This is a genomic window from Fusibacter ferrireducens, from assembly GCF_015352425.1.
GTDB classification, from domain to species: Bacteria; Bacillota; Clostridia; order Peptostreptococcales; family Acidaminobacteraceae; genus Fusibacter_A; species Fusibacter_A ferrireducens.
This window is the reverse complement of the sequence record NZ_JADKNH010000001.1, coordinates 529,790-635,936: the sequence shown is the minus strand read 5'-3', so window position 1 is coordinate 635,936 and position 106,147 is coordinate 529,790. Positions and strand designations below refer to the sequence as shown.

The following is a 106,147-nucleotide window of genomic DNA, read 5'->3' as shown; positions in this document are numbered from 1 at the left end:
TCTACGAATACAAATGGGTAGAATTTCTTTAAAGGCCTATTTCTAAACTCTTGTACCAATGGAACGATTTTATCAGTTACTTTTGAAACGGTTTCGTGGCTAACTTCAAAACCATAAATGTTCTCAATTGTTGCTGAAATATCACGCTGTGATTGACCTTTTGCATACATTGAAAGAATCTTTTCTTCTATCCCTGAAATATCCTTTTGATGTTTTTGAACCACCTGTGGTTCGAAAGAAGCTTCTCTGTCTCTTGGAATATTTAGATCAAATTCACCTAATTGACTTTTTACCGTTTTGGCACTTTTCCCATTTCGTCTATTGGTTGTATGATCTATATTATTTTCACTTTTTGAGTAGCCTAGGTGTTCGTCAAGTTCCGAATTTAACATTGTTTCAAGCGTTTCAGAAAACATATCTTTTAGTGCTTCTTGAACATCAAATGCGTTCTTTAGTTCATAGTTCTGAAATAAATATTCCATTAATTCTTTGGGTGCTGGATTTCTTTTTCTTTTTGCCATTTGAAACCTCCATTTTGTCTAAGTGAATTATAACTGATTTTTCACTTTACACAAAATATCTTACACTATCGAATGGTTATCAGATCAATGAGTTGTTAAGAGAATGGGGCTTTGAAAGAGTTTATAAAGTAGATATTGATAATAGGAATGAAAGCGTCGATGCTAAAGATGATAATGCAGACATAGAGATTAAAACTAGTGAATGGGTCATTCGTAAAACAGAATTTGGATTGTTAGGAGAAGAAAAAGCTTATAAGTTTTTATGCAATAGATATAAACATGTTACAAAAGTTTTTGACTACTATGGTTATGACTTCATGTGTGAGGCGGAAAGTAAAGATTTTTATGAAGTTAAAACAATTTATGAGGAAAATTTTAAAATACATTTATCAATTAATCAACTTAATACTATGATGGAATACATAGACAATTATTATATTTTGATTGTGAGTATTTCCTCGAAGGAAAATGTTAAATACTATCAAATTCCGAGTTTCTTGCTTACCTTAGATATTCAATATGAGTGGTTTAATAAAAAGTTTGATAATGGGAACTGTTCTTTTAAATCTACAAATTTTGAAATAATTATTGAAAATGATGTCATGAGGCTATATGAAGAAAACTTTTGAACCTCGCATAACACGCCGATTCCCACCATTCCCTTTGATGTCACAGCGTCTGCAAGGCACATGCTACGCCACTTTTTCCGATAAGGCGTTGAAATGAAGGAACGTCGGAAATTGTGGGAACGTTAGGCGTACTTAATTGCTTAGAGACTATAGGAAAATAGGGGACAAAATATGATTAGACGAATGAATAATATAGATAATGAAATTAATGAAGTAATGGATATTTGGCTGGAGTCAACAATTAAAGCACATGACTTCATACCAGAAGATTATTGGCGCAAAAATTATGATATGGTAAAAGACGTGTACATACCTCAAAGTGAGACTTATTTATATATTGAAGACGGTAAAATTTTGGGATTTGTAAGTATTATAAATAAAGAATTCATCGGTGCACTTTTTGTAAGTAGACGGCAACAAGGTATGGGAATAGGTAAAAAGCTGATTGAGTTTTCAAAAGCGCTTTATAAAGTATTATCATTAGCAGTTTACAAAGAAAATTATCAAGCGGTACGATTTTATGAGAGTGTAGGTTTTAAATGTATCAGAGAGCAGTTAAATGAGGACACGAATGAAGCAGAATATATTATGAGTACGGATTAGATCAAATCGCAATAGTCTACATCTAAAACGCCAGTTAGCGAAATGCCAGTGATGACTATGAGGTGTCGATGGAACACGTATAGAGAGTGATATACGAAATAGTTCGTGAATACTTTCAGGCACTCTGTGAACCACGGGAACGTTCGCTGAAATATTCCTTCGGTTTCGAAGGGGGAGATATTCAATATGAGTGACGATATGAGATGATGAATTATGATTAGTATTCACATAAAACCATTAAAACCACTAATATCAGAGGAGGCTATATGTTACAATCAATCGTTCACATCGCATTAGTAGTAAAAGATTATGATGAAGCGATCGCATTTTATACTAAAAAATTGAATTTTGAGTTGCTTGAAGATACTTATCAACCAGAACAAAATAAACGGTGGGTAGTTGTATCTCCTCCGGGATCATCAGGAACCACTATCTTATTAGCAAGAGCATCAAATTCTACGCAGGAAGAATTCATAGGTAACCAGTCTGGTGGAAGAGTATTTTTATTTTTGAATACAGATGATTTTTGGCGAGATTACAATGAGATGGTTAGTAAGGGCATTGATTTTGTTCGTGAGCCCAAAGAAGCTGAGTATGGAACAGTAGCGGTATTTAAGGATTTATACGGGAACTTATGGGATCTGTTACAACTCAATGATGATCATCACATAGCTAAAAGAATAAAATAAAGGAAGACAAAAGCTTAAAGAACATAATTCACAATTTTGGAAAACAGATAAAGAAGATCAATACACAATTTATACTATGGAGAATCAAGTCATGGTTGGTGGGATTGTATTTACGATTTTTGGAAAATAGCTTAAGCCATATGAAGCGAAAGTTTCATGTACGGTTCTTAGGGGAGAACGGGGGCAATCCTACGGACTTGCCCGACGATTAAAGCAAATGGAGAGTGAATGAAGTTGCAGAAATGGATTGCAGTTATAGGAAGTCCACGACGTGGAAGAAATACAGAAAAACTAGTTGATATAATTATCAATGTATTGAAAGAAAAAAATATTAGTGTAGAGAAGTATTACTTAGATAGGGCGCAAATGTCACCGTGTATAAATTGTGAGTATTGTATTGAAGCCGGTCAGTGCCATATAAATGATGACATATCTAATATACTGAATGAAATTAAAATGAGTGATGGCGTTATTTTAGCAGGGCCATCCTACAATTACAATGTAACTGCACAAATGAAAGTCTTGCTGGATAGGACTTTTTCGTTGAATGATTTTACGGGTTCCGTTTGGCGTTCTAGAGTTGGAGATGGCAAGAAAGCAATTGTAGTAGGTAATTGTAAAGGCAGTTCAAAAGAATCAATGGGTTATAATACTGAAGCAATGCGAAAGGTACTCGATGAATTAGAAATTGAAGTTTTAGATGTAATTGAGTATTTTGATACTAAATTTACTCCAGTAGGTGAGAATATGAGTAAAATCAATTGTATTGAAGATAGGGTTAGAAAATCAGAAGTGCTTTGATACTTCAACTAACACAACGGTTATCGACATTCCTCTGTTGGGGATTGATCGGGGATTAATGGTGGCGTATTAAGGCATAGAAGAGCAACCGTATACCATTTTTCCGCTAAGATATTAAAAGGAGAAATGAGAATGATTCGAGGCATTGCAATTATTGGTTTAAATGGTGCTGGGAAGTCAACATTAAATCACGCATTAGCAAATCAAATAGATTATCTTGAGATGGATTTGGAGGATTACTATTTTCCTGATCAAAGAGAATCAAGAAAAGGTGCTTTAGAAAATAATATTCAAAATTATATAGAGAATATCGGTGAACTCCCTTTTGCTAACCCCAGATCAAAGCATGAAGTACAACAATCGCTTATAGAGGATATAAGTGCTCATTCTAAATTTATTATTTCAGGCGTTACGTTGAATTGGAGTGATGAAATAATTTCAAGGATCGATATTGCCTTTTGGGTTAAAACGCCACTTGATTTGAGATTAAAGAGAATTCAAACTAGAGAAGAAAAAAGATTCGGTGGAAGGGTTCTTGATGGTGGCGATATGTTTTCGCAGCAATTGGATTTTCAAAATTTAGTGAAAAAACGAGATATAAAAACAGTTGAAGAATGTGCAAAGAAACTTAATTGTCCTATTATAGAAATAGATGGCACTCTATCTGTAAAACACAATCTGGAGAAAATCATGGATCATTTAAGACTTTATAACTGTGAATAAAACTATTAATACACGTTCTAAGGTCTGCAACTGCGCAAGGAGGCATTCGAGTGAATTTAATATTAGAAAATAGCAATCAAGTTGAAAATTATACATATTTAAATGATGTATTTAATGGAATTGATAATCAGCAGGTGAATTACAATTGGCTCATATCGGATATTGAATGCAATTACTATCCAACAGAGATTTTTAGAGATCATTTGGTTTGGATAAGTGGTGAAAAATTGACCGAGATCATTAATAAATTTAGGATTCAATTTATCTGGGCTGTTTTATCAGGAATTCCTAAGTCTGTTTGCAAAGAGAATGTAGATTTTTCTGTAATGCCTTTTGCAAATGGAAACGACAATTTATGGACTGGTGAAGTTACGCTTCAACATCCGCAGGCAAAAATTGAAATTGTTTGTTGGGATAGCGAAAGTACATTACTAATAACCGATGAAGCTGGATTATCAAATAAATATTTAGAGCAATATTCAGATGCAAAGAATCTTGATGAAATGAATATTTTGACAAGTAATCAAATAAACTATATTAAATCCGTTATTGATCAATATTATGAAAAGCATGAAATGAATATAGAAAAGTCACTTTTTATGGCTTTGGTTAATTCTTGTAGAATAGAATTGTGTAGAAACAATTATAGAAGCGTTTTTACATCAAAAGATGATAAAAAAATTATTGAAACTGTTTTTAAAATCTATCGACATAAAACTTCATCCAACACACTGGTTACCTAAATCACTCCTGTGTCAATAAAAAGGATGGGTTGAGATAAATCGTGATAACGAACGTTGTGATCATATAATAGAAGAGGAGGATTCATATGAATAAGGAAATCATTAGATTAAAAGATGGGGTCTTAGTAGAGATAGAGAAAAATGAGAACTTTTCTCAAGTTTCTAATATTAAAACGCGTATGGTAGATATTACCTTCGACTCCATAAAAGATACGTTAACTAGGATTTCAAAACCTATATCTGAGATGGTTGAAAAAGATGACTCTACACTAAAAATAAGCAAAACTGAGGTAGAACTGGGGTTAAGTTTTCAAGGTGAAGGCAACATTTATATCACAAAAATAGATGCTACTGCAAACCTAAAAATCAAAATGACTTTTGAAAAGAGGTAACACTGTGATTGGTTGTATTGAAGATTCTATAGTTCTGATAGAAGACAAAAGCAATGGGAGTTTTGGAACAGGTTTTGTCATTGAAAATAATGGCAAAAACACTTTTATACTTACATGTTCACATGTACTGAGTTCTCATCCTTCGGAGGTTACAGTTGATGGCGAGTTTGCTGAAGTAATATTGAACGGTGAAAATGGTATCGACATGGCAATTATTGCTGTTAAGAGTACTAAAACTAGAACTGCTATCCCGCTGATTAGTATGGCGTCTAAGTTAATCCATAATAATGCTGAGATTTGTGGTTATACTTCATTTGATAATAATCATAAAATCAAGAAGACAATTATAGGTCACGAGTTTGTAAGAAGCGATATAATAAATGAGCAAAAAATTAAGACATCTGGGTGGGTGTTCAAATCTAAAGATGACAAAATTGATCCCGGTTATAGTGGTTCACCAGTAATCATTGATGGGAAAGCCATTGGCATTGTATCTCATAGCAATCACGAAAGAAATTATGCAATCTCAATTGAAATGCTTTCAAAATTATGGAGTTCTTATTCGAACTATCTCATTAAATATTATAGTGATTTGACGGATGCTTCAGAAATAATCGAATCCCTTCCGGATCTTAAAAGTAAGAAGGATATACTCGGTTTCATTAGCGGCGCCTTATCCAATAATGAAATTTGGAAACCTGCAAAAGTAGGTGCTGACATGTTAGTAATTCCTAGGCTTTCTAAAATGCCAGATAATATCGATAGTTTGGTGTTTGAAGGGGAACTGGAGTATAATGACACTATTACATTTGGTGTTGAGTACATAGTAGACACAAAGGTAAAATATGATCTAATGGATCTATTAGATGATAATGGTGCACGTATTGCTTTTGATAGAAGTAAAACGGCTAATCCATTTGATGAGTATAGGGAGGTTACAGTTGATGAACCCTACATCATAAGCAATCCTCAAAGCGATTCAATTAGACTAAAAGAAGTCTGCCCGAAATGTCATGGAAGAGGCTATAGTTTTGAGATCAAAAGTCAAGACGGTAAAAAAGAGCTGATTTCTGTAGAGTGTGACAAATGCCATGATGGATTTGTAGGTAGGCATTCTAGGTATTATAGGAAGATCGAAAAGAAATCTAAGGCAATCGATACTATTACCAATCAAAATAGCGAGTCATTAAATACGGAAATCTCAAATTATGTCGGTCAACCGCTTTGGGCGTCAACCCCATCTAAGATTATAAGTATTGAAAGTCCATTTCAATTTAAGTCTCAAGAGCAAAACGAATCAATGGCGCAACATTACAAGGTTATAAGAAACGATCTGATACTAAAAATGCATGATACTGAATTTTCAGTGTCGGATAAAGATATTTTGAATTTAGACCAAATCCATTGGGGTAACAAGTGTTCAATAAAGATTAATCATGAGTCTAGAAATTTTGATCATTTTAATTTCTTTGTATCCTATAAGCGATTGTATAAAATAAGTTATACAAGAGTCTATGAAGATCAACATGGTTTTTTTAATAAAAAGTCAAAGTTGTTCAATATTCGTGGAGACATATTCATCTCAGACAATGGAAATCTTGAAATAGTAAGGCATACTGAAAGCTTATTCTGACAACATGATACATCTAAATTCAATAATCAATGAAATTGAGGTAATTTTTAATGATAGATGAGATTAAATCATATATTATGGCGTTTCCACTAAGGGGTGAATGGTTAACTCCAAATACGCCGGGAACTAAAGTGCCAAGTCATGGAACCAATAAATTTGGAACACGTTATGCTGTTGATTTTATACAGGTCGATTGGAAGAGAAAAGGATGGCCTTCATATAAATTAAGCACTATTAAGTATTTGATGTTTGGCCTACCGATGGAGGCATATTATTGTTGGGAGCAGCCCATATTCTCACCTTGTGATGGGACTGTAGTTCAAGTTTGCGATGGCTATAATGAACCAAAGCGAACGAACCTATGGCGAGATATGTATCGAGCATCTGTCCATGCACGATATTTTGATGCAAGTAAAAATGATATTCAATCAATTGCAGGTAATTTTGTAATTATTAAATTTGAAGAGCGAGCATATGTCGCTTTGATTCATCTTAGAAAAGACTCTATTAGAGTTAAAGAAGGGCAAAGCATAAAAAAAGGAGCAATAATTGGAAGAGTAGGGCATTCAGGAAATTCATATATGCCACATTTGCATTTTCAGCTGATGGATAGTATTGATATCAATAAGGCACAAGGACTACCTTTTGTATTTGATAAATACGACATATATGTAGATGGTGAGTGGCAAGAAGTTAGAAATTGTATACCTAAGGGTAAAGATAGAATACGATTCATTGAATGATTTGATACTCAAAATAAAACTAGAATTATAGCTTTGAGATGAGCCGAAGACAATTATTGCTATTGACTTTCGCTCATGCTCTGTGGTTGCGAGATCAGAGTAGACTCATTTAAGGCTGATACAGAGGCTTACTTCTTTTGATTTGAGAAGTAATACCTCTTTTTTATTAAAACAACAAGATTTGAGCCGAAAGCTGTGAAGAGGGATGTTCAACCTCAAACAGCGTCAGTGAAAATTGTTTTGAGGCATCGAGAGATGGCTCAAATGTTGTTGAGTAAATCTACAGATTTTCTTTAGTCATCAAAACTTAACAATCTTTTAAACGAAAAATAGAGGAATTACGGGTATCAATGTATAATACATACTCATAGAGAAAAAGAGGAAACGATCATGGTATAGAACCATGACGCAAAAATGTGACAAGGCATTGAATAAGACATTAAATATTATATTCATTTCCTTATTTTATTTTAAAAGGTGGTGACTAAATGATCAAGTTAAGAGAAGAGCATGAAAGACTTGAACACGTACAACTTGACCCCAGAGCACAAAAAGTATCAGATTCTAAAGGAAGAAGATTAGAAGAAGAACAATGTCCTATTCGAACAGATTATCAAAGAGATCGTGATCGTATTACGCATTCAAAAGCTTTCAGAAGGCTTAAGCACAAGACGCAGGTTTTCTTATCGCCTGAGGGAGATCATTATAGGACGCGATTGACGCATACTCTGGAAGTTTCCCAAATTTCCAGAACAATTGCAGCAGCACTTAATTATAATATAGATCTTACAGAAGCAATCGCTCTTGGCCACGATCTTGGACATACGCCTTTTGGTCATTGTGGAGAAGAACGTTTAAATAAAATACATTCGACTGGGTTCAAACATAATGAGCAAAGCCTTCGAGTTGTCGATTTCTTAGAACGCAGAAACAACAGTCCCTTTGGATTGAATTTGACTTTTGAAGTGAGAGATGGTATTTTAAATCACAATGGTCCCAATTTGCCGATCACTCTTGAAGGTCAAATCGTCAAAATATGTGATCGCATTGCATATCTTAACCATGATATTGATGATGCAATTCGGGCAGATGTTCTCAAAGAATCTGAAATACCGCAGGAATTTTTATCGTCTCTAGGGGAAACGCACGGCAAGCGTATCAATACACTGATTATGGATCTCATTGAAAACAGTTATGAGAAAGACGTTATTGCCATGAGTGCAGAAAAACAAGAGGCCTTTAGTCGATTGAGAAAATTTATGTTTGAACGCGTTTACCTCAATAAAGATGCGAAAAAAGAAGAAGCCCGTGCAGAGTACATTGTAGAATCGCTTTACAATTTCTATATGCAGAACCCGGATAAAATGCCTGAAGAACGCGCTGAAGATTATCACAGAAGTGAAGGCCCAGAAGCCGTCAAGGATTATGTGGCAAGTATGTCGGATCGTTATGCGGTTAATATTTATAAAGAGATTTTCATCCCTAAATTTTGGCTCTATTAGATAGGGTTGCTAATATTTCGTGTAGGGAAAAAAATTCTTGTTAAAGTTTCATAATTTAAAAGGATTTAATCATTTGACGTCGAATAATTAAAAGAGCATGTTTTATTATTAAGAAAGGGAAATGGATGAGCGGTAAATATGAAAACAATATCTTTGATGTGATTCTAGAAAATATCAATATCATAGATGTTATCTCAAGTTATATAACGGTTGAGAGATCAGGTAAAAACCATAAAGCATTGTGTCCATTTCATTCTGAGAAAACCGCATCATTTATTATATCTGAAGATAAACAACTCTATCATTGTTTTGGATGTGGTGCAGCAGGAAATGCGATTAATTTTGTCATGAACTATGAAAATTTAGATTATATTGATGCAGTCGAATTACTTGCCGATAGATATCATGTGGATATATCCAAATTTCAAAAGGGAAATGATCAAAAAAGTTCTAGCTATTATACACAGTTTTATGATATATTAAGGGATGCGGCAATTTATTATTATAAGAATTTGCGTACAAGTGATGCAGCAATGCAATATCTTCAAAACCGCAATATTACTTTTGAAGATATCAAACAGTTTGGACTGGGGTTTTCCAACGATGCTTGGCAAGATATAATCGGTCAACTTTCCAAAAAATATGATCTAAAGAGTCTTGAGAAAGTAGGGTTAGTTATTCCTGGAAAGGATGGCAAACGCTATTATGATCGCTTTAGAAACAGAATTATGTTTCCGATCATTAATCCCAAGGGGAAGGTCATTGGGTTTGGTGGCCGAGTGATGGACGATTCTCTACCTAAGTATTTGAATTCTCCAGAAACGGAGATTTTTAATAAAAGTAAGACATTATATGGTCTCAATCTTGCAAAAAATGCGCTACAAGAAAAAAAGCAACTGATTATTGCGGAAGGTTATATGGATGTCATTGCACTTCATTTAAATGGCTTTACAAACGCTGTGGCAACTTTAGGGACTGCGCTCACAAAAGAACATGGCCGATTGATGCGTCGTTATGCAGATGAGGTTATCATTTGTTACGATTCTGATATTGCTGGACAAAAGGCGAGTTTAAGAAGTCTAGAAGTTTTACATGGCGTCATAGAAAAAGTTCGCGTTGTTGTCTTGGGTGAAAATCTTGATCCAGATGATTACCTTAAAAAATATGGCATCGAACGTTTTCAAGCTAAACTTGATCAAGCCATGACGGCGACTGAGTACAAACTCAACCACTTAAAACAAGGATTTAATCTTAATAATGAGCAAGAAAAAATTGAGTTTTTGTCTAAAGCAGTTGTCATCATTGGAGAGCTGAGCAACGAATTTGAGAAGAATCTCCACATTGAGCGTTTGAGTGATGAACTCAACGTAAATTATGATCTCGTTGCCAAAGAAGTGTATAAAGAGAACTACAATGACAGAAGTCATTATGGCTTTTCTGGTGATCAAAAGAAAAAAGAGGCTGTTAAACTCACAACGGATCGGAATAAGCATTTAGAAAATCAATTGATTGCGTTCTACATTCATAAGTTCACTCTTTTGAACGAAGAGCAAAAAAAGTTGATTCAGCAATTTCAGTTTTCAGAAGCGACTCAAGATATTATTGATTACATCATGTATTATTTTTCAATACATGATACCTTTTCAAAACAAGAAATTATTGAAAATGCAGATATCACCATCTCAACGGCACTTATTGAAATATTGGACAGTTATATTGATGAAGTAGAAGAAATTGACATAGATTTAGTACTCAACAACATACTCATAAAAAATATTGATGAAGAACTGAGCATTATCCAGCTTAAGTTGAAAACACAATTTAGTCAAGAAGTACGAGATGAATGGAGAAGATTGATTGATCTAAAAAACACCATTTTACAAAAGGTAGAAAAAAAGTCAAATTTTAAATCTAAAGAATAAGAAAAATAGCGAAAGGAGGCACTTCAATTGAACAGTAAATTGAATGCCAAACACAGAGAAACCATAAAAGCGTTAATTAAAAAAGGGAACAAGCAGGGAACACTTACTTACAAGGAAATTCAAGATAAACTTGCTCAATTCGAACTTGATAAAGATCAAATTGAAGAAGTTTTTGAAGCATTTAACGACATGAATATTTCTGTTATCACGGAATCCGAAGACGATGATGAGGACGAGGATGATGATCTTGATTTAGATGAAATTGATTTAGAAGATCTTGAGGACCTTGAAGAAATTGAAGAAATTGATTCACTTGAGGATTTAGAAGATCTTGAAGACCTCGATAAGATTAAAGATGATGACGAAGACGACGATGAAGAAGAAGAAATTAAAATTGACTTGTCATTGCCTAAAGGCATCAATATTGATGACCCCGTTAGAATGTATCTTAAAGAAATTGGGGAAGTTGCTTTGCTTTCAAGTGAAGAAGAAGTGGATCTTGCTAAACGCATGGAAAAAGGCGATGAAGATGCTAAAAAGAAACTTTGTGAAGCCAATCTGCGTCTAGTGGTAAGTATTGCCAAGAAATATGTCGGTAGAGGTATGCTATTCCTCGATCTTATTCAAGAAGGTAATTTGGGACTTATCAAAGCAGTTGAAAAGTTTGACTGGACGAAGGGTTTTAAATTTTCTACTTATGCAACTTGGTGGATTAGACAAGCGATTACTCGTGCTATTGCAGATCAAGCGAGAACCATTCGTATTCCCGTTCATATGGTTGAAACCATCAACAAGTTGATCCGCGTTCAAAGACAACTCCTTCAAGAACTCGGCAGAGAACCTATTCCAGAAGAGATTGCCAAAGAAATGGATATGCCTGTGGAGAAGGTAAGAGAAATTTTAAAAATTGCTCAAGAGCCGGTTTCCCTTGAAACGCCAATAGGTGAAGAAGAAGATTCACATCTTGGTGATTTTATACCAGATAATGACGCGCCAGCACCAGCAGATGCTGCAGCTTTTTCCATGTTAAAAGAACAACTTATGGAAGTTTTAGAAACCTTGACACCAAGAGAGCAAAAGGTTCTTAAGTTGAGATTTGGTCTTGAAGACGGTAGAGCAAGAACACTTGAAGAAGTTGGAAAAGAGTTTGATGTAACGCGTGAGAGAATCCGACAAATTGAAGCCAAAGCACTCAGAAAATTAAAACATCCAAGTAGAAGCAAAAAACTTAAGGATTATTTAGAATAAGTATCATAAAAAGTCTCATAAAGAATTCGCTTAGGCGAGTTCTTTTTTGATATAATAGACTGGTCAGAGTAGATTAAAAACAATTCGTTTGACAGGAGCAAGATTTCGACTATACCATAAAAAGAAAAAGGAACTGAGGAGTATTAAATGAATAAATATAGATTATCCCAGCGGCTAAACCAAATGGCAAAATGGCTGGATCAAGATGTGAGTATTGCAGATATTGGTACGGATCACGGTTATCTGCCTTATTGTCTTTTTGAACAAAAGAAAATTAGTCATGCTATTCTATGTGATATCAACCAAGGGCCACTTGAAAATGCAAAAAACACATTCAAAAGTTCTGACTATGTGAAATCTGCTGAATTTAGGTTGGGTTCTGGTATAGAACCTATTGAGGATGGTGAGGTTGATTATGTTATCATTGCAGGGATGGGGGGAACTTTGATCAAAAAAATACTGTCTAAGGACATCAAGAAGACCAAATCCTTCAAAGGCTTTTTTCTTCAGCCGCAAACAGAACAAGATGTTTTAAGACACTGGCTTTTAGAAAATCAATTTCAGATCATAAGTGACTTTTACGCATTTGAAGATCAAAAATACTATGAAGCACTTTACGTATTGCCACAAAACGTCAATTTAAATCCTATAGGTGTACTGTCAGTAATCCCCTCTGGACAAAGTGCGTTTAAGGTTTATGAAATTTCAAATGATTTGGAATTCGGATACAAAGTGCATCCAGATAGTCTTGAAACCTATAGGGCATATCTAGAATATAAAGCGCATAAGTACAAAATGATTTTATCTAAACTCAGTGGGAGAAATAATCCTAAAGCGATGTCATGTCAATTCAAATTACAACAAATTGAACAGTTACTCAGACACTTAAAAAAAGTATAAAAAGGGAGGCCATTATGATTACTTCAGTAAGCAAAATACTTAAATTATTAGAGCAGATAGCACCTTTGACATTGGCAGACAAATGGGACAACTCAGGTCTGCTTATAGGCAATGGGAATCGAGAAGTAGATCGAATTCTAATCGCACTTGATCTTACAGAAGAGGTTCTAGAAGAAGCGCTCGAAGCAGGTTTTGATCTCATCATAACACATCATCCCCTAATTTTTAATCCAATCAAGCAGATTACAACAGAAACACGTATTGGCAAACTCATCATCAAGTTAATTGAAAATAGAATCAGTTTAATTTCTCTTCATACGAATATGGATCGCTCTTTTGAAAAGGGGATCAACCGATATGTTGGAGAACAATTAGAATTAGAAGATATGGATCTTCTTGTGAAAGACGATGAAGATGTCGGCTATGGTGTCGTCGGTAACATCAAAACCGCTCAGCCGCTAAAAGAAGTGGTTGAAGTTTTAAAAGAAGTTTTCAATCAAGACACGCTTAAGCTTACAAATGGTGCTTTAGATAAGTCTATAAAGCGCATTGCCTTTTGCAGTGGCGCAGGTGCCGATTTTATAGATTACGCCTTAAATGCCAATGCCGATTTATACATCACTTCGGATATTAAACACCATGAGAGCCAGCTTGTGAATGGATCCTCTATGGCTTTAATCGATGTGGGGCATTATGAAAGTGAGTCCGTCTTTTTAGAGCGCCTCAAAGCGCTTTTAGATGAACAAATCGAACTTAAGAATTATGATGTGTACACAATGGTCACTGAAACTGAAAAGCCGCAGTTCAAATATGTATAAAGGAGAGCAACCCATGATAAAATTTGAAGTTAATCGCCGTAAGCAGATAATTTATGCTGCAGTCATCGCTATTGTCGCACTTATTATCATAGGCAATAATATTGTAAACATTGTTAAGCTGACTCAAATTCCCCCACAGACTATGGATATACAAGTAGAAAACACAGTTCAAACCGTAACCCTTTCGTCTTCAAAATCCGAAATAGGTATGAATGTATTTTGTTTATTAATAACGCTTGTTTTTAGTGCTGTTTATTTCTACTATGTTTTTATTGTACACAGAGCCATAGAAATTGATGAGGACTTCATTCATTTGTACCCACGTTTTAATGTCATACATATTCCGTGGTGCTCTATTAAATCAGTTCATTTGGGGTATATGCGTGATGAAGGCAGCGCCGTAGCTTTTTATAGAATGAGGATCTTCTATATTCTAGAGGGAGAGACTTTAAAACCTATTTCCATACCCTTATTGCGATTTCAAGATCATAAAGAAATTGCTGATTTGATCCAAAAAAGGTGTCATGAAAATCACATTGATTTTTTTAAAGTTTAAATGGAGGCGTTTAAGTTTAAATTGTAAAGTTAATTTAATAAAGGCTAATAAATCTTTGTCCTATTAAATTTTGGGTATCAAGTTTACGATAGATCAAATGGATGTGTAAAGGGGAGGTATGCAAACAATGATAAAATCCGTTGGTAAAGGAAAGAGAACCTCGAAGAAAAAGCACAGCTTAAGGCGTAAAATAACGACTTTTATGTTTTTAAACAGTTGCATTTCAAATTTGATTTTAAGTGTATTGGTCATCTTAATCATTGTGACTTCAGTGACTTCCTTAGGCATGGGCATATCTAACATCATTGCCAGTGATGTGGTTGGAGAGCTTGAAAATCCAATGTCTTTAGGTAAATTTGGCAATACGTCCATAGAAAGTATTGACACCAATAGTGAGCATTTTCAAAAATGGCTCAATGCCATCGGCAATAAATTTTATTTTAATATGAGTTCTGGATTTGTCATTCATACAGAAGAAGAGCTTATGGATATGGAAATGATTCCTAATGGTGGCTTTGAAAACCCAAATCAAGAGGGGCTTGCAGAATTTGAATTCGTCTTTTTGGAAATAGATTTGAATGATACAAAAGTTTTTTCAACATTGCCTAAGAACATGAATATTGAAGATCCAGTAAATAATCCGTTGGGATCTCATTTTTTCTATGTTTCTAAAAAGGATTTCAGAAACACCTCCGGAGAAAACATTGGCACTGTAAAAGTGATGTTCAATCCCTACATTCTAGTCGGAATCACATTTATTTTAATCTGTATTTTTATTTTTGCCACATTGCTTTCGAATATTGTTTCTTTTTTTATGAGTAAAATTATGGCAAAATCACTGACAAATCCACTCCATGAACTTCAAGTGAAATTAAATAATTTAGCAGATGGCGATATAGAGTCTGCTTTCAATAGTGAAGTTATCTTTAAAAAACCGATGGTGGAAATAGAAAATCTTGCTTCGGCAACAAATATGATCATAGAAAAAATGAAGGATTATACAGAAAAGCTAGAAGATCATCGTATTGAGTTGACGGCACAAAATGAAGAACTTGAGGAAAAGGGTACTCATTTGATTTTAATCAACAATCAACTGGAGGCCATGAATATTCAAATGAAAGATATTTTGGATAATGTGGGACAGGGCTTTTTAAGATTTGATGAAAATTTGATTATTCACAGCGGTTACTCTCAAGAATGCATGGGCATATTCAAAAATAACATTTCAAATCAATTTTTTTCTAAACTAATTTTTCCAGACGATCCAGAACAAGCTGATTTTGTGGATGAACTTCTTTTGAAAATTCTCAGAGGAGATCCAACTGAGACCAAGCTCTATTTGCCATTATTGCCAGATGAGGTTCAACTTAATGAGCATATCATTAAGATTGATTATAGACTTTCCAAACAAATGACACATAAAAAGTCAATGGTGGTTATTCTAACAGATATTACTGAGAAAAGAAAACTAGAAGCTCAAATGGATAAAGAACAACATATTTTAAAAATGGTGGTTAAAGCTTTGGTTAACCGTTCTATGTTCGTTGAAGTGGCCGAGAATTTCGAACAATTTATGACCGAAGGCATTGAAAACAAATGGCAATTCACTCAAAACCAAGATGAAAACTTACAATACATCATGCGTCAATTGCATACTTTCAAAGGCAATTTTAGTCAGTTTGACGTGGTTCAATTATCGGAAGCACTTCACACTGCTGAAAATCAACTTTTGGGCATTATCCAAAATGAAGGCGTTTGCAATTTTGGTGATTGTTTAGATGCCAATGCACTTATAACAGCCTACCATCATGACGTTGACATCATAAAAAACTATGTTGGCGAAGACTATATGTTGCAAGAAGACTATTTTTTGATTGAGAGATCTCGTATTGTTGAAATAGAACACAAAATGCAATCTCTTTTATCTGAACAGGATTGTAGAATTTTATTGCCAGAGATAAGGAGTCTCTGTTATAAGCCCATTAAAGAGCTCTTTAAAATGTATCCCGAATATACACTTAAACTCGCTGAACGGTTGGATAAAACCATTCATAATTTTGAAATTGAATCCGAAAATATTTTAGTGGATGAAATCAGATTCCAAGATTTTATTAAAAGCATGGTGCACGTGTTTAGAAATGCTGTAGATCACGGCATTGAATTGCCTGATGACCGAGTTGACAGTGGAAAAGATATGATGGGGACCATCAAATGTGCCATTAAACAACGAGATGAATCTCTAGAAATCGTGATAGAAGATGATGGCAAGGGCATTGATTTAGAACTGATCAAAGAGAAGCTCTTAAGTTCAGGGGTAGATCAGGATCAAATTGATGCCATGAGTGAACCCGTTTTGCTTTCTAAGATATTTGACGATAATTTTTCCACTAAAAAGGAAGTGTCTTTATTCTCAGGACGCGGTGTTGGCTTATCTGCAGTGAAGAAAGAAGTTGAAGCACTTGAAGGCACGATTCAGATAAACTCTAAGTTTGGCATAGGGACTACTTTTGTGTTCACTCTGCCTCTACAAGAAAAAACAGATGTTCATACGATCATGCCAATGAATCTCATGGAAGCTTTAGCGAGCACATCAGCGGATTATTTAAGAAATCAAGTGGAGGATCATACCATAACCACTTTTACTGAAATAATGAGTTCTAAAAAAATAGAATTAAAGCAATTGACGGCACTTGTCAGTCTTAAAGGCGTCATCAATGCCCTCATTATGATCAGCGTTAATCAACCTTTAGCTAGGAAGCTGGCGCAGAGTTTCCTAATCAAAATAAAAGAGGATGAGGATATTGAGCCCTATATTGAAGATGTCCTTGCAGAAATTGCAAATACTGTACTTGGAAATACTCTGGGTCGATTAGATGATACAAGTGAATTCCTACACATGGGCATTCCAGCGATCATTTCGAACAAAGGGGCCTATGTCAAATATACAGAGGCCGAAATTTTAACTTCCAACCTGCACTATGAACAATACGAATGGAGTGTACACATGATCCAACTTGAAAATAATCATATTGAGGAGGAATCCCTATGGCAAGAATAATGATTGTAGACGATTCAACAGTAATGAGATTAAACCTAAAAAAAATACTGACAAGTGTTGGACATACCATTGTTGCTGAAGCGCAAAATGGCAAAGAGGCTTGTTTACTTTATGAAAAACTTAAACCTGAATTGGTGACAATGGACATTTCAATGCCTGTGATGACTGGTGTAGAGGCTACAAAGGCCATTATCAGCAAATTTCCTGATGCAACGATTGTTATGATCAGTGCTCTTAACCAAAAGAAAATGGTCTATGAGGCTTTAAAAAATGGTGCTCGACATTATATCATAAAACCCATAGATCAAGAAAAGGTCATCAGTGTGCTCAGCGAGGTTCTAATGACAGATAATACAACACCCGTTGAAGATATCGACGAAATTAGAAAAGAAGCATTGGAACAACACCCTAAGGAAGGTTTTGCAGTGGAAAATATAAACGGCAAATTTTTCATTAGAATCAAATCCCATTTCAATGCTGAAGACATGGATAAACTCAATATGACTTTACAGGGTATTAAGTATATAAAACCCTTAAATATATGTCTTGATTTTGGTCAATTAGACGCGCTTGACGACACTTTTTTGAACCAACTGGTTATTTATGCAAAAGAGGTCATTGAACTGGGAGGCGCGTATGAATCTATCGCAGAAAATTTAGAGTTTAAACGTCTATTGAATCAAAAAGAGGAGAATTTTCTGAAATGAAAAATAATGTGCTTTTGATATCTAAAAATCAATTGCTGTTTGAACAGCTTAAGACACGCATGGATCTAACTCAATATACTTTAACTCAAACAAACGTGAGTGATATTATGCAAAAATCTTTTTTGTTATCACCCTTTTATATTTTTGTTGACCTTGATGATCTCAGTGAGCAAATGATACAAGTCATTAAAACCATCAATGATCTTGATTTTATTCCAGTGCTTTATATTGGTGAGTTATCGTCGGCAAAGAGGATGGCACATTCTTTGGAAAACGAATTGATACTCTCTGTAAATGAATTTATTTTGCAATCCAATTTACTTTTGAAACAAGGGTTACAGTTTAAAAACCAATACGATAAAGTTTCTCAAGCTTATGATACAATGGACGCGCTGTCCACTGATACCAAAAGCATTATGGCACATTACTTAGAACATGATACAACTATGCCAGCAAAGCTTTATAATGACATCATCAATAGCATTTTTATGGACAATCCTCTTTTAAACAATAAACCTCAATATATTTGGATTTTGATAAAGAATAAAGATCTATACAGAGCACATTTATACGATAGAGCAAGACCAAATGATCAATACGTCCATAAGAATATATGTGAAGTTCCCATTAATCACTCTTTTGGATTTAATGTATTTGCAGAAAATGGCTTTAAAGTCAATATGTTTGAATCTCATTTATCTGATATTGATTCTACCTCAAAGACGCTTCCAGAAGAGATGCTAAATCAAATGCCTGCAATAGAAAACTTTGCAGGTTATGGTCTAGATCAAATTGTGGTCATTGGCTGTAATTACACTGAATTTGTAAGTAGTTACGAGACTTCTATTTTAAAATCTGCCACTGTGACCTTGGACTTATTAGAAAATATCCAGACAAAAATCGCAGAAGTAGAAGGCGCATTTAACTATACATTAGATGCGCTTGCAAGGGCGGCAGAAGCCAGTGATGATTCCACGGGACAACATATTAGAAGGGTTAATGAGTATTCAAAGTTTATTGCCATGGCATTGGGACTTGAAAGCAACTTTGTAAAAGAAATTTCAAACAGTGCGCAGATGCACGATGTGGGGAAAATTTATGTGGATCATAATATTTTGAGAAAAAAAGGACCTTTAAGCGAAGATGAATTTCAAGAAATGAAATTGCATACGATTTATGGGGAACGCATCGTGGGTGCATCAGATTACTTAAAAATGGCCTCGGAGATTGCATTGAATCATCATGAAAAATTTGATGGTAGCGGCTACCCGAATCACAAACGAGGAGAGGAAATACCACTTTCAGCGCGAATTGTTTCACTTGCAGATATTTACGATGCTCTAAGAAGTCCAAGATCCTATAAACCGGGTTTCTCACATGAAGAGGCTTATAACATCATCGTAAATGGTGATGGTCGCGTCGAGCCACATCACTTTGATCCTAATATCTTAGAAGTTTTTAAGAATAATCACTTGGTTTTTAAAAAAATTTTTGAAAGAGAATCACTTTGATCTGAAGTGATTCTCTTTTAGTAAAAACAACCTTTTTTATACTAAAATGATTTGCCATAGACTGAATAATACATAGCAATTGCCCTGATCTTGGCGATATAAAATGTCTAGAGCACAATTTGTATCGCATAAGATATCATGATAAATGATATACTAAATTTATACCAATCATCTAACAAATTTAATATTGAATGAATCGTCAGAGTGTCAAAAGCCAATTTTGAATCTATCTGCCATGGTATGATGTCGTTTACATAAAGTGAGCGACTGGGCATACTGTAGAGCATCCATTCAAAGTAAACTTCTGACACTCTAACCATACTCATGTCCATAAATAGCTTATAAGATTTTCTATATATGTTCTATGGATTTTTTTTTTGAATCAGATGAACCTATAGGGGTATAAAATTCTTACAGATCGATTGTGATCAAAAAGGGGGAAGTGATTATGTGGATTGGAAGTCAATATCATTTGAAGACAAAACAATTATTGAAGAAATGATCCAATTAAAACCTTATCCATTAAGTGACTATAATTTTACACATATGAATATTTGGCAGAATGCTTTTAAGTTATCTTTTACAATTACAAACGGCAACCTCATCGTCAGGGGTAAAGATCCCATCTCAAATGAAGATTATATTTATATGCCTATGGGCATAGGCAATTTACAAACATCTATTGACAGTATAAGGTCTGAGTTTAAACGTTGGCACAAGCCGTTGATCATCAAAGCTCTAACACCAAAAATGATGTCTGAGATAAGAACTTTAAACATTCCCTGTTCTAATTTTACGTTTAATAGGAATGAATACGAATATATATATAAGACCAAGCATATTGCTGAATACAGTGACAAGAATCTGAGGCGCAAGCGAGAGCTCTGTAGGCATTTTGAATCGAACTATATCTATGAATTTATCAGGTATGAAACTGAACACCATCAACTGGTGTTGGACTTAATCGAAAAATGGCATGAAAATAGAGAGGATGACGGGTTTATTGTAAAGTCTGAGAAAGAAGGCATTCTCAAAATATTGAATCGTTTTGACCAACTAACTTGTGAAGGTTTTTTACTCATCATATCGGGAGAAGTCGTTGGGTTTATCATCGCTGAATCATTGACGGCTGATATTTTATTGATTCATTATGAAAAGGGCCTAAGAGCTTACAAGGGCGTTTATGACATTCTAAAACGCAACGTATCTCGCTACTATCAATCTGAGTTTAAATACATCAGTTTAGAGGAAGATATGGGAATCAAAGGTCTTCGGATTGCCAAGGAACTGTATAGACCAAATCATTTAATTTCTAAGGGGACGATCACATTTATGGACTAGGGGGCGCTTAATTATATGAAACAATACTATTCTAAAAGGACTGTTCTATCATTTTTCCTTATCTTTCTCATTTCAATAATTGGCGTGAGTTTTACTTACTCCAATTTTAAGTTTAACCCTTTTGAAAGTATTCAGTTGACGAATACTTCTGCTGTGAGTTTGGGAGAAGACGACAGCATTTTCATCGTCAACAATTCTAACCGAGCCATCAGTAAAATAGCCAACAATGATCATTTAATTTATACCATTGAAGGTGGCAAAAGAAACGCAGAGAGCTTTTACACTGCAAATGAGATTGAAACAGATGAAAATGGCAATTTATATGTGCTTCACAGCAGATGGGATGATACCGGATCATACCTTGAAACTGAAACAATCAGTGCTTTTGACAGCACTGGTAAATTTGTAAAACAGATTTTTAAGTTACCTGATGAGACACAGTCGAAACTTACACCGACCATGCGTGGGTTAAAATATTTTGAAGAACATCTCTATTGGTATGTTCTCGTTGATGCGGGAATTGCACTTTATTCTGATGAATCAGAAGATCAAATTGGCTTTTATCCTCTTGAACGGGCAGATCAAATTGTACAGGATATAGATCTGATCGACAAAACACATTGGGTTTACGCTTCTAAGCAGGGCTTCATTCAACAGATTGATTTAGACACTATGAAAACAGAGATGCTCTTTGATGCAAGAGTGTCCAATCAGGCGCGGCCCTCTAGTATATGGGGGATTCAATATGATGCGTACTCAAAGTCATTGTATTTTAACGATCTTGGACAATTCGGCATCTTTAAAGTGAGTGAAGCTCACAGCGAAAAAGCTATAGAACAGATATTTGCAAGCGAAGACTATAGCACAGTCAATGATGAGGTATACTATAACTTTGATATTTCTAAAAAGAACTATATTGCGGTTAATGGGGATCATATTGTACTTAAATCCGCAAATGGGACTTATACCAGCGTTTCAGAACTCAGACCATCTAATTTTATTTTAACTTTAAGACTTCTATTATGGTTTTTTATCCTTCTTTTCGCTATGAGCACGTATTTTTTAATAAAGTGGCTCTTAAGAGATGTCTTAAAGGAAGGGATTCCAAAGCAAGTTAAAAAGACAACTGCTATTATCTTGGTCGTATTGATTGCAACGATTCTAACATCATCTCTTGCCATTAATTTCTACAACGAGATTTTAGTAGAGCAAGCGACCAATAATTTAAGGTTACTTGTTCAAAGTTCAAAATTTGTCATACACGGCGATGCTGTTGATGCCATTAAACGCCCATATGACTTTTACAGTGATGATTATCAAGTGGTTTATGATGATCTGCAGCGGATGGTCAACTATAACGAAGAAGTTTGGGATGAAAATCTCTATACAGCACTCTATACCATTTCAAACGATCGCTATTATGCACTTATGTACAACGATAACAGCATAACGCCTTATTATACATTTAACGCTTGGACAGATGATCCTTACTACAACTATTTTTATGATGCCTTTCAAGGCGAAATTACTCACGGCACTGAAACCGATGCTGACGGTGATTGGCTATTTGCCATGGGGCCTGTTTACAATTCAAAAGATGAGATCGTTGCAATCATTGAGGTTGGAATGAATAAATACATTTTTGATGAATGGAACAAGCATATTGTCAATAAAATCATTATAGATATCATTTCAATTGTCATTATCATCGTCTTGTTGATTTCTGAAATTACATTTCTGTCCACTTGGCTTGAGAAGAGGAAGGCAAGTCGGCTAGGTGCTATATCAACAAGTGTGGTTGATTCAAGTCAAGACTTTAATGCGCTGAATGCCATTAGAACTTTGGCGTTATTGACATATATTGTTATTTTCATGTGTACGGCATTCATCCCCCTAATGGCTAAGTCCATCTACAGCCCCATTGGTAATTTGTCCATGTCTATGGCAATTGGGCTTCCGATCTTTATGGAAGTGCTCTTTGCAGCGGTTACCATTGTCGTTGCTGGTTTCATTGCCGAAAAAAAGGGTTGGAAACTCATCTTCTATTTGGGCATTATCATCTTAATTGGAACAGCCATAGCCACTGCGCTGACGCGATCACTTTTGGTCTTTATTGTGATCAGAGGGATTGCAGGCATTGGCAATGGATTTATCCAAATGACTATGCATGCTTTTGTCAACACGGGCAAAACTGTTGCTCAAAGGAATGAAACTTTTGCAAATATGATGTCGGGTGCTATTGCAGGGGTCAATCTAGGTGTTGTCTTTGGAGCAAATCTAGTGGACAAAGTAGGGTATTTTAACGTTTTCTATGTTATGGCTGGGTTTGGCGTCGTTGCCATATTGTTTGAACGCTTATTCCTAAGACATTATGAAACCATGGAATTTAAAATTGAAGAAGTAGCAGATGGAACAGAAACGGACTCTATTTTACAAGAAGAGAAAATATCTGCACGCTATTATTTCTCTAGAAAGAGTATACTGGCATTTCTCACGCTGATACTTGTACCGGCATTGCTGTGCTACATGTATTTAGAATATTTCTTCCCATTATTTGCGGAAACAAAAGGTCTATCCACTTCAATGATTGGGATCGTCTTTTCACTTTATGGCCTGTTCATTGTCTACTTTGGACCTTCGATGAGCACCTTCACTGAAAAGACCTTTGGCGTCAAAAATGCCTCTGCCATTGCCAGCATCTTAACGGGTACTTCATTGCTTGTATATGCAGTTACTGGAACACTTGCAGGAGCCATATTTGCCGTATTAATTTTGGCAATTTCAGATAGTTTTGGAGATACGGTTTATACCACCTATTTCTTAGCGATTAAAGAATCTCAAAAAATAGGCAAATCCATTGCAGCAGGCTATTTAGAATTTTTCTCCCAGATTGGGAAAATGCTTGGTGCACTTGCTTTTGGGGTTGCAATTGGCTTTGGAGAGCAATTGGGGATTGGCATAATCGGTGTGATTACCGTTGGATTTGGATTGATATTTATCCCCATTGGTTCAAAGGTCGTCATATCCGATACAGAGGATTAAATGGCTTACCCGTGTTAACACATCAAAAAGACTCGTTGATAAGTCTGTCCGCAATAGACAGATGTCAACGAGTCTTTCTTTTTACAGCTAAAAGTGTTTATATGAGCTGAATTATGGTCTGCCCATGAGTTCATAAAGCGCCTCGATCTGATCTGGTGAAGGCAATTTAAGCGGGTAGTTTATAGGGAGAAAATCAGGATTTTCCAAACCATTGTAATTGGCCAGTGTATAGGCATATTTTTCATTGCCGTAGGTTTCAAGTGCTATTTTATATAAGTAATCTCCAGGAGGCACAATATAGATGGTATAAGCGTTGTGCATTTTTTTTTGGGGCTCAACTGAAACTGGAGGCGTGTCTATTACTGGAACGTAGACCGAAATGGTTTCTGTCTCTTCCACGACTTCACTGTAGGGATCATTGTAGTGGACAATGCCAATGGCCTTTTTAACATAGGGCTTATTGTGTTCTGCTGTTGTTCTCGAAAATAACGTCATGCCATAAATCATGATAATGAGCAGAAACGAAAAATACACTAATATTCTAAAGTGGCTTTTTATCCATAGAACAATCACCAACAGTTTTTCATAAATCCAAGGTTCTCTATGCTCGTTTATGGCACTTAAGAAAACTTTATAATCTGCAAGCATACTGACATAATCTTTATATAATCCAGCCTCGCAATTCATAATGAAAACATTGAGTTCATCATGATCTTCAGTTAACCCCTCAACTAAAGTCGCTATTTTTTTCTGAACCGATTTGAATTGATCAAAAGAATCTGGATTAAGTAAATCTAAGGTGACATTAAAATGCACGTTTTTATTTTTATCGACTCTCAAATTATCAGAGTTTATAAGTGTATATTTTATGAAATTGGGTAAAGTAGTATCAAGTGAGAGTTTTGCCAATAATTTCAGTATAAAATCTTTTTTCTCAGCATCATTAAAGTGAATATGACTAATTGCGAGTTCCTCAGTGTAATCTTTAAAGACAAGATAAAGATCGCCAAAATCAACGAAAGATTCAACAAAAGGTAGTATTTGACTAAAATGATCTATGCATTTTAAATAGTATTTGATAAGGGCTCTGTCTTTGATTTGATGAATTCTATAGTGAGCCTCTTGATCTTTAAGCGGTTCTAAACATCTGTATATCGTCACATTTGCATTTGAAGAAACAACATCCACAACTATGTATTTATCAGAAATAAGAGCACTTTGCATCAAATCACCTCCAAACTATATGTTACTTATATCACTTTATTGAAAAAATAAACGATTAAGTTCTAAATATCTACTTTTAGAAGGGGAGCGCACAACATGAGAAAAATTATAGTTTTAGTCTTATTGACTGTTTTGTTGAGTGGTTTTTTTACATATTTATTAGAAAATTTGGATCTTGAATACGTTATTGATGTTTTAGCAGCACCTGAGGATCAAATGGTGATCCTTCAAAAACAAACATCTGAGAGCATGATAGAAACCTTCATTAACGCTCTCAAACCAACCTATAACCTTATTCACATTTCTAAAGAAGGTCAAATTCTAAAAACCTATCCGCTGCCAAAAGATGCTCCATCCACCTTTTCAGATTATGATAATTTGAGTATGGATGATGACGGCAATCTCTATCTGCATAGATCAATAAAAAATGCAGATAATTATTATGTCTTTTCTGAAGAAATCATTAAAATTGCTCCTGATAGTTTGCAATCTCAAACAATTTATAAGGTTGATTATCAAGCCGTGGGCGCCGTAGAATACGCATTGATCAACAAAGCTTACTTAGTAGATCATCACCTATTTGTGATTCAAAAAAAAGCAGATGACTTGTCACGTGTGATCATCACTCAAATCAATATTTACAATGAATCAATCCATGTGATTAAGGATTTGAAGTTCGATCCAACGCTATATGTCAAAGACATTTTGTATTTGACAAATGGAAGGATTATTTTTTCAACGGTCAAGGGCACACTCTACCAATACTATGATGAAAACTTCGAAGTGCTCAAGTACGATACAATGCCAGAGCTGGTTCAGGTATCTAGGCTCAATTCTTACGATCATTCTACATTTGCCTTTATGAATGAGTTGACGGGCAATATTGTGAAAATGGATACGGATCAAAAGCGTTATGATGTCATTAGAACATCTATGACTGATATCAGTAAAATAGATAAGTTAAAGTACAAAGACGCCAATTTAGTAACTCTTAAAGACGCAAAAAGCATCTCCGGAAATATACGCCTTAACAATGCTGGCAAACGTTTTGTGTTTATAGATAGAGAAGGGTCTGTCATTGTGATGAACGATGTCGAATACAGTCGTTCGCATAATATGCGCACTTTTATTAAACATTTCTTCGTGATTGGACTATTTGCCTTGGCAATAGGTTTTATGATATATGCCTATGAAAAGAGCAGAGGTTCGCTTGTTATTAAGTTTCTAACGATTTTGTTGCCGTTAGTGCTTCTCATTCCAGTGATTTCACTTACAGTGAGTTTCGGCTATTTCACAAATTTAGCAAAAAATGACTTGTTTGCTGAATTGTTTAATTTTTCAAGAGAACGCGCTTCTAAAATATCTGCGGATCATTTATTGGCCATTGATGGTCTTGAAGATTATGCAAACCTTGAATACAATATTTTAACCCAAGAAAGAGCTGTAAGTGCAGACGAGTTTACGAATCTCAATTTGAAAACTTATGATCGTTGGTACTATTCGGTCATTTATAAGTATGAAGGCGACAAAATACACGTGGTTACAGGTGATGGCATTGAATTTTGGGCAACCACCCAATACCTCTATGGCGAACGTTCCAATCAAGCCTATGTCAAAGCAGTCACTGAAAATAGAACCATTTTATCCGATAATTCAGATGTCTCTGGTGAGTGGGTATTTGCGGTGACACCTATTAGAACTACAGAAGGACAGGTTATAGGTTTGCTAGAAGTGGGCACTGGTAAAAAAAGCTATACCTATCATATCCAAGGTTACTATGGCCGACTGGTCACCTTAAATCTTATAATTGTAAGTTTTATATTATTACTTATGTCGATTGTCATCTACCGCATGATATTGCCGCTTCGAAATTTAAACGACTCCGTTGACGAAATTAGCGGCGGCAACTGGGGCGTTACGGTTCCTGTACACACTCATGATGAGATCGGCGAACTGTCGGGCATGTTCAATAAAATGTCCTTGTTTATAAAAGATTATATTTCAGAACTTACTAAAATGAATGCCATTTACTTTAAATTCATTCCGCTTAAGTTCTTTGAGCTCCTTGATAAAAAGAGCATTACAGAAGTGGAACTGGGCAATTACTCCAAGCAAGAGATGACGGTGGTCTACATCAATACTGCCAATTACTTTGAACTCGTGCGCGGTAAAAATTCTAAAGAGCAATTGGATATATTGAATAAGCTCTTTGAAGAATATGCCAAAAGTATACACGCTCAAAATGGGCTAGTAGGGGAATTTAGAAATGCAGGGGTGCTGGCTTTATTTACTAAAGAAGAAGAGGCTATGTCAACAGCAGCTATGATTATGCAACATATTGGGGCGTTTGATCTGCCAGTAAAAACAAATATCAGCATTCATTTGGGAGAAATTCTTTTAGGCATCGTGGGAGATGAGAATCGCTTGACAACTTCCGTCATAAGCGAATGTGTTAATGAAGTGACAGAGATGAACAAGATTGCCACTAAATTTGATACAGGCGTCCTTTTAAGTGATGCAATGGTTTCCAAAATGAATGAGCATAAAGATATGATTAGATATATCGGTCAATTGGAAGATGCTCAGTCTCATAAAATGATCAAATTGCATGAGTGGTTAGAGACTTTGCCTATTTCCACACAAAAGGATTATATAAAGACAAAGACTGCATTTGAATCTGCTTTGCATTCTTATGAACTTGAACATTATGATGCGTCCAAGAGAGATTTTATAAGCGTTATAAAATCAAATCGACGTGATCTCGTTTCTAAAGAATATCTATTTAAATGTGAAAATTTAGCACTTGATCCAAATAATTTTGAAAAGCCACTTGGAAGATACTAACCTATAGAGGTGAGTTTGATGGGCAATTTGATTAAATATATGTTCAAAACTGCAAAGACTGCATTTTTAAGACCGCTTAAATTGCTTAAGCGAAAACTGAAAAAAAGTATATTTCTCAAAAGCAAAGTAGGGAAAGTCATTAAAACCTCTGTAAAAGATACCATAGGGGTTTTAAAGCGTGCACCGGAACAGAAATCAGACTATGTGCTCATTGGCAACAAATACTATGCCAAGAGATTGCTCATTGTATCCATCGTCTTATTTTCAGTGCTTATTGCCCTTAGTCAAACCGTGATCATCCCCTTCTTAAGGGGACGTCTTTACACGCCAACGCTCATGCTTGCAGATCCGCTTTTGGAAACGTATACAGGTAAAGTCAAACTGGTTAGCCGCAGTGGTGTCCTGGTCTATGAAGGTCGATTGGCAAACGGCAAATGCCAAGACAGTGGCATCCAATACGATGATCTAGGCAATTTGGTCTATAGAGGTCAATTTACAGATGATCTCTATTCCGGAGAAGGCGCATTGTACGCCCAAAATGGAGATATGATCTACAAAGGACAATTTGAAAACAATACTTTTAATGGCATTGGTACCTTACACCAAAGCAATCGATCCATACTCTATGAAGGGACCTTTGAAAATGGCCTTTTTTCGGGATCGGGCAAGCTTTACAACGATAAAGATCAGTTAATTTATGCAGGTGCTTTTTCACAAGGCCTTCAAAATGGCTATGGCGTATCTTATTTTGACAGCGGCATGGTGCAATACACTGGAAATTTCTTAAATGGCAAGTATCATGGTGAAGGTACTTTAATGACTCTGGATGGCTTAAAACTTTATAGTGGCCAATTTGCTGGTGGCGCCTTCGAAGGCACTGGCAAATTGTTTTTTAGTAATGGGCAAAGGGCTTACGAAGGCAACTTTTCAAGCGACCAATACGATGGTTTTGGACAACAGTACTCAGAAAAAGGCAAATTGATCTATAGAGGCGATTTTGCATTGGGATATTATTCAGGTGAAGGCAAGCAATATGATACCGTTCAAGATAACTTAGTCTATGACGGCACCTTTGATAAGAGTTTATTCAACGGTATGGGCACTTATTACATTCAAAATGAAAAAATATATACAGGTGAATGGTTAGCAGGTGACGCCGCATTGGAAGGCTTACTTGGACTCAGTAGTTCAGATGTGAGACAACATTTTTTAGAGTCTGGAGAAGTCATACAGTTAGAAAATTATTATGTACTTTCATATCCCAAGGCACAATGTGACTTCTACTTTAGTTATCCCACGGATGTAACAGAACCCATACTTTACAAGATAGTGGTTAAAGCATTTAACCTTACACAAAAATGGCACAAAGGCATGAGCCTTGACGATGTGAAATCCAATTTTGATCACTTTACAGCTTCTGCTCAAAATATCGATGGTCATACTTACTTTGTTTTACAGGTTTCTCAATCCAATGCACAGATCCATTTCTATTTTGATTTTAACACACTTGAATTAATCTATTATGAATATGAAACCCCTGTTGGAGGTTGATATGCTTTTCAAAAAAATTTTAATTCTGGTTCTGGTCATAACACTTTTGATGCCTCAATTCGTCATGGATTATACGAGTAAATCCATGGACATGAAAGCGGCTATTTCGCTTGCACAACAAAATAGCGATGCCATTAATTTGGTCAAGCTTGACCTCATCAAGAAAGGTGTTGAAAGGAGACAAGCGGTTGAAGGCCTACAAGACATAAGAGAAAAAGAAACCACGGTTAGATTTTCATTGCTCTTCGATATTTCTTTTCCTGAAAAGCACGCCATGCCAAAAGAAATCGAACTCATTATGAAATTGCCTAAAATAGACAATGATATCCAAAAATTAAATCATCAATATCAATTTGAAGTACAGAAACTGGAATTTGAAGTGAAGAGTGCTTTTTTAAATATCTTAGAAAAAGAAGCTGTTCAAAAATTTGAAATAGACAAGCAGAAGGATTTAGAGACGACTTATCAGCGATTATTTAAAAGCTATTTAGCTGGAAAGACAAAGAAGGAGGATCTAGATTTAATCAAGGCGTCACTGGATAAATCCAAGGACACATTAACTAAGGCAACTCTTGACTTTGAAACTTCAAAGGAAAAGTTCTCAAAAATCATTGGCATAGATGTCACAAGAGGCTATACCTTTAAAAAAGAACTCATTGAAGTCCCTTTGACAAGAGCGGATTTAGACAATTTAATTCAATTTGGACTCTCCAAAGATTATCAAGTTTACGTGGCAACACAAGATAGAAAACTTTCTGAAAAGGAAGTCCGTGAAGTCTATGATATTTATAAAAATTACTATGGTTCCAAAGTGAATATCCTTTCATCTGAACTGAACAAATCTAAAATTGACTATGCCGCTCTTTTCCAAAAATACGAACAAATGCTTCAGAATATTGACGCAAAATGGCAAAAGGTTTATGTGATTAATCTTCTGTTTTTCAAGATTAAAATACCCATGAGATGGTTTCAAGGTGAGTACACCGCACTCAGATACTTTGAAAATGAAAAATACCCTTTAATTGTTGCGTTAGGGGAGAGAGATAAAAAACGCGTGGCAGAGTCCGCTATGATTGCTTTGACAACTCAGAAAATTAAAGACAGTTATGATGCGGTTAAGCAAATGGATTTAGTGATCCAACAAAGTGCTGAAACCATTGCGCTTGCAACTGCCAGTTATGATCAACTCAAAAAAGACAACCTTGCAGGCCTAGTGGCGTTTGCAGAGGTACAACAAGCAAAAGACACCTTAAAAGAACTTGAATTGGCACAATTTTTATCGAGAATATCGCTGTCAAAATTTATCGCTGCACTGGATTTCAACACGTCTGGTGGTGTGGCTGACCTCGTAAGCAGTGCTGATTTTGCCACTGGCAACTACGATTCTGGTGTATCCAATGTGGAACATGCCAGTGGTGGGAGCGACCCGATATGGTACATTGAAACCCCATTTACCAGTCTTAAATTTATATTTGGCGTCAACGTTTCCACCGATCTACAGGTGACACATTATAGACTGTTTGATGCAAATGGATTGCCAGTAGGCGGCATGACGCCTATATCTGAAACGATTGAACATCTGCCGTTGACCTTCGAGTCTTCTTCAGAGTTGTCTGTTGTCTTATATACCAAAGATCTGCCTAAATACAGAGCTAAAATTGAAGGCGAAGGTTACCAAGGGGTTTTAAAATTAGAATCCATTGAAACCCATCCAAAAGATTTAAAATCGCCTATTGGCACTTTTCAGTTGATTCAATTAGATCTTCTCAGAAGCAGTCTCACGATAAAGATTGATGATCAAGTTGGATACGATCATTTTAGAGTCGTTAATGCTGATGGTACTGAACTCCATGGAGCGATTGAAAAAGGTGCGGCTCTAGAGGATTTGACACTGGTGCTTACAGATGTCACTCAGTATCAAGTTGAACTTTTACTCGGCGAAGAAAGTGTCGTCCAATTAAAGCTTGTCCCAGAAACCACACCGGTTCAGCAAGGTGTTTTAATCACAATTGAAAAATAGAGGGTGATCAGATGAAAAAAAACAAATTTCTACTGACTTTATTAGTCTTAATGTTGGTGTTCAATATGAGTTTTGCAGAACCTAGACCGGATGCAAAGGATTTTCCAACGCGTTCCATAATCATCGGTGCCTATGTGATTGATTATAGTGCATTGGACCCTAAAACTATTGCATTAGCTCAAGAGACTGTGGAAAGTTCAGGACAAAAGAAAATCTACTATAAATCGGATTTGACTAGCCAGAAGATATGGGTGGATATAACCAATGGCGAAAGCATCAGCGATATCTCAGATAAATCATCTAACATCATCTCTGATACCGTCATCAACGCATTGCCATTGACGCACTGGATAAAAGTTGACGGCAGTGTTGTCATCTTTGAAACTGGGGAAGTGAAGTCCATAAATGACATGCATACGCTTTTAGATCCCAGAGCAAACGAACTCTTACAAAAATTGACCATCAACTATGATTTGGCAAAAAATCTCTTTGATGCAGATGATGAAGATGCCGTTTCTGAAATGACCAAAAACATTTTAGGCCCTGTATTGCTGCCTTTAAGTCAAGCTACAATTGAAGGATATGACAAACTGCTTGCTTCTTGGGACGATTTATCCGATTATTTAACTGCCAACGGAGGATCAGACACAGCAATCGGTCTCGTATCTGCTGAAAAAGAATCAACTTTTACAAATCGAGAGATCGCTGTGAACAACGCACTTCTTGGGCGTCTTAACAGTGCGGCAGACTCGGCTGTTAAAAATGGCTTAAATGCGCTCAATGCGGATATTTGGGAATCCATCGGTAAAGTAGAATCCAAAATAACAGAACTTCAAGATACCCTTAATACGGATAAGAGTTCTCCTTTGGCAATTTATAGAGCAACTCAGGAACAAAAGCTACAACAGGCTATCATCAACAAAGACTTCAAAACTGCTGAAGATGCCCTTGAAACCATGATTCACGCAGATCATATTTCAGCGGGATTGATACTGGATAAACCCTCCGAATTGAAAATTCTCACAATTACTTTTGGGGAGAGTGTTAAAAGCGTACAGGCAATTGCAAGTGAAGGCAAAGGTGCCCCCTATTATAATGCGTTAAAAAACGGTGAACCTGCGGCAACGCTCAACACGCTTGCTGATGCACAAGCATCTAAATTAAAAGAAGCCCTCTCAGAATTGCAACTGATTGTTACCGATATCATAGCGAGATTAGATCAACCTGAAGCTCAGCAAGAATTACTGAGCCAAGCAATTGAGGCAATATCAAAAGCATTAGAGGCTGTTCCAAAAGAGAGTGATGCCATTAAATCTGCTGCGGCTGAGGCATCTAATACTGGTACTGGTACTGCTTCAGGTGCCACAGCGACCGGTACAGATGTAGATCAAGGCAATGAAAGTGGTGATGGCAGTGATCAGGATGCCTCTGGTACAAGTGCTACAGGAGGAACAGCAGGTGATGTATCCTCAGATGCTTCAAATGACGCATCAGCGGGCACTTCAGATGACACGTCCTCGAATGGCTCTGGTGACGTCACTACAAATGGTTCAGGTGATGCATCTGCAAATGGCACAAACGATACCTCAAAGGATACCTCGGGCAGTACAGCCACTACAACTGGTGCAGGAAGTGATCGCGCTGAAACAGATGGCACAGATTCTACTGAATCAGGAACCACAGATTCAACTAAAACTGGTGACACCATTTCAGGCACTGATACAGCCGATGCTGGTGTCGATGTCAATACAGATGAGGCTTCGCTCGTAAGTGCACAGTCGCCTTCGGATCTGCTTTCAAGCTTAAAAGCGGATTTGGGAGATCAACTCAATGCGAATAAAGCCCTCAACGATCCTGAAACGCAAGAGCAGCTTGAATATCTTGAAACGCTTAATGCCAAAAATGATAATCTGTACAAGACCTATTTAGGCGCTCTTGAGAACAATGATACCGCACTTGCTGACGAAATAAAAGACAACATGGCAGTTTTGGCCAATCAGCAAGATGCTCTTTATGGTTCATTTGCAAGCTTATATCAAGAGGCTCTTGAGAATATTGCAACATTAGAGGCAGAGATAAGCGACAATGAAAAACGCATGGATAAAACAGCAGAAGCCGATTTGAGTACATTAAGTTCAAAAAACAAGGATTTAGAGGCTCAAATAGATGAATTGAGAGAGGCTTTGGCTAAATATACGTTGTTGTTAGATCCTACTGACAAACAACTTCTGGACATGTATGCCGATGCACTAGCCGAAACAAAGGATAGCATTGCCACAGGCGATCCAATTACAATGGACGATGACTTAGAGCATTTATTGACACTGTTTGCAATATTACCAGATACATTGAAATCCGATATGGATATCAATGCATTGACCAGCCTTATAATCAAAGCTTCTAAAGAAGCCTACCTCGCTAATCTAGAAGACCAAGGGGATGCAATTTTAGCACTTACCGCTAAATTAACTCCCGATCAAATGGCAGCACGTCTTGCACTTGCAAATGACACTACAGCAGGCGCAAACACAGCAGGCACAAATACTGGGGCGGATGTAACCGCAAGTGTAGGTACAGCAGATGATGCCACTGGAAGCGTCGCAAGTGGCGACAAGGATACTGGCGCAGAAACAGACGTAACTGCAACAACTGGTACAGAGGCTACTGGTACGAAAGGTGGTGCGGGTGAAACAGGCACAATTTCGGGAACTGATCCAGTTACTGTGGCAAATGCCCCTTCAATGATGATCACTCGAAGCGATTCAGGACAGTATATTTTGGTAAGAGTTCCCACACGTGAAATTCAAGGGATCACCTATGTGCCTATTAAAACATTTTACAACCTCTTTGACATTGAAGTTCTATGGCATCCTGAAACTGTAAGCGTCGAGGTCAAGGGCCTTATGCAAACTGAAATTTTCATTGAAAACTCAATGATAGTCCAAAAAGATGACAGTCCTGCTGTTATGGACTATCCTATGAAAATAATAGAAGGTGTCAGCTATGCACCTATTGGCTATTACACAACGGATACAGCTAACTTCATCATGCCAAATATTTCCAAATTGACTTTGATCATCATACCTATTCATTAGAATTGTTATATCTGTCCACTGGAAGAATATTTTTGAACATTTCAATGATTTAAAAGGGTTAACGCTTTTGAAACCTCAATACACCATATAAGGAGGGTATTTATGGGAAAATATACCGTGATCGCTGAAGTATCTCAATCCATATTGGCCTTGCTCCGAAATGAATTGTCGCCGGAACTCATAAAAAAATACGAACAGATTAACCTATGTAATCCAAGCAAGCCAGAGGATGTAAAAGTGGGGATTCATCTCTATGACATCCAAGAAAACAGCGATTTTGTCCAGAGAAATATGATTCAAAAGAGCAATAATGAATTGCAATTTCCACCGCAAAGTTTGACTCTGTATTATTTGATTACCGTTTATTCCACTGCAGATAGACAATCAAAGGCTGTGGATGAACAGCGCATACTCGGTCGTGTTATGCAAATTCTTGGCGATCACCCAAGACTGGAAAACGAAGCGCTTGTGGGCAGCCTTCAAGAAGCAGGAGAAACTTTTGAAATTATTAGAGAGAATATGCCCTATGAAGATAAAATCAAGCTATGGCAGTTTCCAAACACGCCATATCAACTTTCCATGGTTTATAAAGTACAACCTGTGCGGCTTGAATCCACTAAGACTAAACCGATTAAACGTGTTAAAGATGTCTCTATTGAGCTGAAAGGGGAAGACCATGAGCATAAATCATCACGTTGATCTTGTGATCAAATTCATCGATAGCTTTACAGACAAGCCCTTGTTGCACGCATATGATAGGTATTATCTCAACGGATTGCCCATAAAACCAACTAAAAAAATGCTGCCTTATGTGATCTTCACGAACATATTCAATAATCCACATTACAGCAGACAAGATGATCCCGAAAATCCACAAATGATTTGGCAACATCCTTATTATGAACCCATAATACTTAATGTTGCCCCTGATGAAGAACAATTCATACGAGCGATTCCCAATGAAAACTATCCCTTTCCAAATGAACTGACTGCTGTTAAGGGGATCGCCACAAATAGTACTTTAATCGAAATAATACACACGTGTTCAAGAAATCAATTCATACTAAAATCAAATATTGTCGCAAACAAATACGTTGAAATAGCCCAGTCGTACGATTCTGAACTCTCTGAAAGAAAATTCATGTTTTCAGAAGCATATCATGATCAGATCGTCACGCTTAAGCATGATTCTATTGGCATCTACAGTGTTCCTGATTTTACATTTCCCTATACGGAGGTTTGTGAAATTTATGAAATTGTTGAAGCTATTCCAAGGTCAGATGGCAGATTTATAATACCACTTAAAAATTTTAAAAGTACAAATCAGGAAGGAATAGAGCTAAAAATGATTATTCACACGCATTTAAAGCAAAAGTCGACTCTCATTCGTATAAAAAAAGACGTCATAAATGACGTCGGAAAATTCTAGGAGGTTTGAAATGGGAATTGCAGTCTGTGGCGGCGCACTGCTAATGTGTTCATTTGGTGCTGCTCCAAGCTCTCTAATGGTAACACCTAAAAATAAAGTAATGACCAGTATGCCCCTTGCCAATATCATGGACTATATCCCTAATAGCAATATTATGCCCTTTGGCATGTGCATGTCCATGGCCAATCCACAAGTGGCAGCGGCAACCGCAGCAGCGTTGGGGGTTTTGACGCCTCAACCTTGTATGCCAATGACGGTAGCGCCTTGGGCACCGGGTTCGCCAACGGTTTTAATTGCCAATATGCCAGCGCTTAATAATTCATCTAAACTCATGTGTACTTGGGGAGGCGTCATACAAATCACATCACCTGGACAGGCTACCATAATGATTCCATAAGGTGTGCGCTTAAAACAAGTTTCTCAAATGGGCTTTTGGGAAAGCATCATTAAAGATTTAATAAATAAGCATATGCACCAAAATCAGAAGGCAAAACAACTTTACCAGTTTTAGAAATTTCACTGGCAACGCTGAGCAGTAAGTCCTTCATACTTACAGGGCGATCCTGTGATGCCGCTTTAAAAGCCGCATTAATGGCAATGTTTTTTATATTGCCACCAGAGAATTCAAAAGTATTTGCCAAGTATTCCATATCAATGGTCTCTGAAAGTGGTGTTTCCACTGGAAATATCGTCCTCCAAATCTGTCTTCTATATTCTGCCGTTGGAAATGGGAAATGAACCACAAATGAAAATCTTCTAATGAAAGCCTCATCGATATTGCCGAGCAAATTTGTCGTGACGATAGAGATGCCTTCGTAAGATTCTATTTTTTGCAATAGATAACTGGTTTCAACATTTGCATACTTATCATGGGAATCATTGACATCTGTTCTCTTAGAAAAGAGCGCATCGCCTTCATCGAATAATAAGATGGCACCGGAGCGTGCAGCTTCATCAAAGATCATTTTGAGATTTTTTTCGGTTTCACCGATGTATTTGCTGATAATCTGTGATAGATCCACACGGTAAATTTCAAGATTAAGCTCATTGGCAATAACTTGTGCAGCAAGCGTTTTACCCGTTCCAGGAGGCCCTGTAAAGAGTAATCCAAGGCCTGTTCCATAAGTTAGCTTTCTATTGAATCCCCACTTGTTAAAGACAATATGCTTAAATCTAACGTGATCGCAAGCCTCGTTTAAAAGTTTAAATTGCTCTTCAGGAAGGATGATATCTTGCCAAGTGTAGTGAGAGTTAATCAATTGCGCTTTATCTTTTAAATTATGTGAAAGTTGATTGTAGCTCGCTTTATGTAACATCTTACTGTCAATCATATCCATATGCTTCCACAACATTTCATTCGTCGCATCTTGATAAGCCTTTGCAATTTGTTTTGGCGTAAATTTAAACTTATTCGAAAGCTCGCTTAAGTCCACCTGATCGTCCATTTTAAGTTGGCTGCCCATATCATGCCACACGGTTAGTCGTTCTAAAGCATTTGGAATCTCAAGCTCAATCTCTATAATAGAAAATCTATTAAATTCGATTTGATTATACCAAGGGACACTTGATAAGGCAAAACTGATTTTAGCAAATTTACTTAGAGATTCAAGCAATGCTTCTAAAAAAATGGAGGTCGTTTTGTCAGCAGGGGATTCAATAAACACTTCAAAATTTTCAAAGACTACAGTTGCACGATGTAAAATGGCTTCTCGTGTAAATTGGTGTACTTCGGCAATATTTTGGCTCAATTTTTTACAGTCAATGCATAGAATCGTCTGGTCATATTGATCACAAAAATGATGGACGAGCTCATGTTTACCGATACCTTGTGGTCCATGAAGATAGAAAAGGATATTTTGGTTCAGTGTCTCTTCAAAATTGATTTTTACAAATTCATGTAAATTTTGTTCAATTGCATCAAATTGATGCACTGCATTTTGAACATTGGGCATGATGATGGACATAAAGGAATCTGCTATATGATATTGGTTAAAATTGACGACGAAATCTACAATACTCATATCCAATTTCATCGGAACACTTACAAGTGGTGAATACTCATGCTGCGAGAGGCTATTGATCAAAAAGTATTTAAAGAGTTTGCATTGACGGTTTAAAGCCATGCGCTCTTTTAAATAATCACTTGAATTCTTACAATATATCTTTAAAGCGAGTCCCAGCGTAGGGTAAGCTGAATTTAACGTCTCATTGAAAAAACGCACATTTTTTTCGAAAGAAGGGTCCAGTTCAACAGAGACTGACAAATAAATGCAAAAGGTTTCAAACTTTGACAACTTAAATGTTTCTAACAGATGTTCAAGAGGTATAAAAAGAGCAGTGGACAATGTTTCTAAAACGCGCTGATGCATTTGTGCGAAATGCGCCTCTGCTTCGGCATATCTGGCGTTTGCAGAATCCGTATAATGCTTAAGTTGCCACCCAAGTGAAGGTGAGGCATGGTCCTCAATGGTAGCTTCATAATACTCTGCTAATTTTAAGTCCACATATTTGAGTAAGTCTCTATAATATTGTTCCAGTGATTCGTAAGCTTTATACGATGAATCCATAATGCACCTCCGTCATATCGTTTAATGATAGTATAACCAAATTTACAACATTTAACCGTGATCATGATAAATAGAGGATGTGAATACAATGAAAATATACGATGAAATAAGTGCCAAACAAGAACCCTATAAGATCAAAGAGAAAGAATCTAATCTTGAACCTGAATTACCCAAATTCATCAGAGGGCCCACAGACTATAAAATCGGTCAATTTGGACATACCAGAGAAGGTCCTCAAAATCCCAGAGACGTTTTAAAGCAAATTACAATGCGCTCAGAAAGCGGTGAGAAAATCCCCGTTGAGTATGAGAAAACACTTGAATCTCCAAATGCGAGACTCTTTATAGGTCAAGTATCAGAAGATCAAAAAGTAATTCTTTCTACACAAAAGAATGACACGATCAGCCATAGCAATACATACAAACATGCCGAGATTGACTTGCAGAGAGCATCAGCACTTTGTAGGAAAAATTATTCGACATTCACAGAAAATATCGATGAAGCCTTTTGTCATTTTATTTCAGGAACAGATACATCTGACGATTTTATAAAGTATTTAGAACGTGCCTCAAGTATCTCAGAAACTGAAGATATTAGGACCATATTTCCCTTTTTGGGACATGCAAAAGCTGTTCAAAAATTAAACGCACTCTCTTTAGAACGGGAACGTATAAAAAGCAATATAGGTGATAACGCTCTACCAGTTATCCGCGAGGCTATAGCAAGGATCAACAGCCAGATTGATCAATTGAGACAAGAAATCTATGATAATCAATTTAAGAAAGCACAGTTTATGAAGCAACTGGATCAACTGTTCGAATCCAAACAAGAACAAGTAAATTTAACAGATGATGAAAAAAGTGATTATTGGCTATGGGTGATGCTGAAAAGAATTCTAAACATTTTAGAAGAGGAATCCATTTCGGATGTCTCATGAGAAAAATGGTTGTGAAAAGGAGTTGATCATATGTCTGTAGATAGCAATCAGTTGCGAAAAGTGCCTGATGCATCGACTGAAGAAACCACTGAACAACCTGCTGCAGTCCCTAAATCCAAAATGGAATCTTTAAATGAACAGACACGGGCGCGGCATAGTGCGATTTCAGCAGACAGTTTAAAAGGTATTAAAAATATGCACGAGGTCTTCAACGGTTACAAAATCGGTGATGAAGCCACTTTTTTAGCAGATGATCCCAAAGAATCCGAGGTGTTGGATCACACGCAAACAGTTGCCGAAACGGGTGTCACTGCATCAGGCGTCGTTGCATCCTCACTAGAAATGGCTGAAAATGCCCTTGATGGTTGGAGCAATGGCAATGGTATTGCAGGTGCGGCACTGACTTTTATCGGCTATATTAAAAATGCTTATGCCATTATGAAATCAGATGCCTCTGGTAAAGAAAAAGCTGCTGAACTCGGCAAAGAGACTGCTAACGCTGCCTTCGATATGGCTGGCAATATCGTCGATGTTATTGAAGGGTTCGGTGGCACCGTGCTCAAAGGATTCAAAGTCATACCAGGCCTCGGTATGGTCATAGATGCCATTGAAGCGGCAATTGCAGTTTATAAGGTTATTAAAGCAGATCGAGCAAGAGTTAGAATGAATGACAGCCGTCGGCTTTTCAAAGAAAAGTATATGAATAGACCGATTGAGTCCGAGGGAGAAACACAGGGCAAGTCCATGATAAAAAAAGTAGGCCGTTTTAACATACGCAGGCTGTGGAAGAAGACGGATATTACAGTTGATGAAAAAACCATGAAGGCAAGAAGAGATGAACTCAGAGGAAAGGCCAATCTCACGGACTCAGAGAAAGAGGAGTTAAAAGACATCACTAAATTTTTAATTCAAGATCGCTTAAGAAGAGGCAATCGCAATAAAGAAATAAAAGGTGCAGGTACAATTGTTGCCAAGATTGCCGCAATTACAGGCAAAATTGCATCACTTGTGAGTACCTTTGGCGGCAGTTTAGTGGCTGAGAGCATCGCAGGTGGCATAGATTTAGCGCTTGACTCTGCAGATGTGACCTCAACTATTGGAGATGCCGCAGTGGGCGCCTATCAAGGTCGGGGCGGTCGTGATAAAGGCTCTCAATATACGCAATATTTGATGGAAGTCATCGGTGGCTTGCCAAGCACTTATGACACCCCTGAAAATAAATCAGAGTATTCAGAAGCGAAAGACATGGTGGATGCAACAGGTGTGGATTCAGGCAAACTCAACAAAGTTGCAACTCAGGCCAAAACAGCTGCTAGCGATTCTGATAAGAAAAAAGGCAAAGCAAATGCCTACAAAATGTTTATAAAACTCTTTGAAGGCTAAAAAACTCAAGAATAGAAAGGATGGCTGAATAATGGCAATTGACAATGAAACACTCGCACTCCGTAAAATCCAATATTTACACGAAAAATTCGCAGAAATAGAGGTCAAAACCAAAGTTCTTGAAAAAAATCAATTGTTGGATATGTCTACGTTACTCGTTTCAGCTGAAAAGGACTACAAAGGACGAGAACAGCTTGTCAACTTAGCATATCTGTTAGAGCTTTCAGAGGAAGAAACCAATATCATGTTGCTTCAGTTCTTTACAGAATTGCCAATAGAACTGAATGCAACCCAAATCCCTTTAGTTGAGACACTGATCTCATTTATCAATACAAGAATGCCAATTGGTCACTTTGGTGTTCAAAACAGTAAAGTGCATTTTCGTTACGTCATGGTTGATACGAAGGATTCGGTTGACCATGCAATGCAAACTATTGAAACTTTCTTTATGTATGTGGACATCTTAGACATATTTCAAGAGTCCATAGAAAGTGTCATTCTAGGTACTATGACGTTAGATACATTAAAGACAAAATTTTAACAACCAATTTTGAAAGGAGGAACTGGTGTGGTTATAACCATCACCAGGACAAATTATGGCGGAATATTTATCTCCCGGTGTTTACGTGGAAGAATTCGAAAGTGGTCCTCGTCCTATGGAAGGTGTCAGTACTTCAACAGCTGGTTTTGTTGGTATGGCTCAAAGAGGAGCTGTCATAGGCGCTCCAGAACTTGTAACCAATATATCCGATTTTAAGAGAACTTATGGCGGCTATTTACCCGAAAGTGTTTATCATGAACACAGATATTTAGCTTATGCAGTAGAGCAGTTTTTCTTAAATGGTGGCGGCAGAGCTTATATTATGAGAGTGGCGCCAGAAGATGCAAAAGCAGCAGAAATTGAACTCAATGAATGGGTTAAGATCAAAGCTAAAAATCCAGGATTGTGGGGTAACAATATCCGAGTTAAATTGACACCTGCAAGCAAAGCAAAGACACAGATTTTAGAAGTTATTGAAGATGCTATGGGCGGTACTAAATACAAAGTTAAAAGCGCAAATGGCTTCAATGCTGGTGATGTGGTTCTTTTCAGCGATGGAGAGACAAAAGTTGAAAACGTCATAGAAACTTCTGTTGAAGGCGTGTTAACTTTTAAAACACCATTTGAAGGTGACGTTGTGGATACGGGGCTACTTGCAGTGAAAACATTGACCACATGTGAATTTCACATGGAAGTTGGTTTTCAAGATGTTTTAGAAAGCTACGAATTCGTCTCTCTAAATGTTGCTGGATTCAATTATATTGGCAAGAAACTCGCAAAATCCGTTCTCGTCAGTGTTGAAATCTTAAAAAATGAAAGTGCCGAAGCGTCACCTTACATGGCCTTATCTCAAAAAGAAGATGGCTCATTTGTATTTGGGTTATACAATGGTTCAGATGGTGATATTAGTGCTGTAACAGCAGCTGAATACATGGGTACTGATGATGGTCCTGGCAAACGAACAGGCATCCAATCTTTCCTTGAAAATGACAATGTAAGCATTATGGCTGTTCCTGGTAACGTCGATCCTAACGTTCAAATGGCTTTAATTGCACACTGTGAAAACACAAAGAGTCGTTTTGCGGTTTTAGATATTCCTAGAGATGCCGCAAAAGTAGCTGATGTGCTCACGCATAGAGATATGTATGATTCAGATTATGCGGCTATTTATCATCCTTGGCTTGAAGTCTTTGACCCACTGGACAAAAAAAATACTTACTTGCCACCATCAGGTGCAATGATGGGTATTTATGCAAGAACAGATAATTCAAGAGGTGTCTTTAAAGCACCTGCAAACGAAACTGTAAGTGGTGTGGTTGGCCTCAGTACCATTTATGGCAAAGGGGAACAAGACATCCTCAATCCAAAAGGCGTTAACCTCATCAGAATCTTTACAGGTCAAGGTATTAGAGTCTGGGGGGCAAGAACTTTATCTTCCAATTCCATGTGGAAATATATCAACGTTAGAAGACTCTTTATTTTCCTTGAAGAATCTATTCGTGTCAACACCAATTGGGTTGTCTTTGAACCAAATGATGAGGCCCTTTGGAGTAGAGTAAAACGTACGATTGATGTTTTCTTAACGGGTGTATGGCGTACTGGTGCACTGGCTGGAACGACTCCTGGCGAAGCATTTTTCGTGGATATCGGTAGGACGACCATGTCTAAAGATGATATTGATAACGGCAGATTAGTCTGTGTTATCGGTGTTGCACCTGTAAAACCTGCAGAGTTTGTCATCTTTAGAATTACTCAAAAAACAAGTGAATGATCATCCTAATCCCGATTGAGAAAATACACTCAACATCTTTAAATAGCTAATGTAAGGAGGAAAATACAATGGCTGAAAGTAAACATCCATATCGTAATTTTAGATTTAGATTGGAAATAGATGGGCTCGAAGCAGGTGGCTTCAGCGATGTAACCGGTTTTGACGCAACCATGGACGTCATCGAATACAGAGAAGGCGATGATGTGATCACACCGAGAAAATTACCGGGTTTAATTAAATATGGCAATGTCACTCTAAAATGGGGGACTTCAGATTCAATGGTGCTCTACGAGTGGTTAAATGATATCGCTGAAGGTACGGTAGAACGTAAAACAGTGACCATTACTTCTATAGATGAAGCTGGCGACGACGCGGCATCATGGCAATTGATCAATGCATGGCCTGTGAAATACACAGCTCCGGACTTTAATGCAAGTGGATCAGAGGTTGCATTTGAATCCATGGAACTTGCACATGAAGGTTTGACAAGAACTGCATAGAGTCTATAAAAGCAAAGTGAGGAGGTAAATCATATGGCATTCCAAACGGAATTTAACTTCGTACTCCCTAAGGGATTTATTGATCAAGATGGCAACTTGCACCGTGAAGGCGTTATGAGACTGGCAACGGCAGCTGATGAAATCTTACCGATGAAAGATGCGCGCGTTCAACAAAATCCTGGCTATTTGACCATCATTTTATTATCAAGAGTGATCGTCAAACTTGGGGATCTTAGAGCAATTGACACAAAAACAATCGAAAAACTTTTCACGGCAGATTTGGCTTATCTTCAAGATTTATACTCACGTATCAATCAAATGGAGGTGCCAAGCTATGATGCCGTATGTCCAAGCTGTGGTAAAAAATTTGGAGTACATGTTGATTTTTTTCATCAGGAAGGATAGCCCCTTATCCCGTTAAACGATTATACGAAGAAGTGGCTTTTATCGCATACTATTTTCACTGGGATCATGATCAAATAATGCACATGGATCATAGAGAGCGGCGAAAATGGTGTGACGAAATATCCGTGATTCATAAAAAAGTGAACGATGCACCAGAAAATGTATTCGATATTAGATGACTTGAATAAAATTAGATGTGTTGAATAAAGTTGAATGAATCTGATTCAACATCAATGGGTGAGGCTTATGGCAAACAATATTTATGATTATGGTATGAATTGGCTCTTTAAAGTGGAAATTGGCGACATAAAAATGAGTTTTAGCAAAGTATCTGGACTGGATATCGAACTGGAATTTGAGCCCTACAATGAGGGTGGCGTCAATGACTACGTGCTGGAATTTCCAAAAAATAAAAAGAGTGGTCATTTGGTTTTAGAGCGGGGGACTGGCGAAGTCACTAAACTGATCAAATGGTTTCAAGACATCCAAATTGGTAAATTCGTTCGTAAAAATGGCACCATTGAGTTGTGGAATGAAACGGGTGAAACCATTCGTACTTGGCAAATTGAAAACGCTTTGCCAGTAAAATGGTCTGGTCCCAGCCTTGATGCAGTGGGTAAAGAAATAGCTGTTGAAAAAATCGAACTCAAACATCAGGGGCTTAAGGAAAAGTAAGATCGGCAACCTAAAGTAAGATCGGCAATACTCTAATTACAAGATTGTAAGTTACATTCTATAAAATCTAAAGATAAGGGGCGCAATAGCTACTGCCCCTTATCTTTTAAAAAAGGTGAGCAATATGGTGAATGAAACGTTGAAACCAATGATTAAACCCTTTCCAATACTTTTAAAATCACAATTTGCCATAGAAATTCTGACACATTATAAAGGGCAGTCTATGATCTCTTGGCCGTTAATGGATCTGATCTACTTGTTAATGCAGGAAGCAGCCAGCGATGAACAGAGTGCAGCCATCCAAACCATCATAGAAAATAACCCTATGATTTATAATGCCCATAACACCGTACACGTCAACCGTCAATATATCCAAAATAGCGATGCTCGCAAACCGATAAATGTGATCCATCAGCAATTACAACTGATCAATACACTGATCAACACAGAGCATCTGAATCCCATCATCAATCACCAAGAAGTACAGAAACTCATTGATTTGAATATGAGTTTATATCCAGTTAAACAGTTTGCACATTCTATATCACAAAGTGAAGTTGGGAATAAGTATATAGACCGTTATACCATAAAGTATTTAGGAGCGCGCACTGAAAGTCAAAATAGCAAGTCACAAACTCTGGATAAATCCGATACCAATATGGAGAACGGTGTTGATATACCGCCTTACAAATATAATCCCAATGCGCCTGAATATGGCCAAATTATGCTACATCAAGATGCAAATTATTTTAAAAACAATTATGGTCATAATAATATAGCGGGATTAAATGCCTATGCCAAATTATATGCTATAAACGATGATATCCATGTGTTTGAAACCTCAACATCTGAACCGCACTTTTTTTCTAAACTCATCAATCGATTGTTGGGTCGAAATCAAAAATCGGTTCCATTAAATTCTGAAAACCACGCTACCGAGCGATATACTCAGTGGTCGGCAGTACAACTGCTCACCGCTACTGAAGTTTCAATGCCGCTAGCTCATTATATAAATCAGACTTCAAATCGCTTTATCTATAGAAGTTATGCAGATCACAAACGAGAGCTCTTTTATGATGAAGTGAATAGCCACATTCAATCGCCGAAATGGCTGAATATTTTTAAGCAAGATCAAGTTGTTCGTATGGACACAAGCAATAAGATGCTTAAAAACAAATACTTTATCACTCCCAATGACACGCTTATAAAAAATGAGCATTTTTTAAAAATGCAATTGAATGCTCATGAAAACCGAATGAATAGGATGTTTCAATACCCTGTCAATAGGGAGATGTATAATCAAGAAATTAGTTCAAAAATAAATGATGATAGCCATCTAACTGCGAACTCAAATTTAAATTATGAGATCAATTCAGATAATTTGAACTATTTAAATATTTTAAATACGTTAGATGCCTTAGATACCTTAGATACTTTAAATAAGTTAAATACTTTGTACAGTACTCAAAAGAAAAATAGTCGTTTTCTGAACAGTATGATTAAGTCTGTTCAAAATAATATTCAAGTGAATGACATCGTGAATATAGACAATTTAAATAGCCCTCTTAAAACAAATACGCGTATTGAAACAAATGCATTCACCAAAGCAAAAGGTTATACAAACTCTAATCTGAGCATATTCAACCATCCAAGTTTCCTTGAAAAAAACAGGGCTTTGGTTGCAACTCATTTGTTGAGAACACGTGAGGGATTATACCACATAGACATTCAGGAAAATTGGATGGATTCTCCTTACGAAGGATACGAAAAATATGAAGAGAATGCGCTCTATAGGAGCTTAAACCTAATCAACAGACAAATGCTTCTCAAAGAACAGTTTGTAAACAATGATGCTCAGATTCATCAGACCGTTATTAACAATAAAGTTATAGAAAATACGTTTATCGATCATATGGATAACCCCAATAAGATGCCATACAGCAGACTATACTCAGTTCAGAATATTAATGTTCAAAGCGGTAACACTCAAAATAGTGATACTCAAAAAAATCATATTCAAAATGTCAATACTCAGAGCAGTAATACGCTAAATAATTATACTCGAAACCGTTTTACTCAAAGCACTTATTCAAATGACTCCGTTGGTTATGATGCCCACACAACCTCTATTGAGAACATTTTCAACAGCCGTGTCAACGAAGAGCATTCGACGGCTATGGCTCATAGTGTCAACATGCGTTCTCAAAGTGCTAATATGCTTTCCCAAAGCATTAATATGCATTCCAAAAGTGATAGCATGTATTCTCAAAGTAATATACACTCTCAAAGCACTAACATATATTCTCAAACTACTGGCATGTATTATCAGTTAGATTTAGATTCAAATGCAAGCTCTAATGCAGTTACAAATACAAATTCTGAATATGGCGATCTCTATAACAGCAATCCAAAAAACAATGCCATATATCAAAAACAATTTTACACTAATTATCCTACAAAAATATTCACAAATTTAGGTCCATATGGCCCTACAAATCAATGGACAGATGAACCCGTATCCGAGGATTATTTTAGTAATAGCGCCTTAATGGTCTATCAAATACATCATAATAACTTGAATAGCAATTTTCAGGGGGCATTGAGACATATTCTATTGAGCACTTTAGAGACTGTATCTCGCTTCGACAATCTTGAAACTGTGTCTTTAAATAGTCGTGAGACTGTGTTTAACGAGTCCGTTCAAAGACTTGCAGATGGTTCCATAGAATCATCCAATAACTCTATGTTGAGTTTCACAGGTGATTCGATCAATAGCTTGCAGAAGATAAAAGCATTTAATGCATTCTATACGAATACGATCATCGAAAAAAAGAATGCCCTTGAAAATCTAGAAGCTTTCTCACAAAAGATTCTCAACCGTTTCTCCAGTATAGGGGATGAAAAAATTGATAATCAAATAAAGTACTATCTTGAACATTTAGAATCTTTAAAGTTTCTAAGTCAAGGCCGTTATCAAGATGCTCAAGAGTATATAAAACTTAGGGAAAGCACCGTTGATTTAAAAAGAAATCTTTCTCCAACAGATCTTTCTCAAAGCAGTTCACAACCTATGAATATACCTTTAAGCCTATATCAAAGTATCAACTCAGAAAATTGGGCACAGCATACCATTTTACCTGCGAATCTCTTTTTAACGCATAGGCTCCATAATTTAAATCATTTATCAAGAGATGATCGCTCCGAAGCTCAATTTAAATTAACTTCAACCAGTTCAATCGATTATATGATCAGTTCAACAACACAGGTCACAAACGGACCCCAAAGTTTAATTCATCTTGCGGCATCACTTGTCAACCAGTCCAATCGATTTTTAGAGCAACACCACTTTTACTATAAAAATAGATTCCAAGCAAATAAAGATTCCTTTTTACAGACTGAGATTAGAGAGGATGAATCCAATAATTTTACTTTGAAAAAATCCATTTTGAATCCTAGATATGAGCATAAATCCACCCAAACCGATTCAAATCAGATGTTTTCAGATAAAGTGTTTTCAAGCCAGATGAATTCAAATTATGCAATTTCAAAGCAGGCTATTTCAAATCAGAATACTTTGAATCCAAGTGTATTTGTTGAAGCATCGCATCATCAGGTTATTTTGAATTCTATTGCTCCTGAAAATGCTTTCAAACATACTTTTAAACAAACTTTCAGACATACTTTTAATATGCTTTATCGGTTTGAGCCCATAGCCATCCAATCAAGTGGGCTCTCATTAAAATCAAATCGGTTGATCAATCCAAAAGTACAAGCAAAAAGGCGCAGTGTTCCGAATTCAAAACCAAGAGCCATCTTTATATCTGAAAGTAGAGAAGAGGCCGTATCCGTATTTAATTTGAAAAAAATTATTGACAGCAAGCCTTTTATAGCTAATTTGGAACATAAGCAATTTCAATGGATAAAAGGAATTTTGACAAATGTACATCTATATTCAGATTATAGTAAGACATTATACAACACTGTGATTTCATCTGACATAGAAAAAGAAGTGCTATATGAGAACAGCGCAACAAAGCACTCAAGTTTTCCTTTACACAAGCGTCATCTTATAAATAATCAACGGATAAAGCAATTAACAGAACAGCTTGTAAATCAAACTACTGTTCATAAGCTTTCACCCATTACGATTGATGCTCAGCTGGATACTGTTGTAAATGTGAAGACCAATCTCAAACCGAAGATGGTTTCAAGCTATCAAGTGATTCAGCTAAGTTCAATGAATCGCAAAACAATGAATAGCAACTACAACAGTCAAAATCGTGATCATTATAATTGTTATCCTATTCATATCAGTGATCATGGTGATTTTATTAATTATGCGGATCGTAACGTTGTCAATAGTAATCACGCTCATCATAATTACAATCAAATTCATGATATCAATATTAACAACATTTACAGCAATCACATCAACAGGGCCTCTATTGATAACAGTCATAAAAGCGATTACAACACCGATGAGTTCAGTCATAACATCAGCAGCAACAACTTAAGGCCTATCCGCCTCATAAAAACAAACAATAATATTAAAGAGACTCAAAACCATGTTATCAAGACTCACAATAGTATGAGTATTAACCCAAAGATCATCACTTTAAAACTCAATCATCCAACGTTTAATCCAGATCAATCAAGCCCTGATCACACCCATTACTTTTCTAGTAAATGGCAAAATACTGTGATCTTAAAAAATGGCGATGAAAGTATCAAACTTACTTTGAATACATCGTATTTGAGACAAAGAATTGCCCCAATAAAACAAACGGAAAGTTCAAGTGTCGATTACACACACGAGATTTCATTGCTCATGGCCGAACTTGAAAACACTCAGATGTCATCTGATAAAATTAAAGGGCGAAAACAAAAAAAGGCAGCACGTAAAAATGCTGAAAAGCGAAAAGCCATCGAAAGAGAGATTGAACACATCAAATTTCAAAGCAAACTACAGCAACAGAGACAAAAAAAAGTGCATAATCAATATCCTGAACTGGTCCCCGCCTATGTCTATCAAAGTTTAGCTGAGGTGCATAAGAAATTAGACCATGCGCTCATTGTTCAAAGACAACTGCATTATAAAAATCAGTTTGTCAAATCTAAAGACGAAAACAAGCAGGGTTTGAATCTTTCTGAAAAAACAGTTCAAACGATTTCAAATTATGCAGAGCACATGAAGAAGAGCATGAATCATACGAAAGTACTTCACAATATGAAAACAGTTTCCTTAAACAATAATAGGGTTCAAATGAGCACTTATTTACTTCAAAAGCAAACACCAGTTAACCTGACACATCATACGGATCAAGTGATGTCGTATTCAGAAGTTGAATCTTCAAGACTTTCTCATAAAACTGTGACAAGAGAAGTCATTCGAGAGGTTATGACAGCGCCAGAAATGACATCCGTTTTACCAAAAGATCACCAAGAGAGTGCACAAGTGGTTGAAAACACTGTGGCACCTTCACCAGAAACGATCAATATCGATAAAATTGCTGATCAAGTTTATAAGCGCGTCACAGATCGTGTTGAACGCGAGCGCAGGAGACGTGGTTTATAGGAGGTAGCACATGGCACTTAAGAAAGCCAAGATATCCATCATGGGTGAAAAAATTAAAGAAGATTTTGACTGTCTCTTTAATCCAAGTGAATATAAAATTACAAACGAAAAAACCTACTCATGGGCGAGTCCGATCGGTGTCGATCAGCCTGTCAAGCAGTATAAAGGCAGTACAGTCCCAATACTGGATATCGAACTCTTCTTTGATACCTACATGACACCTGATGCAGAAGATAAAAAAGAAGATGTCCGCAAGTATACGGATAAGCTCTTAAAAGCCATGTCAGTGGATGCCGGTCTACATGAACCTCCAGAAGTGCGCATCGTATGGGGATCGCTTGACTTTAAAGGCGTGATCAGTAAAGCGGTTACCACATTTACCATGTTCTTAGAATCTGGAAAACCCGTCAGAGCAAAGGTATCCTTGACGCTAAAAGCCACTGAAACCATGGAAGAACAACTTAAAAAAACGCCTTTGGAATCACCCGATCGAACGAAACATAGACGCATCAATCAAAATGAATCCTTGTGGATGTTGGCGAGTCAAGAATACAAAGATCCAAGACTGTGGAAAATAATTGCGAAAGAGAACAAAATCGCCAATCCAAGACTATTAAAAAGTGGTCAAATCATGAAGATTCCTTCGATTGATTGACATAAACTATTTCGATTCGATATAGGGCTACGTTTAGAGCATTTAAGATTAACCTTAGGGAGGTAATATGGGGACTTTAAAATACGATGATCTCTCTAAAAAATATAGGGCATTTGATGTGCCCACCTATAAGATCAAAGTGGGCGGTAAAGAAATCCCTCAAAAAGATGTCACCATCAGCAACATCGAAGTCAATATCAGCACTGGATTTGAAGCCAGTATGTGCTCCTTTGAGGCCTATGAACTCTACGATATAGATGAACGCGCCTTTGACGCCAAACTCATGAAGGATTACTTTTCACTGGGCAAGGAAGTGGAAGTTTCACTCGGCTATATCGAAACGACATTAGTGTTTAAAGGCTATATTGAGACTGTGAGTGCAAATTTTTCTGAGACCAGTTTTCCCTACATTAGTGTGGAATGCTTGGATGTAAAAGGTCTTATGATGCATGGCAACAAGTCCACAGCGATGAACCTCGGCAGTTACACAGATGCCGTCAACAGCATTTTAGGCAATTATGGTTCACTTGCAGGGACCAAAACAGTGGATGCCAGTACAAAGTTGGAACGCGAAATTCAGCAGAACAAAGAAACCGATTATGCCTTTCTGTGCAGAGTCGCCAAGAGCATCAACTACGAATTTTTCGTACTACAGGGGAAAGTGTATTTTCGAAAACCCGCTTATGCAGATCAAACCCCTCAATTACTCTATGAATGGGGCCAAATGTTGGTCTCCTTTAATCAAACACGAACACTGTCAAAATACGTGAACAAAGTCACTGTCAAAGGCTATAATGATGCAGAGCATAAAGTCATAGAGAGTACCGCCAGTGCCGCAACTAAGGTAGGGGCAGGTTCACAAAAACCAGATAAGTTTTCATCACAGTTGAAATCTTCAACCACGGTGATCGTGGATATGGCCATTAATACCGTGGAAGAAGCCAAAGAAAGGGCAGAAGCAGAACTGAATCAAAGAAGCTTTAACTTTATTACGGGTTATGGCAAATCGGTGGGCATTCCAGAGCTCGTCCCCGGTAAATACATTGAGATCAAAAGCTTTGACAGCGATGTGGACAATAAATATTACGTGACCAAGGTCGTCCATAAACTTAATGATGGCGAATACAACACTGAATTTGAAGCAGGAGCGAATATGCTATGAGTATGTATGACTTATTCTTTGATACAAATGAGAGAGATGACAATCGCATGTATGGCTTAACCCTTGGGATTGTCACCAACACTGAAGACCCTGATAATCTTGGTCGTATAAAAGTCAAACTTCCGCTGAGAGATGAGGCTGAAAACGAATCTGCATGGGCTCGTGTGATCATTCCCTTTGCAGGTAAAGAGATGGGCGTTTACTTTATCCCTGATGTAGGGGATGAAGTGATTGTGGCCTTTTTAGGTGGGCAACTTGAAAAACCAGTGATTGTGGGTGGCGTGTGGAGTAAATCTGTAAAACCGCCCATGGCAAATGAAGAAGGTAAAAATTTGACCAAAAAGATCAAAACAAAGAGTGGGCATGAACTGATTTTTTTTGACGAAGAAGACAAGGGCAAAATCACGGTCAAGTCATCCAAGGGCTATGTCATAGAAATGGATGATGAAAAGGAAAAACTCACTCTAAAGGACCCAAAAGATAAAAATAAGGTGGAAATGTCATCTAAAGATGGCAAGATCACCGTGGAAGCAGAAAAGAAGATTGAGCTCAAATCAGGGGGCTCAAGCATTATCATAGATGGCACAGGCAATAAGATTACGATTAAATCCAATACCGTGGAAGTAAAAGGCCTTCAGGTCAACGTCAAAGGCGATACCACTGTGAAACTGGAATCCGGCGCAACCATGGAAATCAAAGCCGGTGCCATTTCACAAATCAAAGGCAATCCTGTATCCATCAATTGATACTTTGTTGCAAGAACCATGAATAAGATATGTAGTTCAAAGCAGATTATCTTTATAAATACAGTTTTTAATAAATCCAATGGACTTATTCAAAGAAAGAAGGGCACTTTTATGAGCGATCATTTTGAATCATTTCTAGGGCGTGGCTGGAAATTTCCTGTAACCGTAGATGCACAAACTGGTAAGGTTTTGACCTCGGAATACGAAGCAGACATCGTTGAAGCGATAAAGATCATCATTATGACACGAAAAGGTGAACGCGTCATGCGCCCTGATTTTGGATGTGATATTTTTAATCATCTCTTTGATGTCGTGGATTATACCTTGCTCAAACAGATGGAAACCACTGTAAAAAACGCACTTATCAGTTGGGAACCCAGAATCACAGACATAGAGGTAGAAGCCGTGGTAGACAGCAAGACAGCCGAAAGGATAGATCTTCACATTGCATATGTGGTCAGAACAACGAATAATCCTTTTAACTTAGTCTATCCTTTTTATATCAACGAAGGGAATATCTAAAGTCTTTATTATGGCTCAAATGTTGTTACAGCAGTTGTGAGAGAGGTTAACCATGAACTATTTTGATCTTAAAAACATGACCAGAACTCAATTGATTGAAACGCTAAAGACACTCAGTAAATCGTACACGCCTGAGTGGCATTTTGATGTGGAAAACCCCGACCTTGGCACTGCACTGGCACTGATTTATGCGGATATGATGACAGACACCATAAAAAAAGCCCATCAAATGCCGGATAAACATTACATAGATTTCTTGAATTTACTCGATCCTGTACAAAAACCATCGAAAGGTGCAAAGGGATATGTGACTTTTTCATTGAGTGAAGGAACCAAAGAAGGTGTCAGTGTGCCTCTTGGCAAGCAACTCATAGGCGAGAGCGATGCTGAAGAAAATCTGATTTTTGAGACCATGGATGACCTCATGATCGTCCCTTCAAAGCTTGAAAATATCATTGTTGTCAATCCAGAAACAGATGAAATCACTCATCATTTTAATCATCTAAAAAGTGAAGACATGGCACCACTTTATCTACTGGATACGCCTGCACCTCAGAATTTGCAGACGCATGAGCTCGTCATCAGACAAGATAACGCTCTGACTTTAAATCATGCGCACGGCATAGAAATTCATATAGAAGATGTTCAAAATAAACTGAGAAAAGCATATACACTAAGTCAACTTTCTGATCCTGAAAAAGTGGCATGGCTCTACTTAAAAGACCAAAATTGGGTGCCATTTGATCACTACAAACAAATTGAAAGCGGCATTTTATTAAAAAATAATCTACTTATAGAGTTGGAAACACCTGAGATCAAACTCAAAATGAAGAGGGCAACTGAAATGATCTGCGATGAAATCAAGATCAATCCAATTTCTGATGTCTTGAAACCAGATGCACTTTATTACAACGAAATGGAACTGCCAGAAAAAGATTTTATGATGTTTGGCACACAGTTTTTTGCCTATGATGCACTCTATATTTCAAGCGAAGAATTATTGACAAAGAAAGGCAGTCTCATTACGCTTTCATTTGAATACATCCTCGAACGGCATAAAACGCCGTTTGATGTGCCCCCACCAAATATCAAATGGAAAAATGTGTTGAAAAAGTCGGATTTAAAAGAACCGGTTATCAAAGAGATCTTCATATCAGATATAGTTCTAGAATATTGGAATGGTGTGGGGTGGTCCAAACTCGAGACGGAAACCTTTAATCGCAAAATGTTTGCAACTGATGACAACGAACCCATTGTACAAAAAATTATTTTCAGATGCCCTGATGATCTCATGAGCACCACCGTTGGCGCTTATGAAAATTACTGGATAAGGCTGAAAATTATAAAAGTGGAAAATGCCTATACCACACTTGGCGATTACATTGCCCCTAAACTCAGATGGCTCAAACTGCACTATGTATACGATGAGCACGGCGTTTTACCAAGTGCACTCAAAAGATACGAGTTTCTTACAGACCAAGAGATTGACCCAAAATCTAGACCACTTAGACTTTTCAGTGATTATGGTGCATTAAATGCCAAGGCACTCTATCTGCAATTTGATGCCCCTTTAATTGGTGCACCGATCAAACTGCTATTCGATGTGGGCACAGTGACGGACCTTAAGTCTAATCGCTTTAAATGGCAAATGCTCAAACGCATTGCCAATAAAGCCAAATGGGTGGATATCGACATTATCGACGATACCAACTCACTTCATGAAACGGGCGTTGTAACGTTTATTGGTGATGAAAACCATGCCCGTTCAGACTTATTTGGACACAGAGGTTATTGGTTGAGACTTGTTCAAACTGAAGCAGGCACTTTGCCAGTACTGCTTAACGCCATCTACCTCAACAGTGTCAATGTGACTCAAAAGGAAACTAAGCAGAGTCAATATTTCTCATTGAGACATCATGAATACCACAAAGAGATGGTCCTGAACCATGAGAATCTTGAATCCTTGGAAGTTTGGGTCAATGAACTCAACGTGGATATGGAAGAAATCAAGAAGGCCAACTGCGACTATAGACAAGTGCTTTCTGTAGACGGCACTCCGGAAGCATTGTGGGTCAAGTGGGATGCCTATGAAAGCTTCTCAGAAATGAACGCAACCACACGCGGTTATGTTGCCAACGCTTTCGCTGGCCGAATACACTTTGGCGATTCAGTGCATGGTTTTTTGCCAGATGGCATAAATGAGAACAACATCAGAGTTGATTACGAAGTCAATCTTGGCGAGTATGGCAATGTGGCTGCCTACGAAATCAAAAGATTAGCGCAGACAATTTCCAATGTAAACACTGTATTTAACCCAATACCATTTCAAGGTGGTCATGCACCAGAATCCAGAAAGAGAGCACTCAATAGAATTTCTGAGACCATTCACCACAGAGGGAGAGCGCGATCCACACGCGATTTCGACGCTTTGATTCTGTCGGCTGACTACGATATCAAAGAAGTGTTAACGCTTTCGAATACAGATACCTTTGGTAGATTTTCACTTGGTAAAGTGACCAGCATTGTACTCCCAAAATCGGAAACCTATATGCAAGATTATTTTAGAACGCTAAAGGCCAAAATAAAAAATCATTTAAATGGTAAACTCCCATGTACCCTTAAATACGATTACAATTACTTCATCATCGAACCGCTCTACATCATCATAGACGTTCAATTTAAGGGGAAAATTGCAGATGTCACAGATTATTTGGGGACTTACAACGCCGTTGAAAAAGCCATTAATCGCTATTTAGACACCTATAAAGGCAATAAAAACGGAGAAGGCTGGCATATAGGCGACTTACCAGATGAACAGTATTTGTTGAGTCAAATTCAACGGATCGATACATTAAAAGACATAAACCTCTTAGTGCTGAATGCCAAGGTTCAAGATGGGTATCAGTTAAAAGAAATATCTATAAATGTACTTAATCAATTTCCACATCTCGTTATCAAAAATGGCAATCATGCGATTTCACTTAAATAATCAAAGGGAGGGCCATCATGATTAAAAATCTTAATCTTGATGATCAAAATTTCGATCTCATCGTCGAAAACGCTAGAAAAGCCATACGCAAGTATGCGCCATACTGGACAGACGAAAATGCACACGATCCTGGGATCACTATGATTGAACTCTTTGCGTGGCTAAAAGAGATGCTTCAATATTACATGGATCAAACCACTGAACCGCTTGAATACCAATTTCTTAAGCTCTTTGGCATTCAAAGGGATTTTGGCAGTCCAGCAGAAGTCATCGCCAAGGTGATGCACATCAGTGATGTGGAAACGCTCCCTCATAAAACACAATTTTCCAAAGGGCGTTTTACCTTTGAAACTCAGAAAGCCTATGTGCTCGATCCAGCGAACATCTGTGATATCCTATTGGACTATGAAGGACATCCAAAGTCTATTTACAACGTCATTGATAACGGCCTGACGGTTTATCCCTTTGGACCTGATTCAGTGGTTGGAAGCAGTTTTTATATCCAGTTTGATGCGCCCCATGTACCCGATCAAATTTATGAACTCTACTTTCAAGTGTATGAAGCCTATGAAGTCAAGCGTAATCCTATTAGACGCGTACAATTGGAGAGGGGCTTTAGTCCGCTTGGGACCATTCACTGTACTTATAAAACCGAAGCAGGAGAATGGGAACCGATTGAAATCATAGCAGATGAAACCTTTGGACTCATCCAGAGCGGACTTGTGACTTATAAAATTCCAAGTTCGGGAACGCCCTCAAGTGAAGGTTTTCAAATCAGAGCGGAGCTTGTCTCTGCAGATTATGATGTACCACCGCGCGTGATCGATGTCTTTAACCGAATCGTAAAACTCAAACAAACCGAAACTGAACCCACGCTTTACTTCGATGCCACAGGTTTTCCAAATCAAGTGATTGAATTGCCTTTTGAAGAGATTTACTACCCTAGTATTGACCTTGAGGTATACGATGCAGAACTTGATGAATGGCAAAAATGGCGTGCCGTAGATGCACTCTATGAAGCGGGTAAAGAAGATATGTGTTATACCTATGAACCCGAAATACACAGCCTGAGATTTGGAGATCAAAAAAATGGCAGAATTCCTACAAAAGGGCTTAACGTGATCCGAGTCAATCATTTAGAAAAATCACTGCTCGATCTAGGGAACATCGCTGTGGATGAACTCACATCTGAGACCAGCTCTGTGGTCTTGAAGAGTTTAACCTATGCTGTGGGAGGCCGTGGTATAAAAACTTTAGAACAAATGAAATCTGAACTCTATGATCAAATGAACCATACCCAAGTGGCAGTAACCGAAGCCGATTATGAGCGCATTCTCAAGAACACACCGGGCTTAATGATAGAAAAAACCAAGTGTTTACCACTGTATCGCCCTGGGCTTCAGGACTATCCCAACAAGCTTGTGGACAACGAAGTCTCTGTACTGGTGGTGCCCTATGGATTAGGTGCTCAAAACCGCCTCAATAAAGCGTATATTCAAAATTTGAAAAATGAAATCGAAAAATACCGTATGATTACAACAGAGGTTCACATCCTAAATCCTGTTTACTATGATATTGACGTCTATTTGGAATTAAAATCGACCTTGGATCATGAGCTCATGGCTAAAAGGGTGATCAAAACCATCCGTACTTATTACCAAAATGATTTTGGACAAGATATTTCAAAGAGCCAGTTCTATAAGCTCTTAACCGACATTCAAGGCGTCGAAAAAATCAATAGTATTCGATTGTCCTGTTTGCAACCGCTTTCGAAATCAAAATTGGGCGATCTGGAAATCCCACCATACGGCATCGGGTATTTAAACCATATTGAAGTGGTTTGGCTTGAAGATTGATCCAAGGAAGGAGGCATCATTTTGAACGCGTTTCTTAGAGTTGATACAGAAAGAGAATGGCAAAAGGGCTATTATGAAGACTTGACCATTGATCCAAATGGTGTCTCGTTAAACAAAGGTAGAGGCTGTTATATAGGCGCTATCATTGATACCGAAGAGTATGAACACATGTGGTCAAGACTTCATGTTATGAGACGCTACAGAGTTGAAACGAAGCTGATTTTCTACACTGTGGCAGTGGAACAACTGATTATACAAGATGGTAAAGAACTGCTGGATCTTGAAAAGGTCATACTAGATCATCTGATAAAACCTTTTGATTTGATTGAAAAGCTCAAAGTGCTCAATCCCAAAAGACATGAGAATCTAAACGACATCTTGCTCAATGATCATAAAGGCCGATATCTCATCTACTGGTTTGAACTGATTTCGGAAGGTGAATCGGATTATATAGAAGGGCTTGAAATTCACTACGAGCCTTATTCTTGGATCAATTATTTGCCTCAAATATACGCTGAAAACAAGGACTTTTTAGAACGCTATTTGGCCATCTTTCAAACGGTATTCGACGATCTAGAAGGTATTGTGGACAATATGCCCGAGGTCTATATCCCCAAGAGGACAAAGGCATCGTTTTTAAATACATTAAATGAATGGTTGCCCATTGATAGTTTTCAGTATTTCACAGAAGCACAGAAGCGCGATCTACTGTCCAACTATCATGAGCTCAATCAGAAAAGGGGGACCAAAGAGGGGCTTATACAACTGATCACTCTTTTCACTGGATCGACACCCTTTGTGGTTGAATTTAAAGATTATAAACATTTGAACACTCAAAAATCACTTTATCAAAGGCTGTACATGAATCATCCGTTTGGTTTTACACTTCTAATACCATCGGAACTCATTACCAATAAAGCAAAATTCAACGCATTAAATCAAATTATCAAGAACTATATACCGGCACAAGTCACGTATAAAATCGCACCGATCAACACGTATATGATTTTAGACGACTACGCCTACTTAGGGATCAATTCCTATATTTATCACCAAACGGATATTAAACTGGATGACAATTCCATGCTCTCTATGGGTGTCATCGGCCATGAATAAGTGAGAAAGGATGATCGACGTGAATAATCATAAAATAATACCATTTGAACGCAATCGCTATTTTTACGGTAAATTATTAACCGTTCGAGATTTTGAAATTGAGCAGAAGTACTTTAACGACAAGCGCCGTCTTATGAACAGGATTCTACTGGGCCCCGGTATTTTAGCAGGTCTAAATGTACTTACCGTGGATGATAAGACCCTTTTAATCGAACCCGGTGTGGCTGTGGATTACCTCGGTAGAGAAATCGTCAGTGATGCGCCTTTTACCAGTAGACTTTCTGTGATTGAAGGGTTTGATCAACTCCCTGATTTTGGCGATGCGTATTTAAACATTGCCTATTTTGAAGAGCCCAAAGAAGCAGTACATAATATTTCTCAGAGTGAAAATGAATACAATCGCGTCCTTGAGGCTTATAAGCTTTCGCTTTCCACAGAAGCGCCAAGTGTTGAACATGCCTTATTGGATTTGATCGGTCTTAAACAATTTACGTTACTGGATAACGAGACTTATACGCTTTATCTTAAACTGGACCACGTCACCAATGTGGAAGAGGGCTTCAATGCCTATCTTCAGGTCCATAAAAAAAGTGAAACCGGCACCGTGAAGATCAACATCACTTTGACTTCACAGTACATCAACTACGGTCAGCCCATGGTGCTCACTTTCGATGAAACACTTGTGAAAAGTGCCGATGCCTATCAAATGTCATGGCATTTCGATGTGAGTAACGTTAAGCCTCAAGATGATCTCATTCAACTCAGTGGTTTTTCACTCTCATCGGAGAGTCTACAGATTGATCATTTGGACATTGCGTTAAAGCATGCCGTACAGATCAGTCCGCTACCAAAGCTAGAACAGATAGAGCACAAGTACAGAACGCTATCTCTTGATGATCTCATGGCAGCCTCTGCTGGTGATTCTATTTGCCTTGCGAAGCTCAAGGTCCTCAAGACGGACCGCACGTATGTGATCGAGTCCATCGTTAACGATCCACTAGATCAACTGCTGGGCAATTTACAGCTCTCCAAGATTCGCAAGTTAGATGCTTTTCAAAAGGCCATGAGCACGGAAAAACAAACCGTCCCATCTGGAGAAGACAAGCCCCAACTAGAAAAACAAGTGACGATCGCCGACACCAATACAACCACTGGTAAAATCACGTTTATGTTCAACGACAAGGTAGATGCCAAAGAGAAATTCTTCTCTGAGGAAATCGAGCATGGTTTGGGCACTGGAGATGTGTTTATCCAAGTGTCCATAGATTCTGAAACCAGTGAAGGGGATGCCGCCTTCGGCTATCAAAACCAAATGGTCTTCGGCGATTATGAAATCTTTGAAAAGAGCAATTACGAACCCGTGGTCCCTGTGGTGAAATCCGCCACGATTAACTATAAGAACAAAGGCACTTTCATCGTGGGCATTCAGTTCATGGAGAGCTATTCTCGAAGTGAACTCCTAGTCAAATGGTCTGCCACTAAGGTCAACAGGCATTATGAACCCATGATCAACCTCAAGAACCAATTGACCATAAAACCCGCCATGTCTAAAGTCAAAATCAGAAGCAAAATCAGCTACAATGTCTTCAAAGATGGCGAACCCGTACCATGCACATGGCACATCAAAGAAGAAGACGGCGGCGAAATCGACGCAAACGGCGTCTACATGAGCCCATCAGTAGAAGGTGTCTACGAGATCATCGCTGATGTAACGGACTACCACGAGAAGCTCTCGGCCTTTGTGGTGGTGGAGAATGAGGAGTAGGTGGAGATTGGTTGATGGAAGAAGAGAAGAAGAAAAGATAAAAAGAAAAGAAAAGAATAAAAGATAGAAAATGGTGAATGTTGAAGATTGAAGTTTAAAGAATGATAGGATAAAAGATATCTCTCATGATCTAATTTATAGATTATGGGGGATTTTTTATGAAGATTTTGGGAAGAACAATGATTTATTTTATGTAAAATATGAAGCAAATTGTTTTAGGGTAAAGATTTACCAATTATATATACCCATTTTACTGGGCATCGTGTATAATTGAGGAAGTAGTGGTTTCTTGAGCTAAAAGTACTAGGATTTGAAATAGAGATTGAACCACTCTAAGAGGTAAGGGATATGTATTAATATAAAAATTAACATTTTATGAGCATGAAGGAATATTTATGAGAAAGGTTCGGGAATATGGACGTTATGCAAAAGCAAAAATATTAAATACATAAAAAATACTAGGAGGATTTATGAATTTTGATGAACTGTTTTTATACCAAATAGTACCAAATGTCTTTTACATTTCGCTAGTGTTATATCTGGTGGTGATGTTCTATGCACGTTACTTAAAAAGTGAGAAAAAAAATAATATCGAAAAAATTAAAAAATATACTCTGGAATTTTGCTTTCAAGACAAGAATGACTATAATAGTATACTTAGTGATTTAAAATATAGTAATGAAATTAAATCAAGAGTATTGTTTTTTAATGTTTTAAATCATTTTGAAAAAATTGCAATTGGCGTTGAAAATCATGTTTTTGATGAAGAAATAATTTTTAGTTACTACAGTATCTATTTTATGTTATTTTATAAAGAATTTAGATATTTTGCAGTTGAAGAAAATTCTGAGGTGGCAATGAGATATTTTAGTTTGGAAAAAATTGTTCAACACTACTCAAACTATGACAATAAAAGATACTGGAGAGATTAGTATGGTTGATTTTAAAGCATATAATAAGATTGAAGAATATTGTAAAGAAAATAATCATCCAGCGATATACAAAAAACTACTCTTTTATAAATATACTGAAGAAATGAAAAGCTTGATAGATTCATATAAAACTAAAAATTCAATTAACCCTAATAGTGACATTTTAACTGGGTTTGATAATTCTTGTCTTAGCGATGATCGACTTCATAGTGATATTAAGCTAATCAAGGAAGAATTATATGAATTTACTTCCTTTGAAGTAAAAAAGTTCACTCAAAAACAGTCAATTAAAGCATTTGGAATTTCAGTAGGTGCCAGTGTTCTTGCTTCCTTTATTTTTGTTATTTTAGCTATCGGGATATACAAAGTTGGAGAAAATCAATTTAATAGTTGGTTCAGTAATGATCCAAGCACTCATATAGAAGAAAAAATTAATATTGAGGGGAATACACCATTAGATTAATTTTTGCCTTCGCATAACACGTCATTTTCCTACATTCCTTCCGATGTCACAAGTCTTGCGAGGCAAGCCTTGCGCCACTTTTTTCGCTAAGGCGTTAAAAGGAAGGAACGTCGGAAACTGCGGGAACGTTATATTGAATTCTCTTCTTACGTAATATGAGAAGAGGCAAGTATAAATCAAAGGAGGATAGCTTTATGCATATGCCAGCATTCTGTGATAATTGTGGGGCGATATTTAAATCAGGATTTGAATTTGAGAACTGTAGACTTATATCTCTTCGAGGAAATAAGTCGGGTCCTTGTCCTTCGTGTGGTGGTATGGGACATATTCCAGATGGAGTATTTAATTTTTTGGATGGAACCATTGAACTTCTTAGTGGCCCCTATGTATCACAAATGGAGTTGGAAAGGCTATCAAGCGTAATTCGAGCAAGTATAAAGAACAAAGAAGACATTAATCAGATTCAAGAAAGAATTGAAAATGAAAGTGGTGAAGTAAGTAAACTTGCTGATTTATTGCCGCATAGTAGATCCGAATTATACGCGTTTCTTACGTTAATACTAGTTATTATACAAATATTAATGTCTAATAATTCAGTTGAGTCTTCAACTGTAACGACTAATAATATTATGACAACAAAAAGTGAAAGCATAATTACTGAAATTTATAATGATTACACATTAATAACAAATCAGTATATTATTAATCAAGATGGTGGAATTACAGAATTTGAAGAAAAAAATATGAATGAGTATTAGCTATTGAATGTTAAAAGTGAAGAGAACATCATATAAACCAGCTAATTCTTGTCAAGTCTTGCGAGGCAAGCCTTGCGCCACTTTTTCCGCTAAGGCGTTAAAAGGAAGGAACGTTGAAAACTGCGGGAACGTTAACTAAAATGCAAAATAAGGAGACTAATATGAAAATTTTGACAATTGGATCGTTTTATGATCATGAGTTTTCTGAAAACATTGCTTTTAGGTCTGCAACCTCATTTTTGGATTATGATATTGCATTAATTGACTTTCAATATATTTTGTCAGAATATTCTTGCATTACCACAGGGAATGGTAATTATATGGGACACAAGTGCTTAAATAATGATGATTCAGTAAGAATTATGGAAGACATTAAAAGAAGAAAATTAGAAATCGATGAGTTACTTAAAATGGGAAGAACAATAATTGTTTTCACACCAATAAAGCAAATATGTTATATTTATACAGGAAAAAGTGAGTATTCTGGGAACGGTAAGAACACACGAACTACTAGAATAGTTACTGATATTGATTTACTTTCAATTCTCCCAATAGAAATTGATACTATTGAAGCGCAAGGATCAAATCTTACAATTAAAAACAAAGATATATTTAATGAGATTAACAAAAAATTTAGTAATTTTCTAAAGTATAATGCGTATTTTAGAGAGCCAATTGGAACTCCAATTTGGTTTATAAAGAATACGAATAAGGTTGTAGGATCATATTTAAATATTGAAAAGGGACATCTAATTTTCTTGCCCCAATTTGAAGATGATGAAGAAAATGAAGAAATCGAAATGAATTTTTTGAAGGAAATAATTTTACTTGTAGATAAACTCAAGCAAGATAATGGTGATTATACTTTACCCGAATGGAGCGAATCCTTTTTATTACCTAAAGAGTTAGATATTTCAAACACCATCAAAGATTCAGAAGTAGAATTAAATGCATTATTGAATAGAATTACTTTACAAAAAGAAATGTTATCGAAAATACAGGAAAATAAATTGCTATTCACTGGTACTGGCAGATCACTTGAAATCAAAGTTAATGAAGTACTTAGCGAAATTGGATTCAGCGTTGTTGAAGGAGAAACTGGGAGGGATGACTTAATTATAAAATATGATGATAAGATTGCAGTAGTAGAAATTAAAGGTGTATCTAAAAGTGCCGCTGAGAAACATGCTGCACAGTTAGAAAAATGGGTAAGTGGCTATATTGCTGAAAAAGAAGTATCACCAAAAGGTATCCTTATTGTAAATGCTTTTAAAGACTTACCACTTTCAGAGAGGATAGAAGAGTTCTTTCCAAAACAAATGATAAAATATTCTTCAAGTCGGAATCATTGTCTATTGTCAGGAATTCAATTGTTGGGGATATATTATCATATTTTAGATCACCCATCTGATAAAGAGATAATAATTAGTAAAATATTTAATACAAGTGGTGTTTTTGATGGTTTTTCTGAATGGGCAAATTTCGTTGATGAAAAAAAAAATAGATTTTCTTAGTAATGACAAGTAGTAATTTGCACTTCGCATAAAGTAATGTTTCTAAATCACAAAAAAAATAAGCCCTAAGTAGGCCTAAATTGTGAATTAGGAACATTGTGCCTAGCGAAGCCGCGTCACCAGAACCTTTGGGTATTCAATGATTTGCTCTTTATTCTTTTAGGACATATTTAGGGAAAAGAGCTTGTAAAATCCAAAAATACAGTTGTAGATCCATCAAAAAAATTGATACGATGACATAGATTCCCCCTCCCCATGAAAATACAATCATTTGAACAAGTAAGCAATATTCAGTTTCAGATGATTAACCGTCGGGAGAAGGCATTGCAGCATTTATTGAAAGTAGTTTGGAAGGTTCTAGAGGACATTTAGGACACTTATAAAAATCTACGTTCATAAATCTGCTTAAAAAATCAATTTTAGAAAAAGCATTTGATCTTTTAGAAGGTATGATTTTCATAATGCGCTGGCAGTGAGCAAGCTTAGAGTGTCTGTTTCTGCCAGCGAGAATACCATAATGTCTGATTTTCACAAAGCCTGAAGGCAGTACGTGCATTAAAAATCGCCGTATAAATTCTATACCAGTAAGGGTCATCGTTTTGGTTTTATGGTCATCTCGATAGTCTTTATATTTGAAAGTGACGAACTGATCGGTAACCTTAAGGATGCGATGATTGGCAATCGCAACGCGATGAGTGTATTGGCATAGATAATTAATGACATGTGTGGGTGAATCAAAATTACTTTTGCAGTTAACGACAAAATCCTTTGAATAGACAACGTCAACGATCTTTTGAAACTCTGAATCGTCATCAAAGTGCCATCCAATCAACTTATGCTCCTTAAAAAGTTTTTTCAATGCATTTATAAAAATTCCCTTAAAAGTAGAACTCATAATTTTAACAGGAATCAGATATTTTCTTCGTGTCTTTTTAAATTTCATGGTATCAAGACACAATCCACCCCCAGGCACAATAAAATGAACATGCGGATGATAAGAAAGTGTTTGTCCCCAAGTATGCAAAATACCAGTAAGTCCAATCTGAGTGCCTAAATGTTTTTTATCAGCAACAAGTGAGAGTAAATAGTTATTTTGAATGCGAGTAAAATAGTGAAAGCCATTATTTAAAAGTATTAGTCAATTTGGTGACGGATAGCAACTTCATCAAGGATATGAAAAATTTGAGGAGGAAAAAAGATGTATAGATTAGGTATTATTGAAGAAAGTTTAGATGACAATAAAATATTGGAAAAATATAAAGAATATATTTATTCCCGCAGAATAGAAGAAATACCAGATGATGAATTTCCGATCTGGCATATTGATGAGTATCGTGTACCTAATGAGAAAATGTCAGAATTACTTTCTATTTTAAAAGAACACATTAAATTAACTTGGTATATCCATGCTTTTGATGAAAATGAATTAATCATAATTTTCAAAGGAAAGTATTTTGAAATATCAACAGAGAAAGATGACAGTTGGAATGCAATGATTGAATATGGCGTAAATATAGCTCAGGTTGAAGGACACTTTTTAGAAAATATTCCTCTGAAAATTTAAAAGTTGTTTATCAATGATTACAAGCTTGCTGATGGTTTAGAAAGGTTCTCCTTCTTTTAACTCTTTTTGTTCACTAAACTATCTACTTAATAATAGGCCTTGATCTGCATCCTATTTATTACATATTTGGGCGGATTTTAGACTAATTGAAATTGAAATAAAGACATATCGCAGAATCAAGAGGGTATGAAGAGGATCGTCCACCAGAAGTGTCTATTCAAGATCATACAAATTTGATGAAAAAATGTGAACGAAGATTTTGCCTCTATTTTTTATTAGACAAGGAAGCTCGCAAAAAAAATTATATACCACTCCTTATTCATATATTATCCTATGAAAATGTAGCCTCTGACAAAGTATTAATTAAAATTGACATGCATTATGTCGGAGATATAGAGTGGGCAAAGCGGGGGATGGTAAAAAAATATCATATAGTGAAGAAACGGAGGTATGCCAAGTGGAATATTTGAAATCGTGTTTATGTAAAGCCGTAAAATTTAAGATAATTGGAGAATTTGAAGATAAGAATATGTGAAGACATTGAAGGTGTCAGACACCAAAACAGAAGTAAGTCGATGAACACCTTTTATTTCAGTATATTGGTATGATGAACTTTGAAGATAATGTGATCTTTAAAACAGAAATTTGATGGGCTGTATTAATGCGTATAAAGATCATTTATAAATGTTCATGAAATGCTTTAACAGTATCAAATTAAGTAATTGTAGTTATTATAATAAAAATGGAGCATATAATGATTGACATAAAAAACGCAGCAAGTAAAATTATTGATTTTTGGTATACGATTGAGTTATTGACTCAAGAAAAATTTCCACAGCAAGATGCAATGAGTAAGAAAATTACAGAAAAAATACGCGATTACTCTATGAATCAAAATAACACTGATTCTAAAGGCGTATCGTCAAACAAATTCACGATATATTCTACGTTGAACGATTCGTTTGAAATTGACGATATCATCAGAAAAGGGGAACAAAATTACAGATTTCATGCAGAAGTGAGTTCAATCGGTCATGTGTGTTATGGCAAAGTTTTTAGAGAAAACATCGTACAAAAATTATATAAATCGTTAAGAATAGAAGATAAAAGACAAGAAAGAGAAACCGATACAATCTGTCTGTTCTCATTCAAAAGAAATGCTGATGGTGATTACGAATCGGGTTCATTGCAGTTGTCTCCGTTGGTTTGGGGTGTCCATCAATGTCATAAGAACGCCCAGTTAGAAGATAAAGATATTTCACATACATCATACAAAACAGATGTAGAAAATTTAGAAAAAAGTTTGCCTGAAGATAAGAAGGTTTGTAACGAATTCATTGATGCACTTTATACCAAAATATATACTACATATATTGTCCCTTTAGAACTTCAGGATTATACCACGAAAAAGGGCATGTTTGTCTATTCACGATTTATAGATGAAAAAGTAAAAGAGAAGGAAGATGAACTTCTTGATGATGTGAGCAACTTAGCACGAAGCTTTTATGCCAGCGATCTTATGATGATTAGTGAACATTATAAGAAGGATTTTGAGTCATCCGGTATGAGCAAAGATTTGCTCAATTATATTACCCATAGACATCAGATGAAGCATGATCCATTAAGTCAGGCGACTCACTCTGGCAGAATTAACATTAGAGAATCTAAAGAGGCTCTAAGTTCAGTATTATCTGTGGAAAATATTGCTCTTGGTAAATGGCCTTCAAAATATAATCCTGCTTTAATGCAGCAAGTAGCTATAAACTACTTGTCAAAGGCTGAAGATAGCCCTAATATTTTCTCAGTAAATGGTCCACCCGGAACCGGAAAAACAACGCTTTTAAAAGAAATAATAGCCCATAACATTGTGGAACGTGCTATAAAATTAGTCACTTATGAAAAAGCGGATGAGGCTTTTGGTTCTTCTTATTTCCATGACTTTGAGGGTGAAAAAAAATATTATGATAAATTCATCACAAAATACTATTATTTTAAAGATGACGCCATTAATGATCACAGTATGCTGGTGGCATCAAACAATAATGCAGCGGTTGAAAACATTACAATTGAATTACCAAATGGAAAAAATTTGCTGGCAGGTATTCAAAGCAATGCTACAGGTGTTGATAAGGCATTGAATGAAATTGCAAACCTTTTTGATATTGCTAAGTCTCCACTGAAAGAATCTTATTGGGAATATCGTGAGAATCCAGATGCTCTAAATGATGAGAGTGCTCCGAAAAAAAAGAAAATAGAAGAACTAAAGCCTGATATCTTTTTTTCATGGTTAGCACATAAACGCGAGACAGGAGACAACGAAACACCTCCACACCTTATTAATACCTGGGGCTTGATATCCGCACCTCTTGGGAAAAAATCAAACATTAAGAACTATTATTATAACGTATTATCCCATTTTATTAATGATGCGTTAAAATACCCTACTGATTGTGTGCAATATGAAAGTAAGTATACGGATGCAAGACATCGGTTTAATAAACAACTTTTAATTGTTCAGAACCTGAAAAAACAGCTCATTTGTGATATGAATATAGAAGCAACTTTTGATGAAAAAAAATCAGACTACGAGAACCAAATTAAAAATCTAAAAGAGAAAGAGAGCAATACAACGCTTAAAATCAACAAACTTTTGAAGACTCTCAGTGATCATGAAAGTAAAAAGCAGGACCTTTGGAAGCAAGTTAATCAAAATGAAAGCCAAAAAACTGAGATTCAAAATCAAACGTCTTTGCTCAAACTTGATATTGAAAACTGCACAATAAAAATTGATTTAATTAAGACTACAATAGATGAGTTAAAACAAGAAATCAATTTTATAGACAAGATTCTGTTCTTAATCTTCAAAAAAACCAGTAAATATACAGTTATTGAAAACGAACGCATAAAACAGCTTAAGATTACGGATGAATTGCTCGCACATCATGATAAAATGACAGATCTTAAAAAAAATCTAAATGCGAAAGAGCATTATTATCATCAACTGAGTTCTAAGATGGCTGAATTAGATCTACAAATTGAAAAACGTAATGAAGAAATAAGTGAATACAAACATCAGATTAACAATATTAGAACAAGAGATTTAGCTTTAAATGCGGCACTTAAAGAAGCAATTGACAAATACCTAAAGGACCTCGAAGTAATAAAAAGCACACGACAATTGCTTGATGATAAATTCTGGACTAATTTAACTTCTTCTAACCATGAGTTATCAACGGATGCACAAATGACAAATCCGTGGGTTACAAGTGAATTTAATCGAGAACGCGAGAAATTATTTTATTATGCGCTTCAGTTGCATAAATATTTCATTCTCTCATCAAATGCTTGTCGTTGTAATTTCAACCTACTAGGAATGATGTGGGGTTATAAGACCAATAACGAGGGAGAAATACCTACTTTTTCATCAAAGCACAAGGATGAAGCTTATGCATCACTATTAAGCACCTTATTTTTATTAACACCTGTAATATCAACCACATTTGCATCAACGGCTACATTTTTAAAAAATATAAAAGCTCAAAATAGCATCGGTCTACTTATTGTGGACGAAGCAGGTCAAGCAACGCCTCAAATAGCTTTGGGGGCACTATGGAGATCGAGAAAAGCCATTATTGTTGGTGATCCAAAACAGGTTGAACCAGTGGTGACTTCAGATAGTGAAATTATTATGAAAGCTTTTTCAAATGATTTACTCAAATCTTATCAGGATAAAACTTTATCTGTTCAAATGTTCGCCGATGCGATTAATCCTATCGGTTCTTGGATTAAAGATCATAATTCTATTGAAGACAATGAAAGTGGCGTATGGGTAGGATGTCCACTGGTCGTTCATCGTAGATGTACAAATCCGATGTTTGGATTATCAAATGAACTGTCCTATGGCAAAACCATGAAGTATAAAACACAAGAAGCAAGTTCGTCTGCAAAAAAAATGTTTATCAAAAATAAGTCCTGTTGGCTAAACATTGGCGGACGTGAAGTAGGGCAAAAGAATCATTATGTTGTTGAACAAGGCAAGGCCGTGTTGGATATGGTTAAAAAAAGTTTTGAAATTTATAAAGCACACGCTAATGACTTATCTGATACAAAACCGAGCTTATATATCATTTCACCGTTTACCACTGTCGTAAATGGCATAAGATCGATTTTAAAAGCAAATCATACGTTAAAAAGTGATCCTTTGTTCGACGAGTGGTTGGATGAAAGTCTTGGTACTGTGCATAAATTTCAAGGCAAAGAAGCAAATGAGGTGATCTTTGTCTTAGGATGTGACAAAGATGCCATGGGGGCAGTGTATTGGGTAAGCAAAAATATTCTTAACGTAGCAGCAACTCGGGCAAGATATAGATTTTATATTATTGGCGATCAAAAGATATGGACTCAATCGAGAATATTTCTTTTGGCATCCAATTACTTTGAATGCGAGTAATTTGAAAAATCTAAAGAAGAATATCAATCGAAATCGTTGTATGGTAGTGTGATTGTCTCAATATCCAGAACATTTGAATACAAAACCAATTTAAGCATTTTATCAACAACAAGTTTATTATACAAAGGAGAATAAAATGGAACCAAAGTGGTTAACATGGTCAAAAGAATTGCAATCCATTGCACAAAATGGGTTAACGTATACAAAAGATGCTTTTGATAAAGAAAGATTTCAAAGAATTCGCGATATTTCTGTGGAAATTATTCATGAATACACAGACATGGATCAAAAGAAAATAAAAGACCTATTCTGTAATGAAAAAGGCTATCAAACCCCAAAAGTAGATGTAAGAGGTGTTATATATACAGATCATAAAATTTTATTAGTAAGAGAGAAATCCGATGGCAAGTGGTCACTGCCAGGGGGGTGGGCAGATTATAATCTATCCATCAAAGAAAATGTAATGAAAGAAATAGAGGAAGAGGCTGGGTTAGTTGTAAAACCGATCAAACTCATTGCTCTATTAAATAGAAATATGCATAATCAGCCTGTAACGGCATATGGCGTTTACAAGGCATTCGTCCAATGTGAAGTAAAAGAGGGTAGTTTTAAAGCTAACGTAGAAACCGAAGAGAGTGGTTTTTTTGAGATGGATAAATTACCAACATTATCTTCTGGTAGAGTGACAAAAGAACAACTCAAAATGTGTGTAGATTCTATAGTCAACGATGTAAAATATACCCTATTTGATTGAAAGTTCAACCTAAAAGATATTGTATCATCCACACTATTATGTTTTAATTATAATTGACTGATCAAATATGCAAAGGGGACAAGAAATGAATTACAAAAATATTCTAATGGGCGTTCTATTCTACATAGTTGTAAGCGGTATTGAAGAGAGCTTTAGCTTGAAATCATATAGTTTGTTAATCCCATTGACAATTGTCGTTATACTTTTAGTTTCTGTTAAGTTAAAAATGAAAAAGCACAGTGAATAGTTGGTACCCATAGAGCCAGTGGTTATAAAGCCATTGGCTTATTGTCTAACGGATCATATCATTCGTAGGAGGACCAAATGATTAGAAAAGTTAATAGAGGTTATTTAGTAGCTTCAGGCGTATTCTTTTTAGCAGCCATAGCTCAATTTATCGCAAAGGAAACAGTACTAGGGTTTTCGTTTACTGCATTAGGATTTGCCTTTTAGTGTTAGGCATTCAAAATAAAAAACCTACATTAGTCAATTTTGCTCTAGTAGATAAAGATGAAATCTTTTGTGAACTAATAAAAGAGGGTGAAAAGATAAAAGCGATCAAAAGATGTAGAGCGTTGACTAACTGTAGTTTGAAATCAGCAAAGGATTATGTTGATGGCAAATACGAAGGTCGCAAGGTGTTGTAGTGACAAATTTATCGAAATTGTAAGTCGCAGGAGAAAGTTATGGTAATATTAATAAGTGGCGCCAGTTGTACTGGAAAAACATTGTTGTCTCAAAAGATACTGGAGAATCATCATATTTCTTATTACTCTATAGATCACATAAAAATGGGTTTATACCGAGCAGATATAAACTGTGGGTTTACGCCATTAGATGCGGATGAGCATATAGGTGAGAAGCTTTGGCCCATACTGAAAGGGATCATCATGACCGCTATAGAAAACAAGCAAGACTTAGTCATTGAAGGCGCTTACATATTCCCTGAGTATTTAAAAGATTTGTCTCAAGACTATTGCGATCACATACTGCCTGTGTTTATATGCTTTTCAGAATCGTATATTCAGGCAAATTATAATTCTGGCATTATAAAGTACAGACATATTGCAGAATCAAGAGACTATGAAGAAGATCGTCCACAGGAGGTATTTATTCATGATCACACGAATTTGATGAAGAAATGTGAAGCTGCTGAAATAAGCTGTTTTATGATTCAAACACACTACGAAGAAGAAATGGCAAAAGTATATGACTTCATAAGTGACGCACTTGAATCAGCTTGAAATTTCCAAGACGACTTAGGTAATCCTCAACATCTTCGCGAACTTATGAGAAACTTTCCTAATTAAATGTTTTAGAAAGGCAAAAAATCACATGAAAGTATATCTTGAAACAGAAAGATTAATTATTAGAGATCCTATTATAGAGGATTTTAACTCTATATGGAAAATGAGAAGAGATGAGACTGTAACTCAATTTACAGGTGGTGTCACAAAGTTAGCGCGTGATGAAGCTTATGAAAAACACTTAAAGAGATGTGAAAATTTTGATGACACAGCAAAAGAATACGCCGTCGTTTTAAAAGCGACAAACGAGTATATCGGCTATTGTGGTTTTCAGTATTGCAGCATTTTAGACGGATTAGAAATATTGTATGGTTATGATAAGCAATATTGGGGAAATGGTTATGCCGTTGAGGCTGCAAAAGCGATCTTAGAATTTGGATTGAACCAGTTAAATCTTGACGAGGTCTTAGCCGCGGTTAACTATGAAAATGTAGCCTCTGATAAAGTATTAATTAAAATTGGGATGCAATATGCAGGAGATATAGAGTGGCCAGAGCAAGGAATGGTAAAGAAATATCACATTAAGTCATAATTGTCGTTCTATCACATTAGCACAGAAAATAGAGACAACACAATCATTGGAGAAATGGAGGTATGCCAAGTGGAATATTTAGGCTCATGTTTATGCAAATCCGTAAAATTTAAAATAACTGGAGAATTTGAAGATTTTTATTTATGTCATTGTAAATATTGTAGAAAGGATTCGGGGTCAGCACATGCCGCAAATTTATTTTCAACCCATGCAGAGTTAATATGGCTCAAAGGTAAAGAGCATGTGAAAACCTATCAATTGGAAGATACAAATCATGTGAAAGGTTTTTGCAGTATCTGCGGCTCAGCATTACCTAATTTACAAATGGATGGCTCATTGGTCGTTGTCCCGGCAGGAAGTTTAGATAGCAAACTAGATAAAAAACCTGATGGTCATATCTTTATGTCCAACAAAGCAAATTGGGATGAATCTTTAGAAAACGTAGATAAATACGAAAGATTTCCAACAAAAGATAAATAGTCAGTTGAAATGGTGACAGAATCTAAAGAAAGAATTATATAGGTTGCGTTGATTTTAAGTAAGACTTTATTAGAAACGGCATAATGGAGCGATTTTAATGAAAAATTATAAACTGTTTTTTAAGATTATCTTGGCTATTGTGGTTTTAATCGTCTTTTTCGTATTTGGACCCTTTAGCGCATTTCATAATGGAGCAATCGTATTAATTGATGATCAAAATAAAATCATCTTGAAAATTGAGCACACGAACCAGATAAGTATTTCCATTCCAAGTAGAGAGGGCATCCAAATAACAGATCCTGAAATTATAAATCAAGTTAAAGATCTGTTTAACGAAAATGCTTTAATAGAATGTACAGATTGTACACTAGATCGGCCATTGTATATTGCATTTTACAATGATGACAGAGAAATGGGTTTTCTCATTTCCGAAAATAACCTGATCAATATAGATGGCACAAAATATAAATTGAGTGCTGCTGTGTTTGATGAAATCAATAGGTTATATCTTACGTACAAGTATAACTTAACCGTACCGCAGAATTGACAGGAGCATTATTTAGGATAAAAAAATGGTTTACGTACAGACATTGATAAGTGGGGAGAAAATGAAATTATTAGAAATTGTTAATGAGATAGAGGTTGAAAAATACAAGAAGACATTATTAGACATTCGCTTAGATGAAGATGACGTCTATAAGCACTTTGCGTCTGGCATGATAGACTTATTTCCACGTATATTGACTCTAGAAGAGGTAGAACAACAGAATTTTGATTTTAGAGATTTGAATTTAAAAAACGAGCACAAGTACGTTGATTTGTTTTACACCTTGTTCAATATGACTCAGAAGTCCAAGTTAGTTGTTCAAATGGATTATAAGGCTTTAAAAGATTACGAGCATCTAAATATACTGGAAGAACTCGACCGATATGAAAAACATTTATGGGTAAATCAAATGCTACACTTAAATAATGCTGAAGTAACAGATTATTTTTTAGTAGATGATTTCGATTTATTGAAAATGCTTGTTCAAATAAACATCAGAGAGCAAGCCTTTATGCTATTTCATTTTATAGATTTAGAAGTGGTCGTTAGAGGTTCTTTTGACTGTAGTATGTCGATATACAGCAAGAATCGTGAAAGTATCGAAAATCTAAGACCATTAGTAGAGCGTTTTGGCTTACATATAAGAGCGTTTGAAGTTGGTGAAGACACATAGACCTTATTTCAGATAATGACCCTGTAAGAGATGATGTGATTAAAAGTTTGAACAGCTTTCCACAATTTGGACAAATCGTGGTGGAAGATACAATACGCATAGCATAAAGGGGGTAATCTTATTCTCATATTTTTATCGGCTATCGAATGCGAGGTAACGCGGACAAAATTGGAAGAAATGTACCACTTATATAGCAAAGAACTGTTCGCAATATCCAATAGTATTCTCAATGATCCACATGAAGCTGAAGATGTTGTTCAGAGTGCTTTTATTAAGGTAACTCCGTACATTCATAAAAATTTAGATGTAAAGTGCAACAAAACAAGAGGTTTAATTGTTATCATAGTTAAGAATCTTTCTTTTAATGTGTACTCTAGAAGAAAGCTCTATAATATGGCAAATATACAAGAACTAGAAAATGTTTTAGAAGACAATGATGATTTTTCACCTGAATCCGTGGTTTTAAGACTAGACCAAAATAAGGAAATTGCCCAAAAGCTTGCTCTAGTCAAAGAAGAATATGCAGAAATCATGACATTAAAATATGTCCATGAACTTACAAATACTGAAATCAGCGAATTATTGTCAATAACGGAATCCAGTGTGCGCAGTAAATTACATAGAGCAAAAAAAGCGCTTCAAAAAATTCTTGGTGGTGTAGATTATGAAAGAGAATAATCCAAATACGAATAAAGAATTAATGGAAATCTACTACAAAGCCATAGGAGAAGCCTATATTGAAAATCTCATTGGTACTTTAGAAGCGAATAAAGAAACATATCGTACAATAGAAGTGCCAGAATCTCTAGACAAATGGTTTCATGAGTACAATAAGAATTTGGAGAAATCTATAAAAAAGAAAGCTTTTACTCAACGGATGCGAAGGCGTTCATTTCGTGTTGCTCTAATTGTTGCTGCACTAATTACAGTGCTGTCAGTGATCACGTTTTCTGTTGAGTCTATACGAACTCGCGTATTTAACATGTTTATTGAAAACAAAGAAAAATATACGGAGATTCAAGTTATAGATGAAATATCCGCGGATAATTCTATATATGTGCCTCAAATTAATCGTGAAAGTTACTGCTACCCAGAATATCTTCCTAAAGGGTATACTTATAGCCATTTGGATGATCTAAGCAGTATGCTATATCTCTATTATGTCAATGACAATAAAACAATTATTTTTGCTCAATCTGACAGCAACTCATCCAATCAGATTGATACAGAGGGCGCTGAAGTAGCAGAGGTAGATATCAACGGCGTTAAAGGACTCCTCATCCAAAAAGAGGACAGAGTCATGATTGCATGGGTAGATTTTGATAGGATTTTAAATCTGAAAGGTTATGCAAGTAAAGAAGAAATGCTAAAAATAGCAAGAAGTTTGAAAAAAAATAATTAATTTCAAAAAACATGCAACAAAATCCCTCCATAATTTGTTATATATGATGAAAGGAGGGATTTTATATGAACAAAAGATCAAGAATGTCTTCACTGCTTTTGATTGTTATACTACTCAATGCACTGTCTACATCTGTATTTGCAGGAACGGAGTTGAAACAACCACTTGAAGTGACCACTAGGTTTGTGAGTACAAGTTTATTTAATAATAATTTTGCCATATCTTCATCAGGAAAAGCGCAAGCAGCTACCTACATAAACACAGAAGATGCAGACAAAATAGTCATTAACGGTTATCTTCAACAATACAAAGATGGTTCTTGGCAAACCATTAAGTCTTGGTCAAAAACAGAATATGCCCAAATAAACAGCTGGAATAAAAGCTGGTATGTTGTGAAGAACCATTCATATCGATATAAAGTATTTGGATATGTGTACAGAGACAGTATACTCGTCGATAACTTGTATTATATTTCTGACGAAGAGGTATATTAAAACCTGAAAACAGGCAGATGAATTGTGTAATTTCAAACTATAAAAAATGATGATCTCATGTATAGTAGCATTGATTATTGTCATCAAAGGAGAGCAAAATGAAAAGAATATTAGCATTAGTATTGATCACTTTTTTAATGATGAATTCAAGTTTGTTAGCAATAGCAGATACACGTGAAAATAATATTAAAGATTCTATCTATATTGATCTGGAAAAAGCAAGTGGATTAACAATGGATATCATTAACAGTTCAAGTGAAAAAGATATCGATCTCTATTTTGAATCTATTTTCTCGACAAAGGCCTCTATGTGGCGTTCCGAAGAAAAGTATGACGCTCTTGAACGGGTAATTGCACTAAATAATTCTTTTAAATCCCCAGAATACCAAGTCTTCAGCAGATACAGTCAAGAATTTGAATCTGCATCAGTCACTTCTAGATCGGCAATTAATGGTTGTACCTATACCGGTTCTAAAGGGGTTTCATGGGTTAGAGATACGACTTCAAATGGAACACCATTATCGTGGGGAGAACTGATATCTGGTGTTTATACGCTGGAAGTTGACTTTCTACCCTATAACGTCGTAGCCACTTTATATGCATTGTCTACTGATAAGAGCTTTTTCGAAATGGTTAAAAATGCAGGAACAACAGCTACGGCGTCCGCCCTCATTTGTAAAAAAGCAGGGATAAAAGGTGTCATTGGAGGTGGTGTTATCGGGTTTTGTGTCAGCCTCGGCTGGGATTTATTAAGCTTACTGGATCGTAATGCATTGAGAGATATGATGGAAAGTATGGTTCTATCTGATCTAATGCGAGTTGACTTTGTAACAGCAAGTAATATGGTTACAAAATGTTACTCAAAATATACGACCAGCGTAGAATGGATTGATTCTAAACAATGTTTTAAATACTTGAACATCGCTAATCCAACTGGAAAAGCTGGGAATTGGCATGGTGGAGAACCGGGATATTTATATTCATATTAGACGATTGGAGATATCATGAAAGGCAAGAAGTTATTTTTGGCGATTATAATCATGCTGATTGCTATTATTGCAATTGAGTTTTTCATAAATAAAGACATTCTGTTATTTGATAGAAATCAAGAGTATATAGAAAGTAATTTCCAAATAGATGTCAATGATAAATCCTATGACTTAGAACACAAAGAGGGCATCAAAGACATATTAGAAATATATAATGCATATTTGCTACAAATTGTAAAAAAGGAAACAGCTGCTGATGCTCTAGATTTGTATTCATCAACTTTGGCTCAAATACTGAGTACAGAGACTACTAACGTCTCTTTACGTCGTCAAATTGCTGATTTAGTACACGAACACAGCAAACCTTTTCTAATGCGAGATTATTCTAGAAAAGAAATTGAAGTGCATAATGCAAAAGTTAAAATCGCATTTGAGGGTATTATTTCAGAACTTAAAAAGATGGAGTAGAACGCTCTAAAATCATAAATGTTAAAAAACGCTCATGTCCTATTTATTAGATTGTGAGCGTTTTATTTGTAAAGATATGGTAAAAGCATAAACTGTCAGCTTAAAAAAAGAACGTATTGAGTACGAATGCCTAATTTAAATAAGGCTATGGAAGATCTATTTAATTTTTTCTTAATACCCGTTTCTAAATAAGTATTGTATAATGTATAGTATAATATTTTTGAGAATAGAGTGAGAATAACAAAGCATTGAGGAGAAAGTAAATGAAAAAAAAATTGATAACAACTCTGATGATATTGGTTTTACTGTTATGCACATGGGGAGGTTTATTTGCACAAGTCAGTTCAAAATCTAGTGCGGATTCAAAAGACTATTTTAAAACCATTGTGGATATTCAAAACAAAGAGCAGTATTCAAATGGATTATCCATCAGAACGAGTGAAATCCTAGATACATATATCATTGCATCTGCACTCAATTTAGAGTTTGACAGCCATATCCTACTGCCTGACACAGACAAAACACCTCTATATAAAAGTGCAAAAAAATACTTTTCAGCGTATTCGGATCATGAATTCATCCAAAAATGCAAACCATACATTCATGGTGAAGATATAAGTGGCGATGCCATCGGCGTTATTTTGGGCTACTACGGTTTGGACGCAACTGAAGTGGTCAACCAAAAAGTTAGACTGGATAGAATCAATACGATATATAGACAAGATCATTTTAAAGAAGACAAAGCAATTATTGAATTTATCAATGGGTTAGAGTCTTTTTATGCAGATACAGCAGCACATGAATTCTTTGAAAAAAACAGTGTTTTAAAGAACTCATTAGAGACTTATACAATAAAAAAATCTAAAGATGAAAAAGCGTTAAAACTGATTCATGAAATGGCAGCCTATATCGGCGTAAAAAAAGATAACGATTTCAATTATCAAGTTATTCTTACAATTTTTAGACCTTCCATGGCAAGTTTTTTCACTTATACAGAAGGGGATGAAATTCAAGCGATATCTTTCCAATCTCCAAATTCTTTCGATCAAAATCCATATAAATTTGACTATGATACTCTGCTGGAAACATTGATCCATGAATTACTTCACGTGCATATCAATGATACGGTTAAATCTATCGCAGATCAAATGGCTGATGAAGGTGTTGCACTTCCAAAGACACTCATCAATAGTCCTATGTATAAAAACATGCCTTTAAATAGACAATTAGATGAATATTTAGTAAGGGCTATAGAATGCCGAATTTATAAGCAGATATATGGTGAAGTTTATACTTTTTCTCATATTTTAGAAAAGGAAATGAACTTTGGTGGATTTGATCAATTGCTTGACGTATATGAATCATTTTCGAAGTATGAGGTTAATCGAGATCGTTATGACGATATTGAGAGCTTTTTACCTGAAGTTATTCATAATATCGTTGAAAACTTATGATAAAATACGAAGAAGCCAAGATCAAATATTTTGTGATTTGACACAACTAAAAAAAGGCCTTATTTTCTCAATAGAAGATAAGCGCCTTTTTTTTATTGAAATCAGATCAAAAGTGAAAAATTGTCTTCAAATGTCTTGCGCACATTAAGTATATGTTGTTTCATTTTAAACTCTGCCAGTTCAGCATCTTTTGCTTTTTTGACCATCGTCTATAAATTAATCATAAAAAGTTCTATATATCTATTCACTAGACTTAAGAGAATAGGTAAGCAGAACTTTTTTCTATACTTTTCTAATCCTTTTTTAATACCTATTTGTCAATAATTATTCTATAATAGTAGTAAGACAAAATAATCCCAATATCTATTATCTGTATTTGATATGGATTAAAATGAGTCATAAGTGTAAAGGTCGAAGCGTATCAGTAATTACATTCGAGCATTATCCAAAAGAAAGGAGCTCAAATGAAAAAAAAATATAATCAGATAATATTGATGACTTATATTGTCTTATATATGTTGGGCGTAGTTGCATTTATAAAAGGAGCGCCAAGAATTGGTCTGAGTTTTGCCTTAGGCGGTTCAATCATATCCAATTTAAATCATTTTTTAGAAGAGAAGAGAAATTGGATCATAATTGGTAGAGATGCCGTCATATCCATCTTGATCGTCATTCTGATCATTGTCAGATACACGCCATAGAGTCATTAAGTGGCCATAAAATATGATTTAAAACGGAGGCGACAATGATACACACCATAGGAGGCCAAAGAATACTTATAACAGAATCGCTTAAGAAAAGCATAAAAGAAACTGAATCACCTGCCGATCAAGAAATCTATGATCTATTATCAAACTTACACCATCGTAGCCCTACGGTCTTTAGAGAAACTTGCCTAAATTTTGATTTAGATGGAGAAGAAGCACAAGTATATGTCATCGCATTATTAAATGATTACGTTTCAGGTGGAAAGGGGCAGTTTAAAATAGATGATGACCTAAATCACGTTTATTGGTTAGATATCTGGATAAATGGCCAATTATTGATAAGAACCCTCAAATTAAGCGATTATGTCCGTATAAAGATTGATTTAGAAAATGTTGTGAAATTACAAGGACAAGTTGAAGACTTCGTCATTGAATTTAAAAATGGCAATTGTCTGCGATTTAATGAAAATATTATAATGAATTAACGATCACAAAGAGGTTTTTAAAACTGACGTAGATGAAGATATTCCAGAGGGGGAAATGATCAAATGTTTAACATACATAAGTTTTCAAGGTTTTTAGTCCTGCTCGTTATTGGGATCGGACTGAACGCATCGGTTGCATTTGCAAATTCTATGGAGCCGCCTTCATTGCTTATTTTAGTCAATAATCCAACAGATGACATCTCCATTGTGATGGTTTCAAACGAACATCAGCCAAAAGCCCAATTCAAAAGAACGGCATGGGAAGGCTACTTTATTTTCTATTCACAAGATATGCAAACAGATGGTCATTATACGTTTAGAGTGACAACACAAGATAAAACCTTTGAATGCACATTCGATAAGAGGCTAAGACGTTATAACGAAGTGCTCACTTTAGATATTTCTAAGGAAACATTGACCTATGGCAGATATCCATTTCGGTCGGCATTAATTGTATCGCTCCGTGTGATACTCACACTTTTAATTGAAGCCATTGTGTTTTGGTTTTATAAATTTAGAGAAAAAAGAAGCTGGATTGTATTTCTCGTTATTAATCTATTGACCCAAGGCGTTTTAAATATTTGGCTCATTAAGTGGAGTACCCTTTTAGGGGGCTATTTAATCCTATATCAAGTTCATGGTGAATTCTTCGTATTTCTTGCTGAAATAGTTGGATTTAGCTTATTCATTAGAGAAAAAGGGAAGTGGCCTGTAATTAAATATGTTATCGTCGCTAATTTGGTAAGTTTAATTGCTGGAGGATTCTTAATTACCCTTTTACCGGTTTAAAGCGATGAGCGTAAAGCGTTTTTACAAGCGGTGAACTTGTTGCCATTTGAGATCATTTCGCATTAAGTTACTATTTTAATCGTGGGGAAAAATAAATGAAAAAAACGACGCGAGAAGAAACACGCACGCTTTTAGAAAAAGAAATAAAGGATATCACCAGATTGCTCATTTTTTGCATTTTATTAGCTATTCTGTTGTTCATCAATGCCAAGGTCACACTTATATTAACCTTTGCATTAATCCCCATAGAGATTGGAGTCATCTATTCTAAAGTAAATACAATTGCGCGCTATGTGCATACATTTCATAGCGACGATTATGAAGCGTTTAAAAGTGCGCATTCTATAAAAGGAATATCGAGACAAAAATACTATACGTTTTTAAAAAGTGATTTTTACAAACCCACAGAAGTTGATGAAATCATTTTAAAGTATCATATTATTGCAAACAAAAGAAAGGCCATTTTAAGCTTTGCAACATTCTTGCTATTTGCATTTAGTTCAGTTAGATAACAATATCGTAACACAAAGGAGGAATCTATGCGTAAAGTCAATTTAGAAATACTTACTATCGTTTCAATTGTAGCAATCGTATTCATAATTTCATTTTTGTACATATCTGTATTTAGATTTTTATCACCCACACAAATTGAATTTTTAAAATCAGATCATACGGTTGCGGCCATCCTATTTCTGTTGAATCTCTACTTATTAATTAAGACCATAAAAAGTTTTAAAACCCGCAGAAAAGATACGTTAGAGATCGTCATTAAACGCGACATCGTCATCTTAATACTGACCTTATTAATGGTAGTGCTAACAGTAATTGTTTTCTATCTTGCATACCAAAAGCGCAGTCTTGCACTGACATCATTTGGCATAACAGTTCTATTAACCATTATAAATGGTCTTATGACGCACACATCATTGAGCGGAATAAGTGATACCTATATATTTCACGAGGGCAGGCGATTCCCAATTGAAAATATTGAGTCTTATGACATAAGTTCAGTCTATGTGTATGTTACAATCACCAAAACCTTTTTTTTCATGAACACGTTTGAAGTATTACGTTTGTCCATTGAAGATAACGATATAGAGCGATTTGAGCAGATCATGAATGCTCATGACAAGCATCGTGCGTACAATACCGGGCACGATCATACTTGACATCAAAACGAATCCATATACAGTCATTCTAAAGTCAGAAATGAGGTTTGAAATGCACCTAAATTATAATAAGAATCTATCATTAGCTTTTTCAATTATTTTAATTTTAAATTTGATTATGCACAGTATTGCGAGTCTTTTTCTAGGACCCGATATTCCAATTGTAGTAACTCAAGATCAGTTTATCTCATTCTTATGTTTTTCATTAGTGATCGTCTTTTTGACAATTGGGTATATTACCTACGAAAAAAAATCCCTCAATTTATGGGTTGTTTTGAGTTTAACCATTTGTTGCTTTTTGTATTGGAATGTTGAGCTATTTTTAAATACATTGCCGTACAATCGTCCAACTATGTTTGTGAATAGTATTCTGGTGGGCTATTTAGCGCAGACTGCATCGCTGATGTTAATATCAATCAAAGCCTTTATTATTCATAAATCAAATAGAAGCAAATCTATATAGATACACGATTCAACACATCAGACGCAGACTGACAGATCAAAAGCTAAATTAGAGGAGGTTATCATGAGTTTACATAGAAACACATACTGGATCGGTGGTTCGCCATGTAGTGGAAAGAGCACAATAGCTGAAAAACTGGTAAAAGACTTTGGATTTACCTATTACAAATGTGATGATCATCTTGAGCGATATATGAAGCTTGGCGCGACTATGGGTAAACCTACCATTGGCAAAATGGCCACTTTGAGTATCGATGAAACATGGTTAAGACCTGTTGCTGAACAAGTAGAGGACGAATTTAAGTTCTACGAAGAAGCCTTTGAGATCGTTATGAATGACATTGACAAATTACCATCCTCTGCGGGATTAGTTGTGGAGGGTGCTGCTTTGTTGCCACAAAATATGGCATCCATAAAAATCTCAAAAGAAAACTATATTTGCATAGTGCCATCCGCCGAGTTTCAAGTTGAAAAATATAAGGAACGTCCGTGGGTATCGCATTATTTACGCGAATGCAGTGATTCTCAAACTGCATTTTCAAATTGGATGCAGAGAGATATTAGGTTCGCTGAAATTGCCAATCAAACCGCCGCTCAATTGGGTTATAAAGTCACTGTAACAGACGGGAAAAGTAGTATTGATAAAATGTATAAAAACGTGCTCAAGCACTTTAATCTTCAAAAGACATTTACCCAAGGTGATTGATATGAAAATGAAAACAATATTTTTTTTGTTGCTTATGATCATATTATTATCAAGTTGTAGCAATGATGAAGAAATTGCAAAGCTCCAAAAACAACTATCCGAATCAGAAATGAAATACAATGTACTTCAAGAGCAAATAACACAGTCACAAACCGATGCAGTCGTTTCAACTCTCACAGTCTTTGATTGTAGCATTTCTCCTGATTCTAAGCTTGCAAGTATCCTGCTCATGGACAGTCAAACAGGAGATAGAACGGCATTTCTATATGATCTTGATCAAAAGACAGAACAAACAATTGCAAATGGGGCGCTATGTGAAACGTACTGGTCACCTGACAGTCGATACTATATTTTAGATAGCGGCACATTTGTCAGTAGAATTGGCACTTTATATGCGACCGATTCCATAACCCCTATAAAATCTTTTGAATACGACAACCAGTTGTTTTGGCTTGACTCTGATCAAATCGTCTATCCCAAGGAAAATGAAGCAATTACTTTAGATGCGATTGTTGATCCTCAATATACCACTGACATTGTTATTCAAAATGTGTTTACAGAGGAAACTGAAGTCATCTTAAGGGGAACTGACCAATATCTTTTTTCTGTAAAAAACATTGATGATGGCAAAATTAATTGCATTAAAAAATACATTGGCCAAGACGTTAAGGATAAAGAAGATGAAAATATTGTCTATAGTATGCCCTCGCAAGATCAAGCGATATCAAGTGATCCAGAAACCGCAGTTTTAAACTCTAAAGCGAGTACATCCGAAAACAAAAAAGTATCTTCAGAACACTTGATAAAATTGCGAGAAGGCAATTTTGATATCGAGTTGTTTTCAGATTATCATATTGAAGCTGACGAGGGCATTCTAATGCTCGGCAAACCCGCATATGGCCCTATCTGTTTATTAAATAGATTTGCAATCCATAATAGTGATCAGCTTAGAATTTTAAATAAAGAAAACGATTATCTCACACGCATTTCTATTGAGGGTGTCGTACCCACATGGACTCTTGAATCACCAGGTGAAGCAGGGGCAAGTTCCATTGAGCCCTCTGAAATGTATATAGTCAAAGAGGCTACTGTTTTCATAACGCCTGAACACAACAGCATTGCTGTCAATCACTTTCAAGTTGGAAAGGCCGTGAAGGTTCGTGATGCTTATGAAGATTGGTTTTATATTGAGGCGAATAAACCAATAGATGCTAATCGACTTGATAAGGGGTGGGTCAAAAAATCTAATTTGGGCTTCTATGAAGATTTAAAAAGCAATATTGGCGTTGAAGTTTTAATAAAACCAGAATTCGAACCAGAGTGGGCTCAAAATTTTCCTAACGGTTTATGGGGCGAAATACTTTCTGAGACAGAAGATTCATATTTTTTAGGTTTATATGGCACCGGCGAGATAGAGATCGAGAAGGAAAATGTAGAACCCTTTAGTAAAGCTGATTAACTAAAAGAAAGGTGGTTAGATCTAATGAATTTAGAAAACGATTTTAAAAAATATATTCTTGAGCTCGGTGCAGACCAAGTGGGCTTTGCAGATTTATCGGAAATTCCAGGTGAACATCGCCAGCACTTAAACTATGGTATAAGTATTGCGAAGGCAATTGATCCTGAAATTGTGCGTTATATAGCAAGCGGTCCAAATCAGAACTACTATAAAGAGTACAAGCGATTAAATGCTGAATTAGATCAAATTGCATTGCAGGTATCTGAAAAAATTAAAGCTATGGGCTATGAGGCTATAGCGAAGACAACGACCACTGTCGCTTCCAACGAAAGTCTACGCACTGATTTACCGCATAAAACAGTGGCCACAAGAGCAGGGATGGGCTGGATCGGTAAATGTGCATTGCTTATAACAAAAGATTATGGTTCAGCGGTGCGTTTAACCTCCGTTCTTACGAACTTAAAATTATCGACTGCAACCCCGATAAATGAATCCAAGTGCGGCAATTGCACATTGTGTACAGATGTATGTGAAGGGAAAGCGGTTAAGGGGATTAACTGGCATTTAGGGATGGAACGAGAAGCCTACTATGACGCCAAAGCCTGTCGAAAAGAAGCTAGAAAAAAATGTGATCTTGAAAATATCGAATCCACCATATGCGGTCAATGTATCAACATCTGCCCTTACACAAGAAGATATATCAAAATTTGAAAATAGCAATTTCTAATTGAAATCAGGGGGGAAAATGAAGAAAACAATTGCAGCCGTTATCGTTGTCATTATTGCAGGGATAATATTATACACCAATTTAGAATCGCGTTTATGTATAAAAGCTACTTTAGGCATGGAAATGTCTCTTGATGAAATATCAAATTCCAAACTTTATCAAAAATACTTAGAACTCGATTTAGAAGATACACGAGCTCAACTTGAAACAAAATTAGGCAAAAAAGGCACTGTAGATGACTGGGGGTTATTTTCAGTTTGGAACTTTCCCTACGGTACCATTAAAGTTGTCCTAAAAGAGGATAAAGCCGTTTACAAAATGATCGTCATGTCCATACAAGAATCCCCTCATATTATCGAAAATGAGTCCACCATCAAAATGAACGGTTATACGACATTTGAAGAGGTGATGGATGCGCTTGGAACATCTATAGAATTTGGCAAGTCCTATTATGATGAAAACTCTAAAGCAATTAGTACCAGTTATCTTTGGAAACTCACTTCTGGGAAAACACTCAAAATCAGTTTCACCGAAGGCACTATTGACGACATATCTTATTTGGGTTGGTAAACAAGAACCGTTATAATATCTCTGGAGTTCTATTAGATGACTTGTGAGCCATTTTGGTTAAAAATAATCTTTCATTATTTTAATATTTTTGGTTTTAGTGTATAATCTAGAGGTTATGTGCTCTTTTTCACATTCAATCAATAGTAAATTCCCAGGAGGGCAATCGTGGTATTTTCAAACTTGTTCTTTTTATTTGCATTCTTACCAGTATGTCTTGTATTTTATTACTTGATGCCTAAGCAAAAGTTAAAGGATGTTGTACTCGTTATTTTTTCATTGTTTTTTTACGCTTGGGGTGAGCCCATTTGGGTGTCTCTTTTAATTTTAAGTGCTACAGTTGATTACATACATGGCCGCGTCATAGAAAATACCAATAAACAATGGCAAAAAAGATTGGTACTCCTCTCATCACTTGTAATTAATTTAGGCCTTCTCAGTATATTTAAATACAGTGCTTTTTTCACTCAATCGCTAAATGCTGTTTTTAATCTCAACTATATAGCACCTTCATTTAGCTTGCCCATAGGCATATCTTTCTATACATTTCAAACGCTTTCTTACACAGTAGACGTCTACAGAGGTGAGGTAAAAGCACAGAAGAGCTTTTTAAGTTTTTTACTGTTCGTATCACTTTTCCACCAACTTGTGGCTGGTCCCATTGTCCGCTATAAAGATATTGCCAAAGAAATTGAAGTTCGCGTTTTATCATGGGAAAGATTCAACAAGGGTGTGCTAAGGTTTATTATAGGCCTTGGTAAGAAAGTGATCATCGCTAACACTGCAGGGGATTTGGCCAGAGTGTACTTGGATCAGTCCTTTTCAAATCTCACCGTGATGGGGTCTTGGCTTGGCATCTTATTGTTTGCCATTCAAATTTACTTTGATTTTTCAGGCTATTCAGATATGGCCATAGGGCTGGGGCACATGTTTGGATTTACTTATAAAGAAAACTTTAATTATCCTTATGTCTCTCGATCTGCAACGGAGTTTTGGAGGCGTTGGCATATATCACTGGGTTCATTTTTTAGAGACTATGTCTATATTCCCATGGGCGGCAACCGAAAAAGACGTTTATTTAATCTTGCAACAGTGTGGTTTTTAACAGGACTTTGGCATGGTGCGAGTTGGAATTTCGTTTTATGGGGCCTTTATTATGGTGTTCTTATCGTCCTAGAGAAACAATTTTTGCTTAGAATACTGGATAGAATTCCCCGATTTATAAATCATATTTACCTAATAGGTGCTGTTTTATTGGGTTGGGTGCTTTTCTATTATACAGATCTGAGCCAAGGCCTCGCCTATATGAAAACCATGCTTGGTATGAGCGGTGTAGAGCTCTTTCAAGCTACTGATCTCCTTCGAATTAAATCCAATGCAGCATTTCTTTTGCTTGCGATTATCTTCTGTATGCCAATTTCTAAACACTTGTATGAAAAAGCTCAGCATAAGTTAAGTACTTCTAGTTTTATACCGTTATTGTTGAGTGATGTGTTAAAAGGCGTTTTTGTTTTAGCAGTTTTGACGATTTCCACGGCACTTATCCTTGGACAGTCTTATAATCCCTTTATCTATTTTAGATTTTAGGGGTTAGATTTTAATGGCCTGTGCTGGCGTTGTCTTTATAAACTTAAGTCTTTTGAAAGGAATTCCAATGAAAAGATTTTATTTTCCAGCTCTATTTTTCTTAATATTTATCCTTGTTTTTAATATCATGAGTTTTTCAAACAATGGTGCTCTAATGCTCAATGCGATAAATAGCAGATCGAGTCTTTGGGATTCCATTGCAGATCGTTCATTGTTTGATGATATTGAAACCATCTACTCTGATGATTTCCCTTGGCGAACTTCGTTTTTATCTCTGTCTGCCCAAATGGATTCATTAAAGGGCTTTTCAAATAAAATGTCCATTATAGATACAGAGGGGATCAATGTTGCTTCAGATTGGAAACAACAAACGAACACCCATAACGATTCGGTTTCCGAAAATGCTTCTAAGCAAATGCCAGAATCAGATGGTGTAGAGGAAGATCTTGTGAACACAGTTGAGATGGGCTCTGTGCTCATTATGGATAACACAGCTTATGAGCTCAACATTTATAATCCAGATGCCATATCCCTTTATGCTCAAACACTTAATGCATTTAAAAGCAAATTACCCGAAACGGTTGCCGTGGATGCCATGTTAGTGCCAACACAAATAGAGTTTCTAGATGATCCAGAAGTAAAGGCACTCACGTATTCCCAGTCTGAAACCATCAACGAAGCCTATAAGCAACTTGTGAATGTCAATCCGATAGATGTTCTAGAGACTTTAAATGACCATGCCAATGAATATATCTACTTTCGAACGGACCACCATTGGACTCAGCTTGGCGCTTTTTATGCCTATGAAATTTATAAAAAAGCATTAAAAAGTGAATCAGATACTGAGTTGGCACTGGAACCTTATCAGACAGACGTGCACTATGAATTATCGAATTACCTTGGCAGTTTATATAGAGTCACTCAAAGTGAAGTTCTGAGGTCTACGCCAGATATTGTAAATGTCAATGTGCCTAAATCGGCACAATCTGCTGTTTTCTATTTTGGCAGTGACCTGATAGGAGAACCCAATCCTGTGGTAAGTGAGCTCTACAGTACACCTGAAGATGAGTACGCTGTTTTTTTAAAAGGAGATCACGCTCTGATTCAAATCGTCAGTAAAGATGCTTGTTCTAACGATAAATTGCTCGTGATTAAAGACTCTTACGCAAATGCTTTTATCCCTTATTTAACAGCCGACTTTAAAGACATCTATGTGATTGATCCTAGACTTTGGGAGGGCAATCTAATTGATTTTGTTCGTGAGCAAAAGGTAGACCGGGTGCTGTTCCTCAACTATGCTCTTATTAACAGATTCAACGGCTATAATGAATTGCTTGGTGAGATCTTTAATTAGCTCAAAGGGCTCTATATGGACATGTGTAATAGGTGGCATAATAATCGATTCACTATAGGAGGCATAAAGATATGAAAATGCACCATATTTGTATTCAAACGGATTGCTATGAAGCTTCAAAGCAGTTTTATATGACTATTTTAGGGTTTAAATTGATTCAAGAAACGCCAAACTTTCATATGAGAGCCTTTAATTCTTGGTTGGAACTTTCTGGTGTTATGATTGAGCTTCAAACACATAAAATAGGTGAAGCGCTGAGTGATTACAACAAAAACAGCAAGGGCATCGTGCACTTTGCGCTCTCAACAGAAGATATCGATTCTGAATACCATCGAATTAAAAAACTTGGGTTTGATCGATTTCAAAAAAAAGAAGGACAAGACATCTATGAAGTAAAAGGTGGCAAGCTGTTCAAAATAAAGGCTCCTGAAGGCACTATCGTTGAAATCAGAAGCAATTCCGGCCTTTAAAAGGACATCTGATAAAAAGATAAAGCAAATATAAAAACAAATGAAAAAGGCAATTAGTAGGAAGGATGAGACGATGAATCTCACAAGTGAATGGGCCAAATACGAAAATGAATCCACGTTTAATTTATCCATATTGCCAAAAGAAATTGTTGATATGGGCACATGGATCACATATGCACCAAAATCCTTTATTGTGACAAGAGGAGATTTTCCAAAATATCTCTATTTTATTAAGTCAGGTACTGCGCTTGGAACCAAGCACTACACAGATGGCAATGAATACAACTACTTTCAAATTGATAAAAGCAATGGCAATGTTGGCATGCTTGAGGTATTTGCCAAGAAAAACAGTTATGTAGCGACAGTTATCAGTGTTACAGAGCTTGTCGCCCTAAGAGTGGAATCAGCTGTGGTCTATGATTTTGTCATGACCAATCAAGAAATGTTGCGCCGATGTATCACGCTGATTGCTGAGGATTTATATAAGCGCTCAGGTGATGATGGCATCTTTTATTACCTTGATGGATTGAATAGGCTTAGATACTACCTGATCCACTATTATGACACACATAAAGACGAAGGCAAACGCGTTGTTATTGAAGCACAATATGAAGATATTGCCAAAAATATTGGTGTGAGCATTCGCACAGTGGGGAGAAGCATTCAAAAATTAAAGGCATTAGAAGAAATTGCATCTAAGAATAAAAAGATGATTATTACAGATGAAAAATATAAGCTCCTTCTCAAAAATCTTTGGAGCTGATGAAGACGAAGACAAGAACAAAAAAACAAGGCAACGCTCAAAATGCGGCCTTGTTTTTATTTTAAATTATATTTCAGGAAAAGGTCATGTGTCCTTTACATGAAATTGATTCACTCTTTATAATGAATTCAGAAAAACAACACAAAGAATTCAGAAAACCACACCAATTTTCTATAGGGGTTAGGAGCATAAGGATGACTAAAAAAAATACAAAGACGATTTTAATAGACACCGATTTAGGTGATGATGTAGATGATGCCGCTGCTATAATCATGGCACTGAATTCACCCGAACTCGAAATCATGGGGATTACCACAGTCTATCAGAACACATATAAAAGAGCAGAAATGGTGATGGATTTATGTAAGCAATACGGCAGAACTGACATCCCCATATATGCAGGTTATGGCACACCACTTATTGAAAGACCCGTACATGAAGAATCACCTATTCAATATGAAATTTTAAATAAAGGCGTTCACTATAATCCTAAAACAGATATAGATGCCGTTGATTTTATCATTCAATCGGTTAGAGATAACCCTGAATTAATTATCGTGGCAATGGGTGCCATGACCAATCTAGGGTTAGCCTTTCATAGGGCACCAGAAATTATGAAAAATGTCCAAATTATTGCCATGGGAGGTATGTTCACAAGTAGTGCACCTGAATGGAATCTATTATGTGATCCTGAAGCCGCAAGGATTGTAATGGATTTTTCAGAGTCATTAACCATGTTTGGACTGGATGTCACCAAATATTGTCTTATACAAGAGGAATTGTTAGATTCACTCTTTTCTAATAAGAGTGAACGCATGATGTATTATCGTAATGGGATAGAAATATTTAAAGAAAAGACAGGCTATCCCGTCACATTTCACGATGTGCTTTTAATCGCCTATTTAATTGATCCATCGATTGTTGAATTAAAACAAAGTGACTTCACCATTGAGCTTTCTGGGACGAGTACACGGGGCGCCATTGTATTTAAAGTAAATGCTTATGAAATTCATTCCAAGACGGATCGGAATTTTCGCTACGCCACTAAAATGGATGAAGCCAAATTCAGAGATCTTGTCATAAAAAGGATTTCATAAATAAAATACTTTGAAGTATATAAAAAGATTATGCCAATTAAAGCGTATAAGAAAAAAGGGAGGACTAAATTATGAAAAAAGCGTTTGCACTATTGCTTGCTATGAGTCTAATGATGGGGGTATTTTTCACAGGATGTTCATCGCAACCAAATACGAATGACACTCAAAATGCTCAAAACACTGAAAGCAATAAAAGTGAAGAAAGTACTAATGCCACAAATACCAACACTGAAAATGATACTTCAGACTATAAAGTTGCATTGATGATACCAGGTAACTTAGGGGACAAATCATTTTTCGATGCTGCTTTTAATTCAATTGAATTGCTAAAATCTGAACTAGGAATCCAAGTTGACTATGTGGAAAGTGGCTCTGATTCTTCTAAATACTATTCCGCTTATGTCGATTTATGTGAAAAAAATTATGATCTTATTTTAACGGTGTCAAGCAATGGTGACGATGCATTGACTCAAATAGCTGAAGAATACCCTGAGCAGAAATTTATCAATTTAGATGATACAATGGAAGAGATACCAGCGAATGTCTACATCATCTCACCTAAAAACAATGAAATGTGTTATCTCAGTGGTGCCGTTGCAGCATTAAAGGCAAAAGAACTTGGTGAAAATACAATTGGTTTCGTGGGTGGCATGGATATACCAGGCATCAATGAATTTTTGGTAGGCTATATTGAAGGTGCTCAACAAATAAATCCAGATATTAAAGTGGCGGCTTCATATGTGGGCAGCTTCACAGATACAGCTAAAGGTAAAGAAAATGGCCTATTGCTTTATAATTCAGGCGTTTCTGTTATATTTGCAGCAGCAGGACAATCCGGCCTGGGCGTTATCGATGCAGCTGTTGCCAAAGAAAAATTTGCAATTGGTGTGGATTCAGATCAAGCTGAGGCATTGAAAGAAGCACAACCGGATATGGCTAATGTCATCATCACTTCTGCAATCAAGAATATTCCTCAAACGGCTCTAATGATTGTAAAAAAAGCTATGGCTGATGATGTTGCGTATGGCACAAAAGGCTTCTATGGCCTTAAAGATGGCGCCGTTGGCATTGCAAATAATGAATTCTATCAAAAACTTTTAAGTGAATCCGATCGAAATACAGTGAGTGAACTTCAAGCAAAAGTTGTAAATGGAGAAGCTACAATAACGGATACAGCAGGGCTAACCACTGAACAAGTCAATACAATCAGAGATGCTGTACGTCCTTAGATTCATATTGTATAGTAGCTAAATTGTATGATCGTTAAAGATTAAGGTGGATATATGAGCAATTACATTTTAGAAATGAACAACATTTCAAAAATATATGGAAACGGCGTCGTAGCGAACTCGAATGTCTCCTTTAATCTAAAAAAAGGTGAGATTCATTCACTCGTGGGTGAAAATGGTTCTGGTAAAACAACATTGATGAAAATTCTCTTCGGGATGGAAGCGCCATCCCGTGGAGAAATCATTTTAAACGGCAAGCAGGTCCAGTTCTCGGATTCAAAAGAAGCCATAAAAAATGGTATTGGAATGGTCCATCAGCATTTTATGTTGGTTGAATCTTTTTCCGTCGCACAGAATATTGTGTTAGGCATGGAGATGAAAAAAAGACTGTTTGTCAACGAAGAAAAATCCATTCAGTTTACGGAGGCATTGAGTAAAAAATACAATTTGATCGTAGATCCTAAAGAGATCACCAAGAAGCTCCCAGTTGGGGTAAAGCAAAAGGTTGAGATCTTAAAAGCCCTTGCACGTGGTGCAGAAATATTAATTCTCGACGAACCCACAGCAGTTCTTGCACCACAGGAAACGGAACAACTTTTTAAGGAATTGATGCATCTAAAGGCACAAGGACATACGATTGTCTTTATTTCTCACAAGATTCCAGAAATTAAGCTAATATCTGATCGCATCACGGTCATAAGAAGTGGCAAAACAGTTGGAACTTACAATGCGTCTGATGTTTCAGAAAAAGAAATTTCTAATTTTATCATGGGTTGTGAGATGGATATTTCTATAAAGAAGAACGCACATCACTATAGCACCAATAAAATAAGTGTTGACCACATCACCTATAAGGATCAAGAACAGGTACAATTACTCAAAGAAATTAACTTCGGTGTTAAAGGCGGCATGATTTTTGGAATCGCTGGCGTGCAAGGCAATGGTCAAGTGGAGTTAATCGATATGTTGACGAGACGTATGCCTATTCAAAACGGCGATATCTCATTTAATGGTCAAACGATCAAAGAAGATACCATTGCTCAAATCCGAAAAAGAGAAGTTGGTTACATTCCAGAAGATCGTTTAGATCAGGGCGTCGCAGTAAAAGAGTCCATCAGCGACAACATGATTTCCAATCAAATCTACTCAGAAGATTTTTGTAAACATGGCCTTTTAAATTTTAAGAAAATCAGTGCTTTTGTCAATCGGAACATATCGGATTATGAAATCCGTTGTATGGGGCAGACTCAACCTATTGGCATGCTTTCAGGCGGCAATATGCAGAAAGTGGTCGTTGCAAGGGAATGTGAGAACAATCCACAAATTTTAATTGCCGAACAACCCACAAGAGGTGTTGACATAGGCGCCGCTCATATTATACACAAGAAAATAATAGAACTGAGGGATCAGGGATGTGCTGTCTTGTTGGTTTCTGCGGATTTAAACGAGATTCTTAAACTCTCTGATGTCATTGCCGTAATGTATGAAGGTGAAATTGTGGCCTATTATGATCATACAGAAGGCCTTAACGAAGAACAATTGGGCATCCATATGCTTGGAATAGAAAGACATACGCCAGAACAAATTGCAAAGGCGGTTAATAGAGATGAATAGAGAAAAGTCCTTTAATATTATTAGAACATTGTTTTCAATGGTTGCAGCAATCTTGGTTGCCTTTATCATCATTGTCATGGTGAGCAAAAATCCCTTTGAGTCGATCCAAATTTTCTTATTGAAACCTTTGACTTCAAAGCGCTATATTGGCAATATCATTGAAGCGGCAATTCCGTTGATTTTTTCTGGTCTGTCCATTTCTCTTCTGTTTAGAACAGGGCTCTTTAATCTAGGTGGAGAAGGGGTATTCTATTTCTCGGGTATTATAGGTTCCATACTTGCAATCTGGTTGAAATTACCGCCTATCTTATTACCCCTTGCCTGTTTTACAGCAAGCGCTATAGCGGGGACTGCCGTGATGTTGGTTCCCGGTATTCTCAGAGCAAAATATAATGCCAACGAAATGGTCACATCTCTCATGATGAACAGTATCGTATTAGGGATAGGCAGCTACATTTTAAACAATATTTTACGCGATCCAAGTGTTGCCAATCTGGTATCTTACAAGTATAATTCTGATGCATTATTGCCTGTGATCTTAAAAGGTACAAGAGTCCATGCGGGGTTCTTAATTGCACTTTTATGTGCCGCTTTGGTGTATGTCTATATCTATAAGACGAGAAGCGGCTATGAAATCAGAGTTACAGGAACCAATCCAAAATTTGCACAGTATTCGGGTATCAATGTCACTAAGGTCATCATTATGGTTCATGTGCTCGCAGGCGCCATTGCCGGTGTCGGTGGTATGGTTGAGTGTTTAGGCCTTCATAGACGTTTTGAGTGGACCGGTTTACCGGGCTATGGTTTTGACGGTTGTATGATTGCGATGCTCGCCAATAACAATCCTTTTGGTGTGGTTGGTGCCTCTTTGTTTGTGGGCTATTTGAGAGTCGGTGCAGACTTAGTAAACCGATCAGCAGATGTCCCAACTGAAATGATTGCCATTTTGCAGAGTTTGATTATTCTCTTAATTTCTGCTGAAAAACTTCTCAAAAAATACAGACAGAGATGGATAGAAAAAGATGTAAAGGAGGTTAACCATGAAGTCGCTTCTTGATTTAATCTCCACGAGTGATTTTATATATTCCATATTTCGTGTAACGACACCTTTGCTTTTTGCTTCAATGGGAGCAGTCGTATCGGACGTAGCAGGGGTACCCAATATTTCACTTGAAGGTTTGATGCTAATTGCCGCATTCTCAGGTATGTTTTTTAGTTATCTCAGTCAAAGTGCACTTATTGGTTTGATCATGGCACTTGTAATGGCTGTTGCATTCTCGGGACTCCTTGCTTTTTTTACTTTGCACTACAAAACCAATATCATCCTTGGCGGTATTGCCATCAACAGCTTGGCAAGTGGCGGTACAATATTTTTTCTTTACCTTGTTGCTCACGATAAAGGCACGAGTATTTCCTTGGCAAGTAAAGTACTGCCCACGATTAACATACCGATCATTCAGGATCTACCTATTGTCGGTCACATTATCTCCGGCCATAATATTCTAACTTACCTTTCACTTTTAGCAGTACTCTTCACGTATTACTTACTCAAGAAAACCGCCTTGGGTTTTCACATTAGAGCTGTGGGGGAGAAAAAGGAAGCCGCGGAATCTGTAGGCATTAACGTGACTAAGATACAGGCGATTGCAATTTTATTCAGTGGACTCATGTGTGGCTTTGGAGGCGCATTTATGTCTATGGGCTATGTTTCATGGTTCTCACGTGATATGATCAGTGGTAGAGGATGGATTGCACTTGCGGCTGAATCTATGGGAAGACAAACTGTTTTAGGATCTGCACTGACTTCATTTCTATTTGGCATTGCCGATGCATTATCCAATGCACTGGCATCCATGGGGTATTCATCGGATCTGGTAAAAACGATTCCATATTTCGCCACATTGATTGGCATCACTATATTCTCAGTTAGAATTTATCGAAAATCAAAAAAAATTGCTTAGATGTAAGTTCTCTTGTTTTTTCTAAATAAATGAAGGTTTTATCCATTCTGTTTTGGATAAAGCCTTTTGCTTTATCGCAAACCCTATGCTTAAGAAAGACGAATGATTTAAACAGCATTTGACAGCATTTTACAGCATTTGAGCTATCTCCGATGCTACAAAATGATTTTCGCCGGCGCCGCTTTTGGCTCAAATCTTCTTGTTTTAATAAAAAAGTCTTAAATCTATACGTTTAGACTTTTTTGTTATTCATAAAATGGTATAATCATTATGTCAGAAAAACTGCCTAGACATAAAAATAATAGGGATTTTTATAATGTTGAAGAAAATAAAATCATTGTGGATACGTTACAGATCATATTAAATACTATCAAACACGAAAGAAGGTACCTCCGTGACACAAATTACAATCGTCATATTGTTAACCATCATTATTCACTTTATCAACACGCTGGCCTATTCCGTCAGAATCGTGGGCGTCAGAACAGGCAAAATCGCCATATCTTTTGCACTGTTTAATTTGGTGGTACTGGTTGCAAGGACATCTAATACGATTCAGGCCCCTCTGTTAGCTAAGACTGTTGAGTCCAGTATAAAGAGTGGGGCAACTGTGGAATTGATCCTCTATTTTAGATACATATTATTTGCAGCCACACTGGGCACCTTATTTGCTGCTGTTTTTATACCGACATTCCAAAGAATGTACTCCAAAGCAGTGAATACTTTCAACATTTGCAAATCAATCCCTCGATTGCTCTTGTACGGATTTTCAAAAGCGGGTATTCGTCAATTTAAAGAAAATATTAAAGCGCCCTCGATCAATAATATCAAGCAAATCAAAACAGCAAGCCATTTGCCCATAAGAATTACAATTCTAAATATGCTTGCAGTTGCGTTGCTTTCTGTGGGAGTCTTGTCTGCGCTCTACGCAGGGGTGTTGGCACCTGAGTTTAGAACTACTGCGAGTACACTCAGCTCAGTTATAACAGGTCTATCAACAATTATCCTCTTCGTTTTTATCGATCCTCATTTATCCATCATGACAGATGCAGTGATTGAAGGTAAGACAACAGAGGGAGAGTTTAGACGCACCATCACATTTATGGTCTTTGGGCGCGTTTTGGGCACACTTTTAGCTCAAATATTACTTTTACCAGCTGCCTATGTGATCGCCACAATAGCTACTGAGATACTCTAAGTCATCCCATTCTAAAGGAGAAAAATTATGCGTTATAAATTATTAAGTAAAATAGGCATTAGATTAATTGCTCTATTCTTTATTCTGAGTAACTTTTCATATATTGTTGGTGCTGTCATAACAGTTGTAAACCATTTAAATCAAAGTAATATCATCGAGAATTATTCACTCTTCCTCCCCATAGCTACCATGTTGCTAACCTTTCTACTTGGTATCTGCCTCTGGATTTTTGCTGATAAAATAGCAGATCATATGATTGGTAAAATTCAAATTGAGGCTTCTAAGGAAGAACTCGATTATCAAAAAGTTCAATATGTTGCTTTTTCTGTAGCAGGCCTCCTAATCATTAGTGACGCAGTGCCAGATTTAATCAGTGCCCTTTATCAAATCGTCGCATTACAGAAATACACGATGAATTCACTCGATAAGGTCAGCGTTGCTTATCACAGTCAATTGATCACAGCCCTGTTGAAATCCATCTTTGGTATTTGGCTCACACTGGGCTCAAAGGGTATTATTAACAGTATTAAAAAGTTAAAAACCGCTGGTCTAAATGATATAGAAGAAGGTGAAGATGGTGAAGAAAGGTGAAAACGAATAAAAAGCGTTTATCCATGTATCTACTCATTATCTTACTCCTAGTTATGGTTCTGAGACTTGCAGGTTTTATAGACCTTAATTGGTATATGGTTCAGACACAAGGAGATCAAATGGGCTCATTTGGTAAAACAAGTGAACAGAAGAGCTACCAAATCAATTTTGAATACGACAATGAGATTATCCATAAGCATACAATTGTAAGTGACGGACAAGAACCAATGGTGATCACTGCTAAAATTGATCCCTATATTTATGAGGGCAACTATTTTATGCCGTTATACAAGGATTTTACAATGCAGTACACCTGTACTTTTACGACGTCGTCGGATGAACCAGAAGATGGGATCACAGAAAAACCACTATTACAAGGTCGTGTTGAAGGCACTATTAAAACAAAGATTACGGGCTTATGTACCATGAAAAAAGGAAAAACGCTAGTCACTGAAAAAGCGCTCAATACCATAACGGACTATGTTATTAAAACTTTGAGTCATTAATGATACTTTTATAGAGGCGATTTTGATAAGTAATATGGGAAAGCTCACACGAAAGGGGAAAACAATCATGATTAAAAATCAAGGCACTGTTGAATTAGAAACGAACAGAATTATTCTGAGACGCTTTACCATGGAAGATGCAGATGCCATGTTTAATAACTGGGCAAGTGATGAGGAGATCAGCCGATATATGAGATGGCCATTTCATCGCCAAGTGGCGGAAACAAAACAGATCATTAACTCTTGGCTAGAGCTTTATAAAAGAGAAAACTTTTATCTCTGGGGAATCGTCTTAAAAGAGACGAATACGTTGGTGGGTTCCATTAACTTATTTGCCGTAAATGAATTCGATGCTTGCGGTGATGTCGGCTATTGCATCGGAAGAGCATTTTGGGGCAAAGGTATTGCGAGTCACGCATTACAGGCCGTTATAGAATATGCTTTTAACACAATAGGGTTTAATAGAATAGAATCATACCATGCAATCCAAAATCCTGCATCAGGGAAGGTCATGTCGAATGTAGGTATGCAATTTGAGGGCTCTGCAAAACAAAAGTATAGAAGCAATCAAGGCTATGAAGATTGCAATATGTACGCTATTATTAAAGAGGCATATCATAGAGAATCGATTATTATCTCTAAATAGAGTTAGAGCGTTAAATAATACATTTAAAATTCAAATAGGAAAGGGTTTAAATATGACACAGATAAACAGTAGGGATACAATTATTTTCGATGCAGGAGGCGTATTATTTCAAATAAAAGCATTTAGAAATTCAATTGTCAATCGAGTTTTGCTTTCTATGGGCTATGATCAAACCAAGATCGATATAGCCCTTGAAAGAGCTAAAGAGATTGACAATATCTATTGTAATGAAGCGGACAAAATTGTTTCATGGTCTGATGAGAAAGAGTGGTTGACTCAGCGCTATTCAAAAATTGTTGAGTCCATAGATCCAGGGAATTTTGAATTGAGAGATAAGCTCTTTTTGCTTGCTTTTGATACCTTTCAGTATGAACTCTATGACGAAACCGTTGATGTTTTGGAAAGATTAAAAATGCAATACAATCTAGTCGTACTTTCCAATGCGACAGCTTCTTTAGACTGGGCCTTTGATCTCTTAGACCTCAGAAAATACTTTAGTGAGGTAATTATATCCTCCTATGAAAAATGTGCTAAACCCGATCCCAAATTATTTGAGATCACACTGAACAAAATCAAAAAGCAAGGTCATGAGTGCCTTTTCATTGATGACAAAGTTGAGAATGTAAATACTGCTAATGAGCTGGGGATATTGGGCTTTCATTTAGACAGAAAGCATGGCGCAACGTTAAGAGATTTTGAAACGATGCTTAAGCATCTATAAAGTATGGAGGATCCTATATGAGTAAAGAATTATCACAAATGTCCTTAGAAGAATTATGGACATTATTTCCAATCATCTTAAAAGAACATAATGAAAATTATAAACAATGGTATGATGAAGAAGAATCCAATATTCGAAGTTTTCTTTCAAGAAAAGAAATCTCACGTATCAGTCATATTGGCAGCAGTGCCGTCAAAGGGCTTTTATCTAAACCCACTGTGGATATTTTATTGGAGATAACCCCTGACACAGCAATGTCTGAAATCTCAAAAATCCTGTGCCAGAATGGCTGGACTTTAATGAATACTCAGATGACACCTTATTTAAGTTATGTTTTCAATAAAGGCTATACAAAAGATGGTTTTGCAGAAAAAGTCTATCATCTACATATGCGAAGTGCAGGTGATTGGGATGAACTTTATTTTCGAGATTACTTAATAGATCATCCAGAGGTCGCAAATGCATATGGCTATTTAAAACAAGACCTTTTATCTTCTTATAAACATGATCGAGAGGGTTATACTGAAGCTAAAACTGAATTTATAGCACACTTTACAAAAAAAGCACGTGAGTTGTACGGTAAAGAAAAATAAATGCAGTTGAGTATATTAGATGCTTGAATAGATGAATCTTTAATTTGAGCCAAAAAAATAATTTGAACTGAAAACATGTAGGGAGTTGATGCCAATGGAAACAAAAATAGATATAGACACATGGCCAAGAAAAGCTCAGTATGAATTTTTTAGAACAATGGACTATCCACATTTTAATATATGCGCAAATGTGGATATCACAAAATTCTATGCATATATTAAATCAAAGTCACTCTCTTTTTATACCACAATGATCTATATAACCACAAAAGCTGCCAATGAAATCCCCGAATTTAGGTACAGGCTCAGAGGAGATGAAATCATAGAACATGATATTGTACATCCTTCATTTATAATAATGGGGCAGCCTGAAGTATTTAGTTTTTGTGCCGTATCTTATTCAGAAAATCTCGAAGCCTTCACTGCAGCAGTAAACGACAGAGTTGAAGCATTAAAAAATACTATAAATCTCGTAAATGAGCAAGAAAGAGATGACATGCTCTATATCACCAGTATGCCCTGGGTCTCTTTCACAAGTTTATCGCATCCCATAAATATAAAATCAGTGGATTCCATCCCTAGAATTGCTTTTGGAAAGTATTTTAAAGAGCAGGATCTATTGAAAATGCCTCTCTCTGTACAAGTTAATCATATACTCATGGATGGCATACATGTGGGCAAATTTTACGAAATTATTCAAGAAATGCTTGACCATCCTGAAGAATCCCTTTGTTTATAATTTGTATTAAGCAACTGTATTTTTAAAAATAAATAAGGACGCCGCGTTCAATCATTTCACATGGACTTCACACAACATGCTTATAATTTGCATATAAAAACTAGAAAGGTGTGAAACATATGAAAAAGAGGTTAGGTATTTATTTATTAATTGCAACATTAGTGATTGGGAGTTGTATACCAACTGCTTTTGCAACTGCTTTTGCAACCACAAATGATCATGTGGTGAAAGTTATTTATAACGGTGAAAAGATAGAGTTTGATACTGAACCAGTCATCGCAAATGGTAGAACAATGGTGCCAGTAAGTGCTATATTTACAGCATTGGATATGAAAGTGACTTGGGATGCTTCAACTCAAAGCGTAACAGCGAAAAAGGACAATCTTGAAATTGTTTTGACCATTGGTTCAAATGAGGGCTTTGTGAATGGCAAGAAGATCATGCTCGACGCTGCACCTTTCATCGAAAATGGTAGAACGATGGTCCCTTTGAGATTTATTGCAGAGAGCACAGGTGCCAATGTCACATGGGATAGCGCTAATTATATCGCATCCATCTATACCGATACAATTCCAAATACAAATACAAATCCAAGTACAAGTACAAATACTGTCTCAACTGATTTAACGTATAAAATAGTAGACACCGGTGAGAATACACTCTATTCAGATAAAGCTATTTTAAACCAAGTTAATGTCGGTGACGCTTTTTATGGTCAAGATGGCAATTATGAAGGCAATCAACCAAGTTATACCGATAACCACGATGGCACAGTCACTGATCTTGTCACTGGACTGATGTGGCAACAGACGATGGCTTCTAAAATGTCTTACGATGATGCTGTAAAATACGCCAATGCAAGTCAACTAGCAGGCTATAGCGATTGGCGATTACCAACCATCAAAGAACTGTTTTCGTTAATACAATACACGGGTAAATCAGGTGGCGAAGTCGCAGATGTGCTTTATATAGACACACAATATTTTGATCAACCCCTTGGGGATACAAGTATTGGTGAAAGAGAAATCGATGCACAAGAATGGTCTAGTACCAAGTATGTTGGTCTTACCATGAATCACAATGAAACGGTCTTCGGTGTAAATTTTATAGATGGTAGAATTAAAGGCTATCCTTTGACAAAAAGGAATGGTGATGATAATATAGGCTATTTTAGACTCGTAAGAGGCAATGAGGCCTATGGCAAAAATAACTTCATCGATAATGGTGATGGCACTATAACTGATTTGGCCACAGGACTGATGTGGCAAATGGCTGATGACGGTGCTACAAGAGATTGGGAAGAGGCTTTAAGTTATGCTGAAAATCTCAGTCTTGCGGGTTATGAAGATTGGAGACTGCCAAATGTCAAAGAACTTCAAAGTATAGTCGATTATACAAAGAGTGTTCAGACAACTGGAACCCCAGCAATTGATGATCTTTTTACATTGACACCTATTAAAGATCCAAATGGCAAATCTAACTTTGGTTTTTACTGGACAAGCACAACGCATCAAGATGGCAAAAACATCTCAAGTAGTGCGGCATATGTGGCCTTTGGAGAAGCTCAGGGCAAAATGAACAATACATTGATGGATGTACACGGCTGTGGTGCTGTTAGAAGTGATCCTAAATCAGGTAATGCATCAGATTACCCGCAATATTTCGGACCGCAAGGTGATGTCAGATATGTTTATAACCATGTGCTTGCCGTGAGAAATGTAAATCAATAAAGTAAGTTTACTAAAACGCTTATAGTCTATTCATTTGACTTAAGCGTTTTTTTATATAATCAGTAATTCACTAGATGCATTATCCTAAAAATGAGTAGCAAAGAATGTGATGAAGAATCTTGTTGTGCGAATACTTCACAGTCACTTCACATAGATGCATTATCCTAGTATTATCAAATATCTAGGAGAGAAGACCATGAATAATTTTTTAAGAAAAGAAATCATTGGCGAAACGGACAAGTTTAAAGGCCCTTATGGGAAGCGATTTATAACATATGCTGACTACACTGCATCAGGAAGAGGTGTTAGATTTATTGAGCGTTGCATGGAAAAACTTTTGGCAAGCTATGGCAACACTCACACTGAAAACAGTTATGTCGGTCGAGAGACCACAACTCTTTATAAAGAGGCCAAAAATAAAATCAAAATAGAAGTCAATGCGAGAGCAGAAGATATTATTATCGCTACGGGAAACGGTAGTACAGGCGCTATTAATCATCTCATGAAATTACTCGGATTGACGCGTAATTATAAATATGAGAAAGCTTTAAAAACATTTATAGATGAGCATTCTGAGCATCAACATCTCATCCACACCGTTGAAGCCTTTGAAAATACTTATAAACCCGTCGTCTTCATCTCTTCATATGAACATCATTCAAATGAGTTGCCTTTTAGAGAGGGCTTTGCAGAAATCGTTAAAATAGGGCTTACCTCTGAGGGTCACTTTGATTTAAATGACTTGCAAAACAAGGTCAATTTGCCACAATACGCTTCTAGACGAAAAATCGGTTCGTTCTCAGCTGCTTCTAACGTTACGGGCATCCTCACACCATGTTATAAAATCGCCAAGATCATGCATGAGGCAAATGGTCTCGTATTCTTTGATTTTGCAACTGCTGGGCCATATGTTGAGATCGATATGCAAAAGGATGAACAGTGTTATTTTGATGGTATCTATCTGTCCATGCACAAATTTCTTGGAGGCCCAGGTGCCTGTGGTTTATTGATCATTAACGGTTCTATTTATGATGATACTCAACCACCGAGTACACTTGGTGGTGGGATTGTGGACTATGTCACACACGATGATCACAAATATATACTTTCACCAGAAGGTAGAGAAGAGGCGGGGACACCAGGTGTAATTCAAATGATCCGGGCAAGTCTCGCATTTGAACTAAAGGCTTTAGCACAAGCTGATCTCATAAAAGAAATCGAAGAATATTACTGTCAATTGGCATATGAAAAACTCAGTCAAATGGAAAATATTGATCTATATGGACCAAAGTCCAGTGATAATCGTCTACCTATCTTTTCTTTCAATGTCAAGCATCGTGACGGTTACTTACATCCAAGTTTCATTTGTACCTTACTCAGTGATCTCTTTGGCATACAAGCTCGTGCAGGTTGTTCTTGTGCAGGTCCTTATGGCATTAAGCTTTTAGCTTTTGATGAGGATGAAGTGACGCTTTATAAAGAGGCCCTTGATGCGCAAATCAATATCATGAAACCGGGTTGGGTTCGAATATCATTGCACTATTCTATGCCAGAAGAAACAGTCAATTATATTCTTGAAGCCATTGAATTCATCGCAAAGCAAGGGCATACATTTCTAGCGGATTATGAAGCATCCTGTGTAACAGGTGAATGGCGTCATGTTTCATTTGAAACAGAAAAAGCTTCAATAAATTTAGTGGATGCCATTTTTGCTGCATATATGCCAGTCCTTAAAAAGCGTATCAAATCGCTCCCAAAAGCGGAAACGTATCGCCGCTATATCAGAAAGGCAAAGCAATTATCTGAGAGTAAATCTAAAGATAAAGGCAAAATTAGAACTGAATTATATGCAAAAGACGCATTACCTAAAATAGCTTGGTTCTATACTGCAAAATTATAAATAGATCAACTTATCTTATTCAAATTGAATCCTTATAAGTCGCTAAAATATCAGACATTTCAGCGATTTTTTATTAAAACAATAAGATTTGAGCCGAAAGCTGTGCTGAGGAATGTTCAACCTCAAACAGCGTCAGCGAAAATCGTTTTGAGACATCGGAGATGGCTCAAATGTTGTTGTATGCAA

At 36.4% G+C, this 106,147-nt stretch carries 96 protein-coding genes; 92 read left to right on the top strand and 4 right to left on the bottom strand.

The annotated features are described in order from the left end of the window. Positions 1 to 521, bottom strand: a 521-nt coding sequence (locus tag ISU02_RS03025; RefSeq protein WP_194700293.1) for a transposase, incomplete at its 3' end; no start/stop codon positions are given. A gap of 92 nt (positions 522 to 613) precedes the next feature. Here ISU02_RS03025 and ISU02_RS03020 point away from each other — a divergent pair. The 20 genes from ISU02_RS03020 to ISU02_RS02920 all read left to right on the top strand — a co-directional run bounded on the left by ISU02_RS03020 (position 614) and on the right by ISU02_RS02920 (position 24,082). Further along, a complete protein-coding gene (locus tag ISU02_RS03020; RefSeq protein ID WP_194700292.1) occupies positions 614 to 1,150 on the top strand; it encodes a protein NO VEIN domain-containing protein in 537 nt (178 codons plus the stop codon). 171 nt (positions 1,151 to 1,321) lie between these two features. Further along, a complete protein-coding gene (locus tag ISU02_RS03015) occupies positions 1,322 to 1,753 on the top strand; it encodes an N-acetyltransferase (RefSeq protein WP_194700291.1) in 432 nt (143 codons plus the stop codon). A gap of 266 nt (positions 1,754 to 2,019) precedes the next feature. Beyond that, on the top strand, positions 2,020 to 2,442 hold the full coding sequence (locus ISU02_RS03010) for a VOC family protein (protein WP_194700290.1): 423 nt from the start codon (positions 2,020 to 2,022) through the stop codon (positions 2,440 to 2,442). Positions 2,443 to 2,670: 228 nt separating this feature from the next. After that, the gene (locus tag ISU02_RS03005; RefSeq protein ID WP_194700289.1) at positions 2,671 to 3,243 is read left to right on the top strand and encodes a flavodoxin family protein; all 573 of its coding nucleotides are present in this window, start codon (positions 2,671 to 2,673) and stop codon (positions 3,241 to 3,243) included. Between the two features lie 132 nt (positions 3,244 to 3,375). Continuing rightward, a complete protein-coding gene (locus ISU02_RS03000) occupies positions 3,376 to 3,966 on the top strand; it encodes a P-loop NTPase family protein (RefSeq protein ID WP_194700288.1) in 591 nt (196 codons plus the stop codon). 50 nt (positions 3,967 to 4,016) lie between these two features. Next, a complete protein-coding gene (locus ISU02_RS02995; RefSeq protein ID WP_194700287.1) occupies positions 4,017 to 4,709 on the top strand; it encodes a hypothetical protein in 693 nt (230 codons plus the stop codon). Between the two features lie 86 nt (positions 4,710 to 4,795). After that, a complete protein-coding gene (locus ISU02_RS02990; RefSeq protein ID WP_194700286.1) occupies positions 4,796 to 5,101 on the top strand; it encodes a CU044_2847 family protein in 306 nt (101 codons plus the stop codon). Positions 5,102 to 5,105: 4 nt separating this feature from the next. Next, positions 5,106 to 6,734 carry a S1 family peptidase gene (locus tag ISU02_RS02985; RefSeq protein ID WP_194700285.1) on the top strand — a complete coding sequence of 543 codons (1,629 nt, stop codon included), beginning with the start codon at positions 5,106 to 5,108 and terminating at the stop codon, positions 6,732 to 6,734. A gap of 50 nt (positions 6,735 to 6,784) precedes the next feature. Next, entirely contained in the window at positions 6,785 to 7,477 is a 693-nt protein-coding gene (locus ISU02_RS02980) for a M23 family metallopeptidase (RefSeq protein WP_194700284.1), read from the top strand. A gap of 491 nt (positions 7,478 to 7,968) precedes the next feature. After that, positions 7,969 to 8,979: a deoxyguanosinetriphosphate triphosphohydrolase gene (locus ISU02_RS02975; protein WP_323985006.1), complete on the top strand. Its 1,011-nt coding sequence runs from the start codon at positions 7,969 to 7,971 to the stop codon at positions 8,977 to 8,979. A gap of 125 nt (positions 8,980 to 9,104) precedes the next feature. Then, on the top strand, positions 9,105 to 10,901 hold the full coding sequence (gene dnaG, locus ISU02_RS02970; protein WP_194700282.1) for a DNA primase: 1,797 nt from the start codon (positions 9,105 to 9,107) through the stop codon (positions 10,899 to 10,901). 27 nt (positions 10,902 to 10,928) lie between these two features. Then, positions 10,929 to 12,149: an RNA polymerase sigma factor RpoD gene (rpoD, locus tag ISU02_RS02965; protein ID WP_228727702.1), complete on the top strand. Its 1,221-nt coding sequence runs from the start codon at positions 10,929 to 10,931 to the stop codon at positions 12,147 to 12,149. 147 nt (positions 12,150 to 12,296) lie between these two features. Then, a complete protein-coding gene (locus ISU02_RS02960) occupies positions 12,297 to 13,049 on the top strand; it encodes a tRNA (adenine(22)-N(1))-methyltransferase (RefSeq protein WP_194700281.1) in 753 nt (250 codons plus the stop codon). A gap of 14 nt (positions 13,050 to 13,063) precedes the next feature. Further along, complete coding sequence (locus tag ISU02_RS02955; protein WP_194700280.1) at positions 13,064 to 13,867, top strand: Nif3-like dinuclear metal center hexameric protein; 804 nt, start codon at positions 13,064 to 13,066, stop codon at positions 13,865 to 13,867. Positions 13,868 to 13,880: 13 nt separating this feature from the next. After that, positions 13,881 to 14,423 carry a hypothetical protein gene (locus ISU02_RS02950; RefSeq protein ID WP_194700279.1) on the top strand — a complete coding sequence of 181 codons (543 nt, stop codon included), beginning with the start codon at positions 13,881 to 13,883 and terminating at the stop codon, positions 14,421 to 14,423. Between the two features lie 118 nt (positions 14,424 to 14,541). Next, positions 14,542 to 17,481: an ATP-binding protein gene (locus ISU02_RS02945; protein WP_194700278.1), complete on the top strand. Its 2,940-nt coding sequence runs from the start codon at positions 14,542 to 14,544 to the stop codon at positions 17,479 to 17,481. Next, complete coding sequence (locus tag ISU02_RS02940; protein ID WP_194700277.1) at positions 17,469 to 18,188, top strand: response regulator; 720 nt, start codon at positions 17,469 to 17,471, stop codon at positions 18,186 to 18,188. The genes ISU02_RS02945 and ISU02_RS02940 overlap by 13 nt, the downstream gene beginning before the upstream one ends. Then, positions 18,185 to 19,699, top strand: coding sequence for an HD-GYP domain-containing protein (locus tag ISU02_RS02935; protein WP_194700276.1), 1,515 nt, complete (start codon positions 18,185 to 18,187; stop codon positions 19,697 to 19,699). The genes ISU02_RS02940 and ISU02_RS02935 overlap by 4 nt, the downstream gene beginning before the upstream one ends. A 450-nt stretch (positions 19,700 to 20,149) precedes the next feature. Beyond that, positions 20,150 to 21,040, top strand: a complete 891-nt coding sequence (locus tag ISU02_RS02925; protein ID WP_194700274.1) for a DUF2156 domain-containing protein — start codon at positions 20,150 to 20,152, stop codon at positions 21,038 to 21,040. A 15-nt stretch (positions 21,041 to 21,055) separates the two neighbouring features. Next, positions 21,056 to 24,082: an MFS transporter gene (locus tag ISU02_RS02920; protein WP_194700273.1), complete on the top strand. Its 3,027-nt coding sequence runs from the start codon at positions 21,056 to 21,058 to the stop codon at positions 24,080 to 24,082. Between the two features lie 111 nt (positions 24,083 to 24,193). On the opposite strand, the gene ISU02_RS02915 is transcribed toward ISU02_RS02920, so the two are convergent. After that, a complete protein-coding gene (locus ISU02_RS02915) occupies positions 24,194 to 25,306 on the bottom strand; it encodes a hypothetical protein (protein ID WP_194700272.1) in 1,113 nt (370 codons plus the stop codon). Positions 25,307 to 25,402: 96 nt separating this feature from the next. Between ISU02_RS02915 and ISU02_RS02910 the strand changes: the two genes are divergently transcribed. The 7 genes from ISU02_RS02910 (at position 25,403) to ISU02_RS02880 (ending at position 36,642) form a co-directional block, all read left to right on the top strand. Next, entirely contained in the window at positions 25,403 to 28,150 is a 2,748-nt protein-coding gene (locus tag ISU02_RS02910) for a HAMP domain-containing protein (protein WP_194700271.1), read from the top strand. Positions 28,151 to 28,168: 18 nt separating this feature from the next. Further along, a complete protein-coding gene (locus ISU02_RS02905) occupies positions 28,169 to 29,701 on the top strand; it encodes an MORN repeat-containing protein (RefSeq protein ID WP_194700270.1) in 1,533 nt (510 codons plus the stop codon). 1 nt (position 29,702) lies between these two features. Continuing rightward, positions 29,703 to 31,721, top strand: coding sequence for a TolC family protein (locus ISU02_RS02900; RefSeq protein ID WP_194700269.1), 2,019 nt, complete (start codon positions 29,703 to 29,705; stop codon positions 31,719 to 31,721). Between the two features lie 11 nt (positions 31,722 to 31,732). Next, positions 31,733 to 34,816, top strand: a complete 3,084-nt coding sequence (locus ISU02_RS02895) for a stalk domain-containing protein (RefSeq protein WP_194700268.1) — start codon at positions 31,733 to 31,735, stop codon at positions 34,814 to 34,816. Positions 34,817 to 34,918: 102 nt separating this feature from the next. After that, a complete protein-coding gene (locus ISU02_RS02890) occupies positions 34,919 to 35,515 on the top strand; it encodes a DUF4255 domain-containing protein (protein WP_194700267.1) in 597 nt (198 codons plus the stop codon). Beyond that, positions 35,493 to 36,245 (top strand): hypothetical protein, encoded by a 753-nt coding sequence (locus tag ISU02_RS02885; RefSeq protein WP_194700266.1) that lies wholly within the window; start codon positions 35,493 to 35,495, stop codon positions 36,243 to 36,245. Before ISU02_RS02890 ends, ISU02_RS02885 begins: the two co-directional genes overlap by 23 nt. 10 nt (positions 36,246 to 36,255) lie before the next feature. After that, a complete protein-coding gene (locus ISU02_RS02880) occupies positions 36,256 to 36,642 on the top strand; it encodes a DUF4280 domain-containing protein (protein ID WP_194700265.1) in 387 nt (128 codons plus the stop codon). Between the two features lie 49 nt (positions 36,643 to 36,691). On the opposite strand, the gene ISU02_RS23830 is transcribed toward ISU02_RS02880, so the two are convergent. Continuing rightward, positions 36,692 to 38,812 carry an ATP-binding protein gene (locus ISU02_RS23830; RefSeq protein WP_194700264.1) on the bottom strand — a complete coding sequence of 707 codons (2,121 nt, stop codon included), beginning with the start codon at positions 38,810 to 38,812 and terminating at the stop codon, positions 36,692 to 36,694. Between the two features lie 88 nt (positions 38,813 to 38,900). Here ISU02_RS23830 and ISU02_RS02870 point away from each other — a divergent pair, with 88 nt between their 5' ends. The 21 genes from ISU02_RS02870 to ISU02_RS02775 all read left to right on the top strand — a co-directional run bounded on the left by ISU02_RS02870 (position 38,901) and on the right by ISU02_RS02775 (position 65,077). Beyond that, positions 38,901 to 39,749, top strand: coding sequence for a hypothetical protein (locus ISU02_RS02870; protein ID WP_194700263.1), 849 nt, complete (start codon positions 38,901 to 38,903; stop codon positions 39,747 to 39,749). Between the two features lie 30 nt (positions 39,750 to 39,779). Next, entirely contained in the window at positions 39,780 to 41,132 is a 1,353-nt protein-coding gene (locus ISU02_RS02865; protein WP_194700262.1) for a hypothetical protein, read from the top strand. A gap of 31 nt (positions 41,133 to 41,163) precedes the next feature. Then, the gene (locus tag ISU02_RS02860) at positions 41,164 to 41,673 is read left to right on the top strand and encodes a hypothetical protein (RefSeq protein WP_194700261.1); all 510 of its coding nucleotides are present in this window, start codon (positions 41,164 to 41,166) and stop codon (positions 41,671 to 41,673) included. A gap of 55 nt (positions 41,674 to 41,728) precedes the next feature. Then, the gene (locus ISU02_RS02855) at positions 41,729 to 43,444 is read left to right on the top strand and encodes a phage tail sheath family protein (RefSeq protein ID WP_194700260.1); all 1,716 of its coding nucleotides are present in this window, start codon (positions 41,729 to 41,731) and stop codon (positions 43,442 to 43,444) included. A 68-nt stretch (positions 43,445 to 43,512) separates the two neighbouring features. After that, positions 43,513 to 43,944 (top strand): phage tail protein, encoded by a 432-nt coding sequence (locus ISU02_RS02850; protein ID WP_069873645.1) that lies wholly within the window; start codon positions 43,513 to 43,515, stop codon positions 43,942 to 43,944. A gap of 33 nt (positions 43,945 to 43,977) precedes the next feature. Further along, entirely contained in the window at positions 43,978 to 44,349 is a 372-nt protein-coding gene (locus tag ISU02_RS02845; RefSeq protein WP_194700259.1) for a phage tail assembly protein, read from the top strand. Then, positions 44,346 to 44,528 (top strand): DUF6760 family protein, encoded by a 183-nt coding sequence (locus ISU02_RS24235; protein WP_323985005.1) that lies wholly within the window; start codon positions 44,346 to 44,348, stop codon positions 44,526 to 44,528. The genes ISU02_RS02845 and ISU02_RS24235 overlap by 4 nt, the downstream gene beginning before the upstream one ends. Positions 44,529 to 44,595: 67 nt before the next feature. Next, positions 44,596 to 45,024, top strand: a complete 429-nt coding sequence (locus ISU02_RS02840; RefSeq protein ID WP_194700258.1) for a phage tail protein — start codon at positions 44,596 to 44,598, stop codon at positions 45,022 to 45,024. Between the two features lie 124 nt (positions 45,025 to 45,148). Next, on the top strand, positions 45,149 to 50,599 hold the full coding sequence (locus ISU02_RS02835) for a hypothetical protein (protein ID WP_194700257.1): 5,451 nt from the start codon (positions 45,149 to 45,151) through the stop codon (positions 50,597 to 50,599). A 10-nt stretch (positions 50,600 to 50,609) separates the two neighbouring features. Beyond that, positions 50,610 to 51,254 carry a CIS tube protein gene (locus ISU02_RS02830; RefSeq protein ID WP_194700256.1) on the top strand — a complete coding sequence of 215 codons (645 nt, stop codon included), beginning with the start codon at positions 50,610 to 50,612 and terminating at the stop codon, positions 51,252 to 51,254. A 67-nt stretch (positions 51,255 to 51,321) separates the two neighbouring features. Beyond that, positions 51,322 to 52,416, top strand: a complete 1,095-nt coding sequence (locus ISU02_RS02825; RefSeq protein ID WP_194700255.1) for a phage late control D family protein — start codon at positions 51,322 to 51,324, stop codon at positions 52,414 to 52,416. Beyond that, positions 52,413 to 53,162: a phage baseplate assembly protein V gene (locus ISU02_RS02820; protein WP_194700254.1), complete on the top strand. Its 750-nt coding sequence runs from the start codon at positions 52,413 to 52,415 to the stop codon at positions 53,160 to 53,162. The genes ISU02_RS02825 and ISU02_RS02820 overlap by 4 nt, the downstream gene beginning before the upstream one ends. 111 nt (positions 53,163 to 53,273) lie before the next feature. After that, positions 53,274 to 53,684, top strand: coding sequence for a GPW/gp25 family protein (locus ISU02_RS02815; RefSeq protein ID WP_194700253.1), 411 nt, complete (start codon positions 53,274 to 53,276; stop codon positions 53,682 to 53,684). Between the two features lie 52 nt (positions 53,685 to 53,736). After that, positions 53,737 to 56,673, top strand: coding sequence for a baseplate J/gp47 family protein (locus tag ISU02_RS02810; protein WP_194700252.1), 2,937 nt, complete (start codon positions 53,737 to 53,739; stop codon positions 56,671 to 56,673). A gap of 17 nt (positions 56,674 to 56,690) precedes the next feature. Beyond that, entirely contained in the window at positions 56,691 to 58,529 is a 1,839-nt protein-coding gene (locus ISU02_RS02805; protein ID WP_194700251.1) for a baseplate J/gp47 family protein, read from the top strand. A gap of 21 nt (positions 58,530 to 58,550) precedes the next feature. Continuing rightward, positions 58,551 to 59,645, top strand: coding sequence for a phage tail protein (locus ISU02_RS02800; protein ID WP_194700250.1), 1,095 nt, complete (start codon positions 58,551 to 58,553; stop codon positions 59,643 to 59,645). 19 nt (positions 59,646 to 59,664) lie between these two features. Continuing rightward, positions 59,665 to 61,410, top strand: a complete 1,746-nt coding sequence (locus tag ISU02_RS02795; RefSeq protein ID WP_194700249.1) for a hypothetical protein — start codon at positions 59,665 to 59,667, stop codon at positions 61,408 to 61,410. A 470-nt stretch (positions 61,411 to 61,880) separates the two neighbouring features. Next, a complete protein-coding gene (locus ISU02_RS02790; RefSeq protein ID WP_194700248.1) occupies positions 61,881 to 62,342 on the top strand; it encodes a DUF4760 domain-containing protein in 462 nt (153 codons plus the stop codon). A gap of 1 nt (position 62,343) precedes the next feature. After that, a complete protein-coding gene (locus ISU02_RS02785; protein WP_194700247.1) occupies positions 62,344 to 62,805 on the top strand; it encodes a hypothetical protein in 462 nt (153 codons plus the stop codon). Between the two features lie 194 nt (positions 62,806 to 62,999). Further along, positions 63,000 to 63,563: a hypothetical protein gene (locus ISU02_RS02780; protein ID WP_194700246.1), complete on the top strand. Its 564-nt coding sequence runs from the start codon at positions 63,000 to 63,002 to the stop codon at positions 63,561 to 63,563. A 161-nt stretch (positions 63,564 to 63,724) separates the two neighbouring features. Continuing rightward, on the top strand, positions 63,725 to 65,077 hold the full coding sequence (locus ISU02_RS02775; RefSeq protein ID WP_194700245.1) for a hypothetical protein: 1,353 nt from the start codon (positions 63,725 to 63,727) through the stop codon (positions 65,075 to 65,077). Between the two features lie 304 nt (positions 65,078 to 65,381). Here ISU02_RS02775 and ISU02_RS02770 read toward each other — a convergent pair whose 3' ends face one another. Next, the gene (locus tag ISU02_RS02770; RefSeq protein WP_456071377.1) at positions 65,382 to 66,176 is read right to left on the bottom strand and encodes an IS91 family transposase; all 795 of its coding nucleotides are present in this window, start codon (positions 66,174 to 66,176) and stop codon (positions 65,382 to 65,384) included. A 99-nt stretch (positions 66,177 to 66,275) separates the two neighbouring features. Here ISU02_RS02770 and ISU02_RS02765 point away from each other — a divergent pair, with 99 nt between their 5' ends. From ISU02_RS02765 to ISU02_RS02555, 44 genes are all read left to right on the top strand, one after another. Then, a complete protein-coding gene (locus ISU02_RS02765; RefSeq protein WP_194700243.1) occupies positions 66,276 to 66,641 on the top strand; it encodes a hypothetical protein in 366 nt (121 codons plus the stop codon). A 754-nt stretch (positions 66,642 to 67,395) separates the two neighbouring features. After that, positions 67,396 to 71,091: a DEAD/DEAH box helicase gene (locus ISU02_RS02760; protein ID WP_194700242.1), complete on the top strand. Its 3,696-nt coding sequence runs from the start codon at positions 67,396 to 67,398 to the stop codon at positions 71,089 to 71,091. Between the two features lie 136 nt (positions 71,092 to 71,227). Further along, positions 71,228 to 71,845, top strand: a complete 618-nt coding sequence (locus ISU02_RS02755; RefSeq protein ID WP_194700241.1) for an NUDIX hydrolase — start codon at positions 71,228 to 71,230, stop codon at positions 71,843 to 71,845. Between the two features lie 85 nt (positions 71,846 to 71,930). After that, the gene (locus tag ISU02_RS02750; protein WP_194700240.1) at positions 71,931 to 72,092 is read left to right on the top strand and encodes a hypothetical protein; all 162 of its coding nucleotides are present in this window, start codon (positions 71,931 to 71,933) and stop codon (positions 72,090 to 72,092) included. Between the two features lie 77 nt (positions 72,093 to 72,169). After that, positions 72,170 to 72,298 (top strand): hypothetical protein, encoded by a 129-nt coding sequence (locus ISU02_RS24090; RefSeq protein WP_267459411.1) that lies wholly within the window; start codon positions 72,170 to 72,172, stop codon positions 72,296 to 72,298. Continuing rightward, a complete protein-coding gene (locus ISU02_RS23715) occupies positions 72,298 to 72,492 on the top strand; it encodes a hypothetical protein (RefSeq protein WP_207736153.1) in 195 nt (64 codons plus the stop codon). The genes ISU02_RS24090 and ISU02_RS23715 overlap by 1 nt, the downstream gene beginning before the upstream one ends. Before the next feature lie 6 nt (positions 72,493 to 72,498). Beyond that, positions 72,499 to 73,089: a zeta toxin family protein gene (locus ISU02_RS02740; protein ID WP_323985003.1), complete on the top strand. Its 591-nt coding sequence runs from the start codon at positions 72,499 to 72,501 to the stop codon at positions 73,087 to 73,089. 91 nt (positions 73,090 to 73,180) lie between these two features. Beyond that, the gene (locus ISU02_RS02735; protein ID WP_194700238.1) at positions 73,181 to 73,684 is read left to right on the top strand and encodes a GNAT family N-acetyltransferase; all 504 of its coding nucleotides are present in this window, start codon (positions 73,181 to 73,183) and stop codon (positions 73,682 to 73,684) included. A gap of 69 nt (positions 73,685 to 73,753) precedes the next feature. Next, complete coding sequence (locus ISU02_RS02730) at positions 73,754 to 74,164, top strand: GFA family protein (RefSeq protein ID WP_194700237.1); 411 nt, start codon at positions 73,754 to 73,756, stop codon at positions 74,162 to 74,164. Between the two features lie 97 nt (positions 74,165 to 74,261). Further along, positions 74,262 to 74,711, top strand: a complete 450-nt coding sequence (locus tag ISU02_RS02725; RefSeq protein WP_194700236.1) for a hypothetical protein — start codon at positions 74,262 to 74,264, stop codon at positions 74,709 to 74,711. A 61-nt stretch (positions 74,712 to 74,772) separates the two neighbouring features. Further along, complete coding sequence (locus ISU02_RS02720; RefSeq protein WP_194700235.1) at positions 74,773 to 75,384, top strand: hypothetical protein; 612 nt, start codon at positions 74,773 to 74,775, stop codon at positions 75,382 to 75,384. A 177-nt stretch (positions 75,385 to 75,561) separates the two neighbouring features. Then, positions 75,562 to 76,062 (top strand): RNA polymerase sigma factor, encoded by a 501-nt coding sequence (locus ISU02_RS02715; protein WP_194700234.1) that lies wholly within the window; start codon positions 75,562 to 75,564, stop codon positions 76,060 to 76,062. Further along, positions 76,049 to 76,786: a DUF4367 domain-containing protein gene (locus tag ISU02_RS02710; RefSeq protein ID WP_194700233.1), complete on the top strand. Its 738-nt coding sequence runs from the start codon at positions 76,049 to 76,051 to the stop codon at positions 76,784 to 76,786. Before ISU02_RS02715 ends, ISU02_RS02710 begins: the two co-directional genes overlap by 14 nt. A 65-nt stretch (positions 76,787 to 76,851) precedes the next feature. Further along, positions 76,852 to 77,280, top strand: a complete 429-nt coding sequence (locus ISU02_RS02705; protein WP_194700232.1) for a hypothetical protein — start codon at positions 76,852 to 76,854, stop codon at positions 77,278 to 77,280. Positions 77,281 to 77,378: 98 nt separating this feature from the next. Then, positions 77,379 to 78,269 (top strand): hypothetical protein, encoded by an 891-nt coding sequence (locus tag ISU02_RS02700; protein WP_194700231.1) that lies wholly within the window; start codon positions 77,379 to 77,381, stop codon positions 78,267 to 78,269. A gap of 15 nt (positions 78,270 to 78,284) precedes the next feature. Further along, positions 78,285 to 78,737, top strand: a complete 453-nt coding sequence (locus ISU02_RS02695) for a hypothetical protein (protein ID WP_194700230.1) — start codon at positions 78,285 to 78,287, stop codon at positions 78,735 to 78,737. 263 nt (positions 78,738 to 79,000) lie between these two features. Further along, entirely contained in the window at positions 79,001 to 80,191 is a 1,191-nt protein-coding gene (locus ISU02_RS02690) for a DUF4932 domain-containing protein (RefSeq protein WP_194700229.1), read from the top strand. A gap of 464 nt (positions 80,192 to 80,655) precedes the next feature. Beyond that, positions 80,656 to 80,892 (top strand): hypothetical protein, encoded by a 237-nt coding sequence (locus ISU02_RS02685; RefSeq protein ID WP_194700228.1) that lies wholly within the window; start codon positions 80,656 to 80,658, stop codon positions 80,890 to 80,892. Between the two features lie 44 nt (positions 80,893 to 80,936). Next, positions 80,937 to 81,383: a hypothetical protein gene (locus ISU02_RS02680; RefSeq protein WP_194700227.1), complete on the top strand. Its 447-nt coding sequence runs from the start codon at positions 80,937 to 80,939 to the stop codon at positions 81,381 to 81,383. A gap of 63 nt (positions 81,384 to 81,446) precedes the next feature. Beyond that, the gene (locus ISU02_RS02675) at positions 81,447 to 82,172 is read left to right on the top strand and encodes a hypothetical protein (protein WP_207736151.1); all 726 of its coding nucleotides are present in this window, start codon (positions 81,447 to 81,449) and stop codon (positions 82,170 to 82,172) included. Between the two features lie 95 nt (positions 82,173 to 82,267). Beyond that, positions 82,268 to 82,684, top strand: a complete 417-nt coding sequence (locus ISU02_RS02670; protein ID WP_194700226.1) for a hypothetical protein — start codon at positions 82,268 to 82,270, stop codon at positions 82,682 to 82,684. 27 nt (positions 82,685 to 82,711) lie between these two features. Beyond that, a complete protein-coding gene (locus tag ISU02_RS02665; protein WP_194700225.1) occupies positions 82,712 to 83,341 on the top strand; it encodes a hypothetical protein in 630 nt (209 codons plus the stop codon). A gap of 526 nt (positions 83,342 to 83,867) precedes the next feature. Next, positions 83,868 to 84,509 carry a hypothetical protein gene (locus tag ISU02_RS02660; RefSeq protein ID WP_194700224.1) on the top strand — a complete coding sequence of 214 codons (642 nt, stop codon included), beginning with the start codon at positions 83,868 to 83,870 and terminating at the stop codon, positions 84,507 to 84,509. Between the two features lies 1 nt (position 84,510). Next, a complete protein-coding gene (locus ISU02_RS02655; RefSeq protein ID WP_207736150.1) occupies positions 84,511 to 85,968 on the top strand; it encodes a hypothetical protein in 1,458 nt (485 codons plus the stop codon). A 24-nt stretch (positions 85,969 to 85,992) separates the two neighbouring features. Then, positions 85,993 to 86,679, top strand: a complete 687-nt coding sequence (locus tag ISU02_RS02650) for an epoxyqueuosine reductase (protein WP_194700222.1) — start codon at positions 85,993 to 85,995, stop codon at positions 86,677 to 86,679. 34 nt (positions 86,680 to 86,713) lie between these two features. Then, positions 86,714 to 87,265, top strand: a complete 552-nt coding sequence (locus ISU02_RS02645; RefSeq protein ID WP_194700221.1) for a hypothetical protein — start codon at positions 86,714 to 86,716, stop codon at positions 87,263 to 87,265. A gap of 165 nt (positions 87,266 to 87,430) precedes the next feature. After that, on the top strand, positions 87,431 to 88,849 hold the full coding sequence (locus ISU02_RS02640) for an MBOAT family O-acyltransferase (protein ID WP_194700220.1): 1,419 nt from the start codon (positions 87,431 to 87,433) through the stop codon (positions 88,847 to 88,849). Between the two features lie 67 nt (positions 88,850 to 88,916). After that, positions 88,917 to 90,203: a DHHW family protein gene (locus ISU02_RS02635; protein ID WP_194700219.1), complete on the top strand. Its 1,287-nt coding sequence runs from the start codon at positions 88,917 to 88,919 to the stop codon at positions 90,201 to 90,203. Between the two features lie 71 nt (positions 90,204 to 90,274). Further along, positions 90,275 to 90,673 (top strand): VOC family protein, encoded by a 399-nt coding sequence (locus ISU02_RS02630; protein ID WP_194700218.1) that lies wholly within the window; start codon positions 90,275 to 90,277, stop codon positions 90,671 to 90,673. A gap of 73 nt (positions 90,674 to 90,746) precedes the next feature. Then, positions 90,747 to 91,436, top strand: a complete 690-nt coding sequence (locus tag ISU02_RS02625) for a Crp/Fnr family transcriptional regulator (RefSeq protein ID WP_207736149.1) — start codon at positions 90,747 to 90,749, stop codon at positions 91,434 to 91,436. Between the two features lie 194 nt (positions 91,437 to 91,630). Then, entirely contained in the window at positions 91,631 to 92,533 is a 903-nt protein-coding gene (locus ISU02_RS02620) for a nucleoside hydrolase (protein WP_194700216.1), read from the top strand. A 71-nt stretch (positions 92,534 to 92,604) separates the two neighbouring features. After that, positions 92,605 to 93,762 carry a BMP family ABC transporter substrate-binding protein gene (locus ISU02_RS02615; RefSeq protein WP_194700215.1) on the top strand — a complete coding sequence of 386 codons (1,158 nt, stop codon included), beginning with the start codon at positions 92,605 to 92,607 and terminating at the stop codon, positions 93,760 to 93,762. Positions 93,763 to 93,816: 54 nt separating this feature from the next. Beyond that, positions 93,817 to 95,376, top strand: coding sequence for an ABC transporter ATP-binding protein (locus ISU02_RS02610; protein ID WP_194700214.1), 1,560 nt, complete (start codon positions 93,817 to 93,819; stop codon positions 95,374 to 95,376). Continuing rightward, the gene (locus ISU02_RS02605; protein ID WP_194700213.1) at positions 95,369 to 96,433 is read left to right on the top strand and encodes an ABC transporter permease; all 1,065 of its coding nucleotides are present in this window, start codon (positions 95,369 to 95,371) and stop codon (positions 96,431 to 96,433) included. The genes ISU02_RS02610 and ISU02_RS02605 overlap by 8 nt, the downstream gene beginning before the upstream one ends. After that, complete coding sequence (locus tag ISU02_RS02600; protein WP_194700212.1) at positions 96,417 to 97,337, top strand: ABC transporter permease; 921 nt, start codon at positions 96,417 to 96,419, stop codon at positions 97,335 to 97,337. The genes ISU02_RS02605 and ISU02_RS02600 overlap by 17 nt, the downstream gene beginning before the upstream one ends. 394 nt (positions 97,338 to 97,731) lie before the next feature. Beyond that, positions 97,732 to 98,535: a lipid II flippase Amj family protein gene (locus ISU02_RS02595; protein WP_194700211.1), complete on the top strand. Its 804-nt coding sequence runs from the start codon at positions 97,732 to 97,734 to the stop codon at positions 98,533 to 98,535. Between the two features lie 27 nt (positions 98,536 to 98,562). Continuing rightward, the gene (locus ISU02_RS02590; protein WP_194700210.1) at positions 98,563 to 99,126 is read left to right on the top strand and encodes a hypothetical protein; all 564 of its coding nucleotides are present in this window, start codon (positions 98,563 to 98,565) and stop codon (positions 99,124 to 99,126) included. Further along, positions 99,123 to 99,632, top strand: a complete 510-nt coding sequence (locus tag ISU02_RS02585; RefSeq protein WP_194700209.1) for a hypothetical protein — start codon at positions 99,123 to 99,125, stop codon at positions 99,630 to 99,632. The genes ISU02_RS02590 and ISU02_RS02585 overlap by 4 nt, the downstream gene beginning before the upstream one ends. Before the next feature lie 67 nt (positions 99,633 to 99,699). Further along, on the top strand, positions 99,700 to 100,278 hold the full coding sequence (locus ISU02_RS02580) for a GNAT family N-acetyltransferase (RefSeq protein WP_194700208.1): 579 nt from the start codon (positions 99,700 to 99,702) through the stop codon (positions 100,276 to 100,278). Positions 100,279 to 100,330: 52 nt separating this feature from the next. Next, on the top strand, positions 100,331 to 100,999 hold the full coding sequence (locus ISU02_RS02575) for an HAD family hydrolase (RefSeq protein ID WP_194700207.1): 669 nt from the start codon (positions 100,331 to 100,333) through the stop codon (positions 100,997 to 100,999). A gap of 17 nt (positions 101,000 to 101,016) precedes the next feature. Then, the gene (locus ISU02_RS02570; protein WP_194700206.1) at positions 101,017 to 101,592 is read left to right on the top strand and encodes a GrpB family protein; all 576 of its coding nucleotides are present in this window, start codon (positions 101,017 to 101,019) and stop codon (positions 101,590 to 101,592) included. Between the two features lie 94 nt (positions 101,593 to 101,686). Next, positions 101,687 to 102,331: a chloramphenicol acetyltransferase gene (locus ISU02_RS02565; RefSeq protein WP_194700205.1), complete on the top strand. Its 645-nt coding sequence runs from the start codon at positions 101,687 to 101,689 to the stop codon at positions 102,329 to 102,331. Between the two features lie 119 nt (positions 102,332 to 102,450). After that, positions 102,451 to 104,061, top strand: coding sequence for an Lcl domain-containing protein (locus tag ISU02_RS02560; protein ID WP_207736148.1), 1,611 nt, complete (start codon positions 102,451 to 102,453; stop codon positions 104,059 to 104,061). A 196-nt stretch (positions 104,062 to 104,257) separates the two neighbouring features. Beyond that, positions 104,258 to 105,961 carry an aminotransferase class V-fold PLP-dependent enzyme gene (locus ISU02_RS02555; protein ID WP_194700204.1) on the top strand — a complete coding sequence of 568 codons (1,704 nt, stop codon included), beginning with the start codon at positions 104,258 to 104,260 and terminating at the stop codon, positions 105,959 to 105,961. Positions 105,962 to 106,147 lie beyond the last annotated feature (186 nt).

Coding starts and splice junctions, on each gene's coding strand:
- ISU02_RS03015 (WP_194700291.1), top strand. CDS start 1,322: ATGATTAGACGAATGAATAATATAGATAATGAAATTAATGAAGTAATG.
- ISU02_RS03010 (WP_194700290.1), top strand. CDS start 2,020: ATGTTACAATCAATCGTTCACATCGCATTAGTAGTAAAAGATTATGAT.
- ISU02_RS03005 (WP_194700289.1), top strand. CDS start 2,671: ATGAAGTTGCAGAAATGGATTGCAGTTATAGGAAGTCCACGACGTGGA.
- ISU02_RS03000 (WP_194700288.1), top strand. CDS start 3,376: ATGATTCGAGGCATTGCAATTATTGGTTTAAATGGTGCTGGGAAGTCA.
- ISU02_RS02990 (WP_194700286.1), top strand. CDS start 4,796: ATGAATAAGGAAATCATTAGATTAAAAGATGGGGTCTTAGTAGAGATA.
- ISU02_RS02980 (WP_194700284.1), top strand. CDS start 6,785: ATGATAGATGAGATTAAATCATATATTATGGCGTTTCCACTAAGGGGT.
- dnaG (WP_194700282.1), top strand. CDS start 9,105: ATGAGCGGTAAATATGAAAACAATATCTTTGATGTGATTCTAGAAAAT.
- ISU02_RS02960 (WP_194700281.1), top strand. CDS start 12,297: ATGAATAAATATAGATTATCCCAGCGGCTAAACCAAATGGCAAAATGG.
- ISU02_RS02955 (WP_194700280.1), top strand. CDS start 13,064: ATGATTACTTCAGTAAGCAAAATACTTAAATTATTAGAGCAGATAGCA.
- ISU02_RS02950 (WP_194700279.1), top strand. CDS start 13,881: ATGATAAAATTTGAAGTTAATCGCCGTAAGCAGATAATTTATGCTGCA.
- ISU02_RS02945 (WP_194700278.1), top strand. CDS start 14,542: ATGCAAACAATGATAAAATCCGTTGGTAAAGGAAAGAGAACCTCGAAG.
- ISU02_RS02940 (WP_194700277.1), top strand. CDS start 17,469: ATGGCAAGAATAATGATTGTAGACGATTCAACAGTAATGAGATTAAAC.
- ISU02_RS02935 (WP_194700276.1), top strand. CDS start 18,185: ATGAAAAATAATGTGCTTTTGATATCTAAAAATCAATTGCTGTTTGAA.
- ISU02_RS02920 (WP_194700273.1), top strand. CDS start 21,056: ATGAAACAATACTATTCTAAAAGGACTGTTCTATCATTTTTCCTTATC.
- ISU02_RS02915 (WP_194700272.1), bottom strand. CDS start 25,306: ATGCAAAGTGCTCTTATTTCTGATAAATACATAGTTGTGGATGTTGTT.
- ISU02_RS02910 (WP_194700271.1), top strand. CDS start 25,403: ATGAGAAAAATTATAGTTTTAGTCTTATTGACTGTTTTGTTGAGTGGT.
- ISU02_RS02905 (WP_194700270.1), top strand. CDS start 28,169: ATGGGCAATTTGATTAAATATATGTTCAAAACTGCAAAGACTGCATTT.
- ISU02_RS02900 (WP_194700269.1), top strand. CDS start 29,703: ATGCTTTTCAAAAAAATTTTAATTCTGGTTCTGGTCATAACACTTTTG.
- ISU02_RS02895 (WP_194700268.1), top strand. CDS start 31,733: ATGAAAAAAAACAAATTTCTACTGACTTTATTAGTCTTAATGTTGGTG.
- ISU02_RS02890 (WP_194700267.1), top strand. CDS start 34,919: ATGGGAAAATATACCGTGATCGCTGAAGTATCTCAATCCATATTGGCC.
- ISU02_RS02885 (WP_194700266.1), top strand. CDS start 35,493: ATGAGCATAAATCATCACGTTGATCTTGTGATCAAATTCATCGATAGC.
- ISU02_RS02880 (WP_194700265.1), top strand. CDS start 36,256: ATGGGAATTGCAGTCTGTGGCGGCGCACTGCTAATGTGTTCATTTGGT.
- ISU02_RS23830 (WP_194700264.1), bottom strand. CDS start 38,812: ATGGATTCATCGTATAAAGCTTACGAATCACTGGAACAATATTATAGA.
- ISU02_RS02870 (WP_194700263.1), top strand. CDS start 38,901: ATGAAAATATACGATGAAATAAGTGCCAAACAAGAACCCTATAAGATC.
- ISU02_RS02865 (WP_194700262.1), top strand. CDS start 39,780: ATGTCTGTAGATAGCAATCAGTTGCGAAAAGTGCCTGATGCATCGACT.
- ISU02_RS02860 (WP_194700261.1), top strand. CDS start 41,164: ATGGCAATTGACAATGAAACACTCGCACTCCGTAAAATCCAATATTTA.
- ISU02_RS02855 (WP_194700260.1), top strand. CDS start 41,729: ATGGCGGAATATTTATCTCCCGGTGTTTACGTGGAAGAATTCGAAAGT.
- ISU02_RS02850 (WP_069873645.1), top strand. CDS start 43,513: ATGGCTGAAAGTAAACATCCATATCGTAATTTTAGATTTAGATTGGAA.
- ISU02_RS02845 (WP_194700259.1), top strand. CDS start 43,978: ATGGCATTCCAAACGGAATTTAACTTCGTACTCCCTAAGGGATTTATT.
- ISU02_RS02840 (WP_194700258.1), top strand. CDS start 44,596: ATGGCAAACAATATTTATGATTATGGTATGAATTGGCTCTTTAAAGTG.
- ISU02_RS02835 (WP_194700257.1), top strand. CDS start 45,149: ATGGTGAATGAAACGTTGAAACCAATGATTAAACCCTTTCCAATACTT.
- ISU02_RS02830 (WP_194700256.1), top strand. CDS start 50,610: ATGGCACTTAAGAAAGCCAAGATATCCATCATGGGTGAAAAAATTAAA.
- ISU02_RS02825 (WP_194700255.1), top strand. CDS start 51,322: ATGGGGACTTTAAAATACGATGATCTCTCTAAAAAATATAGGGCATTT.
- ISU02_RS02820 (WP_194700254.1), top strand. CDS start 52,413: ATGAGTATGTATGACTTATTCTTTGATACAAATGAGAGAGATGACAAT.
- ISU02_RS02815 (WP_194700253.1), top strand. CDS start 53,274: ATGAGCGATCATTTTGAATCATTTCTAGGGCGTGGCTGGAAATTTCCT.
- ISU02_RS02810 (WP_194700252.1), top strand. CDS start 53,737: ATGAACTATTTTGATCTTAAAAACATGACCAGAACTCAATTGATTGAA.
- ISU02_RS02805 (WP_194700251.1), top strand. CDS start 56,691: ATGATTAAAAATCTTAATCTTGATGATCAAAATTTCGATCTCATCGTC.
- ISU02_RS02790 (WP_194700248.1), top strand. CDS start 61,881: ATGAATTTTGATGAACTGTTTTTATACCAAATAGTACCAAATGTCTTT.
- ISU02_RS02785 (WP_194700247.1), top strand. CDS start 62,344: ATGGTTGATTTTAAAGCATATAATAAGATTGAAGAATATTGTAAAGAA.
- ISU02_RS02780 (WP_194700246.1), top strand. CDS start 63,000: ATGCATATGCCAGCATTCTGTGATAATTGTGGGGCGATATTTAAATCA.
- ISU02_RS02775 (WP_194700245.1), top strand. CDS start 63,725: ATGAAAATTTTGACAATTGGATCGTTTTATGATCATGAGTTTTCTGAA.
- ISU02_RS02765 (WP_194700243.1), top strand. CDS start 66,276: ATGTATAGATTAGGTATTATTGAAGAAAGTTTAGATGACAATAAAATA.
- ISU02_RS02760 (WP_194700242.1), top strand. CDS start 67,396: ATGATTGACATAAAAAACGCAGCAAGTAAAATTATTGATTTTTGGTAT.
- ISU02_RS02755 (WP_194700241.1), top strand. CDS start 71,228: ATGGAACCAAAGTGGTTAACATGGTCAAAAGAATTGCAATCCATTGCA.
- ISU02_RS02750 (WP_194700240.1), top strand. CDS start 71,931: ATGAATTACAAAAATATTCTAATGGGCGTTCTATTCTACATAGTTGTA.
- ISU02_RS24090 (WP_267459411.1), top strand. CDS start 72,170: ATGATTAGAAAAGTTAATAGAGGTTATTTAGTAGCTTCAGGCGTATTC.
- ISU02_RS02735 (WP_194700238.1), top strand. CDS start 73,181: ATGAAAGTATATCTTGAAACAGAAAGATTAATTATTAGAGATCCTATT.
- ISU02_RS02725 (WP_194700236.1), top strand. CDS start 74,262: ATGAAAAATTATAAACTGTTTTTTAAGATTATCTTGGCTATTGTGGTT.
- ISU02_RS02720 (WP_194700235.1), top strand. CDS start 74,773: ATGAAATTATTAGAAATTGTTAATGAGATAGAGGTTGAAAAATACAAG.
- ISU02_RS02715 (WP_194700234.1), top strand. CDS start 75,562: ATGTACCACTTATATAGCAAAGAACTGTTCGCAATATCCAATAGTATT.
- ISU02_RS02710 (WP_194700233.1), top strand. CDS start 76,049: ATGAAAGAGAATAATCCAAATACGAATAAAGAATTAATGGAAATCTAC.
- ISU02_RS02705 (WP_194700232.1), top strand. CDS start 76,852: ATGAACAAAAGATCAAGAATGTCTTCACTGCTTTTGATTGTTATACTA.
- ISU02_RS02700 (WP_194700231.1), top strand. CDS start 77,379: ATGAAAAGAATATTAGCATTAGTATTGATCACTTTTTTAATGATGAAT.
- ISU02_RS02695 (WP_194700230.1), top strand. CDS start 78,285: ATGAAAGGCAAGAAGTTATTTTTGGCGATTATAATCATGCTGATTGCT.
- ISU02_RS02690 (WP_194700229.1), top strand. CDS start 79,001: ATGAAAAAAAAATTGATAACAACTCTGATGATATTGGTTTTACTGTTA.
- ISU02_RS02685 (WP_194700228.1), top strand. CDS start 80,656: ATGAAAAAAAAATATAATCAGATAATATTGATGACTTATATTGTCTTA.
- ISU02_RS02680 (WP_194700227.1), top strand. CDS start 80,937: ATGATACACACCATAGGAGGCCAAAGAATACTTATAACAGAATCGCTT.
- ISU02_RS02675 (WP_207736151.1), top strand. CDS start 81,447: ATGTTTAACATACATAAGTTTTCAAGGTTTTTAGTCCTGCTCGTTATT.
- ISU02_RS02670 (WP_194700226.1), top strand. CDS start 82,268: ATGAAAAAAACGACGCGAGAAGAAACACGCACGCTTTTAGAAAAAGAA.
- ISU02_RS02665 (WP_194700225.1), top strand. CDS start 82,712: ATGCGTAAAGTCAATTTAGAAATACTTACTATCGTTTCAATTGTAGCA.
- ISU02_RS02660 (WP_194700224.1), top strand. CDS start 83,868: ATGAGTTTACATAGAAACACATACTGGATCGGTGGTTCGCCATGTAGT.
- ISU02_RS02655 (WP_207736150.1), top strand. CDS start 84,511: ATGAAAATGAAAACAATATTTTTTTTGTTGCTTATGATCATATTATTA.
- ISU02_RS02650 (WP_194700222.1), top strand. CDS start 85,993: ATGAATTTAGAAAACGATTTTAAAAAATATATTCTTGAGCTCGGTGCA.
- ISU02_RS02645 (WP_194700221.1), top strand. CDS start 86,714: ATGAAGAAAACAATTGCAGCCGTTATCGTTGTCATTATTGCAGGGATA.
- ISU02_RS02635 (WP_194700219.1), top strand. CDS start 88,917: ATGAAAAGATTTTATTTTCCAGCTCTATTTTTCTTAATATTTATCCTT.
- ISU02_RS02630 (WP_194700218.1), top strand. CDS start 90,275: ATGAAAATGCACCATATTTGTATTCAAACGGATTGCTATGAAGCTTCA.
- ISU02_RS02625 (WP_207736149.1), top strand. CDS start 90,747: ATGAATCTCACAAGTGAATGGGCCAAATACGAAAATGAATCCACGTTT.
- ISU02_RS02620 (WP_194700216.1), top strand. CDS start 91,631: ATGACTAAAAAAAATACAAAGACGATTTTAATAGACACCGATTTAGGT.
- ISU02_RS02615 (WP_194700215.1), top strand. CDS start 92,605: ATGAAAAAAGCGTTTGCACTATTGCTTGCTATGAGTCTAATGATGGGG.
- ISU02_RS02610 (WP_194700214.1), top strand. CDS start 93,817: ATGAGCAATTACATTTTAGAAATGAACAACATTTCAAAAATATATGGA.
- ISU02_RS02605 (WP_194700213.1), top strand. CDS start 95,369: ATGAATAGAGAAAAGTCCTTTAATATTATTAGAACATTGTTTTCAATG.
- ISU02_RS02600 (WP_194700212.1), top strand. CDS start 96,417: ATGAAGTCGCTTCTTGATTTAATCTCCACGAGTGATTTTATATATTCC.
- ISU02_RS02590 (WP_194700210.1), top strand. CDS start 98,563: ATGCGTTATAAATTATTAAGTAAAATAGGCATTAGATTAATTGCTCTA.
- ISU02_RS02580 (WP_194700208.1), top strand. CDS start 99,700: ATGATTAAAAATCAAGGCACTGTTGAATTAGAAACGAACAGAATTATT.
- ISU02_RS02575 (WP_194700207.1), top strand. CDS start 100,331: ATGACACAGATAAACAGTAGGGATACAATTATTTTCGATGCAGGAGGC.
- ISU02_RS02570 (WP_194700206.1), top strand. CDS start 101,017: ATGAGTAAAGAATTATCACAAATGTCCTTAGAAGAATTATGGACATTA.
- ISU02_RS02565 (WP_194700205.1), top strand. CDS start 101,687: ATGGAAACAAAAATAGATATAGACACATGGCCAAGAAAAGCTCAGTAT.
- ISU02_RS02560 (WP_207736148.1), top strand. CDS start 102,451: ATGAAAAAGAGGTTAGGTATTTATTTATTAATTGCAACATTAGTGATT.
- ISU02_RS02555 (WP_194700204.1), top strand. CDS start 104,258: ATGAATAATTTTTTAAGAAAAGAAATCATTGGCGAAACGGACAAGTTT.